Source organism: Bacillus cereus group sp. MYBK14-1 (assembly GCF_051916885.1).
Lineage (GTDB): Bacteria > Bacillota > Bacilli > Bacillales > Bacillaceae_G > Bacillus_A > Bacillus_A cereus.
Window position 1 is genome coordinate 57672 of record NZ_JBQAHM010000006.1, and the last position, 115343, is coordinate 173014.

The window sequence follows — 115343 nt, forward strand, 5'->3', positions numbered from 1 at the left end:
CCACTGAATTAAAAATACAACTAGTAATACACAAATTGTCGCAACGATTGTTACATCGTTATTCCCTCTTTGGAATCCTTCTAAGTAAGCAAGTGTTCCAAGGCCACCAGCACCAACAACTCCTGCCATTGCTGTATAGCCTACTAAAGCAATTGTCGTAACCGTAATACCAGATACTAATGCTGGTAACGATTCTGGAATTAACACTTTCAAAATAATTGTGCTTGTTTTTGCTCCCATTGCTTTTGAAGCTTCAATTACACCTTTATCAATTTCGCGAAGTGCGATTTCAACCATTCTCGCGTAGAATGGTGCTGCTCCAATAATTAAAGCCGGCAAAGCTGCACTTGCTCCAAGAATTGTTCCAAGAAGAATCTTTGTGAATGGGATTAATAAAATAATTAAAATGATGAATGGTATAGAACGGAATATATTTACGAATGCTCCAATCACCGTATTAATTGATTTGTTTTCCCATAAATTATCTTTTGCTGTCATGAAGAGTAACAATCCTAAAATGAGTCCTAAAACAAATGTCGCAAGAGCTGCGATTGCCGTCATATATAACGTTTCACCAGTTGCTTCTAACATTTGATTCCAATCAACATTTGCAAGTAACTTATCCATGTGCAATCACCTCCAGCTCTACTTGATCTTGATGAATTCCTTCTATTGCTTGCTGGATCGCTGTTTCCTCACCATTTAAATGAACGACTAAACTACCGTAAGAACCGTTATTCGTTTGTGCGATATTTCCTTGCAAAATGCTAACTTCTATGTCACTGCGTTGCATCAATCGTTGAAGCACTGGTCTTTCTACAGCCTCACCGATAAACTGCAAACGAATTACTTTTCCATCTGGATATTTTTCAATTAAACTTTCAATCGTTTCATTTGTATCTTCAGAATCCGTTAACTGCTTTACAAATCGTTTCGTAATATCTTGCTTCGGATTACGGAATACATCAAGTACTGGACCTGTTTCTACAATCTTTCCTTTCTCCATTACCGCAACACGATTACAAATCTTTCGAATTACGTGCATCTCATGTGTAATGAGTACAATTGTTAAACCAAGGCGCTTATTAATGTCTAATAGTAAATCCAAAATTTGATCTGTCGTTTCCGGATCAAGAGCTGACGTTGCTTCGTCACATAAAAGCACTTGTGGATTATTAGCTAATGCTCTTGCAATCCCGACGCGTTGCTTTTGTCCCCCGCTCAGCTGAGATGGGTACGCGTCTCCTCTTCCTTCTAATCCAACAAGATGAATTAATTCATCAACACGTTTTCTTCTCTTCGCTTTATCAACACCTGCAATTTCAAGTGGAAACTCTATATTTTCACGTACTGTTCGTGACCAAAGTAAGTTGAAGTGCTGAAAAATCATTCCAATTTCTTGCCTTGCCTTACGAAGTTCGCTTCCTGTAATTGCTGAAATGACACGATTTGCAATTGTAATTTGGCCAGAAGTTGGTTTCTCCAACTGATTGAACAATCTAATTAAAGAACTTTTTCCAGCGCCACTATATCCGATAACACCAAATATTTCACCTTTATCTATTTTTAAATTGGCATTATCTACAGCAGTGACATCACCGCTTTTTGCTTTATATATTTTCTTTACATTCTCTAATAGAATCATGGTGTATCACCCCTTTTTTAAATAAAAAGCGCAAGCGGCTCGTTTAGAACAAGAGGGCGTTTGAATCCCTGACGTAGAGGCGCTTTTTGCCTCATAGGAAGGGATGAAACGACCGACTGTTCTAGCCGCTGGAGCTAGATTTCATAAAGATTTTAGGTCGACTCCGCAATTTTTTATTTTTAATGCGTGTAGTCCACTGTTATCATTACTTTTATTATTTGAATGTCCTCCACATTCAAACAATAAAAAAACCTTTCTGCTTTAGAGAAGCAGAAAGGTTTTTATGCGTATATAACAACATTATCCCTCTCTCTCATCTCTCAAAGCATTTGCTTTGCAGGAATTGGCACCATTTCAACATAAGTTGACGGTTGCCGGGCTTCACAGGGCACAGTCCCTCCACCTCTCTTGATAAGAGAAATCAGATTCAATTTTCGTCTGATTTGAAATTTATGAAATTGTCTATATTTTATGACTTGAATTGTATCAATATACACTCACCATGTCAACAGAAATTTTCGCAAAAAATGAAACTTCAGAATTTTAAGCACCTACTGACATCGGTTTACATATATGAAACATCGATTCCACTAATAACATCGTTCGGTACGTTCCCGAATATTGTACACGTCCATCATTCATTAGCATTTGCAATCGTACATTTCCATTCACCAATTGTTCTATATCCTTTTCATCTAAGCAAATGATTTGTTCCGTTCCTCTTTCCTCATGTAGTAGCTCTATATAATCTCTTGAAATTTGTAACGAACAACTTTCATCTCCAAAGCGAAAATTAACAGTTTTTTCTTCTTGTCTTAAAAGCGGTTCTAAATGATATTGACCATTAGCGTAATTTACAAATGATTGAAGCAAAGAATATAATCTCACCCTAAATCACATCCTTCATATCACTTTCTATTACATACCATTCCCTCTCACTAAAGAGCAATCCTGTTATTTTCGCTCGACAAATACTGTATCCATCCTGCATCTCGACATATTTCCCAAGAAATATGTCGAGGCGGCAAAAATTTTGCCGCCTACTTTAATTCCGTATATAAATATTCAACCGAATGAAATGCGTATATCTTCTTCATCAGTGTCCCATTTTCAAAAACAAGTAAACAAGGTACACTTTCAATCCCATACTCTTTCGCTAAATGCGGAGCATAATTTAAATCTAACATCCCAATTTTCAAATCTTCAATTGTCATCTCAACCACTGTTAACATCTTTTTTGCTAATTGGCATGTTCCACACATTGGAGTATATACATATAATACTGTTTTTTCTTCGTTCTCTATTAGGGCTGTAGCTTCGGCTCCTGTCCAATCAATCACTTCTATCATTCCTTACCGTAAATATTCTGTATAAACGTCAATGTCGGCTCCCCATAATACATTTGCTAAGTGTGTAGATGGCGCAGTTGCCACTTCTCGGTACGAGCGATCAATATAGATATGCTCGGCTTGCGGGAATTCTTTTCGAAATTGTTTCCTTAACTTTTCTCCAGCATCATCAGCATCCACTAGCACATACACTTCCTTATCAAAAAACTGATCAACGAGCTCATCCATTTTCGACAAACCAATTGTACCATTTGTACAAACAATTTCCACCGGTTCACGAATAATAGATTCAATCTTTCTTCTATCTGATGTACCTTCTACAATAATGACTTTTTCTACATAAATCATATGTCATCACCCGATCACCATATACTATACAACCTTGAACTTAGTATATAGTATATTCGTTATTTTCATGTTGTTTCCTGTTTATTTTTGCAAAAGAAAAGCGCAAGCGGCTCGTTTAGATTGTGAGGGGGGATGGAGCTTCTGACGTAAAGGCGCTTTTGGCCTTGTAGGAAGAAGCGAAGCCACCGAACAATCTAGCCGCTGGAGCTGGATCATAAAGAAAAGCGGAACCGACTGTTTAGCCCTGTTGGCTAAGGTTCTTTCGCACAGAAGACGCTTTTTGTCTTCTCGTGCGGAAGGTTCTTAGACATGAAGGGCTAGGAGGTGGAGCTGGACAATGAAAAGCGCAAGCGGCTCGTTTAGATTGTGAAGACTTATGAAACCTTACCAAAAAACAGTTTTTCTCATAATAGCTTATTTATTTACATATAACTTGAATTTCATTATTTCACAAAAAATAAAAAAGGACAGCACAAAGGCTGTCCTTTAGTCGACTATAATTAGTCTTGGTTTGTCATTTCTGCATATTTTTCTGCAGTTAATAACTTCTCAACTTGGCTTGCATCAGAAAGTTCAACTTTAACCATCCATGCACCCTCGTATGGAGATTCGTTAACAAGTTCTGGTTGGTCACTTAATTCTTCGTTTACTGCTACAACTTTACCGCTTACAGGTGCGTATAACTCAGAAACTGTTTTAACAGATTCTACGCTTCCGAATGGCTCGTTAGCTTCGATTGTTGCACCTACTTCAGGAAGTTCAACGAATACGATATCGCCTAGCTCACCTTGTGCAAAGTGAGTGATACCGATAACAACTTCATTACCTTCAGTTTTTACCCATTCGTGTTCTTCAGAGTAACGTAAATTATTTGGAATGCTCATGACTGTACCTCCAGTGAATGTATTAATTATGTAAAAATACCTTATTGGTACTTTTTCCACACACTTTCAAACTGCTCTTCGTTAAAACCAAGTGTTACATTCGTTCCATCTGTTACAATTGGACGTTTAATCAACATGCCATCAGATGCTAAAAGCTCATACATTTCGTCTTCGCTTGCATCTTTCAACTTATCTTTTAGACCAAGTTCACGGTAACGCATTCCACTTGTATTAAAGAATTTTTTTAATGGTAATTCACTTTTTTCATGTAAATTACGTAAATCTTCTTTTGATGGTGGATTTTCAACAATATGAATCATCTCATATGCTACATCGTTTGCCTCAAACCATTTCTTTGCCTTTTGACATGTGCCACACTTTGGATATGAATAAAATGTTACTGTCATAAATTCACCTACTTTTTTACTAACCTTTACCTTTATCATATAGAAAACGTTTTATTATTTCAAACCATTATTCGCTAAACTTTTACTTATTTCGTGATAATTTTTAATAATCCTGCGAATTTTTCTTATTTTTCCGCCATTTGTTAAGAAAAAAATAAATATATAAATTTTTTAGATTCTGCACCAAACATATATCTTAAACAAGCGTTTGATTAATTCTCCATTCTCTTCCTTAACCTTTGAACTACAGAAGTTTCTTTCTACCGAACATACAGCTTAAACAAACGTTTGATTAATTCTCTATTTTTCTTTGTTAACCCTTGAGTTACATCGGTTTCTTCCTACCGAACATACAGCTTAAACAAACGTTTGATTAAAAAAATAAGAAGCCTCTTTTGCAGGCTCCTTCATTATCTATTTAAATAATCTGCAATTGTTTGAAATACGACGATATACATATTATGAATACTTTCTTCTGTATTTCCACCATTCGATAAACCAACTGCCCATTGTTGTCCTTCACCACTTCCGATATTCGCAAACCCTTGCGTATACATAGCATTTACATCTTTTCGGGCACTGTTATACTCTATCCCTTTTGTAATAAAAATCGAATATGATTTATCTTGTAAACCGATAAAAAACACTGGTTTCTTTAGTGATGAAAATACATTTTTATATTGCTCTGTTGAGGCTTCTTGAAAGTGATCTTTCATTATTAGAAAACCATCTACTTCCTTAGATTTCTTTTCCAGTTCCTCTAACTTCATTTCCTCAAACTTTATATTCCTAAACGTATCTTTCGGTTTTTCTCCAACAACTCCAATTACGAGTGCTCTTCCGTTATATTCTAATTTCTCTCCTTCTTTATCCTTTGCACACCCAGCACCGACTAGGCATATCAATATAAAAAATAAGAAATACGATAAACGCTTCATTTAGCACCCTCCCCTTCTTTTTAGTCAAGTGACAAAAACGTAAGGTTAATTCAAGAAAATGTAAGTAAAATCGATAGCCCAATTCACGTTTCTATATTATAATCAATTGAATTTACTTACATTACTAAACATAGGAGATCAACATGAAGAAATTTAAACTTTCATCTTTTCTTCCGTTAAGTTATATACTTCTACTCGTGCTCGTAAGTCCCCTTTACGACGTATTAAATAAATCGACTGTTCACGCAGTAGACGTTACAACTGTAGTAGATGATTGGATTCCATTTGTAAAAGCATTTATTATTCCTTATTTACTTTGGTTTCCATACTTATACGGCGCACTTATTTATTACTGTTTTGCTGACCGAAAGCAATATTATGTTACTTTAAGTAGTGTTATTTTTGGAAAGCTTGCTTGTTTTTCTATTTATTATTTTTGGCAAACAACTGTACCACGTCCGACTGTCGTTGGAACAGATGTATTTTCTGAACTAGTTCGCTATATTTATAGTATCGACCAGCCAGTAAACTGTTTCCCTAGCATTCACGTTCTTACTACATTTGTAATTATGTTAGCTGCCTTTAAGCGTAGAGAACAACATGCTTTTGAATATTACATCCTTACTTTCTTCGGTACACTTATTATTTTATCAACGCTATTTACGAAGCAGCATGCCTTTTTAGATGCCGTTTCTGGAATGACACTTGCAAGCATACTATACTTCGGAGTTCAGCTCTTATTAGCAAAAGAACCAATAAAAGTTCCAGTAAAACAAAATCATAAAATGTAACATAAAAAAGCAGACTGTGGCTTCAGTCTGCTTTTATCTATTATTAAGGAGATTTTCAATTTAAGATTGCGGTACAGTCATATCACCAGAATGAATACGACCTGCTTTTTTAAGAGCAATGTAAAGTATATAAGAAACAGCTACTGGAATGACGATATAAGTAATTACCATCGCCGGGAGAACTTCCCATCCTTGGCTGGAAATTAAATTAATTGGTGCTATAAGAGAACTTAATCCAAGACCTGCAATTTCCTTTCCTGCTTCCAGTTGGAAAATTAATGCTGATACTGGACCGACTATAGCACTGGCGACGACAGTTGGGACGAGAATCATTGGATTTTTAGTGATATTTGGTAACTGTACTTTCGGAGTACAAAGTGCTTGAGCTAATATGCCACCTAAATTGTTTTCTTTTGCTGAGATGACAGAGAATCCGATAAACTGAGCAACGCATCCAGCAAGAGCAGCACCACCTGCAACACCGTCTAAGCTAAGTGCAATTGCTAACGCAGCTGATGAAGCTGGAGAGATAAGTAATAGTCCCCAAACTACTGCAATGACGATAGAAGCGATGAATGGGCTACCAGCTGAGCTATCTTTAATAAACGCTCCAACTGCATTTAAAACAGGAGTAATATTATGAGATAACCAAATGCCTACTAAACCAGAACCTAATATGGCCGCAAATGGAACGAGCATCATATCTAACGCAGTTTTTCCGCTTAAACGTTTACCAATATATACAGCTAAAGTTGCTGTTAATAATGCACCGATTGGCTCACCTGTTTTAATAATTAGACCAGCTTCAGTAATCGAAATGGATCCGGCACCAATCGCTCCGGCTACCATCGCCGAGAAGATTACAAGACCGTTTGCACCGAGCATAAAAGCAATTCCAGCACCAATTGCCGGTGCCATTAGTGATTTTGCAACAACTCCGATTGTAATAAGTAATGGTATATCAACAATTCTTCCTATATTTTCGATCAGTAAACCAATTCCGAGGGATACGAAAATACCTTGTGCGATTCCAGCAGATGCTTTAAATACACGAGACATTATATATTCCTTCATTTGTTTCACCTTCTCCTATAAGTTAGTAACCAATTGTTTTCATATAATCACGTAAAATATCGTTTGATTTTGCGAATCGAGATTCTTCATCCTCTGTTAAATTGAGTTCTACAACTTCTCTTATACCGTCTCTAGTAATAATAGCTGGTACTCCTGTACAAATATCATATTCACCGTACTCACCATCTAAAATGGCTGATACAGCAATGACACGGTGATCATCATTAAAGATTGAACTCGCAATATATGCTAGAGAATTTCCAATCCCGTAATAAGTAGTTCCTTTACGTTTATAAATTTCCCAGCCAGCTTTTGCAGTCTTCTCAACAATTTCATCTAAATCTATTTCACCAAATCGTTCTTTTTGTTCTTCTAAAATTTGCAGAATTGGCTTTCCACCAACAGTTACATGAGACCAAGCAACCATTTGAGAATCACCATGTTCTCCTAATGAATACCCATGAATACTACGAGGATCTACATGTAGCATTTCAGATAAAATTGTTCTTAAGCGAGAAGAATCTAGTGATGTACCAGTACCGATTACGCGATTTCTAGGTAATCCAGATAATTTCCATACTTCATATGTAATAATATCAACTGGGTTCGATGCAAGTAAGAAAATACCATCAAATCCACTTGCCATTACACCACCAACAACACTTTCCATAATCTTCGCACTCGCTCCTAAAGTATCTAAGCGACTTTGTCCAGGTTTTGGTGCTGGCCCTGCTGTAATAATGACAATGTCCATATCTTTGCAGTCTTCATAGCTTCCTGCATATACTTTTGTTCTTGTATTTGTAAAGTTAATGCAATGTGATAAATCCATTGCTTCCCCAACTGCACGTTCATGATTTATATCAATTAATAATAGCTCTTCGCAAATCCCTTGATTTACAATGGAATACGCACAACTGGATCCAACTAATCCAGTACCGATAATTGCAATTTTTCTTGTATGTCTTTTCATAGCAATCTCTCCTAATTGATCATATAATCTATTTCTTTTGTTCTTTACATTCTTAATTATAGAGGTTCCCACGATAGAAACCATGGATACTTTGCGAAATGTTGAACAAAGTTTTTGTCCTTTTTGTGAATTGTCATATTCCATTTTCGTCATATTTGTTACAACTGGAAAAATATTTATTATGTATTTATTGATATATACAAAAAGAAAACGAGCGAATAAATTCGCTCGTTTTCTTTTTCCTGTTATTCCGCACTTAATTGGCTTTTTAATTGCTGTACAATCATCGGATTAGCAGGTGCTGCCGGTTTGTAATAGCTCTTTTGCTTTGCGTACTCATACATATTACGTTGGCGCGCCTCGTCTTGATTACGAATTTGAATTAACGTTTGATGTAACTGTTCATTATCAGACTGAGCAATATAATTTGCATAGCTTGTTAAACTTGCATTTAATCCTGCTAAATAATCATTTACCATATCTTTTTCATTCATCTTTTACTTCCTCCTATCCTAGGAAAGTCATTAATTGCTGTTTCGTATTTCGTGCATCTTGTGCATCCTTTTGTAGCATTTGTTTCAGTTGTGGATCTGTACACGTCTGTGCATACTGCTCCAACTTGTTAATAATTGTTGCGTGTCCACCAATTAAATGACGTAAGTTTTCTACTTCAAGCTCTGTTAAGTTTTGCATATAACATACCCGCCTTTCTTTGTTCATTCATCATTAGTATTTGGTTCTTTTTGGATTGTATTCATCAACTTTTCCCACATATAAAAAAAATAAAAGATGAATAGCTAAGCCATTCATCTTTTATACTGGTTATGTATTTATTTTTATAGAGATACAATCATACTTATACTCACAAGTAAGTTCCATATAATGTGTAAAATAATACTAGGTATAATAGATTGCGTCTTTTTGTATAACATAGCAAATACAATCCCCATAATCATTGCCGTAATCGGAAAACCACCATGAAGAATCCCAAAGATGAAGGAAGAAATAATGATACCAACTAGAAAACTATATTTCTTTTCAAAAAATCGATACAAAATACCTCTATATAAAATTTCTTCTTTAATTGGTGTAATTATAGCAACACTTAACACATATATAATACTTTGTAGACTATTTTGAAGTCCTAAGCTCCCTAATTGATCTCGCTGCTGCCCTGCACTTTCAAAGCTAAACAACTCTAACATTACATACTGAGTTAATGCAATGATGATAAAACCTATTAATAAATACAAGTATGTTTTCCCATTTTTTAAAACAGATACATCCCATATGTTCTTAATAAAATGAAGCACTGGTTTATAAGCAAATAAAACAATAGTAACAACAGCTGCATCAAATAGAAGTAAATAATATCCCTCTAAATTAGCACGTAATACCTCTTCTCCAAAAATTCCAAGGGCTAAAGCAAGGAATAATCCCCCTAAGAGTGAGAACCCTAGAATGCTTGCAATCGTTACAACTAGATTTTTATATGTTATGTTATCTACTTCTCTTTCTGCATTATACGCGTCTAATACTGTTTTTCTCATACTATTCCTCCATTTGTTTTCATTACCTTAACAAAAATCCTTTAATACAAATATATAGATAATATAACAATTTTTTCAAAAAGAATAATATGCAATTTTACATATTATGAAAACTTTATATTTTATAGTTTTAGGAATAGAATTGCTATGCAATAATTATTATATGAAATTTTAAAAAATACTTCCTATCCACTATAACCCTCGCATCATATAAAACTTATTAGTTAAAGGAGCAATGAACATGAAAACACATGACTTCCTTACAGAAATCCAGAAGGGCTCTGAGCCTAGTCCATATCAAGATCCTATTGCTTTTATTTTCGTTTGCCTTTCCGTAGTCATATACACATTTTTCAAACCTGTAAAATAATATCATGTAATGAGAAAAAGCCTACCGCTCTTTTCGAATTATATGCAAACAAAAACCTTAGAATCACTTCTAAGGTTTTTGTTTGCCTCGCTTCTTATTCACGTAACCCTTTAATAAACGTTTCCAACAATACATGTAAACTTATATCTAAATCTAACGGCAAACCAAATCCGCCCTGTTGTTCAATCGAAGCAAATCCATGACAAATACTTCTGAATCCGCGTGTCGCATGAAGTGCATTCTCTCCTTCTAAGCCATACTGTTGTAAAACCTGAAGACAAAGCTTTACAATTCCGTCACCTGCTTTTCTTACTTCTTCATCTCGTAAAAAAGTTGCTTCATATAGTCCAGGATGTTTTCGGACAAATGCTACATACGCTTCTCCTAAAGCATGAATTGCTTCATCCATCCGTTTATCCTCGGCAGCTTCTTCCAGTCTGTTATGCAGCTTTTTGATTCCGTAAATGCCAAGATTTTTCCGTACATCTTGTAACCCTTTTACATGATTATATAGTGAGGGCGAACGTACCCCTAACGTTTGCGCTAATGAAGCTAACGTTACTTCTTGTACTCCTTTTGCATCTGCAATTTCTGCTGCTGTTTCTACAATTTTTTGTAATGTAAGTCCGATTCTCGGTGACATCAATTAACCCTCTTTTCTACTTTCTATATTCCGCTTCGCTTCTTTAATAGCAAGCTCTATGAAAGCCACTGGATCGTTTATCATTTTTCCATGTCCTGCCGCAAGCAAGGAAGGCTCATATTCTCTTAACTTCTCTGCACTTTGTAATGATATTTCTTTGCTCCACGTTGCCATCGCCGGAAACGGAAACCAAAATTTCATTTGTCCTGAAACAGCCATACCTCCTCTTGTTTGGAATGCATCTCCGACAATCAGAGCTTTATTTCTTACATCAAGAAACGACATGGAGCCTGGCGTATGTCCCGGTGTCATAATCGCAAGAAGCGATCCAACTCGGTCGCCATCTTCTAATAAAATATCAGGTACCGTTTTTATCTTTTTAGGTACACCGCCTTTTATTGGCGTATTCGGTTCATCCTTTTGTAACGTCGTATCTCCTTCTAACAGCTTTCCGTCCCGCTTAGAAATATAGACTGGAACATGAGGAAGTACTTCTTTTAATGCGTCTAATGCACCGATGTGATCATCATGCGCATGTGTTAATACAATCTTAGTAATTGGTTTTCCTATTTTCTCAGCCGCCTGTAAAATACCTTTTGCGCTATATGGCAAAGCCGCATCAATTAAAGTTAAACCAGCTTCTTCCTCCACAAAGTAACAATTCACAGGAAACACTCTTGGCAAAAATGACAATTGATATACCGTTTTTTCATGTATCATCCTCATAGTCCCATCTCCCTTTTCACAAAAACTAATACCATTAGTTTTATTATACTAATGGTATTAGTTTTATGTCACTAAAAAAATTTTTTTCAAAAAAAGAACAGTAGCCGTATAAACGACTACTGTTCTTTAAAGATATTAAACTGTGTAACGCTCATCTTCTAAAATTTTCGCAGCGATTTCACGTTTCTTCGGAATTACGTTAAGTGGTGTGTGGCGAGTTAATTTACGTAATGATGATAACATCATGCGCAGCATGTCGCCGTTTTCAACTGCGATAAGTGTTTCTTTCGCATCTGCTTCGATTTCGTTAAATGCTTCTTGGCAGAATACTTCAGTGTATAACACTTTTTGTTTATTCTTTTCAAGACCAGTTGTTTTGATCGCTTTTTCTGTACGAAGAACAGCTGATTCCATTGCGTATAGATTGCTTACGATGTCAGCGATATTCACAAGAATTTCTTGCTCTTTATCTAATGCTTTACCGTATTTTTGAGCCGCTAATCCAGCTACCATTAAGCCGATTTTCTTCGCATTAGTTACTAAATACTTTTGAAGTGCTAATGGCTCATCGCCTACTTCTTCTGGCATCATCATCATTAACTCTTCTTGTAATTTTTGTGCTTTTTGAAGAAGTGGTAATTCACCTTTCATCGCTTTACGTAAGAACGTACCTGGTACGATTAGGCGGTTAATTTCGTTCGTTCCTTCGAAAATACGGTTAATACGAGAATCACGGTACATTCTTTCAATCTCGTACTCTGCCATAAATCCGTAACCACCGTGAATTTGAACACCTTCATCTACTGTATAGTCTAATACTTCAGAACCGAATACTTTGTTTAAAGAGCACTCGATTGCATATTCAGCGATAGAAGCTGCTACTGCTTTACCGTCTTTTACTTCTTCTTCAGATAATGTGCTCATGCGGCTTTCGAATAAACCTACTGTACGATATACAGAGCTTTCAGCTGCATATGTTTTTGCTGCCATATTCGCAAGTTTCTCTTGAATTAATGGGAAGCGAGCGATTGGTTGTTTGAACTGTTGACGTTGGTTTGCATATTGTGCTGAAATTTCTACTGCACGTTTCGCAGATCCAACTGTACCAACACCTAATTTATAACGACCGATATTTAAAATGTTGAATGCGATAATATGACCTTTACCGATTTCACCAAGTAAGTTTTCTTTCGGTACTAACGCATCTTCTAAAATTAACGTACGAGTTGAAGAACATTTAATACCCATTTTCTTTTCTTCTGGGCTTGTAGATACGCCAGCGTAGTCTTTCTCTACGATAAATGCTGAGAAGTGCTCTCCATCGATTTTTGCATATACAACGAATACGTCAGCGAATGCAGAGTTTGTAATCCACTGTTTTTCACCATTTAATACGTAATGTGTACCTTCTGCATTTAAACGTGCAGTTGTTTTTGCACCTAATGCGTCAGATCCTGAACCTGGCTCTGTTAATGCGTATGCAGCTAATTTTTCACCAGTTGCAAGTAATGGTAAATACTTTTTCTTTTGCTCTTCGTTACCGAATAATACGATTGGTAAAGATCCGATACCTACGTGAGCACCGTGAGTAATTGCAAAGCCACCAGCGCGAGAGAATTTCTCTGCGATTAACGCTGAGCTTACTTTATCAAGACCAATTCCGCCGTACTCTTCTGGTACGTCAGCGCCTAATAAACCAAGTTCCCCAGCTTCTTTTAAAAGACGAACTGAACGATCAAATTCATGTTGCTCTAAATATTCAAGCTCTGGAAGAACTTCATTTACGATAAAGTCCTCTGTCGTTTTTGCAATCATTTTATGCTCAGATGAAAAATCTTCTGGCGTAAACACTTGATCAATCGTAATCTCATCAACTAAAAAGCTACCGCCTTTAACCGCATTTCCTACTGTTTTTTCCATGAAAATTTCCTCCTTCATATTTTCATGAGCAGCTTCTCTCTTTTTGAAAGAAGCTGGCTCTCCCTTTTTTTATAAACCTTTGTTGCTTCCATTCTTTGCTTTAGCGTCGTCTCGTTCTGAGCGAACCGCTTCCACTTTTTTTATAATCCAGTTCCAGTGGCTAAAACAGTCGGTCGTTTCCCCCCTTCCTTTGAGGCAAAAAGCGCCTCTTCGTCAGGGCTTCCAACGCCCTCCTGTTCTAAACGAGCCACCTGCACTTTTTTATAATCCAGTTCCAGCGGCTAGAATGTTCGGTGGCTTCGCTTCTTCCTGCGAGGCAGAGAACGCCTCTACGTCTGAAGCTCCATCCCCCTCACATTCTGAACGAGCCGCTTCCACTTTTTATAGTAATTCAAATACTCCCGCTGCTCCCATTCCGCCGCCGATACACATTGTTACGATACCGAATTGTTCGTTGCGGCGTTTCATTTCGTGAATAAGAGATAGTGTTAGTTTTGCCCCTGTACAGCCAAGTGGATGTCCAAGTGCGATTGCACCACCGTTTACGTTTACTTTTTCTTCATCTAAACCAAGTTCACGAATAACTTGAATTGATTGAGAAGCGAATGCTTCATTTAGTTCAAATAAGCCAATATCAGATAGCTCTAAGCCAGCTAGTTTTAGCGCTTTTGGAATTGCAGCGATTGGGCCGATTCCCATTACTTCTGGTGGTACGCCAGCTACTGCAAATGAACGGAATTTCGCAAGTGGCTTCATGCCATCGCTCACTGCTTTTTCGCGATCCATTAATAGTACAGATGCTGCACCGTCACTCATTTGTGAAGAGTTACCAGCTGTTACAGAACCGCGAACGTTAAATGCTGGACGTAATTTCCCTAAAATGTCTAGCGTCGTCTCTGCTCTTACACCTTCGTCTTGTGCGAAAGTGATTGTTTCTTCTTGCAGTTTATTGTTTGATCCAACCGAGCGTAACGTCACATCTACAGGTACTGTTTCATCAGCAAAGTTTCCTGCAGCTAATGCTTTCGCAGCACGTTGATGACTTCTTACTGCAAATGCATCTTGCTCTTCACGAGAAATTCCATATTTCACAGCAACTTGCTCTGCTGTATGTCCCATACCCATATAATATTCCGGAGCCGCTTCTACAAGGCGACTATTCGGACGAACAACGTGTCCCATCATTGGAACTAAACTCATTGATTCCGCTCCGCCTGATAATACAGCTTCAGAGTGACCAAGCATAATGCGCTCTGCTCCGTAAGCGATACTTTGTAAACCAGAAGAACAGTAACGGTTAATTGTAATAGCTGGAACATCGTAAGAAAGTCCTGCTAGTCCGCCGATATTACGAGCCATATTTAAACCTTGTTCTGCTTCTGGCATCGCACAACCGAAAATTAAATCATCGATTGGTCCTTCATAATTTGCACGCTTTAACGTTTCCTTTACTACTAACGCCCCTAGATCGTCAGGACGAACTGTTTTTAATGACCCCCTCTTTGCTTTTCCAATTGGTGTTCTTGCTCCCGCAACAATGACAGCTTCTCTCATGAACGATATCTCCCCTCGTTATTAGTTACGTAATGGCTTTCCTTTTACAAGCATGTGCTGCATTCTTGCTTGTGATTTCATCTCACTTACTAAGCTAATAAATGCTTCACGTTCTACATCTAATAAATATTGCTCATCAACTTCTGTTCCGTACGGTACTTTTCCGCCCGCAATGACATATGCAAGTTTCTTCGCAATGTGAAGGTCATACTCTGAAATGTAACCAGATAAATGCATTGCTTCTGCACCAAGTGCAAGAGTTGCATATCCTGTTTCCCCAACAACTGGTATCTTTTTGCGGATTGGCGCTTTGTAACCAGCTTCATATAAAGCAAGTGCTTTCTGTTTCGCATCGTATAGTAAGTGATCACCATTCACACTAATACCATCTTTATCACCTAAGAAGTTATGAGAAACTGCTTCTTGTCCTGAAGTTGAAACTTTCGCCATTGCGACTGTTTCGAACACTTTATTTGCAACTTTTTGCAGATCAAACTCTACACCGTTTGCCATTTTGTTTAAGTGTTTAATGTATAGCTCTTTATTACCGCCTCCGCCAGGGATTAAGCCAACACCAACTTCTACTAAGCCCATATACGTTTCACTAGAAGCTTGAATGCTCGCTGCTGGTAAGCAAACTTCTGTACCTCCGCCAAGCGTCATACCATATGGTGCTGCTACAACTGGCTTAGAAGAGTACTTAATTTTCGTCATTGCATCTTGGAAGTTTTTCACAACTAACTCAATTTCAAAGTAGTTGTCGTCTTGTGCTTCCATTAAGATCATTGCTAGATTCGCACCAACGCAGAAGTTCTTCGATTGGTTACCGATAACAAGACCTTTATAATTCTTTTCTACTTCATCAACAGCGTAGTTAATCATTTGCGTAATATCCATACCGATTGCATTGCTCTTCGAATGGAACTCTAAGCAAAGGATGCCGTCGCCTAAATCAATTAAGCTCGCTCCGCTATTTTTCTTTAATACGCCATTTTTCGCTTTTAATTGCTTAAGAGAAATTGCTTTTTTATTACGCTCGATTAGCTTATATTCGCCATTATCGTAATAGTAGCTATCGCCGTTATCATGTTTATAGAAAGTGGTGAAACCTTTCTCTAACATTTCTTTCACCCAAGTAGGAACAACTACGCCGTTTTCTTCCATCTTTTGAACAGATTTTTCAACGCCAATTGCATCCCACACTTCAAATGGCCCTTGCTCCCATCCAAAGCCCCACTTCATCGCTTGGTCAATTGCAACGATATCGTCAGCAATTTCTTTATGAAGTTTTGCAGAGTATAAAAGAGTTGGTGTAATGATGTTCCATAATAACTCTCCTGCACGGTCTTTTGCGTATACAAGCGCTTTCAATTTATTCGCTAATCCTTTTTCTTGTTTACTTAACTCTACGGATGCAGCTTTTAATTTTTTACGCGCTTCGTATTCCATCGTTTCAGGATTTAATTCTAAAATTTCTTTTCCTTGTTTTAAGAAGAAGCCTTGACCCGTTTTACTTCCAAGCCATTTTTTCTCCAGCATGTCATGCATGAAAGCTGGTACTTTAAATACATCACGCTCTTCTTCTTGCACATTTTCATATACGTTATTTGCAACGTGTACGAATGTATCTAAACCGACAACATCTAATGTGCGGAACGTTGCGCTCTTCGGACGACCAATAAGTGGGCCTGTTACAGAATCAACTTCCCCAATGCTATAGCCGCGTTTTACCATCTCTTGAAGAGTAACAAGTAAACCGTACGTACCGATGCGGTTTCCAATAAAGTTTGGTGTATCTTTTGCGATAACAACGCCTTTTCCAAGAACGTCTTCGCCAAATAGTTTCATGAAGCTTAATACTTGTGGATCTGTTTCTTTCGTCGGTATTACCTCTAGAAGTTTTAAATATCGTGGTGGGTTAAAAAAGTGTGTGCCTAAGAAGTGTTTCTGGAAGTCGTCTGAACGACCTTCTGCCATTTTTTCAACTGAAATACCTGACGTATTCGAGCTTACGATAGAACCCGGTTTACGAACCGCATCTACTTTTTCAAATAGTTTCTTTTTAATATCTAAGTTTTCAACTACTACTTCAATAATCCAATCTACATCAGCTAGACGCTCAAGGTCATCTTCTAAGTTACCTGCTTCAATCAGTGCTAAATTCCCTTTCACTGTCAGAGGAGCTGGTTTTTGCTTTAATAGTTTTTGCACAGCCGTATTACTAAAACGATTTCTCACACTTTTATGTTCTAATGTAAGTCCCTTCGCTTCTTCTTCTTTCGTAAGCGCAGGTGGTACAATATCAAGCAATAATGTCGGAATACCAATATTAGCTAAGTGTGCCGCAATTCCCGAACCCATTACGCCTGAACCTAGAACAGCAGCCTTTTTAATTTGGAACATCCAATTCTCCCCCTATTCTTGAATGAATGCTCATTCAATTTTTCGACATAAGTCGCAATCAATGAGTGAGCCTCTACTAATAAATATATGATACTGTTTAAATTTTCGCAATATATTTATTGATAAAATTTTCTGAAATAAATATTTTTCTTTTATTTGCCCATGCTATATATGTATTTTCTTCACTAAAATACACTTTCCCTTTTTATAATCTGACGAAACTGGAGGAATATATATGGCAAAACTTAAGAAGAACCCTTCAAAGGCTGGAATTAGTGCCGCTAGTGTAACTGGAAACGCAGGTCCGCATAACCACGGTGTTGAAAAAGGACGCCAAGGTAATAACCAACAATATAAAAAGCATAATATGGGCGGAAAATAACGCTATATTTTTGGGCAGAGAACGTGGCATAATGATTAATGGCTGCTTTTTCTGCCCAATTTATTTGTAACAAATGAGGGAATTATAATGAAACGAACAATAGTTATGATTGTAATGATTGCCACACTATTTACAGGGATGATTTTCTTCTCTTATGCACAAAGGCAACAAGCTGTAAGAGCTGATCAACCTAATATTACTGGGCAATATGGAGTTACAATCGATGCAGACACAGGTGAAGTTTTGTATGGAAAACGCGAAGACGAACGCTCTTATCCGGCTAGTATAGCCAAAATGATGACAACCCTTCTTTTACTAGAGAATGTAAAAGAGGATGAAGAAATTACAGTTACAGAAAACGCAATTAAAACAGAAAGTCAAAGTAAGAAAATTAAACTTCGTGCTGGGGAAAGGTTAAAACGTGATGAGGCATTAAAACTGATGCTTATCATTAGTGCAGATCCAATAGCTGAATCCATCGCAGAACATATTGCAGGATCAAAAAATGAATTTGTGAAAATGATGAATACTAGAGCGAAGGAACTCGGTACAAAGCATGCGACTTTCAAGAACGCAAGTGGTGCTGATGCACTTGGAAATAAAGTATCGCCATATGACATTGCTATTATTACGAAAGAAGCATTAAAGTATCCAGTTGTTTTAGAATATATGAATTCAACACGTACAACTCTACATACTTCAGAACGCTCTCCAAACATCGCAAACTACGGACGAGAAGAACTATATGACGATCCATATGCGATTGGAAGTAAAAGCGGTCTATCAGCACTCGGAAAATATACAGTCGTAACAGTGGATGAAAAAGACGGTAAACGCGTCATTAACGTCGTATTATCTTCTACTCGCGCGCAACTATATCCTGATACGAAGAAAATGGCACATTATGCATTTCAGCAATTAAAATAACCAAGGAGTATTTTCTCCTTGGTTATTTTTTAACCATACCTTTTAATACGAACGCAACGTTTGCTGGACGCTCTGCTAGACGGCGCATGAAATATCCATACCAATCGTTTCCATAAGGTACGTAAACACGCATTTTGTAACCTTCTTTTACTAGCTCAAGTTGACGCTCATTACGAATACCATATAACATTTGGAATTCAAATTGATCCCTTGGAATATTATGTTCTTCAGCAAGTTTTTTTGTATATTCAATAATCGCTTCGTCATGTGAAGCAATTGCAGTATAATTTCCATTTAATAAGTGCATTTTAATAATCTTTTTATAATTGTCATCTACATCTTTCTTGTCCGGGAACGCCACTTCTTCAGGTTCTTTATAAGCTCCTTTTACAAGACGTAAATTAGGTTTATAAGCATTTAAATCCTCAATATCTTTTTCTGTACGATATAGGTAAGCTTGAATAACAGTACCAATATTATCGTACTCAGATTTTAATTGTTTAAAGATATCAATTGTTTTACCGCAGCGTGTATAATCTTCCATATCAATTGTAACGAACACACCATTTTCTTTTGCAGCTTCTAAAATACGGCGCATATTGTTCATTACGATTTCATCAGAGATATCTAATCCCATAGAAGTCATCTTTAAAGAAAGCTGCGAATCAAGACCTTCTCTTCCAATTGCACGGATCGCTTCAATCGATTGGTTAGCCATTTCATTTGCTTCCGCTTCATTATCAACGAATTCACCTAAATAATCGATTGTTACACAAAGACCTTGCTTATTTAATTGTTGAATGGCAGCTGTCGCTAATTCAATCGTCTCCCCTGCGACGAAGCGACCTGCACCAAAGCGTAAACCGTACTTTTTAGCCAGTTTTGTTAGCGCTTTATTTTTAGATAAGAAAAGAAACGAATTTCGCATTAATTGTTCCATGTAATTCACCCCTATGACTGTAATTTATCTGTTTTTTACCCCTCTTCAAAATTATATCATTGTTTAAAATTATTGGATACAAATAATTATTTAGATAATTTATAAAATACTATAAAAACATTTAAAAACCTATATTTCTGCTTATAAATATACCTGAAATATTTTTCGACATTTAGAAAAATGGAGTTTAATAGGTATAAAATAGGCATGTCGAAAATATTCGACATGCCTATAAAATCCTTTATATTCCATGTAAATTATATAAGGATATTAATACAGAAAACTTGCGATTATATTTACCTCAAGTTTTTTTATTGCTCATTTCGCTTCTCTTCATTCAGCCTTTTAATATCTGTAATTAACTGTACCATCTCTTCTTTCGCATCTGGATAAGTTTCATTCCAATGCTTTACTAAAGCTGGCATCGTCTTAGCTATGTAAGAATACAGTGCCCACTTCTGTACCTGTTCTTTTCTCTCTTCATTGCTCTCTCCAAGTAACAGCTCAGTATATTTCTCCAGTAAACCATCAAACTGCTCGTTAAACTTTTCACTCATTTTATTTACCTCCTATATGAAAAAAGCAGCGAAGATCGCTGCTTTTTCTTATAATTTTGATCGAACAGAGTTTAATTTTTTCTCCATTGTGCTTACTTTATCACGACGATCATCAATACGAATAGTTGTTGCAACACGCTGTGCACCTTTCGTATATGGAACTTCATGCATTTGTTGTATTACTTCTAGAATGACAGGAAGATCTCCTTCAATAATTGTATTCATCGGTGTTAATTGATACTTCACGCGATCCGCATTTTTCTCTAGCACCTTTTGTACTTCTGCTACATATTCACTAACACTTGGATTACCTGTTCCTACTGGAATAATCGATACATCAACAATTGCCATAGTAGTCTTCCTCCTATAATCGTTTCTTATATATCCATTGTCTATTTTACCGAAATCCTCATCATTTTACTAATATGTTACTCTTCCACTTTAAACTGCTCGACTAATCTTTCTAAATCTCTCATATGTTCTGTCAAACTTTCCATCGTGTGAGCTACCTTTTCTAAATGATTCACCTGTGATTCCGTTGCAGCATGTACCTCTTCAGAAACAGCTGCACTTTCTTGACTCGTACCAGCAATTGTATGCATTACCGCTGTAATTTCCCCTTGCTCATAACCTATGTTATGTACCTCTTCTACAATTTTTTCAACTGAAGTACTAATCGTATTTACAACTGACATAATTGTACGGAACTCCATTTCCGCCTCTGACGTCACTTTATTTTGCACATCTGCAATGTCTTTCAATTTACTTACAACTTCTACAACCCTTTTTACTTCTAATTGTACATCACCAATCATCATTGTGATTTCTCCGGTTGCCTCTTTTGATTGTTCCGCTAATTTCCGAACCTCTTCAGCAACAACCGCAAATCCCTTACCTTGCTCACCTGCACGGGCAGCTTCAATCGATGCATTTAAAGCAAGTAAATTTGTTTGATCCGAAATACCTTTTATAAGCTCAACAACATTTTGAATGGATCCAACTCTTTGTTCTAACTTATCCGATGCTTCTTCTGTATGAACAACAATCGAAGATGATTGTCCCCTCGTACGGATTAAATTCCTCATTGTATTTAATCCTTGCTTAGATGCCTCTTCCGCTTTGCCAGCCACTCCTTTTATTTCACCAACGGAGCTATTCATTTGTTCTACTGACTCCGCCATATTCTCGAGCTGAGCTGAAACTTCATCCACACTATTCGCAAGAGTAGAAGCTCCTCCGCTCACATCATCCATCGCTCCTGAAACTTCTCTACTAGCCGCTACTGTTTCGTTCGTTAAATAATGTAAACTATTCGTTGATTGTTGCACCGTTGATACGCTGTTTTTAATTTTACTTACCATTTCATTCATTTGTTCAACCATATCATTAAAGTGCTTCGTCAACTCTCCAACTTCATCTTTACTTGTCACTTTCATTCGCAGCGTTAAATCGCCTTCTGCTACTTTTTGCACGTGATTCTTTAATAGTTGCAGTGGTCTTGCTAATCTTCTTGAGAACAAGTAGGAAGCTACGATTCCAACTAATAAACTAATACATGCCATTATAATAACTGTATTTCTCGTACTATTTAATAGCCCATCGATCGTTTCTTTCGGATAAAAGATTCCTATCGTCCATTTCATCGTATCAAATGATTGACTGTAAACAACTACATCTTCACCTTTTATTGTAGTGACCGCATATTTTGTAACCTCTTTATTTAAGCTCTTTATAAGTGGTTCTTTAGAAACATCTTTTCCTATCTTTTCTGGATAAACAAGAGCCATATTTTTATCATTTATAATAAACATTTCTCCGTCATTATTGTATTGAATATTGTGAAGCAACTTCTGAATCGTCCCAAGCGATACATCCATCGCAACAACGCCTAATACAGACCCATCTTGAGCTGTAATTGCTTTAGAAACACCTACACTTAACTTTCCTGTTGCAATTTCATAAGAAGGTTGTCCCCAATGGACCTTTTTTACATCAGCCTCTGAATCTTTATACCATGGTCTTGTCGTTGGATCATATCCTTCTGGCACTTGCCCACCTTCAGCAAGATTGGCACTTAATGTTTTTTTATCTTTCGTACCAATATATAAATCTAAAATACCAGGATGATTCTTTTTATACTCCACAAACTCTTTCGTTAAAAACGCTTCCTCTTCTGGAGTAACCCCACCTTGAAGTATATTACGAATCATCTCACTGTTCGCGTAATACCCCATATCTTCATCCGTTCTTTGAACAAATGTCGTAAGTTGCTCTGTCACAAGATCCATCGCATTTTGAGAATACTCGTCTAAGGAACGCACTTCCTTTTCTTTCTGTAATTGATACACAGCTGTACCCAATATTACGAACATCATAGAAATAAGAACTGAAAACACTAACGCAATTTTTAAACGTAAACTTCTTAACATTTCCCCCAAAGCATCCCCTTCGCATTAAATTAAAATCTTATTAATCATTATATTAAGTATAATAGATAAAATTAAAAAATTGAAATTAATTCTCACCTTAATACAATTAGAAAAAGGACTACCACTTGTGCAAAAACAAATAGTTCATTATCCTTAAAATATAATCTCATTCGTTCGGAGGGAACTATGTTACAAAAATTCGGTTTCTCACAATATGAAAGCCAAGCTTATGAAGTTGTCGTATCAAGCAATGAACCATTAGATGCTACAACGATTGTGAAGCATTCAGGTGTTCCAAAAGCAAAAATATATGAAGTGCTAGCACGCCTAATCGATAAAGGAATGGTAATGGATTCTGTTTCAGAAAAGAAAAAATTGTATACAGCATTACCACTAAAGCTAGCAATTGAAAAATTAACGACAGAATTCCAATCAAATATTAAAGAACTGGAAACAAATATATCAAAAAAATCATTTACAGATGACCGTGTGTGGAGCTTAAAAATGCAATCTTCTATTCGAGTTCAAAGTAAAGAACTCATTGAAAGTGCACAAGAATCAATCCGTATTTCAGCTTGGAATGATACTCTTTTAGAATATCTCCCTTTACTAGAACAAAAAGCAAAACAAGGTGTTCAAATTGAATCCCTTATTGTTGGAGAAGTAGAAACAGACTTAGAAAACATGCATTTTCTAATCCCAGCTGAAGAACCTAATGCATTAGAGCGCTACTTGCTACTTATCGTTGACGATCGTGAAATTTTATTTGCTGGCGTAGAACAAGAGTCATGGCAAGCGATGAAAACAATGTCACAACCTTTCGTAAAGTTCTTTACAGAATTTTTCTATCACGACGTTGCACTTGCAAAGATCACCCAGAAGCACCACGATCTCTTTATGGAAGATGATGAAATTAAGAGTTTGTTGATGAAGTTGAGATACTAATTAAATAATAAAAAGGAGTCTAATTTTTCACTTAGACTCCTTTTCGTTTTGTTCCTTTATCTCCATCAACAGCTCAATGATTTTCTCATTTTGCTCTACCTGTTTCTCTGAATTTTGATAGATGAAACGAATCCATCTAAAAACAATGATAACTACAAATAATGGCAATACTATGAATATAAAACCAATAATTGAATAATCCATATACTATCACCTCGCTATATACCCTTTTCTCCATTTACCTACTAAAACATGCAATTTTTTACAAATAAAAAAGAACCTATCAAACGATAGATTCTTCTTTTACGAACTGAGTAGAGCGTCCTCTCGTAATCGAGAAAATCGCGCAAAGCAGTGCTAATATAATAAAGCCACCGCCTACCCAAGCATTATACATAACAGATGATTTTTCAATAACAACTCCGCCTACTGTTGAACCGAGTGCAATTCCTAAATGAAGCGCAGAGTTATTTAAACCTTGCTGAATACCAGCTGATTCCGGTGCAATTTCAATTAAATAATTTTGCTGTGCTGGTGAAATCGCCCAGCTCAGCATACTCCAAAGTCCCATCATAATGATGAAGAGCGGGAATGAGAATGTCATTAATGGCAGTATGAAGATTGCACATGCAAATACGATAATAATCGAGATAATACTTTTCTTCGATCCCCATTTATCAGCAAGCCATCCACCGAACCCGCCGCCAATTACTGCTGCGATTCCGAAAATAAAGTAAAACACACTTATCCAGTTTGCTTCAACATGCATGACATCTTTTAAAAACGGTGTTAAATATGCATACAATGTTAAATGCCCCGTTAAAAACAAAAATGATGTTAACTGTGCACTTACAATTTTTTTATCTTTTAAAGTAGCAAGTTGTTCTTTTATTGATAATACCGATGTCGGTGGTACTTTCGTTAAGAACAATGAAATACAAGCTATTGCCATAACTGTTAACACAGAAATTAATACAAATGGTGCACGCCATCCGTATGCATTTCCGAGTACAAGACCGAGCGGTACTCCAAGTACAAGTGATCCACTAATTCCCATAAAAATGATTCCAATTGCACGCGCACGAAAATGCGGTTCTACTACACTAGACGCAAGTGTTACCGATAGTGCAATAATTAATGAACCACTCGCCGCACAAATAACCCTTGAGAACATTAGCATTCCGTAATTCACACTAAATGCGGAAATAATATTTCCGATTAAGAAAATCGATAATGCTCCAACATACAATGTTTTTCTTTCAAACTTCCCTGTCACAGCTAATAAAACTGGACCTGACAAAGCAAATACTACCGAAAATATTGTTATAAGCTGACCAGCTGCGCTAATAGATACTCCTAAATCATTGGCAACTAAATCGAGCGTTCCTCCTATAATTAACTCAACCGTTCCGACTACGAAAGCCGCGATAGCTAAAATATAAACACGAAAATTCAAGTCTTTCCCCACGCTTTCTGTTTTGGTTACTACGATTATAGTAACCAAAATAGAAAATGGACGCAAGTATAATTTTTTTACAGTAAAAAAGGTAGGCGTATTATACGCCTACCCTTCCATCATTCTGTTTCTTTCTTCTTATTTAAATACCAATACACCGGAAGTCCCGTAAAGACAATTCCAATGGATAAGAAACAACTTACCGGATCATTGATAATTGCACTACCAATTACAAAGAGCGAACCTAAAATCGCTACGATTGGTACGATTGGGAATAACGGCACACTATATGCACGCTCTTTATTCTTATTACGTTTTCTTAAAATGAAGACACCAATAAACGTCATTACGTAGAAAATATAAATAATGAATACGGAAATCTCAGATAGCTTATTTGGATCACTAATAATCATTAAAATAATTCCTAAAATGATTTCAACAGTAATCGCATTTGCTGGTGTTTTAAATCTCGGACTTTCCTTTGCAATAAACTTAGAAAATGGAAGTTGTCCACGCTCTGCCATAGACATTGGGATACGTGGGAACGTTAAAATCTTTCCATTTAAACAGCCGAAAATGGAAACGATAATACCGATACTAATAATTTTTCCGCCATATTCTCCAAGTAACATACCCGCAGCTGTCGCTGTTGCATTTTCTCCAAGGTCTACAATTTTCGCTGCTGGTAATACATTTAATAACGCCAAGTTAATTAATACGTAAGCAGCCGTTACGATTAAAATCCCTACTGTCATTGCTTTCGGTAATAACTTTGTTGGATTCTTCATTTCTCCACCAATCGAAGCAAGTAAAATCCAGCCGTCATAAGCAAATAACGTTGCTAAAATTGCCATACCGATACTTTGATTTTCCGATATCGGCACAACTACGTTAAAGATATCGCTATTCCCTTTCCAGAAACCTAGCACAACAATTAACACAATCGGAATCATCTTCCCAATTGTCGTGATTGTTTGAACGATACCTCCGTATTTTGTTCCCATACTATTTACAACGCCAAGGAACACAACCGTTCCAATTGCGATTGGTAAATTCCACACTTTATCTAAATAGAAAAAATTAATCATTAAAGAACTAAAGTATAAACCTAATGTTCCGATAATAGCAGGTCCATAAACAATTGTTTGCATCCAACCTGATAAATATCCCCAAAAACTTCCGTAAATCTCCTCTAAATACGTATACAACCCACCATTTTTCGGGATTTGCGCTCCAATTTCAGCTACTGTTAAACCACTTGCTAGCGTCAACAGACCACCAATTACCCAAGCAAGAATGGCCATATTAGAACTCCCCGAGTAATCTAATACGCTCCCTGGTTTCATAAACACACCAGATCCAATAATCGTTCCTACTACGATAGAAAGTGCTACTGTTAAACCAATTTTGTTCTTCTCATCATGATGCATGCTGCGTATCCTCCTTCCAATCCTAGTGTGATGCAAAAATGAAATAAAAAAACACTCCTCCCTAAAAAAGGGACGAGTGTTGTATTCGTGGTTCCACCCTTGTTTCAATTCGTAAAGTAACACACTTCACCAATTTCTCAAGTCTAAATAACGGTTTTTGCCGGCAAGCAATTACTAGATGCTCGTTCACTGCTGCAGTTCAGAGGTGGTAATCCATTTTTCCGTATTAGGAAGCTCACAGCCAAAGGCTTCCCTCTCTGAAAATCGTAAAAAATTGATCATGTCCTCATCATCACTTCTTGATGTCGAATTTTGTAGTTATTGTTCATTATATTGAATTGTTAGAAAAAATCAATATATTTTTTTATATAACATAGGAAATATTTCTCTTCTTATATTATAACAGAACATACAAAACTTCTCTAATTCCCTAAAAATGGTATAATCCATTTAGGAGGTGTACTAATAATGATTGCTGTCTTTTGTATCATTGCTACGTTTCTCTCTATTCTATTCGCTATCATGCATCGGCACAAGTATCCTGGTTATAGCATTTTAGCGGTAGCTATTATACCAGCTGTTTCCTTCTACGTATTGGGTAAATATCAATATACGGAAGTGTTTATCGGTTTTGCAATCTTCTACTGCATCTTCGGATACATACTAACAATGAAAAGAATTTTATTGAATCATTAAAAGGGACCGATTTCTGCTGACAGAAATCGGTCCTCGCACGTACCTTCCGGTTGCCCACACGAAAGATACATAAATCAATTATTTATCTTCTTTTTTCATAAAAAACTTATGGTGCGGTAAATCAACATTCAATGCCTCTAATTGTTTCTTTTCGTTGTCTAAAATCGCTTTTGCTTTTGTTTTTGTTGCTTCATCTAATCCAGCAAAGATGTCTTCATGCTTCTCTTTCTCTGGAAGTTTCACACCTAATTTTGTTAATTCTTCTTTTGCTTGCTCATGCGTTAATTTTCCGGATTTCTTTTGCTCTAAAATTGACTTCGCTTTCTCTTTTGTCTGTTCATCTAAGTTAGCAAACATGTCTCCATGTTTGCCTTTCTCCGGCATTTTCACGCCTAGCTTTGTTAATTCCTCTTTTGCTTGCTCATGCGTTAATTTTCCAGATTTCTCTTGCTCTAAAATGGACTTCGCTTTTTCTTTCGCCTGTTCATCTAATCCCGCAAACATTTCTTTGTGCTTACCCTTTTCCGGGAACTTCACGCCTAATTTTGTTAATTCTTCTTTTGCTTGTTCTCGTGTTAATTTACCAGACTTCTCTTGCTCTAAAATGGACTTCGCTTTTTCTTTCGCCTGTTCATCTAATCCTGCAAACATGTCTTTACGCTTCTCTTTCTCTGGAAGCTTTACACCTAGTTCCTCTAACTGTTTCTTTGTATCGTCCATAATTGTTTTTACTTTTTGTTTTGTAGCGTCATCCAAATCCTTTTTCGCCGTTTTTGCAGGCTGATCCACTGCTGGAGTATTCGTTGCCGCGAATGCCGGAATGCCGACTCCTCCAATGATTCCGAATGATAAAGCACCTGCAATCGCTAAATAACCAACTGTTTTCTTCTTCATAGGAAATTTCCTCCTTCATATTTCTAATGCATGTACACTTTCGTATACAATGCCTATAGTAATGTCGGTTTCTTAACATTTCCTTAACGATTTAACAAAAAAACACCGCTCGTAATGAGCGGTGTTTCTCTATGCTTTTTGTAATTGTAACTCTTCACGTTCCATTATTTTTCTTAATACAATTGTTTGTGTCATTGTAAATAAGTTACCTGTTATCCAGTACAACACAAGTCCTGATGGCGCCGCAAACCCCATAAATAGAATCATTGCCGGCATCATAATTTGCTGCATCTTTAGCATCTGTACTTGTTCTCCAGGTGTAATATTCGATTGGAAAACTTTCATCTGAATAAATGTCGTTAACGCTGCAATAATCGGTAATATATGATATGGATCTGCATGTCCTAGGTTCACCCATAAAAACGAAGATGTGCGAATCTCTTCAGTTCTGCTGATCGCATAATACAAAGCAGAGAAAATCGGCATTTGTATAAAAATTGGCCAGCAACCAGCAAGTGGATTCCAACCGCCTGATTTCATTAGTTCTGACATTTCTTTTTGATACTGCTTTTGTTTTTCAAGGTCTTTGCTTACATCACCGTACTTTTTCTTTAGCTTCTGCAATTCAGGTTGCATTTTCTTCATTTTCGCTTGGCTGCGATATTGCGAAACAGCTAATGGAATCATTGCTGAACGAATAACGAGCGTCATAATAATGATAGCAATCCCAAAGCTAGCTCCAGGTATATGATGAGCAACAAATTGAATCATAAACGAGATTGGATATACAAAATAATGATCCCAAATTCCCGTACTATGTGCATCAATTGGGGCTGCATTACTGCAACCAGATAAAACAAAAACAAATAATAATGATAAACTAACGAGCACAGCTCGGTATGATTTTAACATGTTCATTCCTCCAATGTTTCGTAATTATTTAGCGAAACATTGGCGTATACGGACCGACCTCGTCATTCTCTTCACTTGATTCTTGTCTGCGTACAGAACGAATCATTCCATATTTATAAAAAATAGAAAATAGCGGTACATTTCCCGCACTATCTTCACATGTATCAACTAACGCAAAAGCTCTTTGTCTACCGCTTGATGCTTGTTGACGCACAAAGCGAGAAACATTAGCAAGGAAGAAAACTTCTAATAAACAAAGTGCCGTCGTTACAAACGATATATATAGAATTGCATCCTGCAATAAAAATTCCATCGCTTCACATCCTTAATAAGGTCATTTTAGCACATCGGGCAAATATTCTCTATTTCCTTTTATTTTCAAAAAAAGTATTTTGCATATTTTCTCAAGAAAACAATAATTAAGAAACGTTGTATTCGCTTTCTTTAGCATATTCACACACATCAATGAATAGGCTTGATTTATTAGAAATTTATAAAATTTTTGCATTATAATAAAACTATTGCCAGTTTTTGAAAAAACCTTTATTCTCTTCTTGTAATCAAAAATGAATATGGAGATGAAACATACTATGGGTCAACTAGGAGACGCCGATTACGTTCCCGACACCGCCTTTTTATCCTTCCCAGCAGCTAAAACATTTCACTTAGAATTTATGATACAGTTGGTTGTTATTTTTATAGCTTCTATTTTGTATGCAATTTCTATGAATATGTTTTTTATCCCGCATAATATGATTAGCGGTGGATTCGCTGGTGTAGGGATGATTATCGGTTATTTAATGCACTACAATATCGGTGCACTTATCTTTTTACTAAACATTCCTCTTCTTATTTTAAGTCACTTTTACTTAGGCAAGAAGACAACCTTTTTAACAGCTTACTTTGTAGCTGTGTCATCGTTAGCGATGAACATTATCCCGGTACACCAAGTTTCAGACGATATTTTACTTTCTTCTGTATTCGGTGGTGTTATCTGCGGAGCAGCTTCAGGAATTATATTCCGATTTGCTTCTTCAACAGGTGGTTTTGATGTTGTTGGATTGATTGTAGCGAAATATCGAGATGTTTCAATTGGAGCAATCATATTTGTATTCAACTTAATCTTACTTGTAGCAGCAGGTTTTATTTTCGGATGGGATATTACACTTTATACGTTAATTAGTCGATTTGTAGTCAGCAAAGTTATCGACGCTGTGCATACGAAACATATTAAATTAACGATAATGACTATTACAGAAAAAGGCGAGGAAATAAAAAGCGCACTACTACATCACGGCATACGCGGGGTGACAATGGTAGACGCTGTCGGCGGCTATACAAACCATAAGAAAAAAATGATTTACACTGTCGTGACTCGCTATGAGTTAGGCGAAATGAAACGTATTATCCGTCAAGTGGATAACAAAGCATTTATGAACATTACTGAAACAGTTGAAATTGTCGGCCGTTTCAAACGCATATAAAAAGGTTAATAAATTAAAGGGCATAACATATTAGTCATATATAATATGTTATGCCCTTTGTTATTCAACTAACGTACCTTTTAGCATAATAAAATCACTAAGTTTATTACTACAAATCGGAGGATAGCATTCCATATACAATACTATCTGTCCATTCATCTTTATTCCAAAAATCTTGTATGAAATGGGCTTCCTTTCTCATACCTATTCGTTCACACAATTTTTGTGAAGCTGTATTACGTGCATCAAGATTAGCCTGTATACGATGTACATTACATTCATTAAATAATTTCAATACCAAACTACTTACTGCTTCTGTCGCCAAACCTCTCCTAGCTACTTCATTTGAAAAACTATAACCAATCTCAACAGTGTCTTTCATATTTGTGTACCATACGGATAAATCACCAACTACTTTAGTTTTGTATATAACTGCCAAACTTAATATTGTTTCTTTAGTAAGTACATTATTTGCTAACTTCTTATTAAATCTTTTCTGCATGTCTTCATGAGTCCACTTATTATGTAATAGGAACTTACATGTATCATCACTATTATAAATAGCAAATACATCCTGTAAATCAGTACTCTTAAAAGGTCTAATTATTAATCTTTCTGTTGTGAACTCCAAGTTAGCTCTCCTCCCTTACATTCATGCTATAAAACATTTTTTATAGTATTTAAGCCTCATTCTTAGATCTCACCTTGATTACATATTTCATCATAATAAATTAAAATCCTTCTTCCACTAAACTGCACCGTTAATGGTATTTCCTTGCGCTTTTTATTTTTTACACTTATTACAAAATCAGATAATTCTATTATTATTATGTCTATAAATGTGTTATAATGAAAGCAGACTCACAAAAAAAGAGTATATAGACTTGGAAGTTTCTCTTATTTTACAAGCAAAAAGAAACGAGCAGTCGGGTATATTTCAGACACCATACACGTAACGGTTTAAACAACCGATCATCTTAGTTACTCTTCAATGATCTTTTTATAAAAAGATACGTACAATTAAAACTCACTTCAATATACTATACCTACCTTTTTGACTTCCAAATCATCTTATTACATAAGGAGATGAACATATGAATCAATATATACGATATACAATAGCTGTCCTGTTTGCTATTATCGGCGGAACAATCTGCTTCTGGACAAACACTCAGCTTGGAGAGAATATCATCTTTAATGGAATCGAAACACTTGTAAGCGCTTCAATTTTAGGCGGATACATTTACTTCCTCTTTAATCCAGAAGAAAATGCTCAAAAAACAATGTTATTAACAATGATCGGAATCGTTGGTGGATGTATTTCCTACTCAATGACAAACTATACATTACCACTTCAATTAAGCTCAGCTTTCTTCCACGGTCTATGGACTTGGTTCATTGCATTCTGCCTAGCAGACGTATTCAACCTATTACAAGACAATGAAGAAGATAGCGGTCGCCAAATTGAAAGTAACTCTTAAGCTGGAAGATACTCTTCCAGCTTTTTCATGTTGGTTTGCATACCCCGCATCACGATAAAAAGAAGTTGCCCTCACAGCAACTTCTTTTCCATATACCCCACTTCGTATTCACTAAAATATATCAACGATTTTTCAAATATATCGATCGTTTCTCCACTTATATCAACGATTTTTTCATTATATCGACGCTTCGACACAAGATATCGATTTACCGACAAATTTCGACACTCAAAACGCACAACATACCCTATCCACCAAGCAATTTACTGCCGAACTCTACAATTAAAAAGATAATTAATAAGATCGCGAGTATCTTTAATGCTACATATGCCACTTTAAAAACAGCATAAATGAGCAAGACGATTAAAATAATCGTTAAAATTTCCATCTAGAATTCCTCCAACCTTTGCTCTTCTTATCTCATTTTACTCGTCCTAGGCTGTTTATGGAACGGCATAAGATGACATAGAAAAAAGAGGATACCTCACCCATCGTAAGATACCCTCTCTTTCAGCTGCTCAAACCATTCTCTTTCTAATTGTAAATATCCCATCTCACTCTTCTCGGCGCTCTTTAATTCTTGATTGGCTTTCTTCATATAAGTACGGGACGCTTCCATATTACCCTCTACATATCTAATAATTCCTTGTGTACGGTAATATCCACTTAGGTCCATTTTTGTAATAGCCTTTGCATGTTCCTTTGCTTCTTGCAAAGACAGACTATCCATCTGATAAAGGGCTTTATATAAAAGGTACCAACTATGAAAACTACTAACGAAAAACTTATTTTCTTTCGTTACAGGTAGTTGAACAATTCGTTCTATATACGGTATCGCTCTTTCCATTCCCTCTTGATCTGCACGAGCAAAAAAGACGAGCATAAGTCTACTCATTATCTCTCTTATCCCTTTATTCTCTTTTATTTTCTCCTCACTCAATTCTACTAACCTTTCATCCCAATCTTTCGGTCTTTTATAACTAAATAACTCACTCGATATTTGAATCTCATATAAGTGATTTCTAGCTCTTTCATCATCTTTAATTAAAATAAGAAATTGCATCCCATCACTCATAAGCATTCCTTTTATCGGCACAATTGTAACCGCAAAGATTGCAAAATGGAAAAAGGAAAAATATAAAAGATATTGATAATAACTCACCATATATATGTAACCGGAAGTAATACCAAATAGTAAACTCGTAATCGGTCCACCTAAAGTGAGCCACGCCCACTTTTTCGAAAGATTCGGTGTCTCTATAGAAGGTGGTACTAGTGTTGCAACACCTCCAAAGTACGCCCACAATTTATTTTCTCGAATGCGTAATTTTCCCTTTTCTTTTTGAATAGTAATGGGTCCTACTGTCATAAATTTAAATGTCAAACCACCTATTACACCAAATACTACATGTCCTAGCTCATGAATGGCTAACACTAACAATGAAATTCCAACTATTGCCCATAAGTTCAAAATTACTTCTAATTTCCCAGTTCGGATTACTCCGTATAAAATGGACAGAATTAGCGCCACTGTCATTGAGTCAGCTGGCCTTCTTAAAATATCCACCTTTTTCTCCCCTTAATAAATCATTTTTCTTTGCATTTCGTACATGAACTTCCCGAGATGCAATATCCAAATAAATGAGATTAAGCCAATTAATACAAAATCGATATCACTAGCAGCTGTATATATAACGGCAGCCCACCATACATATGCCAATATTGTATTCGTAAATTCATACGCTTTATATCCAGCCTCATGCACAATGTGCTTTAATCCTTCATCTGCGTTTTTCGTCCACATTTTCATAGATTCCATATACGTTACACCTTGTTCAGGATATAGCTTATTATAACGATTTTTTGTTATAAGTCCGATAATTACTACAGTAGTTAAACAAACAATAGAAGCTACTAAATTCCACACCGCAAATGAAACATTTGTATCCTGCAACAGTGCACGTCTACATGTAATAACTGCATATACAAACCATGCCTGCGTAACTATATCGCCTACACGTAAATATATACTTATAATGCCTAATTTTCTGCCTTGTACGCTCTCTTCTTCATCGCGTGCCTCTGCTAACATACGTGTATTCTTCCAAGTATAGTACATCATTAAGATTCCAAAAATAGTACATATACCTATAAATGTATTGGATGATAATTTTCTCGGTTCATCCGAGAGTAAATTTAAAGCTATATAAGACGTTAAAAAGCCACCCATCATACTTAATGCTATTTTCCCCACAGAATCAAATTGTTTTTTTCGTTTACTCTTCATCGTCCTCTTCCCCCTCTACTAACGTAAATATTTCCTCCACCGGTACATTGAAAATTTGTGCGATTTTTAACGACAATACGATAGATGGTGCATAATCCCCGCGCTCAATTAAACTAATCGTTTGCCGTGATGATCCAATCGCTTTCCCTAAATCCCCTTGTGATAAACGATGCTTTGCTCGCAATTCCCTCACTCGATTTTGAAGCTTCATGTCTTCCCTCTTTTTCATTTATTTAATTAAAATTGTAAATAATATCCTTATCTTTGTCAATTATAATTGTCATTACGACTATAATAATTGACAAGATACTTATTTCTTATCCTGTATCAAATTCCTATAAAGAATGTAAAATGTGCATTAAACATAGTCTTAAAAATAAAAAAGTCAGTGCTTTTGCACTGACTTCCTAAATTCTGACATAGAATGGATTTCATATTAACTTGCGTTTTGTAGTAATACTCGTTTTAACTGCTTACGGAAACGAATACCTAACGTAACCGCTACAATCACAATAACTCCAAAAATGATTTTACCGATATGACCTTCTAGCACTCCAAAGATATCATGTAAGTTTCCACCTAACCAGTAACCACCGATTAAGAAGAATGATACCCAAAATAGAGCACCTGAATAAATTGTAATGGCAAAACGACGGAATGGTAAATTAATAATTCCTGCAAAGTATCCTGTGAAATGACGTACACCAGGAATAAAGAAACCAATAAAAATTAAGAAGTACCCATACTTATCAAACCACATTCTCGTTAAGTCAATTTTTCTTTGCGTTAAAAATACGTATTTCCCATACTTTTGAATGAAAGGCATACCTAATTTATTTCCTAAAAAGTATTGAATCGTCATTCCTACACTTGTCCCAATAAAGGATAGAATAATTAAAATCGGTAAACTTAAATCACCCTTATGTGCTAAAAATCCCGCATATGCTAACGTTGGCTCTCCCGGAAACGGAAGTGCAATATATTCTAACAGCAAGCCGACAAGTACAACATAGTACCCGTATTGCTGAAATAATTCATGAATCCATTCCATGTCATCTCTCCTTTCAATCACGTACAACTTCTTACTATTATTGTATAAAAAAATTGTCGAAATAACTATCACAATAGCTTACATTTTTATTACATTTTTGTAAGGGTCACACTAGTAATTTTCGTTCTTTATTAAATAGTAAAAATCATTTTTCAAGTCGAAATAGCGAAAAGGCGCATTAATAACATGCAGATTTTATCCATTTTTTAGCACTAAAAACCTCTCTTATTTTGTTCTCAATAAAAAACCATCACAAACTCATACTAACTTCATATTAGCTTCATATATGTATTGTAAGATTATATCGGAATTTGTTGAAAAATTTAACCAATATATGACTAAGCATTAATTTGAATAAATATAAGTCGTTTTTCGAAATTGAAAAAAGGGTGAATACGAAATGGAAGCATATAAAATGCACGATTTTATTAATACAAATGTTGAATCTCATCAAAATGAAACCGTTTTTAATTTACAAATATGTGAAACAAGTGAATTTGACGTAAGTTTAACAAAATCTACAACACTATCTTTTATCGTTTCAAAAAAGAATATTAAAATTGTCACGAAAAAATGGATTAATTCAAATCAAGAAAGCATGATTGGCAAAAGCTACATCATTCCAACAAAAGCTTTTCATTATTTCTTACCAATCATCTCTGAAAATGAAGATGAGCTAAATATTCAAGTTCAAAGTTTTGGACTACGTGGTGAGCTTTTATTAAATGAAAGATTACTTATTGATAACAACAACAAACACAACAGCAAAATCACTACATTCTTTGAAACATTAGATGAAAATGTAAATAAAGCATTACGAGGATTACAACTTCATTGTATGTAAGACTCTTACGATAGTAAAAGGAGAATAACAATGAAAAAATTATTATTAAGCGCACTATTATCATTAGGATTTTTAACTCTTCCATTCTCTAGCGCAGAGGCAGCTACAACGAAAGATCAATTAATCGTAGACACTCAGTTAAATAAAATGGATTATTATCAGGATGGAAAATTTATAAAAAGTTTTACTGTCGCTACTGGAAAAGCTGCAACACCTACACCTAAAGGCACTTTTCAAATCGTAAATAAAATTAAAAATCGCCCTTATTATACAGGCAAAATTAAAGGCGGCGATCCACGTAATCCACTTGGTGACCGTTGGCTCGGATTAAATATGGCAGGAACTTACGGAACAACTTATGCGATTCACGGAACTAACAATAATCAAGCAATCGGCAAATGGACAACACTTGGTTGTATTCGTATGTATAACAATGATATACACTGGTTATTTGAGCGCGTTCAGCAACAAGCTACTGTCACTGTAAAATAGCCTAAAAACAAGATTTATGTGTAGCCAAGAATTTTATGTCTTGGCTTATTTTATTTATTCATTTACAGTAGCAAAACAACTGTATTTACATATATAATAGGAATAGATTTGATTAGCTAATATTTAAACATTGATAAACGTAGATATTAAAATTATACAGTTATAATGTTTTATAAATTTTATAATACATACTATAATAGAACTACTGTAATTCTGAACTATTCAGTAACACTAAACTATTCCCCTTGCTACCTTCATGATTATTTTATAGCGGGGGCTTATTATATGTATAAACAATCTGAGTCACTCGAAAAATGATGAATTCGAATATTGCAGTAAAAAGCGTTATTTAGGAGGTGTTACTATGACGCATATACTGGTGATTGAAGACAACCCAGATATACAAGAACTTATTCGTGAATTTCTAATGGCACAAAACTTTACAGTTGATGTAGTTGGTGCTGGAACAGAAGGTATTCTTCTTTTCCAAAAAAATTCATACGATCTTGTCCTCCTCGATGTAATGTTACCAGATATAGATGGCTATAGTATTTGTAAAATTATGCGAGGACAATCTGATGTACCAATCATTATGTTAACAGGCTTACATAATGAAGAAAGTGAAATTAAAGGATTTGAGTTAGGTATTGATGACTATATTACGAAACCGTTCCATTATACTGTATTTATTAAGCGTGTAGAGGCTGTATTAAGAAGGGCAGCAACGAAGGAAGCAGAAGCTGCAACTATACTACAATTCCATGAATTGATGTTAAACTCTACAGCATATGCAGCTTATGTTCATGGTAATCAAATTGAATTGACAACAAAAGAATTTGAAATTATTTATACTTTACTGCAAAATCGAGGAAAAGTATTATCAAGAAGTGATTTGTTGAATAAGGTATGGGGCTATGAACATTATGGTGATGTAAGAGTTATAGATACACATATTAAAAACTTAAGAAAAAAATTAGGAATTCCTTATATTAAAACGGTGAAAGGCATTGGCTACAAAATCGAATCGTAGCAAAGACAACATCACCAAAAATATTTTCATCAAAACCTTATTATTTTGTATTCTTTTATCACTTTGTCTTTATCAAATTATTTACTTTCTAGCTTCAAACTACGATAAAGAACGTTTTGCGAAAGAAAATGGAACGCCGACTACAGAACAGGCCGATTCAGATAAGCAAAACGACGGAAGTAAAACGAAGCAAAATAAAGCTGTGTCAGAGGGGAGCATTTCTAATTTCCAATCTTCTATTATAGATTATAAATCTCTTTCTACAGCTATCAATCACCTTTTGCAGCCTAGCCAAACTGTAAAGGCAAAAGAACATACACAAAATCTTTCGGGGAAAAATAGCACTTCTAATCCGCCTACAGAAGCAGAAAAGAAAGCCGCTAATAATGATGCCTTACATACACAAAATGCAGCAAGTAAAACAAATGATACAAATGATAATCCAAAGTTAGCAGATGCGTTGCAGCAATTAGCTCCACATATTGGCGCGACAATGCTTGCATTATCACTACTCGGATCTTTAATTTATACAAAACTAATTGCCAAACCTTTTCAATATATGAGCGATGCTTTAAAAGATATTATGAATCTTGATTTCTCAGATAAAAAGCTACTTAACAAAAATACAGATCAAACAGATTTTAATTTGCAAGTAGCTGCTTCACAAGTACCAAATATTGTGAAGAATTTACATGCAAGCAATCAAGATTTAAGAAATGAGCTCAAGAAGGAACAACAATTAGAACAATCTCGTAAAGAATTTATGTCTATGGTATCCCATGAATTAAAAACACCAATCGCAGCCGTTATGGGACAACTAGATGGCATGATTCACGGAATTGGAGCTTATAAAGATAGAGATAAGTATTTGAAACGTTCCTACGAGATGATGCAAGACATTAACATATTAACGGAAAAAATGTCGGAATTATCCAAAATACAAAACCCTCAATTTAAACCTAATTTAGAAGTCATTTCTTTATCTAATATTATTGAGGATGTTATGAAGAAAGTAGATTACTTTGTATCTGTAAAACAATTAAATGTACAATCTAATATTAAACACGACGTACAAATTTTAGCTGATCCTAAATTTATTCAAACTGCTATTTTTAACATTATTTCAAATGCAATTCATTATACAATTGACCATCAGCACGTATATATAAAGCTTTATGAAAAACCAAATGGTTACGCATTAGAAGTATTAAATACAGGTTCACAAATTGATGAAGATAAACTTGCTCATTTATTTGAGCCTTTCTATCGCGCAAACCCTGATAAACACGGTTTAGTACAAGGTAGTGGTCTTGGATTATATATCGTGAAACAAATATTAGATAAACATCAGTTTCCTTATGGGATACAAAACACGCCTCAAGGTGTAAAATGTTCTATTGTATTCCCAAAAGCAATGTAAAAACCTACTACAATTTCATACCCCAAATTCATACTTCGTATGAGTGGCGGAATTTTGTAGAGTATATGACTCTGTTTCGTTCGCCCGTTATCCTTATTTGGATAGCGGGCGTTTTTTATTACTTAAAAGGAGGATTTTTTATGGAAAAGTTTAAATATTCATTGCTCGTTTTATTCGGTGCTTGCAGCTATGGCATACTTTCAACTATTTTCAAACTCGGATTCATAAATGGATTTTCAGCACATCAACTATTAGGGGGACAATATGTCTTCGGATGGATTGGACTATTTCTACTCGTTCTTTTCTTTTCACGTCATAAAGTAACAAAAAAACAATTCTTTTCCTTACTAACCGTCGGAACAACAATGAGTATGACCGGGATTTTCTACGCTATTTCTGTAGAAGAACTACCCGCATCTATCGCTGTCGTCCTACTCTTTCAGTTCACTTGGATTGGTGTCATTATCGAAGCAATTGCAAATCGAACATTTCCAAGCCGCGATAAGATTATATCTATCCTTATTTTATTTGCTGGTACATTGTTTGCAGGTGGTGTATTTGAAGGCCTCGGACAAAGTTTTTCTACGAAAGGGATTATCTTTGGGCTATTAGCTGCTGTCTCTTTTTCATTCTATGTTTTTGCAAGCGGGCGCGTCGCTACGGATGTTCCGCCTTATACGAAAAGCTTCCTTATGACAACAAGCGCTACTCTTATCGTATGCCTATTCTTTCCGCCAACCTTTTTAACAGACGGTGCTTTGCAAGCCGGTCTATGGAAATATGCTTTCTTCCTCGGATTATTCGGCGTTGTTGTACCTGTCATTTGTTTTTCAATCGGTGTACCAAAGGTTGGAACAGGGCTTGGTACAATATTAGGTGCAGCTGAATTACCAACTGCTATTATTGCTTCTATTACACTTGTACATGAAGTCGTAACGTTCATGCAGTGGATTGGAATTATTTTCATATTAGTTGGGATCTTCACTCCTCAGCTGCTTACGGCTAGGAAAGAAAGGAAACAAAATCGCGTGCATAGCGCTTGAAAAAATACAGAATTTATATAAAAGATATAACTGCAATTAAAATAAGTAAATTTATCTGGAGGTATAAATGACTATTTTAAGCATCGTATTTTTTGCTATTATGTGTATCTTCTTCCTAATAAGATATATGAAAGAAAAGAAATTTTACGATTTACTTCTCATTCCCGTTTGTATATATGCAGAAGCAGTGAAAACTCCTTTCGTAGAGTACTTAAACTTTAATACTACATTTAAAATAACGTATGATATTGCAGCTATTATTCTTGTAATCCTTGCTGTACTTTTCTTTTTGAAAGATAAGAAAGAGAATCATACTGCATAACAAAAGACCTTTCATTTACTTGAAAGGTCTTTTTCTCTATCTCATTTTACCGCTCCATACAGCTTCTCTATCTCATGCTCAATTTGTTTTACATCGATTCGCTCAAATAATGGCTGTACGCTATCAATTCTACTTGGCAACGTATTTTGCGGTTCCCAATTTCGTTTCACAATCGACAATGTGTTTCGAACTCTTTCACTTGAAAATGGTAAAAACGGTTCAAGGAGATTTGCAAAATTAGCGATAAGATACACACAGTTATAAATCGTTTCTTCACATGAAACTGGATCACCTTCTCTTTGTTTCCAAGGCTGCTTTTCATCAAAGTATTTATTTGTAAAACGTACTGCATCAAATATTGTTTCTAGCGCCACCTTAAATTTAGTTTGCTCAATCGCCTCTCCTACACGCTTATATAATCCTTCTACTTTATCTTTCAGCTCTACCTCAATACTTCCCTTCGGCACGATACCACCATAATATTTTTCGATAAACTTTAATGTCCGGTTCACAAAGTTCCCGTATGCACCTAATAATTCACTATTATGACTGTAAATAAATTCCCGCCATGAAAAATCAGTATCGCGATTTTCTGGTGCGTTGACGGTTAAAAAGTAACGAATAGAATCTGGATCATAGCGTTCTAATATGTCAGGCACCCATACTGCCCAGTTTTTACTTGTAGATAATTTTCTTTTTTCAACTGTTAAATATTCATTCGAAACGATATGACGCGGGATTGCTTCCTCCCCTATTCCAAGTAATACCGCTGGCCAAATGACGGAATGAAACGGAATATTATCCTTTCCGTGCACATAATATGTTTTCGCTTCGCTATCCCAAAACTCTTGATCATCTTTCCCTGTTTCTTCAGCCCAATGTTTACTCGCTGAATAATAGCCTGTCACTGCTTCAATCCATACGTAAATTTTCTTATCTTCATACCCTTCTACTGGAATTGGTACCCCAATTGGTAAATCACGTGATACGGCCCTATCTAGTAATCCTTCCTTTACATATCTCTCTGTTAGTTGAATCGCATTGTCGCGCCATGTCCCTGTTTGCTTGGCAATTTCTACAGCCCTTTTAATTTGCTCCTGAAATGTATGCAATGCGAAATAGAAATGCTCTGTTTCCTGTACAGATGGTGTACTACCACATAACTTACATTTCTTTTCTAACAAATCGAGAGGATCTAAAATAGCAGAACACGCATCGCATTGATCACCTCTTGCTGCTTCATGGCAATGTGGACATATTCCTTCTACATAACGATCCGGTAAAAACTGCGTACACGTTTCACAATACGCTTGTTCCACTATTTTTTTATAAATATGTCCTTCTTCTAATAAACGTAAAAAAACATTTTGAACCGTTTCATGATGGTGCTCACTATCTGTACGTGTATAGCAATCATAAGTAAAACCAAGGCTACGAAAACATCGCTGGAACTCTTCATGATACTGATCAGCAATTTCCTTCGCTGTCACACCTTCTTGTTTTGCTCTAATTGCAATCGGTGTTCCATTACAATCACTTCCCGAAACATACAACACATTCTCACCTTTTGACCGGTAATAACGTGCTAAAATATCTCCAGGTAATAAACTCGCAATATGGCCAAGATGTAATGAACCATTCGCATATGGCCAAGCGCCCCCAATAAAAATACTCATCTTACATTCCTCCTTTAAAATATAAAAAGCCCCACCCCTATCTTAAAAAAGATAAGGGCGGGGCTGTATAAACAGTCGCGGTACCACCTTATTTCGCCAATTACTCACATAATTAGCCTTAACAAGTACGGAGCTATATGCTCTTATACTGTGGGTTTGATAACGAGTACCAACTCTCGTCGCCGCCTACTATTATCATTTGATAAGTTCAGGACGAAGCTCAAAGGCCATTGTTCAAATGAATATTCTTGCTTCTTCTCAGCTACCGAAGCTCTCTGGAAAGAATGTGTTCATCCTACTTTTCCTTTTCAACGCTTTTACGTATAACAAGTATTGTACGACTTAATCACAGAAAAATCAAACTTTTATCCAGAACGAAAAGGAAATCCCATCCTCCCGCCGAATACCTATACGTTCACAAAAGGAGTGATAACATTGAACCAAAAACAACTAAGCACTATAAATGAAAAAAGCTGGAATACAGCTGCTTATGAAGCTTGGACGAATCGCCATGGGGCGCCAGAGGATTATGCAAAAAAAATTATGGAAGATCCCACACGCGAAGTAGCACATTATTTACCTTACATACAATCTCCAAAAGGAAAACGTATTATTAACTTACTCGGCTCAAAAGGAAATAAAGCTGTCGCACTTGCCCTTTTAGGCTCTGACGTAACAGTTGTTGATATTTCAGCAAGTAATGCAAAATATGCAAATGAACTTGCGGACGCAGCAGGTGTCTCTATCCAGTATGTCGTTTCTGATGTATTAAATGTGCAGCTCTCCGAATCATTTGATATCGTATTGCTGGAACTTGGTGTACTCCATTACTTTCTAGATTTAAAACCACTCTTTCAAAAAATTGCTACTTTACTTAAGCGAGATGGAATGCTTATACTTCGTGACTATCATCCTGTTTACACAAAATTATTAGGAGTCGACCACCCATCATTTCAGGCCAATGGAAATTATTTCGATGAAGAATTAATTGAAGATGATGTTGCTTATAGCATCCTTCTTACAGAAGCACAGAAAGAATCGCTACCTAAAACAACCATCCGTCGCTGGACGCTAGGAGAAATCATTACAACACTTGCGGAAGAACGTTTTAAAATCGAAAAACTAGTTGAAGAACATGGATCTCATCAAAGATGGGTCTTTCCTTCTACTGCACCAGAAGGAATCGAAGAACGTATCCCTGGTCTATATACAATAATTGCGACAGCATGCAAAAAAGGATCCCTTCACGGATAGGATCCTTTTTGCATGCTCACGCATATAAGTTGAGGTTGGAGATTACCATAATTCTGTAGAATAGGACACAAGATATTTCAACATTTCGTCTCTGACTTACGTCGTCAAAAAGGGGTATGACCAACATAACGAAGAGTAATGTTTTTAGTTGATACTGATAATCGTTATCAACTAATTAGAAGTATACATGATGTCATTTCAAATTTCAATAGCATTTCTAATATTTATTTATGAATTTTATGATATACAAATGTATACATTTTAAGAACTTTTTCTAATACTAATCTGACTCCTTCCATTATCTGCTATAATTTTCATTGAACAGATTAATAACTTCATAATAATGTTTTTATTAATTTTGTTTTAAATATCTATAAATCATAATAAACAGTTTAAATGAGGGTAGGGGTAACGATGAAATATGTTAGTATTCGAAAAAAACTACTGTTCACACTCTTAAGCATTTCTTCTTTATTTAGTATTGCTCTTATTGTTATTCTTTCATTCGCCATGAATCAAGCAAGTGAAATCGAAACGTTAAAAAATGATGTATCAAAAAGAGCGACGATTTTAAAAGAACGTGGCGATTGGTTCCAAGCACAAGTTGCTGGTTTACAAGAATATTTGCTATCACATGATCAAAAAGGATTAGATAAGTTCAATCGAGAAGGGAAAAAATTAGCTGATACTAGAGAGAAAGTAACAAGTGACAAGAAGCTCCCAGAAGGAATGAAAGAAGCTATTTTAATGGGTGGAAAATGGCGTAGCGTCATAGATAATGAGGTACTACCTCTTGCGCGTGAAGGAAAATGGGACGAAGCATCCAAAATTGCTTTATCACAAACAGATTATGTAAATGATCTTTTAGGTCGTTTTAATAAATATACAAATGAAGAGAATGAGAAACGTGACGCATTAATTGCTGATGTCGAGTCTTCTTCATCACTTATTCAATATATTATTTTCTTCTCACTTATTACATGTACATTAACGTCTATCTTATTAGCATGGTGGTTCTCTGGTAAACTCGTTAAACCAATTCGACAAATTGATGAGAAGTTAAAAGAATTAGCTTCTCAAGACGGAGATTTAACGGCTAGATTACACGTAACAAGTAAAGATGAAATTGGTGACATTGCAAATTCCTTTAATCAAATGCTCACTAACTTACAGCATATAATAAAACAAGTTCAACAAACATCAACAAGTGTAAAAGAAGCTTCCGAAAATGTATTTATCGAAACAACCGCTTCTATGGAAAATACCGCAAGAACCCAAGAAACTATGAATGCTCTTGAACACAATATTCGTTCACAAGTTTCTAGCATTGAAGAAAGTTCAACCGCAATGGATGACATGGCAACGAGTGTTCAGCGTATCGCTGAGTCCGCCTCTTCTGTTACTAGTTTAGCTGTCACAACTTCAGAAAAAGCAGATGATGGGAATAAAGTCATTGAGAAATCTATTACACAAATGCATACAATTAACGAAGCTGTTAACGCTACATCACAAGTAGTTGAGCGACTCATTACACATACAAACCATATTGATACTGCACTTCAATCTATTTCGAATATCGCTGAGCAAACAAATTTGCTCGCTTTAAATGCTTCTATTGAAGCAGCTCGTGCTGGTGAACACGGCAAAGGATTCGCTGTTGTTGCCGATGAAGTTCGAAAACTTGCTGAACAATCTCAACTAGCCGCAACTGACATTAACCATTTACTTCATCAAATTCAAGCTGATACAAAAATAGCAAATGATATGATGACACAAGGTCAAGCAGAAGCTTCTGAAGGAATTACGGTTATTCGTACCGCCGGATCTTCATTCTCAGAAATTGTTAACCACATTAACAAAGTCTCTACACAAATGCAAGAAATGTCTGCAACTGCTGAAGAGATGGCTGCAAGCTCTGAAGAAATGAACGCAGCTTTAAATAATATCGCTTCTATTTCAAACGAAGTTGCTGCAGAAACATCACAAACAGCGCATTCGGCTGGTGATCAAGTAAACAAAATGAGTATCGTGGCTAACAAATCATCTGAAATGAAAACAATCGTACAAGAACTTGAAGTTCTCGTCTCTCATTTCAAAACAAACGCTTAAAGTGAAAATGACACGAGCTCAAAGGTATAGGAATGAAAGTTTTACAGTCTCTCTTTTTTCACTTTAAAATATCTCTTTCTATCTCTCATTCCGTCTGCTATAATTCCTAAAGGAAATAAGAAAGCTTTATTCCAACTGGAGTAAAGCTTTCTTTCAATTTTTTACATTTATTAATTCTAATACTAAGATTTCACAAAGGAGGCTTTTAATTATATGAATTTTGTAAGTATCAGAAAAAAACTTATGTTCATGATGGGAACGATTTGCGCTTTATTTGGTGTCGCCTTAGCATTTATTTTATTTTTTGCTATCGACCAATCTCGTAAAGCTGAAACATTACAAAAAGAAATTTCTCCACTGGCAACAGAATTGAAAGAGCGTGGAGACGCTTATCAAGTACAGCTCTCTGCTTTAAGAGGTTATTTACTACAACATGATCAAGTCGAATTAGACAAGTTTAATGAGATGAGTAAACGTCTTGAGGATTCAAAAGATAAACTTCTTTCTAATCCAAATCTTTCTTCGTCCGTAAAAAGCACAATGGAATTAGGGTCTACTTGGAGAAAGTTCATTGAAGAAAAAGTATTCACTCTTGCAAAAGAACAAAAATGGGAAGAAGCTTTACAAGTAGCTTCTTCAGAAAACGGAACGGTCTATAAAGTAATTGGTGACTTCACAAATTACAGTAATGAACAAGCTAAATTACGTGAACAATCTATTGAAAAAATTGATCAATCTGCACTCTTAATCGAATATGTTATTTTCTTATCACTTGTTGTATGTATTATCGTTGCAATTATTCTTGCATGGTGGTTCTCTGGTAAACTGGTGAAACCAATTCAACAAATTGACACGAAACTAAAAGAATTGGCCTCTCAAGAAGGTGACTTAACGGCACGTCTACAAGTAAATAGCAACGATGAAATAGGTGCTATCGCAACATCATTTAATAAAATGTTAGAAAACCTACAACATATTATTAATCGTGTTCAAAAAACATCAGTGGAAGTACAAACCGCTTCTGAAAATATGCTAGAAAAAACGAATACATCACGTGAGGCGACATTAAGAGTCCAAAGCTCGATGTCCAACTTAAATGCAAGTATTCAATCACAAACTTCTAGTATGGAAGAAAGTTCAACTGCAATGGATGATATGGCAGTAAGTGTTCAGCGCATTGCTGAATCTGCTTCATCTGTAGCGGAACTTGCTGTTGCCACATCTGAACATGCTAGCGATGGAAGTACCGTTATCCAAAAATCTGTTTCACAAATGACAACAATACACGAAGCTGTAAATGCTACGTCAGAAGTGGTTGAACGTCTAATCACTCATACGAAATATATTGATACTGCTGTACAATCTATTTCTAATATTGCTGAGCAAACAAACTTACTTGCTTTAAATGCTTCTATTGAGGCAGCTCGTGCTGGTGAGCAAGGAAAAGGATTTGCTGTCGTAGCTGACGAAGTTCGAAAGCTTGCTGAACAATCTAAAACAGCTGCAACAGACATTAATCAATTACTACATCAAATTCAAAATGATACAGAAACTGCTAGCTCTATGATGTCTCAAGGCCGTTCTGAAGCATTTGAAGGTATCAATGTTATTCGTGAAGCTGGTACTTCTTTCACAACAATTGTAGAACAAGTAAATAAAGTATCTACTCAAATGCAAGATATATCAGCAACTGCTGAAGAAATGGCTGCAAGTGCTGAAGAAATGAACGCTTCACTTAATAACATCGCTTCTATCTCTACTGAAGTATCGAGCGAAACTGCCGCAACGGCACAATCTGCTGAAAAAAAAGTTATCGTTATGAATGAAATGGCAGTAACTGCTGGAAAAATGAAACAAACAGTTGAAGAGTTAGATCAACTCGTATCTCATTTTAAAACAGAATAGATGTTCAAAAAATATCCCTTCTTTGAAAGAGGGATATTTTTTTGAGCTCATTTCCTGCACATTATGCTCATTTCCGTTATAATGAGAATCGATATCATTAAAGTGTAGGAGGGGCTGCTTATGTCACAAGAAGCATTTGAAAATAAATTACTTGCCAATTTAGAGGCTGTTATTGACCCTGAACTAGGTGTTGATATCGTTAATCTTGGATTAGTTTATGATGTTACAGCAGATGAAAATAATAATGCTGTCATTACGATGACTATGACTTCTATCGGTTGTCCAATGGCTGGGCAAATCGTATCAGACGTTAAAAAAGTATTATCAACAAACGTACCTGAAGTTAATGAAATAGAAGTAAATGTCGTTTGGAATCCACCGTGGTCGAAAGAACGTATGTCACGTATAGCGAAAATCGCATTAGGTATTCGCGACTAAATAAAGTGGAAATTTCATCATTTGCGGATAGCGGGATAAAGAAAAGACCTGACTAGGATGTCAGGTCTTTTCTCTTATTATTTTACACCTACTGCATCATAAGCTTTCGTTACAGCTTGTACAGCTTTAGAGTTTTTACCATATAAATCTTCAGCTGACTGAAGAGCAGCTTGACGCATCATTTTGAAGTCAGAGTTTGCAGTTAAATATTTCGTAAGAGCACGGTAGTAAATTTTTTCTGTCGCTTCACGGCCCACACCAGTTACTTTCACGCCGTAATGATCTCCGCCTTCAGATACTAAATATGCAGCTTTATTGTTAATACTGCTGTTAATATGAACACCGCCATTATCAGCTGTTCCAGTATAACGTTTACTATAGTGATCTGGGTAACCCTCACTTGGTTTTAATGGATTTGGAATAGACGCTGGGTCTTTAAGAGAGCGAAGTGCATCACCAGGTTTATCAGGTGTATAAATATCAGCACCTAAATCCCAGCTCTTCTTCTCAACCATAACACCCATAATATCAGATAACGATTCATTTAACGCCCCTGACTCATTTTTGTAAACAAGGTTTGCTGTATGTTCAGTTACAGCATGCGTTAATTCGTGACCGATAACATCAAGTCCAGCAGATAATGGAATGAACGTTTTTCCATCGCCATCACCGTACATCATTTGCACACCATTCCAAGCTGCGTTATTCCAGCTCTCCCCTACGTGAACAGTTGAAATAAGCTTCGCACCTTTATCATCGAAAGAGTTACGATTAAATGTCTTTTTGTAGTAATCATATACTTTTCCTGCATTTACATGCGCATCAACTGCAGCTTTATCTTCGAAGAACTTAGATTTACTTTCAACTTCTTCTCCTGTATATCCAAGCCATTGTGAGAATAAATTAAACCAGTTCTCGTCCATATTTTCTGCATCAAATGTATGAACACCTTGTCCTCGTTTACCATCAAACAAGTTGAATTGTCCTGTTTTCGTATCTTGAGCAATTTCAAATGATTGTCTAGCACCTAATACTCCGTAACCAAATCCAGTAATGTTATCTACAGCGTTATATTTCTCAATAACATTTCCATTCGTTGCATCAACAAAATAATGCCAATACCCTGGAGCTGGTTTTGAAATCGATGCCTTAACTAAGTATGCAAGATAGTAATTACCGTCTTTTTCATATACAAATAAATCTTTTTTCACACCATCATAACTCTTTACTTTACCAATTTCTTTCTCAATATCTGCCTTTGCAATTGTTTCTGCTTGTTCCGCAGTAATGCTTGCAGCTGCAGGAATATTTTTATCATCTAAATTCGGAATAACTTGTCCGAAGAATGCTTTTACATTATTCTCTTTATCAAGTGTAACAGTTTGATCAGAACCGTATACAGGAATGTTATTATGTTTCTCAACTAGCTTCACATGTGTCGTATCAGATTCAGCGTCTTTTTCTTCCCCAACGATATTAAAATGCTTTTCAATATTTCCTGCTAATTTAAACATATCTTTCTTACTCTCTAAGTATTGAAAGACTGTCTCTTTTTTATCTAGTCCTTCCGGTGCTTTCCATTCTTCACCTATGTATGCAGGTGTTTTAAATTCTTGATGATATTGAATTTTTTGTTCTTCCGCTTTCGTTGTCGTTGCCCCAAACGCTCCAAATCCCCCGGCGATAACAGTTAACGCTAATGCTGATGAAATGACTTGCTTTTTCACTATAACATTCCCCATTCCCATAAAGATTTTTGACACTTTTATACAATTCTTATTTTCCCAGCTGATACCTCTACCTAAAATTTGAGAAACATTTTTCAGACAATTCCAATCAAAAAAAGAGGACATCTATCGGATGTCCTCTTTTCTATAAACCTTTTATTGTTTTTTCAATTCAATTGCTAAATAGTGTGATTGCTCTTTCGCTTGAATGTGAATATCTTCTTCTACAGATTCTGCTGCATCCCGCATAACAAACGTTTCACCATTTATTACACTGCTTCCTTCAATTTGTACAAGGTATAATTGACGGCCTTCTTTCACTGGAAAATGAATTTCTTTTCCAGCCTCTAATGATAAAGAATATAAATTCGCATCTTGGTGAATTTGAATTGGTGCATTTCCTTCTACTGAAGATACCATATGGAACCATTCATTTTCACGCTTGCTCCAATCAAATTTAAACTCACCATAGTTTGGTTTATGATCTGCGCGGTCTGGTAAAATCCAAATTTGTAATAAACGCAGCGTTTCATCGCCTAAATTATGCTCGCTATGAAATACACCCGTGCCAGCACTCATATATTGAACATGTCCACGCTCAATTGTTCCGCGATTTCCCATGCTGTCTTCATGTGTTAAAGCACCATCTACAACGTAAGAAATAATCTCCATATCACGGTGCGGATGCATATCAAAACCAGTTTGCGCCGCTACTAGATCATCATTAATAACACGTAACGCTCCGAAGTTCATGTTATTTGGATTATAGTAATTGGCAAAAGAAAAATGAAAATGTGTATTTAACCAACCATGATTTGCTCTGCCCATATTTTTATGATCAACTTTTCTAAACATATCCTTCACCTCATACTATCTCGAATTCGAGATTTATTTTTAAATTTTTTCTTACTGTAACTTTTTTAATAGTGTTAATAACTGCTTTTGTTCCTCTATATTTAAATTATGAAACTTCTCTGCTTGGAACGTTTCTTGAGGTGGGACGATTTCCTCATATAAAGCTCTTCCCTTTTCTGTTAAAGAAATATATTTCGTAGTACCCTCTTGTTCACGCAAAATCCACTCAAGCTGCTCCATTTTATTTAAAAGCTGCGTTACATTTCCTTTCGTAACAAATAGCTTATTTCCAAGTTCTTGCTGCGTTAAACGATTATGTCCTCCAACTTGAGCTAACACATCAAACTGGGCGGCAGATATATTCCATTTTTTCAAATGCTGATTCGTCTCACGAATACTCTTATTATAAAAGCGTGACAAACGAAACCATAATAGTAGCCCTAGTCTATCTTCTGTTTTCATTTCATCACCTCGCTTGTTTCATATCATTAGTTTAGAACTAAACTTAATAAAAGTCAAATACTTATTTTTAATAAGTAAAAAAAGCACAGCGCTATTTCTCCACTATGCTTTACATTAACTTTCTACTCTTATATTCATCTAATTTCCTCTCCGCGAACTTCCTCGCATCTTTTTCAATCCACCGCTCTTCGTACCGTTCACTTCCCACATACAATATATCTCTCTTATGCTGCATCGCATGGCGGAATTCATGCAGTAGCGTTTTGAGAACTTGATCATACTCTTCCCACATACAAACGAAAATTAACTGCTTTTCTTTATGATAAAAACCACCTACTGGGAATAGGAACTCTTCTTCCTCTTCCCCTAATGATAGAAGCACATCATTTGCATCACACGTATCACAAAAAATAACGGGCGTTTTACATACTCCAATAAGAGAAAACAAATCCTCTCTCAACTTTTTGACATCCCAAGGAAGCTCCGAATCCAACACATACCAATTCTCTACCTGTTGATATACATTTTGAAACTGGAGTTCCATTTCTCTTTATTCCCCTTTCCAAGCACCCTTTTTCTATATGTATGCCACAATATGGTAAATATTAAACGTATTCTTTCATCCTTGAAAAAATGCCAATAAAAAAGGAATCTACGTCGACATAGATTCCTTTTCTGTAATCACTTTTTTTTCATCATTTTTTTTAATACAAAATAACCAATTGCACAAACAATAGCAGCAAGTGCAAAGTATTTCACATATGGCCCCGCAACTTTATTAATACTTTCCCACTCTGTTCCTAATTTAAAACCTAAATATACAAACACAATTGACCACGGAATAACAGCTAATGTAGTTAGCGTAATAAACTTAGCATGTGACATTTTCGCAATACCCGCTGGTATCGAAATAGCATGACGCACAACCGGAATAAAACGTGCGGTAAAGATAACGCCAGTTCCATAACGATTAAACCAATCTTCAGCATAATCAATATGTTTCTTCTGAATTAAAATATATTTTCCATATCGCTCAAGAACAGGTCTTCCTCCATATCGACCAATCCAATAAATGAATAGTTGTGCAATTACACCACCAATTGTACCGAACGCGACAGCGCCCCAAAATGTAATGCTTCCTGTTGATACTAAATAACCTGCATAAGACAATACGATTTCACTTGGAATAACCTCTAGCATTAATCCAAGCATAATTCCCCAATAACCAAGTCCTTCTAAAAAAACTAAAACCGAATGGATCAACTCTCCTAACATCATGTACCTCTCTTTACTGTTTTCATTACAAAAATGAAAGTACAAGCAGGAAATATCTTGTACTTTTATTTTTTAAAATTTAGTTTAGTTAGTCTTCGTATCCCACTTAAAGATTTTATTTAAGAATTTATATACATTCTTCGACTCTTTTGTCAAAAGTGGGCCTAAAATGGATAGTATAAGCACGTATAGTGCTGAGAATGGTTTCAGTACTGACATTAAACCACCGGCGATACCGATATTAGCCATAATGATGGAGAACTCTCCTCTTGAAACGATTGTTAATCCGATATTTGTTGATGCTTTATGAGATAATCCAGCTTGTCTTCCTGCAATCATTCCTGCTACAAAGTTACCGATTATCGTAAGAAGGACAGCACCTAACGTTAACCATATCGCTCCGCCTAATGAGAACGGATCAATACTTAACCCGAAGCTGAAGAAGAAAATAGCTCCGAAAAAGTCTCTAAATGGAACAACAAGATGTTCAATTCGGTCACTATGCTCTGTCTCAGAGAAAACTAATCCTAGAAGAAGTGCTCCAATTGCTTCTGCAACGTGAATTGTTTCTGAAAAACCAGCAATGAAGAATAATGAAGCAAATACTACAATAATAAAGATTTCATCTGAGCTAATATTGAGCAATTTATTTAATAACGGCGTAGCCTTTCTAGCTACTATAAAGAATAGAAGCATATATCCTAAAGCAATTCCAATTGAAGTAAGGGCACCTAAGAAGGAAGCGTGATCTCCAAGTACTAAACCAGAAACAACTGATAAATATACAGCAAGGAATATATCTTCAAACATAATAATTCCTAAAATTAATTCGGTTTCATTATTACCAGTTCTTCTTAAGTCCACTAACACTTTAGCAACGATAGCGCTAGAAGAAATCGTAATAATACCCGCAATAATTAAGATTTCTAGTAATGGGAATCCCATTATAAATCCGTATAACAAACCAAGTGAAAAGTTAATTAAAATATAAATCGTTCCGCCAATCGCAATAGAGCGTCCAGATTTAATTAGTTTTTTCATTGAAAATTCTAATCCTAGATAGAATAGAAGGAATAGAACCCCAATCCGTCCAAGGAAGGAAATTACACTTGCACTTTCAATAAATTTGAGATCGATAACACCTATTGTCGGTGCATGCGGTCCTACTAACATTCCAAGAACGATTAGAAAAGGAATTACTGAGAATTTAAATTTTCCAGCAATTACTGCTGCAATTGCCACTAAAACTAAAGCTGTACCAACTTCAAAAATTAACGTATCCATCTAATCAGTCCCCCCTATTTGAAAGTAATTCATTAATGATTTTTTTAATTTCTTCTCTCTCACCTGAAACTACAAGCATATCTCCTTCTTCAATTACTGTTTCTGGTCCTGGATTAAATAACTTCTTCATGTTCTTCTTCATAACCGCGATTATTGTTACGCTATATGTTTTTCTTATTTCAAGATCGCCAATTGTTTTTCCGATTGCTGGAGCTGTATTCTCCACTTTGAACCACTCAATCGCTAAACCTTCAAAAACCATCTCAACATTTTCTAACGCCCTAGGCTTATATACCATTCCACCTAATATTGCAGCGATTTGTCTCGCCTCTGAGTCACGTAGCGAAATACTTGAGATGCTTTCTTCATGATCTGAATCAAAATGATACATTTCTCTACGACCATCATCATGAATGACAATTACCATCTTTTCGTTACCTTTCGTAACGATTTGAAACTTATAACCAATACCTGGAAGTTCACTTTCTCTAATATTCATTTTTAGCTCCTCCATAACTTATTTATTTTAATTTTCTGTTTTTCTGTCTTTTATTCATCCAATCAACTTTAGAAATTCTAACCACTCAGGATATTTGTGATTTGGAAATCTTTTATTGTAATAATAAGTGGACCCTAAAAAGATACTTAAAGATGTAATGATAAAAAATATATTACTTCTCATTTTCAAACTCTCAAGGCTTACTTTCCATAAAGAATTTTCTTTCAAATTATCCCCACCTTCTCGCTTTAAATTTAGTTTTTTAAAATGTAAATAATTCTAAAAATATTACGATGTAACATAATCATAACACAAAAATGATTTAAGTAACATAATTTTTTAGAAAAATTGATTCTCGTATATTTTTTGCATATAATTTTCTTATTACGAAAAAAAGGAAGTGTATTATATGGTTGATATCTTTAGCAGATTCCTTGAGGTAACGAATAATATTTTATGGTCATATATTCTTATTGCAATGCTAATCGGCTTCGGTCTTTACTTCTCTTTTAAATTAAAATTTGTCCAAATTACTCATTTCAGTGAGATGGTCAGCTTAATTAGTAAAGGGTTTAATCGAAAAGAAAAAAAGAAAGATAGCATCTCACCATTCCAAGCATTTTGCTTAAGTGCAGCAGCACGTATCGGTATCGGAAACTTAGCTGGTGTAGCATTAGCAATTTCAATGGGTGGACCTGGCGCAATATTTTGGATGTGGTTTATCGCAATTATCGGAGCAGCTACTAGTTTTGTAGAATGTACACTTGCGCAAATTTATAAAGTAAAAGATGGAAGTAGGTTCCGTGGTGGACCAGCATATTACATGGAAAAAGGGTTAAACAAACGCTGGATGGGCGTCTGGTTTTCACTTCTTATTACAGTTGCGTACGGATTAATTTTCAATTCAGTGCAAGCAAATACAGTAACAATAGCGTTTGAAAATGCTTTTGGACTAGAGCGAACAATCGTAGGAGCTCTATTAGCCTTATTAGTTGCAGTTATTATTTTTGGTGGCATTAAGAGCATTTCACGTATTACAGAAATGATTGTTCCGCCAATGGCAATCGTTTATATCGGCGTGGCTATTTTTGTCGTTATTAACAACTTCAGTATGTTACCAAGCATTTTCATGGAAATCTTTAACGGTGCATTCGGTTTAGACCAAGCCATCGCTGGTGGTATTGGAGCAGCAATCAAGTTCGGAATTCAGCGCGGTTTATTCGCTACGGAAGCAGGAATGGGTAGCTCTCCTAATGCAGCCGCAACATCTGATGTATCTCACCCTGTAAAACAAGGGCTTGTTCAAGCATTAGGCGTTTTCGTAGATACATTCTTAGTATGTACATCAACAGCATTTATCGTATTATGTTCTGGACTTTACAAAGGATCAAATTTAGAAGGTATCGAATTAACACAAAACGCATTAAGTTCACAAATTGGACCGTGGGCAAGCACTTTCTTAGCGATTATTATTTTCCTATTCGCTTTCAGTTCACTTCTAGGAAACTACTATTATGGTGAAACAAATATCGCATTCATTAAAGAAAGTAAAACATGGTTAATGATTTATCGTGTTGCAGTTGTCGGAATGGTATTCTTCGGATCAATCGCTGCTCTTAAAACAGTTTGGAGTTTAGCTGATTTATTCATGGGACTAATGGTATTCACAAACTTAATTGCCATCTCATTCCTTAGCAAATTTGCTTACGCTGCATTAGTAGACTATTTGAAGCAAAAGAAACAAGGAAAAGATCCTGTCTTCGTTGCAAACTCTATCCCTGGCTTAAAAAATACAGAGTGCTGGGATGGGCAGGATGTAGAAGAAAAACAAAAGGCCGTTTAACAAATAAAAGCGGAAGTGGCTCGTTCAGAACAGGAGGGTGTTGGAACTCCTGATTACGAGGCGCTTTTTGCCTCGAATGAAGGATTGAAACAACCGACTGTTCTAGCCGCTGGAGCTGGATATCATTTAAAGCGGAAGCGGCTCGTTCAGAATCGCAGGACACTTCAAGCTCTCGACCTTGAAGCGCTTTTTGCTTCGAGCGAGAGAGCGAAATGACCGACTGGTCTAGTCACCGGAGCTGGATATCACTAAAAGCACAAGCGGCTCGTTTAGAACAAGAGCCATATCTCAAACAAAGGCCCTATTACTTCACCGTAATAGGGCCTTTTATTTACAACAGTTCATAATTTGTTCAAATTAATTCCAGCAAAAGGGTTGATTTATAGAGATTACTAGATTATAATGATTATAAATTAGTAATTGATATCACATAACAACTCAAAAGGAGATTGATCATAATGAACAAACAAGTAATCGAAGTATTAAACAAACAAGTAGCAGACTGGAGCGTTTTATTCACAAAACTTCACAACTTCCATTGGTACGTAAAAGGACCTCAATTCTTCACATTACACGAGAAATTCGAAGAACTTTACACAGAATCAGCTACTCACATCGATGAAATTGCAGAACGTATTTTAGCAATTGGCGGCAAACCAGTAGCAACAATGAAAGAATACTTAGAACTATCTTCTATTCAAGAAGCAGCATACGGAGAAACTGCAGAAGGGATGGTCGAAGCAATCATGAAAGACTACGAAATGATGCTAGTCGAACTGAAAAAAGGCATGGAAATCGCTCAAGACTCTGACGATGAAATGACATCTGACCTACTACTAGGCATCTACACAGAACTAGAAAAACACGCTTGGATGCTACGTGCGTTCTTGAATCAATAATAGACTTTAAAGCGGAAGCGGCTCGTTCAGAACAGGAGGGTGTTGGAACTCCTGATTACGAGGCGCTTTTTGCCTCGAATGAAGGAGTGAAACAACCGACTGTTCTAGCCGCTGGAGCTGGATATCATTTAAAAGCGGAAGCGGCTCGTTTAGAGTCGCTTTTTTATGTAATGGTCGCACTTAACGGTACACGAAATTATATCAACGATTTTTCAAATATATCGATCATAACTCGCAATATATCAACGATTTTTTCATTATATCGATCATTACCCGCAATATATCAACGATTTGACAAAGTATATCAATTTGCCGACAAATCACGACAATATCAGCGCCCCTCTCCCCTACTTTTATCAATATATTACAATCTCATCTATGTTAAAATATAGGAAACACCCTTTAGCTTTTCCAAATTCATCATTTACTACTTAAATGACGGGAGTGGTTCAGTTGAAAGACTACTTAATTAGAGCATTTTTTGCGTTAATAACAGTTGGGATTCTCTTACTTATAGCTAATATTTTCAATATACGTATCGAGGTTAAGGACTATGCTTTCCTCGTTGTCGTAGCAATTGGTGGCGGCTGGGGTGGCTGGTACCTGTATAAAAAACAAAGCAATCAAAATGATAAAGGCATTCCAAAGTAATATGGAATGCCTCTTTTATTGCCTTCTGTAATAAATAATGAAATTCAGACCACTAATACAACCAATCGCAATAAACATACAAAACGATTGTGGATCTCCACCTAGATTATACTCATCAACGATAAATCCGGACATAAACAACGTTATCGCTGAAACACCGATACACAATACCGAGATAAACCAAAGCGAAAATTCATTAATCAACTCTTTCTTCTGTCTCAAAACAATTAGCATAACAAGAATAGACGCTGCTAAAATACTTTTAAAAACCGGACGTAAATATACGAACTCCTCCATCTATCTCTCCTTTCCCCAAAACATTACATCTAAACATTAACATATTTAACCAAATTAAAAACACATGCCATCTTAAATTAAAACGACATGTGTTTCCGTATTTGCTATGATAGTTGCTTCCACTTCGTTCCCAAAACAGGACGCTCATAATTTTGGATTGCATGAATTAGTTTATCTGCTGTCTCAGCTGAAACGATCAATTCTTTATTTGATGGATTCATAAATCCTTCTTCTGCTGCACGTTCAACCATTTGCAAAATTGGTCCGTAAAAATCTTTTATGTTTAATAAACCAACTGGCTTATTATGTATACCAATTTGCGACCAACATACAACTTCAAATAGTTCTTCAAACGTTCCGTATCCGCCTGGAAGCGCAATAAAAGCATCTGCAAGCTCTGCCATTTTCGCTTTACGTTCATGCATCGTCTCTACTTCAATTAATTCTGTTAATCCTGTATGCACAATTTCTCCTCGGAATAGACCGCGCGGCATAACACCTGTTACACGTCCACCTAAACGAAGAACTTCGTTTGCTACTTCTCCCATTAATCCAACGCATGAACCACCGTATACAAGCTCATACTCGTTCTCAACAAACATTTTACCTAACTGAATTGCCTGCTCTTTGAATTCTGGTCTCTCCCCTAAATTAGAACCTGCAAACACACAAATCTTTCTCATTCCTACACCCCGAAACTATATATTGTTATGATACAATTGACATTGTACAACATATTGAGGAGATGAGGAAGAAATGGATATCGTTGCATTTCAAAGATGGGTTGAGGAATTTTACGAAAAACGAAGCTGGTCACAGTATAATGCCTTTATTCGCTTAAATTTCTTAACCGAGGAAGTTGGGGAAGTTTCACGAGTCGTTCGTGCTATTGAAATTGGCCGCGATCGCCCTGATGAAGATGCGAAAACAGAAGAAGAGCTAAAACAAGAACTAAAAGAAGAACTTGGCGATGTACTATCTAACCTTATTATTCTTTCGCAAAAATATGATTTAGACTTACAAGACATTATGGACGCACACGTCGCAAAGCTTTCAAAAAGGTTCGAAGTATCTAAATGAGAATATTATCAATTATGGTATAATATTCTTGTCACAATACTAAGGGGGATTTTATGTTATCAAAAAAATTGCACGACGCATTAAATGAACAAATGAACTTTGAATTTTACTCTGCCCATGCTTATATGGCAATGGCTGCTTACTGTACAGCTGAGAGCTATGATGGATTTGCTAACTTTTTCCTTGTACAAGCTGAAGAAGAACGTTTCCACGCAATGAAGCTTTACAACTATATTAATGACCGCGGAGAGCGCGCTATTATTACTGGATTTGATAATCCGAATAACGAATACGAATCTGTATTAAACGCTTTTGAAGTCGCACTTGAGCACGAGCGTGAAGTAACGAAACGTATTTACAACTTATCTGATATCGCTTGGGACGAGCGTGAACATGCAACAATTACATTCTTAAAATGGTTCGTTGACGAACAAGTTGAAGAAGAAGCTTCATTCGATAGCATCATTCAAAAATTAAAACGTATTACAAGCGATTCAAACGCACTGTTTATGCTAGATGCTGAATTAGAGAAACGTACATTTACGCCTCCAGCTGAGTAATATTTCAATCACCTTAATACATGTATTAAGGTGATTTTTTTGTTTGCTCTCTATCTTAAAATCACCTTAAATTTCCTCATATTTGACATAGTGCCAGATATAAAATGGTATTATTTTCAATATAAAAACGAATATACGAGGAGAGGAAAAATGAATCAACGTGTAGAAGCTGTTGATGCAATTCGTGGTTTTGCTTTGTTTGGCATTTTACTAGTCAATATGACATTAATTCAATTTGGGTTCTTCACCAGTGAAAAACCAACTTATCTATTTGGCGATCTTGATAAAGGTGCTAATTGGTTTATTCAATTTTTCGGCACACATAACTTTATATCCCTATTTTCTTTTCTATTTGGGCTTAGCATTATTTTGTTACAAAAAAGTATTATCACAAAAGGAAAAAAATTCTTCCCCACATACATAAGACGTATTATCATTCTTTTACTACTCGGCTACATTCACGGCACTTTTGTTTGGGAGGGAGATATTTTATTTGCATACGGAATAATAGGGATTTTTTTAATGATATTCATCAATCGAAAACCGAAAACTTTGCTTATTTGGGCGATTATTCTACTCGCACTTATTACACTTATGTCTTATCAAACTGATCCATCTACAAATATAAATGATTTCGCACCTTATACTGAAAAAGAACATAAAGTCCATCAAACTGGAAGCTATATGGATCACGTCAACTTTAGATTGACTGAAAATCCTTTTGATTACATGGGAATTGACGGTGCATTCGGATTATTTTTCATATCAGTTTTCGCAATAATTTTTATGTCTCCACTGTTCCTACTCGGAATGTATGTAGGGAAAAAAGGCTGGCTATTTGAGGTCAGTAAACATATACCTGCTGTCAAAAAAATATGGTTTGCCACCGGTCTCTTCTCTTTTACAATTAAAATCTTAGCTATGTTCATAAAACACCCGGTTTTAATTATGTTACAAGATGGCCTTACACCAGTAACTATGACCTTCTTTTACGGAAGCACAATCATTTTATTATTCCATTACAAAAAAGCAACCCGTCTACTAACATACATGGCGAACATGGGGAAAATGTCCGTTAGTAATTACTTAGCGCAATCTATTATCGCAACAACCATTTTTTACGCATATGGATTTGGCTTATACGGGAAAATCGGCTATTTCTTCGGTATTCTTTTAACCATCGGAATTTATACGATTCAATTATTCGTTAGCACCTATTGGCTCCAGAAATACCGAATGGGGCCAGTGGAATTTGTGTGGAGACTGGGAACTTATTTAGAGAAACCACGTTTTAAAAGAGACTTGGATAAAGCAAGTTAAACAAAAAAAGCAATGAGCCTACGCTCATTGCTTTTCTTAATTTATTAAAGCATAACCCCAACGATAATCGCTGATAATATACTTACTAACGTTGCACCGTATACAAGTTTTAAACCGAATGATGATACAACGTTTGCTTGTTTGCCATCGATACTCTTCGTTGCACCTGCGATAATTCCGATAGATGAGAAGTTCGCAAATGATACAAGGAAGATAGATAAAATACCTACTGTACGAGCTGATAAATCACCAGCTACTTTACCAAGATCAAGCATTGCAACGAATTCGTTCGTTACTAATTTTGTTGCCATAATTTGTCCTGCTTGTAACATCTCTGATGTTGGAATACCCATTACGAATGCTAATGGTGAGAAGATATATCCTAAAATGCTTTGGAATGTGATTCCGAAAATTGAATCGAATACACCATTAATTGCTGTAATTAATGCCACGAAACCGATTAACATCGCCGCTACTGTTACAGCGATTGAGAAACCAAGCATAATATATTCGCCTAACATTTCAAAGAATGTTTGTTTCTTGTCTTCTTGTAATTCTAAAATATCGTCTTCTTCTTTTACTTCATATGGATTAATGATATGAACGATAATGAATCCACTGAATAAGTTTAATACAAGTGCTGTTACTACATATTTTGGATCAATCATTTTCATATAAGAACCGACGATTGACATCGATACTGTAGACATTGAAGATGCACAAAGTGTGTATAAGCGATTTTTCGGTAATTTGCTTAGTTGATCTTTTACTGTAATGAATACTTCCCCTTGACCAACGATTGCAGCTGCTACCGCATTATATGATTCTAGTTTTCCTAAACCGTTAACTTTACTTAATAGGAAACCGACTGCACGAATGATAATCGGTAAAACTTTAATATGTTGCAGGATCCCGATTAATACTGCTAAGAAAATAATCGGTAATAATACTGTTAAGAAGAATGGTGCTTGTCCATCGTTTGCTAGACCACCAAATACGAAATTAACCCCAGCTTCCGCAAATTTTAAAATAGCGCCAAATCCATCTGCGATCCCTTTTACTAATACAAATCCGACCTTTGTATTTAGTAAGAAATACGCAAGTACCAATTGAATGACAAGCATAAGTGCAATTGGTTTATATTTAATTTTCTTACGATCTGAACTAATAAGGAAACCTAGTACAAACACTACAAGTAAACCGACTAGAAACATTACGAACTTCATATGTGAATCCTCCACTTCTCCCACAAGTTATTGGTCGTATAACGTATAACGAATGACGTCTGACCATTGTTGTTAAAAAAATTTAAAACCCCTAAAACTATTCAACTGTCATCTAAAATCAGTAAGCGTTTACATAAATTGCAATTTATAAAAGGTAGCTTCTTCTCTCCTACCATACTTGAAAGTCTGAAATTGATACCACCTACAAATCAAATTGTAAGCGTTATCTAGACGAAATGCAATATAAATTTTAAAAGATTTTTATATGTTAATATATTCCTAATTAATTGGTTTTTTCATGTAAATTTACCATAAAAAAATAGCCCTAGCTATGAGCTAGAGCCATCCTTTTTTTATAACATAACACCAACGATAATCGCTGATAGAATACTTACTAATGTCGCACCGTACACAAGGCGTAGACCGAATGATGATACAACATTTGATTGATTTTCATCGATACCTTTTGTTGCACCTGCAATAATTCCGATAGATGAGAAGTTCGCAAATGATACAAGGAATACAGAAAGAATACCAACTGTACGAGCCGATAAATCACCAGCTACTTTTCCAAGATCAAGCATCGCAACAAACTCGTTTGATACTAATTTTGTTGCCATAATCTGTCCCGCTGTTACCATTTCTGCTTGCGGGATGCCCATTACGAATGCTAATGGTGAGAAAATATATCCTAAAATAGCTTGGAATGTAATACCGAACATTGTATCAAACAAGCTATTGATTGCTGTAATTAATGCTACGAAACCGAGTAACATAGCTGCTACTGTAATCGCAATCGTGAAACCAAGCATAATGTACTCGCTCAGCATTTCAAAGAATGATTGTTTTTTCTTATTTTCTAATTTCAGTGTATCTTCTTCTTCTGTAATATCGTACGGGTTAATAATATGAATGATAATGAAACCACTAAATAAATTTAATACAAGTGCTGTTACTACATATTTCGGTTCGATCATTTTCATATAAGAACCAACGATTGACATCGACACTGTCGACATAGAAGATGCACATAATGTATATAAACGATGTTTTGGGATTTTACTTAATTGATCTTTTACTGTAATAAATACTTCTGCTTGTCCAACAATGGCAGCTGCTACTGCGTTATATGATTCTAGTTTTCCTAGACCATTTACTTTACTTAACAACGTACCAATAGCACGAATAAATATCGGTAAAATTTTAAAGTGTTGCAGAATTCCGATTAAAACCGCAAAGAATACGATTGGTAATAACGCTGTTAAGAAGAATGAAACCTCTCCTTTATTAACAAGACCACCAAATACGAAAACGATTCCAGCTTCCGCATATCCAAGAAGTGCGCCAAATCCATCTGAAATTCCTTTTACTAAAATATAACCAACTTGCGTATTTAATAAGAAATAAGATAATGCTAGCTGAATAATAAGCATAATTGCGATTGGTTTATACTTAATCTTCTTTCGATCGGCACTTATAAGAAAACCGAGTACAAATACAACGAGTAATCCTACAAGGAACATAACAAACTTCATTAATAAAATCCTCCATTTAACTCTTCATTAACGTTGAACGTCTGACCATTCAAAACAAGAAATAATCCGAACTTTCCATTTTTCCTCCAAAATCTTCAATCGGATAGGAAAGATCATAAAACCTCTTATTTCAAAGGCATTTTCCATTCTAACACAAATCACAAATCATATCCGCACTTTTCTTTAAAAAATTACATTTTATTATAAAACGTCTATGAATGTTCGTCTTTTACTATCTGCAAATAGTTGAATAAAACAAAAAAAGAGCATCAAATTTCACTTGATGCCCTTTTCATTATACCGCTTTTTCTTTATCAGCTACCGCTGACTCATCCCAACACTCTGTATTGTTCAAACCTGGAATAGACTCCGCATAAAAGACTGGATCTTTCCCTTGTTTCTTTTGCTTAATATAATCTGATAACGCTGCGAAAGCGTACTTTGAAAGGAATACAATTGCTACTAAGTTAATAACAGCCATAATACCCATGAATAAATCTGCTAAATCCCAAACGATTTGAATTGTCGCTACAGATCCTAGCATAACCATACCAAGTACAGCAATACGGTATGCATTTAATAGCACTTTACTTCCATTTAAGAATTCAATATTTGTTTCACCATAGTAGTAGTTACCTACTAATGAACTGAATGCAAACAAGAAGATTGCAACTGCTACAAATATAGAAGCCCATGGACCGATATGTTGACTTAACGCCTGCTGCGTTAATTGAATTCCGTTTAAATCAGCTGCATTATGCACATCTGATAAAAGAATAATAAATGCTGTACAACTACAAATTAATAATGTATCAGTAAATACCCCTAAAGTTTGAATGAAACCTTGTTTAACTGGGTGCGTTACGTTTGCAGTCGCTGCTGCGTTCGGCGCACTACCCATACCTGCTTCATTTGAGAATAACCCACGTTTTACCCCTAATAAAATCGCAGCTCCTAATCCTCCGCCTACTACTTCTTTAATTCCGAAAGCATGTAAGAAAATTTCTTTAAATACATATGGAATTGCCGTAATGTTTGTTACAACAACGAATAATGCCACTGCTACATAAATAATTGCCATTACTGGAACAATCATTTCAACCGCGCGAGCAATTCGTTTTACTCCACCGAAAATAATAACTGCAAGTAAACCAGCCATAACAAGACCTACTAATCTACTATCTGTTTTGAACGCCCCATCAAAGGCAGCCGCTACAGTATTAGACTGTACAGCGTTAAAAATCAATCCGAAACTTACTGTTATTAGAACAGAGAACACAACACCTAACCAGCGTTTCTTTAAACCCTTTTCCATATAATACGCTGGGCCCCCACGGAATGCATTCCCATCTTTTACTTTATAAATTTGCGCTAATGTGCTCTCTACAAATGCAGAAGCACCCCCAATTACCGCGATTAACCACATCCAAAATACTGCTCCTGGACCACCTGCTGAGATCGCAATAGCTACACCAGCTAAGTTACCAGTACCTACACGAGAAGCTGTACTCATACAAAACGCTTGAAATGATGATACGCCGCTCTTCTCTTTTTGCGCTTTCCTCGTTTTCGAGCTTGCCCCATCCCCAAGCAAACGAATCATTTCACCGAAGTAACGAACTTGGACAAATTTCACACGAAATGAAAAATAGAGCCCTAACCCAATTAACATCGCAATAATGATATATGACCAAAGGATATTATTTATATCCCCAATTACCTTAGCTAAAAAATCCATAATTGCATTGCCCCCCTCTTCCTAACAATAAGAAAATTATATTCTAAAAACTTTTAGTAATCAAGAACTTTATGTTAGGTTTTATAACATGAGTGCGTTAACTCTTTTAACATATGAGTTTTTTTACATGAAAATATAGCCATTACATGCATTTATCCAATACTTAATAACTTATCCTATTCGACCAGCCATACTTTTAAAACAGTACGTTCCCCACAAATAACGAGAGAAACAAACAAAAAAGTTATATTAATAATTACCCCTCACCCTTTTCATCATTTACTACAACAAAAAAGGCGAGCATCGAATTTACCTCGATGCTCGCCTTTTCAATTACACTGCTTTTTCTTTATCTGTTACCACTGGCTTATCCCAGCACTCTGTATTCGTTAAACCAGGAATAGAATCTGCACTGAAGACTGGATCTTTCCCTTGTTTCTTTTGTCTTACATAGTCTGTTAATGCCGCGTACGCAAATCGGCCAAGAAGTGTAATCGCAATTAAGTTCGTGATTACCATTAGACCCATAAATAAGTCTGCCATATTCCATACAACTTGAAGCGTCGCAACAGAACCGAATAATACCATTCCAACTACCGCAATACGGTAAATTGTTAACCACGTTTTGCTTTGCTTAATAAATTCAATATTTGTTTCACCATAATAGTAGTTTCCTAAAAGAGAACTAAATGCAAATAAGAAAATAATAATCGCTAAGAAGCTACTTGCCCATGGGCCGATTTGTGAGCTTAATGCATTTTGCGTTAATTCAATACCTTCTAAATTTGTTACTTTATATGCACCAGAACATAGTACGATAAATGCTGTTGATGTACATACTAAGAATGTATCTACTAAAACGCCGATCGTTTGAATAAAACCTTGTTTTGCTGGATGCGTTACATCAGCTGTTGCTGCCGCGTTCGGCGCACTACCCATACCTGCTTCGTTCGCAAATAATCCGCGCTGAATACCATATTTCATCGCAGCACCGATACCGCCACCTACAGCTGAATCTAAACCGAATGCACCTTTAAAGATTTCCGTAAACACATCTGGTATTAAATAGAAGTTTTTAATGACAACAAAAATAGCTACCGCAATATAAACAAGCGCCATTGGCGGAACAATCATTTCCGACATACGTGCAATACTTTTTACACCACCAAAAATAATAACCGCAACTAATGCAGCTAATACAATACCAACAATATAACGTTCTAAACCAAATGCATTTTCAAACGCTAATGTTACTGTATTCGCTTGTACTGAGTTAAAAATTAAACCGTAACTAACTGTAATAAGGATAGAAAACCAAATTCCCATCCAACGTTTATTTAAACCTTTTTCCATATAATAAGCAGGACCACCACGGAAGCCACTGCCATCTTTTACTTTATAAATTTGGGCAAGCGTACTTTCTACGAAACTTGAAGAAGCCCCGATAATCGCAATAACCCACATCCAAAATACAGCTCCAGGTCCTCCCATAGATATAGCTAATGCTACACCAGCTAAGTTACCGATACCAATACGAGCTGCTGAACTCATACAAAACGCTTGGAAAGAAGATACACTACCTTTTTTACGCGTCTTTCCAGTTAATCCATCACTCATTAGTCGAACCATTTCCCCTAAATGAGTAATTTGTACGAATTTCAATTTAATAGAAAAATAAAGACCTAAACCAATTAACATTGCAATAAGAATATATGACCAAAGAATTGTATTTGTTGATGAAATAAATTGCTCTAAAATATTCATACAATTAACCCCTCCTTTTCTCCATAAAACGAATTATATTTAAAAAACATTCAAAAATCAACATTTTTCGACAATTTGCAATTTCCAAATATTAGCCAGGTTCACAGTAACAATGTCCTTATGACTGACTACCCTCCCTCTAACTGTGCATACTAAAACAAAAAATAAATTCACAAACAACCCTATTGACAAAAATACCAACCTGTAACTATAATGATTACAACAGGTTGTAACAAACCTGATTACAACAAATTCATTTACTTTCAGATATACACTTTAACAAAACACTTTGGAGGGATTTATTATGAAAATCGGAATTATCGGAGCAACTGGTAAAGCAGGAAGTCGTATTTTAAAAGAAGCATTGGATCGCGGACATGAAGTAACTGCAATCGTAAGAAACGCTGCAAAAATTACAGAAGAAAACGTAAAAGTTTTAGAAAAAGACGTATTTTCTCTTACATCTAACGACTTGCAAGCATTCGATGTAGTTGTAAATGCATTCGGTGCTCCAGCAGGACAAGAACACCTTCACGTAGATGCAGGAAACGTACTAATTGAAGCGATGAAAGGTGCACCTAACACAAAATTACTTGTAGTTGGTGGCGCTGGAAGCTTATTTGTAGACGAAGAGAAAACAACACGTGTATTTGAGACACCAGGTTTCCCGGAAGAATACCTTGCAACAGCTCAAAACCAAGGTAAAAACTTAGAAATCTTACAACAAACAAATGATATCACTTGGACATTCATCAGCCCTTCTGCACTATTCGCATTAGGAAAACGTACTGGTTCTTATAAATCTGGTAAAGACAACCTTCTTGTGAACGCAAAAGGTGATAGCTACGTAAGTTACGAAGACTTCGCAGTTGCAGCACTTGATGAAATCGAAAATCCAAAACATGTAAACGAACGCTTCACAGTAGTTTCTGAAGCTGAATAATAAAAAAATCTCGTAAAACATTATGTTTTACGAGATTTTTCTTATTATTGCACTTGCTCTAATCCATTTTGAGTAATCTTAAAGGATATTTCTTGCCCCTTCATCGCATCCTCTTTTTTAACTAACTCATTCTTTTTGTACCAATTCAAACGACTCGGTTCCGCATGGTATACTTTCAGCACATCTCCATACTCAAATGCCGTTCCATTTACTTGCCCAGCAAAATTCTTTGAAGTCTCTTGTCCTTCTGCCGTTACATGCTTTTTCTTATTTCCATTTTGATCATAAATCGTAAGGCCTATATACTGCTCATTTACAAAGCGATAATGAATCTCCTCATTTGTAAATGTTGCATGTAATTTCTTTTCAGCGTGGTTTAACGTAACAATTGAACGTGTAACATCGGACACACCTTGATAGACTAGACTATCCCCATATGTCACTTCTACAGGAACTTCCGTCACCTTCTTATTTCCAAATCGATCTTTCGTTTCTACTTTCACTTTTTGCTGACCAATTTTTGTCGTATCTATTTCCCCTACAAACCCTACTACTTCTCCACCCTGTACTTCAACAAAGTTCTTCGCGTCTAGCGTTTCGCTATTTGTTCCGATTACTACTTGCTGCGGATTTGCTTTTACTGTTTGCTCACCGTCTAATCTTTCAAATCCATTTTCAGTTATTTTGAAGACTAATTCCTTTATCTCTTTACTTTTTCCTTCGCCCACATATACATCTTTTTGATACCAATGTAAACGAGAAGATTCCGCATGATATACTTTCACTACATCTCCATACTCAAATGCAATTCCATTTACTTCCTTAGCAAATTCTTGCGTATTCTCTAAACCTTTTACTGCTATATTTTTCTTCACTCTTCCTTCTTTATCGTACAATGTGAATTCAAAATACTTTTCATCTTTAAAGTAATCATGAATTAGGTTCTTTGTATCTGTCGCACTCAGTTTTTTCGTATCATGATGCAAAGTTACAATTGATTTCAAGTCACCATCTCTATAGCTCAGCCCATATACAAGTAGGCTATCTCCATATGTTACTGTTAGAGGAACTTCTGTCACTTTCTTATTTCCAAATCGATCTTTCGTTTCTACTTTTACTTTTTGTTCACCGATTTTTGTTGTATTTGGTTTTTCTACAAATCCAACTACTTCTCCATCTTTTACTTCAACAAAGTTTTTTGCATTTATTTTCTCTACATCTGTTCCGATTACTACCTTCTGTGGTACTGCCTTTACCTCTTGTAAAGTTTCCATTCTTTCAAAGCCTTTTTCAGTTACCTTGAAGAATAATTCTTTTTCTACTTTCGCCTTACCTTGGCCAGCAAGGCTATTATTTTGATACCATTTCAAGCGGTCCGGTTCTGCATGGAATACTTTTACTACATCACCATATTCAAACTGCATTCCACTCACTTGCTCCGCAAATTTCTTTGAAGTTTCTTGTCCTTCCGCTGTTACACGCTTTTTTGTGTTCCCATTTTGATCATATAGCGTAATCCCCATATACTCTTCATTTACATAACGATAATGAACAGGATTACCTGTAAACGTTGCGTGCAGTTCCTTTTTATCATGTTGCAATGTTACAACCGAACGTATTGCATTATCATTAGCATGAAATACTAAACTATCTCCATAAATTACTTCAAGCGGCACTTCTGTTATCTTCTTATTTCCAAAAGCATCCTTCGTCTCTATTTTTACTTTTTGTTCTCCAATTTTTGATGTATTTGGTTTTTCTACAAAACCAACCACTTCTCCATCTTTTACTTGTACGAATTCTTTCGGATCTAGTTTGTCTACATCCATTCCGACTACTACTTTTTGCAGTTTCGCCGTCACTTCTTGTAAACTATCTTTTAATTCGAACCCTTGCTCAGTTATTTGGAATAATTTCTCTTTTTTATTTTTAACTTTTCCTTGATCTACAAGTTCGTTATTTTTAAACCACTTCAAACGGCTTGGTTCTGCGTGGAATACTTTTATTACATCACCATATTCAAAATCCAATTCATTTAGTTCCATCGCAAATCTTTTTCCCGTTTCTTGTCCTTCTGCTGATACACGTTTCTTTTCAATCCCATTTCGATCATATAGCGTTAAGCCCATATATTCTTCTTTTTCAAAACGGTAATGTATTTCATTATTAGTAAAGTTTACATTTAATTTCTTCTTATTGTGGTGAAGTGTCACTGTCGACATTACATCATCTGAAAGTCCTTGAAAAACTATACTGTCATCATAAAATCCGTTAACTTGGACAGGAATTGAATTTTTATTTCCTTTCTCATCCCCAATTTCTACTAACACTTCCTGTTTCCCATTCTCTAATTTAGGCCATACAATCTTTCCTGTTACTTTTACATTCTCACCTAAATTTCGAACAAGCTTACTTGCTTCATTCTCGTCAGAATCTGTACCAACTAAAAGATTTTGTACTTCATTAGCAGGTTCACCATACGGAACCTTATACAGTTCAACTTGCTTCTCACGAATATCATTACTATCTGTAGCTTTCCAGATTTCCTTTTCTAATTTAGGTAACTTTGATTTTTCTATTTTCTCTCTAATATCATCATTTGGTGTTAATCCCCACTCCTCAAAGAAAGGAATTAAATTTTGCCCTGCCACTTTTGATGTCATATAAATAAATAGCTGCTTTTTCTCTTCATCAGAATGAGGCATTTCACTCTGAGGTAACAAACGATAAGCTTGATGTAACCAAGGATAAAAATGTTCTCCATACACTACATTTAATTGCCAAAACATTGTAAGAGGATTAATGTCATCAATGAATCTTTCTGCTTTAGGCTTCTCTAAATACTCAAATGAGTTTTTATAGTGCTCATCCATTTCTAATTGATTCCCTAACGCCTTTTGAACAGCTAATGAGTAAATATTTACTGTTACTTCCCTTACTTTAGACCACTTCCACGGTTCTTGCTGATGTAAATGACCAACTTCATGCCACGGTCCCCATCCATCCTTCTCAAGTACCTCTATATCTAAAACTCTATTCATTGCAGTTGGAATATATCCTGTATGATAATGTTTCGCAAACATAAAGTCCCCTTTAGCAGGCTTCCGTTTTTCAACAAACTGAACATAATGAGTTGGAGATTTTGCAACCCCAACACTGTCCTCAGATAATCCTGCCACTGCGTTTTCTAAACGGATAATCTTATCATGCAATTTCATTAAATCTGTTGGATCCGTATTCTTCATATATTTCTGCACAGAATCGTAAGTAGTAGTAATTAAGCTTCTCTCACCTTTTAATTCAACTGCATAAGGATCCTTATATTTTTTTAACATTTCATCCCAATCTTTTTTCGTATGCTTACCTAAAATAAATAAAGGAAAGTGACTACCACCATTTGTAACGGAAGCTGTTACTTCTCCTTCGTTATTCATATTATAAAAATATAAAATACCGCCTCTTGAAGATGAAATAACATTTTTTCCTGGTTTTAAATCAAACTCCTCTGGGTCCTTTTCATCATAAGATCTCGTTCCAATAAAAGCTTGGATAGACTGCGTTCCTTTTATGTCAATTGTAATCTCTTCATTTGGCTCTGCATAAATTCCAGTCGGTTCATTAGCGGAAAGTTTCCAAGTAACTCTTAAACGATTATTTTCTTCTTCTACGCTACCTTTCCCCTGCAACTGAAATACTCTCTGCTCAAATTTATTCTCTTCTAATTTCCCACCTTTATTCTCTTCCAAAGGCGCCGCATATCCTTTTGATGCTTCGAAAGCTACTGGTGATAATAATGTAGATATACATATACCTGCTACTAATACCCTACTCTTTTTCTTCTTTGACATAATCTGTGTCCCCTGTCCTTTTTTTAGACAAACCATCCTATATATTCGTTTAATGAAAAATCCTATTATCTTTATAAAAACATTTAACGAATAGACTAACACCTCGCGCACCTGTATCTATTACTACCGCATTTCCCTCCATGTATTCGCTTTCTTACATTGTAAAATTTTTATGTAATATGCCCTCCTCACTTCTCTCTATTTGTGATGAGTTCTCTTGCTACATAAAAAAGAGAATAGTAAAAGATATTTTTCAGTATTGTCATCTATACATCTAAAAATGTGAACAACAATAGAGTTTTACATTTTCTTCATATATGACCATCTATAGGTAGTTTTTCCAACTGAATTGTACACGCTTTACACTTTGTTTGATAGCCTCTCTAATTAGAATAATGTTACAATTTCGTGAATAAAATCCATTTATTGTAACGTTTAGATTTCTCCATATTTTATTATTTTTAAATACTTCTTCAAACGTTAAAATAGTGTTTCACTCGATTGATTATTATCTTGATATATCTTTAAAGAATTCATATGAAAAAGCATTGGCATATACCAATGCTTTTTCATTATCTCTTTTGATTCGGTTTATGCGGTTCATTTGGAGTATATGGCTTATTTGGTTTATTTGGAGCCTCAGCCTTTTTCCAACTTACCGCTAACTCTGGACTTGTTTTTTCTTCACTACGCTCAAGTAATACTACTGCATTTTGAATAGTCGGTGTACCTTTATGCGCAATCCCTTGTAATTTCGTTAAATTTCCTGATACTTTAAAGCTAAATCCACCAGCTGGTGTTTGTTTCGGAATTAAAATGCGGAACTTTTCTCCTACATTAAATTCTGTTTTTGTTTCGCCTTTTTCATTTGCAAATTTCACGCCCGCTGGTGCACCTGTTGCTTGCACTTTATACGTTCCGCTTTTTGCATTTGTTTCTACTGTATATAAGCCTGTTTCAAAGAAATCATTTTTTAAGACTGCTTGTTGTTCTTCTGTAGGAGTTACACTCATCGTAATTTCTTGTAGTTCTTCACTAGCACTTGCTTTTGCAACGATATCTTTCGTTACCTTTTCTACATTTTTATTACGGAAGTCTAAATCATTAATATCGATTTGTTTTAACGCATTCCACACTGCAAGCTGCGTTGCGTAATGCGCCTCTCTCCAATCAGATACCCCTAATTCTTGTGGACTCTTTTGTGGATATCCATTCAATAGTACACGGTACACATTAATATCCACTTTCCCCATTTCCGGTAAATCTTGACCGCTTGGAGATTTCAAATCTACATTTAAGCAAAAAGCAATTTTACCATCTGCCGTTTTAATAAGCTCTGTTCGAATTGGCTTCTTCTTGGACTTACTATAACTCCAATCCATTTGATACTTTGTATGGTCCATCACTTCTGCGAATGCTTTTTGAAGTGGGAATAACACAAATAAAACACTTAAAAACATAGCTAAAAGTTTGAACGATTGCTTTATATTCATGTTTACAGCCCCTTAATAACAAACTTAATACTAAGTAGTATTTATTTAGAAACTATTTTTATGCACAAAAAAAGAGTACTTTTAAGCACTCTTTTTTCTTACCTTAATCTTAGAAATCGAAGTTATCAGGATCTGGACCAACGCGATGATTTTGATTTAACGCATCGATTTTTTCCATATCTTCTTTCGTTAATTCAAAGTTAAATACATCAGCGTTTGCAATAATACGGTGTTCTTTCGTTGATTTTGGAATTGTGATTACTCCATTTTGAAGATCCCAACGTAAAATAACTTGCGCTGTTGTTTTACCATGTTTCTCAGCAATCTCTTGTAATGTTTCGTTATCTAATAATTGACCTTGCATTAGTGGTGACCATGCTTCCATTTGAATACCTTGTTCTTTACAGAAAGCTTGTAGTTCTTTTTGTGTTAAACGAGGGTGGTATTCTACTTGGTTAATCATTGGTTTAATTTCTGCATCTTTCATTACATCTTGTAAGTGATGGATTTGGAAGTTACTTACACCAATTGCACGTACGCGCTTTTCTTTATAAAGTGTTTCTAGCGCTCTCCATGTATCTTTATATTTTCCTTCTGAAGGCCAGTGAACAAGATATAAATCTAAATAATCTAGTCCTAATTTTTTTAGACTCTCTTCGTATGCAGCGATTGTTGTTTCATACCCTTGATCTGCGTTCCATACTTTTGAAGTAATAAATAATTCTTCTCTTGCAATACCAGTCGCTTCAATACCTGCACGAATTCCTTCACCTACAGCTTTTTCATTTCCGTAAATTGCAGCTGTATCGATGCTGCGGTATCCTGCTTTAATTGCTGATTTAATTGCTTCTACAAGTTCTGGTCCTTCTTCTACTTTAAATACACCTAAACCGAACCAAGGCATTTCTACACCATTACTTAATACTGTTTTACTTTGTAAGTTTTTCATTTTATTTTCTCTCCTTTTATTTTACTTGATCTCTTTTTTCTAATGTCATGCTCCACGCTGTTAAAATAACAGCGGCTACTACCATAAGGCCACCTACCCAAGCAGTATGGATTAATCCTAATGAATTCGTTACAAGGCCACCTATATAAGAACCTAAAGCGATCCCTCCGTTAAATGCGGCAATATTAATTGCTGAAGCAACATCAACCGCACTAGGAACAAAGCGCTCTGCCAATATAACTACATATACTTGTAGCCCCGGAACATTCATAAATGCGAATAGTCCCATGAAAATAATTGTGATTAATCCAGCTACTTTAAATGGCGCTGTAAATGTTAAAACAAATAATATAATCGCTTGAATCAAGAACATGTAAAATAGCGCTCGAATCGGATTATGATTCGATAATTTTCCGCCGACCATATTCCCTATCGCAATTGCGATTCCATACACTAATAAAATGATAGTAACAGTACTTGCTTCAAATCCTGTTACTTCTTGTAATAACGGAGATAAATACGTAAATGTTACGAATGTACCGCCGTATCCAAGTGCAGTAATAATGAAAACAAGTAATAGTCTTCCATTTTTAATTAATTTAAATTGATCACGAAACGATACAGGTACACCATTTTTTAAATTAGATGGGACGAGTATACTATTTGCGATGAAAGCAATAATTCCAATTACAACAATCGCCATAAATGACGCTCTCCAGCCAAATTGTTGACCGATAAATGTTCCAATTGGCACACCAGTAATAGTCGCAACTGTTAATCCAGTAAACATAATCGCAATTGCGCTAGCACGTTTATTCTCTGGTACGATTGCAGCTGCAATTGTAGATCCAATTGACATAAACACACCATGTGCAAACGCAGATACAATTCTTGCGATAATTAATACAGTGAAGCTTGTTGCTACCGCCGCAATGCCATTACCAATAATGAAAATAACCATAATCCACATTAATAATGTCTTTCGCGACATACTAGCCGTTAACGCTGTTAAAACAGGAGCTCCTACTGCCGCTCCTAACGCATATAAGGAAACCGTTAAACCGGCTGTTGTAACCGAAACATTTAAATCTTTTGAAATAGATGGTAGTAAACCGACACTAATAAACTCGGTCGTACCAATCCCAAACGCACTAATTGCTAGCGCTAATAAAGCAAACATACTTCTTCGGCTCGTCTGAGCTTCCGAAGATGGTACTGTATATGAACTCAATTGAATTCCTCCTTATTACAAGAAATCCAATCATAATAGTATGATAAAAAGGCCCTTTTATCTTCTAAAAAATATATTTCATACTTACAAATGCTATTATGAATGGTTTCATTCCTTTTTTGAAGAACGCACTTTAAAGTACGATAGGCACTAAAAAGTAACATAGTCACTTTTTGGTACCGTACTACTCATTTGCCTCTTACATGTGCTATTATGAAACATATTTAACACAATAAAAAGTACGTACTTTAAAGTGCTATAGGTACTAAAAAGTAACATTTGTATGATTTAACTTATTTTACTTACAAAGGGAGGATTTCATATGAAGAAATACAATATTCCTGTAGAGGCGACTTTAGAAGTTATCGGCGGAAAATGGAAGGTTGTTATCCTTTGTCACTTAACGAAAGGTACAAAGAGAACGAGTGAACTAAAACGTTCCATGCCTGGTATTACACAAAAAATGTTAACACAGCAATTACGTGAATTAGAAGACGACGGGGTCATTCAAAGAAAAGTATACAACCAAGTCCCACCGAAAGTAGAATATTCTCTTACTGACTACGGTTGGTCTTTAGAATCCATTCTTGATTCTCTTTGTTCTTGGGGCGAATGCCATCTTGAAAAAGAAGGTAACACATCGATGCTAATTGCAGAAGGTGAATAATAGGAAAAAGGAAAAAACGAACATGAATTGGTTCATTTTTTCCTTTTTTTCTTTATATATATGTACATTTCTAACTGGAACAAAATATTTTATACGCTTTCATACCTTGTCAGCACTACGTTATACACTCAATATCAAATAATTAGGAATCATTTTTATGTTAACATAGGTGTATATAGTATATAATATAGGATATATATTATATACACTTTCCGGTAACGGAGCTTTTCCATTATGCGGACAAGCCATGTATCGGACAGTTCATAAATAATAAGTAAGACGTTATGGTTTTAGATTTATGTCAGCTTACTTGCTGTCATAAATTTAAAGGCATTTTATTGTGTTTTGTGAAACTTTGTATAAAGTTTCGTAACCGTTTACTATCTTACTTATAAAAAATAAGAGTATTGCTATCGTAAAGGAGAATTGGAGATGCCAGAAACTATGACTCAAACAAAGCCAGAACAAGAAACTGTACAAATTTCTGCTAGCCAAGGACAACTTGATGTACTTGATCAGTTGTTAAAACCTGAGGTACAAGAATCATTAACAACACTAGTAGAACAGCTTCCAAAATTAACTGAGCTTGTTAACATTTTAACTAAGTCTTATGACTTCGCTCAAACTGTTGCTACTGATGAAGTATTAAAAAGCGACACTGTTGGTGCAATCACAGAGCTTGTAGAACCTGTAAAAGATACAGTGAAAAGCATGGCTGCTACTGCAATCGAAGCGAAAGATCGTGCTGACGAAAGCAACGAAGTTATCGGCCTGTTCGGTCTATTAAAATTATTAAAAGATCCACAAGCACAAAAAATGTTCCGCTTTGTGAACGCATATCTTCAAATTAGTGCAGAACGTAACAATAAATAAGTTAACTTATAACAACAATTAGTAAAGACGGGGGATATCATACTATGTCAAAACAAATTGTCATCTTAGGCGCTGGTTATGGCGGTCTTCTTGCCGCTTTAAACGTACGTAAATATTACAGTAAATCAGAAGCACAAGTTACAGTGATTAACCAATACCCAACGCACCAAATCATCACTGAACTACACCGCCTTGCAGCTGGTAACGTGTCTGAGCAAGCAGTTGCAATGCCACTTACAAAGCTTTTCAAAGGTAAAGATATCGATCTTAAAATCGCAACAGTTGAGTCATTCTCAGTTGATAGCAAAGAAATCAAACTAGCTGGCGGCACTACTTTATCTTACGATGCACTTGTAGTTGCTTTAGGAAGTAAAACTGCTTACTTCGGTATTCCAGGACTAGAAGAAAACAGCATGGTATTAAAATCTGCTGCTGATGCAAATAAAATCTACAAACACGTTGAAGACCGTATTCGTGAATACGCGAAAACGAAAAACGAAGCTGATGCTACAATCGTAATCGGTGGTGGCGGATTAACTGGCGTTGAGCTAGTTGGTGAGCTTGCTGACATTATGCCTAAACTTGCAAAAAGCCACGGCGTAAATCCAAAAGAAGTGAAACTTCTTCTTGTTGAAGCAGGTCCAAAAATCCTTCCAGTATTACCAGACCACTTAATCGAACGTGCAACTACTAGCCTAGAAGCGCGCGGCGTTACATTCTTAACTGGTCTTCCTGTAACAAACGTTGCTGGCAACGAAATCGACTTAAAAGACGGTCAAAAACTTGTTGCTAACACATTCGTTTGGACGGGCGGCGTACAAGGTAACCCATTAATCGGTGAATCAGGTCTTGAAGTTAACCGTGGACGTGCAACAGTTGATGCATACCTACAATCTACTTCTCACAAAGACGTATTCGTTGCTGGAGACAGCGCTGTTGTCTTCGCTCCAGACGGACGTCCATACCCACCAACTGCACAAATCGCTTGGCAAATGGGTGAGTTAATTGGATACAACTTATACGCAGCACTAGAAGGCAAAGCATTCGAAGAGTTCGCACCTGTAAACTCTGGAACACTTGCTAGTCTAGGACGTAAAGATGCGGTTGCTACAATTGGAGCAAGCAATACTCCACTTAAAGGCTTACCAGCATCATTAATGAAAGAAGCAAGTAACGTTCGTTACTTATCACACATTAAAGGTCTATTCAGCTTAGCTTACTAATCTGAATATAAGCCCGAATCATGCCCTGCATGGTTCGGGCTATTTTTATCCGTAATTTTCTCTAACTTATTTATTCGGCAGAAGAATCGTATAACCCTTTTAATTATCTAAATTTACTGATTATTTTATGTCCAAATTGTGTATACGAAAAGATGGAAGTATTCTTCCTACTCCCATCCTTTCACACAAACTATTCGCCTAACTTCACAAGACTGTAATTCTTCTTCCCTTTACGGATAATAATAAATCGTCCATCAAATGAATTTTCTACAGTAACATCTGTACCCACATCTGTTACTTTCTCACCATTCATAGAAATCGCTCCGTTATTAATATCTTCACGCGCTTGTCGTCTAGATGGTTCAATTCCTAAATCAACTAGCCATTCTACGATGTTTTTCGTCTCTTTTGAAGACTGAAATGTTGGCATTTCTTTAAAGCCTTGTTCAATTTCATCAGCTGTTAACGATTTAATATCTCCGCTAAATAACGCTGCTGTAATTTTCTCAGCTTGCAGGAACGCCTCTTCTCCATGAACAAACTTCGTCATTTCTTCCGCTAATACTTTTTGCGCTTCACGTTTATGAGGTTCCGCTTCTACCTTCGTTGCTAATTCATCAATACGCTCTTTCGTTAAGAACGTAAAGTATTTCAAGTATTTAATTACGTCACGGTCATCTGTATTTACCCAGAACTGGTAAAATTCAAACGGTGTCGTTTTTTCAGGATCAAGCCAAACCGCACCACCCGCTGATTTACCAAACTTCGTACCGTCCGATTTTAATAATAACGGAATCGTTAATCCGAATACTTTCGCCTCATGACCCTCTAACTTACGAATTAAATCTAAACCACTCGTAATATTTCCCCATTGGTCACTACCACCAATTTGCAGTTGAACATCCTCTTTCGTGTATAAATGATGGAAGTCCATCGCTTGCAAAATTTGGTACGTGAATTCCGTGAAAGAAATACCTGTATCCAAACGGCTTGCTACAATATCCTTCGCTAACATGCTATTGATGCTAAAGTTTTTCCCGTAATCACGTAAAAACTCAATAATATTTATTTCATGTGTCCAATCATAGTTATTTACCATCTTCACTTCGCTATTTCCACCAAAATCAAATAGCTTTTTCATTTGTGCTGTTAACGCATCTACATTATGCTGAACCACTTCTAACGTTTGAAGTTGACGCTCTGATTGACGTCCACTCGGATCACCAATTGTTCCTGTTGCCCCGCCAATTAAAATAACAGGATGATGACCAGCTAATTGGAATCTCTTCATCATCATAAACGGAATCAAATGTCCGATATGCATACTATCACCAGTCGGATCAACTCCGCAGTATAGTGAAATCTTTTTCTCTTCTACTAGCTTACGTAAGCCTTCTTCGTCAGTCTGTTGATTAACGGCGCCGCGCCATTCTAACTCATCAATGATATTCATCTTTTGTCATCCCCTTTATTTTTTTAAAACAAAAAATCCCTATGTCTATGACATAGGGACGATTATTCACCGTGTTACCACCCAGTTTGTATAAATAGCATAGCTACTCATACCACTCTTAGCAATAATATCGATTGCCAGTCCGCTTAGCATTACCTAAGATACTCCAGAGTGTAATTCACAAGTTTGTTTGTGCTAGGTTCCAGCAACCCCTAGCTCTCTCGTTAACAGTGACAAACTGCTACTGGGCTCTTTCAACGTATGTTATTTGTTAAATTATTAGCCATTATATTGAATTGAAAACAAATTGTCAACAATACCCAAATATTATTTTAAAATAATTCATATCTTCATACGTATTTCTTTATTCCTTATCTTCTCCAATAATCCTTACTTCTCGCTCCAACTTCACGCCAAATTTCTCTTCAACTGTCTTTTGTACGAAGTGAATTAAATCGATGTAATCTTGTGCTGTTCCGTTATCAACATTCACCATAAACCCAGCGTGTTTTAAAGAAACTTCTACTCCACCAATTCGCTTACCTTGTAGTCCTGAGTCTTGAATTAACTTACCAGCAAAGTTATTTGGTGGGCGCTTAAATACGCTACCACATGAAGGATATTCTAGAGGCTGTTTTGACTCACGTTTAAACGTTAAATCATCCATTTTTGCTTTAATTTCTTCATGTACACCTTCTTCAAGTTCAAATCTCGCTTCAAGAATAATGTAATGGTTGTTCGCAAATACACTCTTACGATATCCAAATTCAAATGCTTCTTTCGTCAAAGTACGTAGCTCTCCATCACCTGTCATTACGACAGCTTCTGTTAATACAAACGAAATTTCACCGCCGTATGCACCAGCATTCATATATAATGCTCCGCCAACTGAACCTGGAATACCACAAGCAAACTCAAGACCCGTTAAGTTATGGTCTAAGGCAATACGTGATACGTCAATAATTGCTGCACCACACTGTGCTACAATCGTCGTTCCTGTTACAGTAACACCTGTAATATGAATTAAACTTACTGTAATCCCGCGAATTCCACCATCTTTAATAATGACATTCGATCCATTTCCTAAAAACGTAACTGGAATATTATATTCGTTCGCATATTTGATAACTTCTTGAATTTCATCATAATTTGTAGGCGCAACAAAAACATCTGCTTTTCCGCCAACTTTAATATGCGTATGATTCTTTAACATTTCATCTTGTTTAACATGTCCTTCAGGCAATACCGTACTTAAATATTTATAAACCTCTTGCATATTCATTTTACGATTCCTCTATTTCTATATTCATTTTATCCCGTTATACGGGCCCATAATATCCCCACGTACATGAAAGAACCTAAAGTGGTGGATACAGTGTACCCAAAATCAATTCGAGACACCTATAAACCTCTTAATTTATAAGAGGTGCCACTCATATTAAAATATATATTGCATAATAAAGCAACCCAAATGGACTACTAAACTTGACATGTCATCAGAAAGACAACAATTTGTAAAATATGTGACTTTTTCAAAACACTATCCCTCAGTATCTTACTATACCACACAAAAAGAAAGTGGTATTTTTTTGTACTTTTTACTTTATTTACATAAATAAAAAAAGAGCACATCCGACAGAATGTGCTCTTTCTATACTCTTTATATTACTTTTCGTTCTCTTCTTTTTCTTTATCAAACCATAACAGCTCATCGTTATCAACTTCACCATTATAATTGATTAAAATTTCTTCTCCTGCTTTTATATCCTTATAAGCATAGAAGTTAAACGTATGGTTCTCGAAGACAATATCATACGTTGCATTCGGTGTATATGAATGATTAAATAACATACCGTATCCTAAAAGGATTGCCGTATGATTGATTCCATACTCAAATGCGTAGTCAGCAAGTAATGTTTTCTCAATATGTTCATGCTGTTCATTCGGATAAGAGATAACTGGTGCTGCGTGTATCAACTCACCTTTTTTAATATCACGAGTTGCAAATACACCTCTATTAAATTCTCCATCACTAAGTTCAGAAGTCTTAACTTCGATCATATGCGTCACCTATTTAATTCTTTCTTTGAAGTATTTTAATTCCGCTATTAGCTGAATTTTATCTCCTTAAGCTTGGCAGAAAACGCGCAGAAAAGCAATTAAATTCCTATCAAGTATTCGTTTCAATGAAAAAAGAGCACATCATTCGTGCTCTTTCCAAGCAATATTACTTTTCTAAAATATCTTCTAACAACTTCACTTGCTCGTTAACAGTTTGTAACGTCTTCACTGACGTATCATTTCGATGTTTTTCTTCTTCCACACTCGCTAGCACTTCTTCTGTAGCTGTAGAAGTTTGCTGAATTACGTTAGAAGCATGCGTAACATCCTTTACGATATTCGTCGTTTTAACTTGGAAACTTTCTTGATGAACAACAACCTCTCGCATTACTTCATTAATCGCATCAATAAACTTCCCTAAATCAGTTACATTTGTTAAAACGCTTGCTAACATCTCGTTACATTCTTCTTGTACTCTTTCTGACTTTTCTACTTGTACTTCTACCTTACTTGCTTGATTACTAAACTCCTTCAAAATCCCTTGAATTCTTCCCGCAGAACGATTTGATTCTTCAGCAAGCTTTAACACTTCACTCGCTACAATAGCAAAACCTTTTCCATGCTCGCCTGCCCTCGCAGCTTCAATATTTGCATTTAAAGCTAGCAAACTCGTCTGACTTGAAATATTCGTTATTACATCTACAATTTCATTAATTTGTTTCGATTGCATCATTAAATCTCTAAATATAATTCCAGACTGTGAAACAACATCATTTAAACTTCTCATGTTAATTTCAAAATTTCTTAGAGTATGTACACTACCTTTTGAAATTTCTAAGCTTTCATCCACACGAGCCGATGCAGTTCTTACTTGAGAGATGATTTGTTCAATATTTCCCTCCATATCATTCAATACTTCTACCGAACGATACATCATCTCTGATTGTGATTGCGTACCAACTGCCACCTCTTCAAAGGCAAAATTAATTTCACTCATCGATTCCATCGACGTGTTCATATTTTGTCTTAAATGATTGAAATTACTATCTAGTTTCACAACTGTTTCTTCAATAAGTCTTTGCGTCTCTTCTAACTCCTGAGCTTTTCTCATTACTTCTTGCTTCTCATCACTTAAACGAAGGAGCAAATTAGAACCGATTTTCGTGACGCCCCACATAGCGATTGTTACAATCGCTAACAAACTTGCGAAATTAGCAGCTTCAGACGAGGCTGTATAAGCAAAAAATTGCTCCGGCCAATAGCTACAAAGGATAAATGTGATCACAACAGCTACCCCGCCAAGAATTAAAATGAGACGCTCACTTAAGTAAATAAGTGAAACAGCTAATGTAAAATAGACCATTTGAAATACAGCCGGGCTTTCATTAAAAGCTTGTACCATAATGTAAGACATTGTAAGCAACATAAATGTCATGATATATTTATACGCTGATTCCATACTTTTTATAAAAGTAAACAGCGTTCCAAATGCAACGACAGAAATACCACAAATCCAAAACGCTATTGCTCTCTCTGTAAAAATATATCCATAATACCCAATTGCGATTATCCCAAGAAAGAAACTACAAATCGTTATAAACAGTAATAAATGATTTTTCTGTGATTCTTTCTCAAGGTTAGAAAAACAAGTCCTCTTTAACCACTCCATATGAAGCCCCACCTTCTACTTATACATATCAATTACTTCAGTTTAAATACCGCACTTACTGGGTTATGATCGCTATTTTCAAACTTTAAATCTTTCCCTTGTACATTTACAATCTCTACATTCGGTGAAACGATAAAGCCATCAATAATAGTGACGAAATTTTCACCTTCTACATATTTCTTTACATCATCTCTCACAGTCATAACAGACGGATCTACAGCCCACTTAAAGCCACCGTCCGTAAAGTCCTTCGGTAACTCTACTAACCACTCAGGGCGCTCTTTCACGAACTTCGGATCACTTAATTGAGCGTTTGAAACTAATTGATTCCAATCTCCGCCCATTATTACGTAATCACCATTTTCATAATGCTTGTTCATATATTCTTTTAAGTACTCTACTTGCTGTTTTCTAATTTTCCCGCCTTCATCATAAGCAGACAAATGTAAATTTACGAGTCTAACATGTTTCCCATTATTAACAGGAATTTTATATTCCACAATTGCTCGATCTAAATCAAACAAACGCTTTGGCCAAGGCTCCATTCCAGGAAGCTGGAACCTCTTCGCTTCTTGAACAGTGTATTTAGAAAACGTACTTAATCCAGCCTCCGCATATCCCATTGGATTTATTATTGGCACTGGAACCCATTTCGTATCGTAGTTCTTGCCAAATGACGAAACATAATCAGGTAATCCTTTTTTCAAAAATTCATGTTCATTTACATCAAATGAACGAAGTGACTTTATATCAACTTCTTGTAATAGTGCAAAATCACTATTCTCATTTTGTAAAAACGAAAGCATATTCTTTAAATTAGTTTCCGTTTGCTCTTTACTACTTGAACCAGATCCCTTTCCACCATCCATAAAGAAATCTTGATCCTTATCTAACCCAGCATATCCAATATTAAATGTTGTAACTTTAAACTCATTTCCAGTCGCTAATACGCGCTCCTTATTATTCTCCACCTTCAAGCTTATAACATCAGCAGGCTGTTCTTTAGTAAGTGTCATATACGCTAGAAATCCTCCTACAATGCCCGCTACTACTAAAACACATGTAAATACGATTTTTAAAAATTTCTTCAAATAAATGACTCCTTTTCACGCGAATTTATTTTTCTTTATTTTCAGTCAAATAAAACAAAACGACACACATAAGAAACATTTTATCATAATTAAAACCGTATATCACTATATTTAGTTGATAAGTAATCGATCCCATTTTAATTACTTGAAAAACCTTCAGACATCAAAAAAAGAAACGTTACACCCACCTCCTCACTGGAATTTAAACGGTATATTTAGTACACTATATGTAATAATCCTAGGCGATGGAGTTCGCCATAAACGCTGCTTAGCTAATGACTCCTACCAGTATACATACTGGTAGGAGTCTATTTTTTTGAGCAATCTATTTAAAGAGGTGAGAAAATTGATTTATATTATCGTCGGCATTGCCGGTATATTAGGAGCTCTTTCTCGTTATTATTTAGGTCTTAATATCACCACATTTTGGCATCATTCATTTCCATTAGCAACATTACTCATTAACTTAATCGGTTGCTTCTTCTTAGCGTGGCTAACTACTTATATCGCCCGGCTAAACATCTTACCTTCAGAGGTCATCACAGGCATCGGAACTGGATTCATCGGTTCCTTTACGACTTTTTCAACATTTAGTGTAGAAACTGTGCAATTGATCAATCATTCTGAGTGGAGCATAGCCTTCTTATATGTATCATGTAGCATACTTGGTGGCCTCATTATGTCTGGCCTTGGCTATACACTTGGAGATTTCTTAATTAAGAAATCTCTTACGGAAGGTGATTACTCATGATAGAAGCCTTATTAGTCGCAACAGGAGGATTTTTCGGTGCGATTACACGATTTGCAATTAGCAATTGGTTTAAGAAAAGAAATAAAACACAATTTCCACTTGCTACATTCCTTATTAATATAACAGGGGCGTTTTTACTTGGATATATAATCGGCAACGGAGTTACTACAGGCTGGCAACTATTATTAGGTACTGGATTTATGGGTGCATTCACTACATTTTCTACGTTTAAACTAGAAGCTGTTCAACTTCTCAATCGAAAAAATATTAGCACTTTCCTTTTATACTTAAGCGCTACGTACATAATTGGTATCCTCTTCGCATTCCTTGGAATGAAGCTAGGCGGAATATGAAAAAAAGCGACTCTATTGAGTCGCTTTCTTTCATAAGAAATATGTCCCGCCATATGGAATAGAAAATAAACCAGCTGGATGTACATCGTAATGTACAATTTGCATCGGAAGCTGTGAATACGGCATATACTGACTTTGCATCATTTGTGCAAAATATGCTTGTTGTTGCATTTGAATAGCTTGATTCATAGCATGAATTGTTCCCTGTGCCCCAGCCAGCGTAATAGCTGCTCCTACTTGTCTTCCATTATAAAAATGATGGTTCATCATGATTCATCTCACTTATTCTTTTTCTTCCATATGGTATGTTTCTATTTCATAGTGAGTATTTTGTCCCTATTGGTAACCCCTATTTATTGCCCTTTTTCAGCTTTGAAGTAATAAATCCAAATAATAATACGCCAATACCACTAAGGAACAATACATAACTTATCGGTACTAGGAAAAAGAAAGGTTCTTCAAGGAATCCATCCGCTCCTACTTTACTGTTTGAAGCATGTATAGTTAAAGAAATAATCGCTAAAATCATGAAAGAAATAGCTACTACGTATTTATTTTTCATTTCACATTCTCCTCTACTTATGTAATTCTCCTTAAATCGTTAACATCATATTATCTAAAAAAACATTAACAGTCAATAATTACTTATTGTTTAACGATAAATAATTATTGACTAAACTAATAACAAAAAGGTTTACGAAGCATATTAAATCACTTCGCAAACCCTCTGTATTATAAATATTTACACTTCAAACCTCTTGCTTAATACTATATACATTGCGCAAAATAGCACGAATATCCCAGCATAAATTAACAAAATCTCTACACTAAACATATCCGACAATGGCCCAAATATTATCATTCCTAGAGGAAGCGCGCATGAATTCGCAATTTGTACAAGACTGAACATCCGTCCGTGCATTGATGGTTCTACTTTCTCCTGCAATAACACAGTAACTGGTGTATTGAAGCACGGCATCGTTATACCAATTAAAAAATTAAAGACTAAATATATAATAAATATTGGTGCTATTCCGAGTCCAATCATAAGCAGTCCATATAATGCACAAGCTAGCGCTGTTGTATACATACGATTACGAAAACCACCCCACGCCGCAATTAATACGCCACCAGCTGCCGCACCCGCACTAAAGGTCATCTCACTAGCAGTAAGTCTCCACATTTCGGCCCCGAAAGAACGAGTTACCATTAAAGGTGTTAAAAAAGCAGCTGGACTTATTAAAATCATGACGATAATTAATAAAACGATTAGCCTTTTAATAAATACATTTTCTTTTAAATAAGAGAATCCTTCTTTAATTCCTTGTAGATTAGATTTTTGCTTACTCTCTACATTCACATGTCCTTCCACCTGAATGATAAACATAATACTAATTCCAATCATAGCCGTAATAACATCAATAAAAAATGTTGTTTCAATGCTGGCAATAGAAAGAATCATCGCACTTGCTGCTGGAGAAAGAAACATAATTAAAGATGTAATACTGCTATTTATTCCATTTACTTTCATAAGATACTCTTTCGGAACGATTTGCGGAATTAATGCATTTACAGCTGGCGTTTGTACTCCTGTTCCAGCTGAACGAATGAGTAACACAATAAAAAGTAACCAAATACTTTTATATCCTGTTAAAAATAAAATTGCTAAAACTAACGTCGCAATCGCTATAATTCCATCAGATAACATAATCATCTTTTTACGGTCATAACGATCAATCCAAACACCTGCAAACAAAGATATCGCAATTTGTGGTAGAAAACCGCAAACAGTTGAAATAGTCAACATCACTCCTGATGATGTTGTAAGGGTGATATACCATATAATCGCGTATTGTACGAGAGAGGAACCGAACAACGAAATAGTTTGAGCGGTCAAAAATAATATAATTTTCGTTTTCCAATTGTTTTCACTCATATGTTTCACACCCCCTTAACTAATCCTGTCTCTATATGAAAGATGCTATCTGCCCAATCAAGATAAAAACTCGCTTCGTGAGATACGAGTATAATGCTGCCCTTAAACTTAATTAGCGCCTTTTGCAAAGCTTCCTTCGCTTCTGCATCTAAATGATTTGTCGGCTCATCTAAAATTAATAAGTTACAAGGTGATAATAATAATCCGCACAGTTTCACCTTCGATTGTTCACCACCACTTAACGTACGAATTTCTTGCGAAACGTGCGTATCCTTCACTCCACACGCAGCTAAATGATGGCGTATTTCCTTCATATTCAGTTTAGGAAACTGTTCTGAAATAATTTGAAGCGGCGTTAAAGAATCATTGCTCCAATTTAAATCTTGCTCATAATATCCAATCTTTATTTGCTCTGAAAAGTGAAACTCTCCAGAAATACTATCAATATTTCCAACGATTGTTTTTAATAAAGTAGATTTTCCTACTCCATTGAAACCTGTAATAACAAGTTTTTGCCTACCCATTACTGAAAAATTCAACTTTGGTAAGAGAGCGAAGTCGTAACCAACTTCAAGGTTATTTACTTCAAGAACTGTCTGAACTGAAATGGGAAGTTCCTGAAAATGAATAGACGGTTTATGAGTAAAACTTGGTGGCGCAATTCTTTCCATACGCTGTAATTGTTTTCTACGACCTTGCGCTATTTTTGAATTCACCCCAGCAATATTTCTACGAATATACTCTTCCGTTTTTTCAATTTTCTTTTGCTGTGCATAATATTGGCGAATATAATCTTTTCGCAAATGCTCCTTCTGCCTTACAAAATCTGAGTATTTGCCGTAATACTTCTTAACTGTCCCGAACTCTACATCACATATGCAAGAAGTTACCTTTTCCAGAAAATCAAAATCATGTGATATGACAATAAACGCTCCTTCAAAATTCATTAAATAATTAGCAAGCCACTCCACATGCTCCTTATCAAGAAAATTCGTCGGTTCATCTAGTAATAAAATATTAGGCTCTTCTAATAAGAGCTTCGCTAAAATTACCTTTGCACGCTGCCCTCCGCTTAATTCACCAATAACACGATCCATCCCAATCACATCAATACCTAAGCCGGATGCCACCTTATTCGTAATACTATCTACTGAATAAAAATCATGAGCCTCGAGCAGTCCTTGAATTTCTGCCGCTTTCAATAGTTGATTTTCATCTCCAGTCATCGCACTTTCTTCATATAACTTGTTCATTCTCTTTTCCATTTCATACAAATCATAAAAAGCTCTCTTTAAATATTGTGAAATGGTATAAACCTCATCAATTTCAGCGTATTGATCAAGATGCCCAATTTGAATATTAGGTTGCCACTTTATGTCTCCCTTATCAGAAATAATTTCCCCCACCAATATTTTCATTAATGTGCTTTTCCCTGCACCATTCTGTCCAACAATTCCCATATGCTCCCCTTTATGCAAATCAAAAGAAGCATTTTCGTATAATACTTTATCTATAAAACTATGTGATAAACTTTCAACTTTAAGTAAACTCATTTTTATTCCTCTTTTCCTGAAATTAAAAAAGCAGAGAGATAGCGTCATTCGACACTAGCCCTCTGCTTCGTGGTTTTTTCTATACTACTCCAATTTACAGTAAAGACTCATCGGAATAATATACACAAAGGGCCATAGACAAAGCATTGTCTATGGCCCCTTAATCTATTTTATACACCAGCTGAAAAACCATAACGAAATAAGCATAGATAAACTATACTTTTTTAGAAAAGTTATTCAGCCGATGAATATAGGGGATTTATACCCCTTGATTAAGCTCCGTACAACGCTTCACCGTATACATTTGTGCGGAGCAAAGTTTTCTAATGAGTTTTACAAATTTTATATAAAGCATATTCTGCACCTTCCTTAATACTTAAAAGGGATTTTAGCATACGGTTTTACGAAGCGTCAACATTACTTCCGAATCTTTCAACTACTTGTTTTCAAAATATTGCTTCTGAAACATACACATTCTTATCGCATTATGATAGTTACCATCAACGAAAAACTCATCGATAAGTTCGCCTTCTACCATAAATCCAACCTTTTTATAAACATGTACTGCTTTTTCATTTTCCTTATCCACAACTAAATATATCTTATGCATATTTAATACAGCGAAAGCATAATCCATTGCTAAACGCGTCGCCTCTACTGCATAACCATATCCTTGATAATTCGGATCAATAATAATTTGGAATTCTGTTCTACGGTGAATATAATCGATTTCTACTAACTCAACTAATCCAACCATTTCATTGTCTTTCTCAACGATAAATCGGCGTTCGCTTTGATCATGTATATGTTTATCGTATAAGTCTTGCAGCTCCACAAATGCCTCATACGGCTCTTCAAACCAATATGACATAATATGCGCATTATTATTCAGTTCGTGTACGAACTTTAAATCTTCTCGTTCCAATGGACGTAACTTCAATTCCTGATTCATTCCTATAACCTCCAAGTAAAAGAAACCTCTTCACTTAATTTCTCAATTTTTTTCGATTTCAAACGCCCTAATTTCATTGTAAACTTTCAAGCAACTTGAAGGTCAAGATGTAAAAAAGTAGTGCAAACTTACTACTACTCTTTTCTCAAATCTCTCATATTCGATATGTATAAAGCAATAACTAAAACAAGAATTGCTCCTGCGTATAATAACGTCTCCATCGGTTCCTCATGAGACACAATAATCAATCGAATTAAGGCCGTAATTCCGATATAAATAAAATAACGTAACGGGAAATGATAGTTCGATTTAAAATACTTAATAATTAATGCAATGAACTCGAAGTATAAGAAATAAACGATGATACTTTCAACCAATTTATAAGACGTATACTCTTTTGCCGAAAAAATATACTGCACAAACGTAATTGTCTCATTCACTAAGAAAATCGATAACACAATGGATAATATAATTAAAGCTATATTTAATATCCATTGCAAAACACTAGCTATAACATGATCGATATTAAATGACTTCATTTTCTCTTTAGACTCCCCTTCGTATAAGTACTTATTTATTATAGCAAAATTACGATTGGAAAGAAGTTAAATCATATATTCGTCCTTTGTTGTTGCCAGTGTAGGGGAGATTTAGTGTGTGGAGAATTCTGTTTACAACCATACCCGACGAAACATGGAGAAACTCTTTCAAATTACCGTTCGTACATGTCGTACTAATGAGCAATGCATAATCTCGTATAGCATCCTCATGTGCCACTTTTGAAAAATCTTTACAACTTGTACAACGCCAGCCCTTCTTCACTTTAACCATTGGAATAACTAAGCATTTCTCACATTGTACTCCATTTAACAACTCCTCTTTTTCTATTTTATATTGCTCAAGTATATTTTGTTGAAGTGGAGAATGCTCCGTTAGTATTTGATGAATGAGCCTATCTACATTATCTATAACTTTTCTCTTATATTTACTTTCAAACCACTTTATTTTATGAGGTAAATTTGCACTATGAATAATTGTATGAAGAAGATTGTCATCTGAAGATTTTATAATGGTACGAGGCGAGCTAATAACAACGAGGGACTCGATTGGAAGACTAGAGGAAAATCCATGTAAGCTTAACCATTTCTTTAATTGTATTTCTTGCCTTTTTATTTGTAAAACCGGATCTGGAAATCCCTCTGAATTTCCTTCTGTTATTCGGATAAGTTGATTAAACTTTGCATCAAACATTAATGTACCTGCTATATTTTTTATCTCAAGAAAAAGAAGAAACTTTGTGGAAATGATAATAGTATCAATTTGAAAGTATTGATCATGATTAGACAAGCGAACATCATGTAAAACACTATACTCTTTCTCAGAAATAAAACTAAGTGGATAATCAATTGCTTGCTCCCCTTTATACCCCGCCATGTGTTTTGCCAAGTTTTCTCCAATTAAATTTCGTTTTGGATGATGTACAGGTAACCTTCTAAGCAGTGCTTCTAACTGTCTTATATAAATCGGCATTTTTCTTTCTTTCACAATCACCTCAAACACCCCTTTACAAATATATCAACGATTTTTTCAATATATCTATCATAACTCACAATATATCAACGATTTTTCCAATATATCTATCACAACTCACAATATATCGATTGGTCGACAATATCTGACACTACCTCACTCCAATCACTCACAGCATATCCTAGAAAAACACCTTCAGCAAAAACTTAAAATCGTATTTCCTCATAAAAAAACCATAACCCGCTCCTCCAGCAAAGTTATGGTTTTTAACCCTGCAATGCCACTCTATCTATAACTTTGCCGTGAAGTCCACAAAATCCATTTGTACTTATAGCAACTTTCACTTTTTTCACACTGAAACTATATACCCCCAAATCGTTTCACAACGTTTTTACTTCCGCATAGCTACAATTATCAATTACATTATTATTAGCGGCTTTCCTTCTTCTTTACAATGTATTTTTTGGATTACTCGTAGGCACTACAGCAAGCTAGCGATTTTTTATAAATATGAACATTTTTTAGGAATTAGTTTATCTTTTTTTAATGTTTTATTTAGAGGCAGTTTATAGTCGGGGATTAACATAAGAAACGTAGCAACTAAGTTCATATATGACGCACTGCTACTATAATCGCTAACCGTACTACTTGAAATCATAAAATAAGGAGACGATAAAACATGAACAAAAAAGCAAAAGCACTATCATCCGTACTGCTCGGATTCACATTAGCATTAACAGGGTGTGCTGGTACTAAAGCTGAAGAAAATCATGGGAAACAAAAACAAGAACAAGTTGCTAAAGAAACAAAAAAGGAAAATAAATTAACTAAAGGGCAAAAAATGGCTAATATTCTTAGCGAGACAAATTGGCAAGGTACACGAGTGTATGACAAAGATAAGAATGACTTAACAAAAGAGAATGCAAACTTCATTGGTCTTGCAAAATATGATGCGAAATCCGGCAGATATGAATTTTTTGATGCTAAAACAGGTGCAAGTCGTGGCGATAAAGGCACTTTCTTTGTCACAAATGATGGGAAGAAGAGAATATTGATTTCAGAATCAATGAAGTATCAAGCTGTCGTTGACATGACAAAACTAAATAAAAATGTATTTACTTATAAACGAATGGGGAAAGACGCTAACGGTAAAGATGTAGAAGTTTTCGTTGAACATGTTCCATATAAAGAAAAAGAACTTTCTTTCACTGATCCGGACAAGCAGCTGAACACGACTACAGGAGATATTATTAAAAACGTTGATGGAGATAAAATTTTAGGCGGTACCCTTTGGCACGGAACAAAGGTATTAGACGAAGCTGGTAACGATGTAACACAGTTTAATTCGAATTTTATAAGTTTAGCAAAATTTGATGACAAATCTAATAAATATGAGTTTTTCAATAGCGAAACAGGTCAAAGCCGCGGTGATTATGGCTACTTCGATGTTGTACACGAAAATAAAATAAGAGCCCATGTTTCAATTGGAAATAACAAATACGGTGCTGCTCTTGAACTTACTGAACTAAATAAGAATAAATTTACGTATAAAAGAACTGGTAAAGACCAAGCTGGTAAGGATATAACTATATTCGTTGAACATGAACCTTATAAAGGTGATATGAAACCACAATTTAGTTTTTAAATACGTTTGATTAAAGATCCTGTACTGAGTTGCAGGATCTTTCTTATTAAGCAAGAGAACGAAAAGACGAAAAACATGTAGCTTTTCGTCTTCACAATATTCCCACCTTATAGTTGATGATTTACAAAACCTAAAAACATACCGATACAAAATAAAATAAATCCAATTAGAATTAAGGGAAGAGTGAAGCCACCCCAAGCTGGTTTATTAGCAAACGCCCTTATTTTAAAATTAATCCTCGCTAAAGACATGATAACGATACCCGCTATTGATAAAATTGTAGTTACATAAGTCATCTAGAATAATACTCCTCTTCTATATTGATTTTATATCTCTGCAAACCATCTACATAAGTGTTACAGTCCACTATTCATACATGTCATCCCAATTGTAGCAATCCAGCTTTGTGCCACATCATTTGTAAAATTCATTCTTCATTCCTAAAAAAAGACAGAACCAGACGGTTCGGTCTTTTTTGTTTTATAATAATCTCTTTTATTTTTGCTATAATACCTTTTTCTTATAAATCTTACGCTAACACAGCTTTTGATTAACTTATCCTGAAATATTATGAATTTGCGTTCAACTTATCTAAAATATCTTTATCTATTTTTGCTTGATTCACTTTAGCTATTTTAGAAACAATCCCACGGCGATCTTCCCAATCAATCAAATAATATTGATTTTTTTCCAATTCATTTTGCAAGGAAATTTTCAGTTCTCTTTCTTCCCCTTTTTTATCGTACACCTTCTCATCGTAAACATGATACGTAAGAACTTCTCCATTACTCAATTTTTCGTTTTCTACTTTAGAATCAGTCGTTACTTTTACATAATATTGTTTAGTCAAATAGTATCCATTCCCTGACTTCATATAGTAGAAAGCACCTCCTACTATAGCTAATAACACAAAAATTCTCATGATCCATTTCATATGATAATACCTAACCTTTCTATTCTACTTGTAAGATTTATACCCGTTAAAATATAAATCTTCCTTACCTTAAGTATGCTTTAACCATAAAGATGGTACAATCCAGTTTCCTTACACCCACATTACATTTTTGTAATCCTATCATTTTACAAAAGTTTCTTAAGTTGGCCCAAAACAAAGGAACATAAAGTTTTATTCCTCCAATTTCCACACTTTTAGCAACACTTGTCCAAGTAATAGGAATTTCATTTCAATCCATTTTACGTGAAGAAGTAAATCAACGCCGATTAACTATATTAGGAATTACATTATTAATCAGCCCTCATCAATCGGGCTGCCCGGCAAATAGAGGAATAAAATTTGTGACTAAGTAAAAAAGCGCCCTACTTATAGGGCGCTTTTTTTATACTTAATGACTAATACTAGCTGTTGGATATAATGTTGTTCCTCCAATTGAAACTTTTATTTCATTTGTTAATGGAACGTTTTGTTCATTAATAATTGTTCTCCACCATTCCCATGCAAGACCTGTACATTCTCTTGCTACAATTTTTATATTTTTTGAGTTCGGTGGAAGAGGGATAACTGTAGAGTAATGAGCCGTTTTGTCTTTTCCGCTACCATCCCATGTTTTATGTGTTAGTACTTCGTTACCCTTTTGGTCAAATGTGAATTCATCCCAAGATACATCAAATTGAGCAACGTAAGCACCGTAATGATCAAGTGTCATTTTAGCACTTGAATATTCTGTAGTTGTCGTCTCAATATAATCTGTATTGTTATGAACAGCAGCGGTTGCATTATCTTTTAAGAAAGTACTTGTATATGAAATTGGGTATGCTGGATTTTTAAGACTTAATTCAGCATTATCTTTAATAATATTTCGGATTTCATTGAAATCTTTAGTAACAACCTTGTTATGCTCTTTCGCATCTCCGCCTAATACTACAGCAGTAAAGGTACTTTCTTCAAAAATATCTTTATACTGTCCACTTGTTTCAACGCTGTTATCCTTAAGTAAGGCTTTAAAAGCAGCTTGTACATCTTTGCTCTTAGATGTTGTTTCTAATTTTACATAAATCGTTCTACCATAAGCTACATTTGAAACCATAACAGGTGGAGCCGAATTACTTACGCCTTTTCGAGTTAACTCATCAAAAGTAACGCTATTATCAAAAAGGTCGGATGGATTGTTAGGTAGTTCAGCACTTACCGTATAAAATATTTGCTTATACGCCGCTACCATCACTTTTTTCTCTCCATTTGCAACCGCATTAAAATCAATATTTAGACTGTTATCAAGATATTTAGCGTTAACATTAAGAGCACTTGCAATTTGTGATTTACTATAAACCATAGATTCCGTATACTGCATTCTTGCAGGTAACGTATGTGTTGTAGAATACTTTTCATTCCAAGTAGATACTAAATCGTCTACTGCTCCAGCTACATTACCATATGTCGGATTTTGGACAGTGATTGTATTTTCTTTTCTCATGCCCGGTAAGTCTATACTAATATTCAAAGGCTTTCTCTTAGCCACTAATAAACTTGGTTGATTGTCTGCAAAAGCTTTATTTGCAAGTTGTACAGCTCCTGGATACGTGCGATTCACTACAGAATCAATAATTGAAATATCGACTGGTGACGTTGTAAGTGATTTTTTTTCGCGTTCTACTACTACAAATTTACCATTTGAATTGATACTTTCTTTCGGAACAAAACTCTCTACTTTATCACCATTTACAGCTAAAACCTCTTGATTATTATATTTAAGATTTGCTATACCAGTATCAATGCCACTAGCATTTTTGGTTACATCAGTTGCATTACTTGCTTGTGTTTCTGCGAAGGAAATAGATGAATAATTAATAGTGCATAGACTAACTAATAAACATGCAAGGAACTTTCTTCTTTTAGTGTTTTTCTTAATATTCAGAAAAATCACCCCGTTCTTTTTTAGTAAAATATGATAATTATTGATAAATGATTGCTAACTAATAAATTTACATAAATGCTTTTAAAAGTTCTTGAATTAACGGGATTACGCCACCTACAAATTTTAAAACTGCCATTGCGATTTCCATATTATTTCCTCCTTTTTATTGCTACGAAAATATGATTTATCTTTATGCCCTCATTATAGTGACCCCTTACACTTTTATCAATACACTCTGATATGCAATATTACATATAAAAAAACAAGCTGAATTCTTTTGAAAAATTATACAGAGATATTTTTTTCGTTTGGTACATACTTGAAAAGGTGAAGCATTCTTTTGCATTTTATGAGTAATCACATAAAAAAAGCTGCTGCCTATAAAATACAGACAGCAACTTCAACTAGAGTGGCTTGCATAATCTACGCAAGCTACAGTATTTTTTCACATTTTATAACTAATAAACTGCGATTGGCCCATAAGGACCATTAATAATTTCTATTTTTGTTTCAAAAATATCTGTCAAAAGTGTTGGGTCCATAACCTCTTCTACTGTTCCGAAAGCAGCAATTTGTCCATCTTTCATAGCACAAATTTTATCCGAGTATTTAGCTGCAAAATTTATGTCATGCATAACCGTCAAAATTGTTCTTCCAAATTCATTAGCTGCACGTCTTAAATGCTCCATCATTTGAACAGAACGAGCAACATCAAGGTTGTTCAAAGGTTCGTCCAAAAGTACATATTCCGTCTCTTGGCACAATACCATCGCTACATATGCCCTTTGTCTTTGACCACCAGAAAGCTCATCTAAATATCTATTCTCTAAACTAGTTAAATCTAAGAAATCGATATATTTAGAGATGGTAGCCTCATCTTCTTTAGTCAATCTTCCCTTTGAATAAGGAAAGCGCCCAAATCCAACTAGTTGTCTCACAGTAAGCCTAGTTACAAAATGATTTTCTTGTCGCAATATAGTCAAAACTTTTGCTAAGTCTTTTGATTTGGATTCAGAAACATCCATATTTGCTACCTGAATTTGACCTTCATCCATATCTAAAAGTCTGCCAATCATCAAAAGTGTCGTTGACTTTCCAGCGCCATTTGGTCCAATTAAAGAAGTAAAGCCTGCTTTTGGTATTTCAATATCCAAAGGTCCTATTTTTACCTTATCAGTATAGAACTTTTTAACATTATCAATTTTTATCATAAAGCCCTCTTCCTTAAAACTATAGTTAAGAATATGATTCCACCGAATAATTCAATAATAACTGAAACTACACCTTGAGCATGGAATACGTGATACATTAAAAAGTATGCGCTCGTCATTATTAAAAATCCTATAGCAAAAGCCATCGGAAAAATATATCTATGATCATAAGTTGACGCTGCCTGATAACTCAAAGTTGCCACTAAAAAGCCGTAGAAAGTAAGTGGCCCAATTAGAGCTGTTGAAATGGACATTAAAATAGCTACTAATACAAGCGTATAAATTACACTAGGTTGGTATTTAACTCCAAAAGAAGTAGCAACATCTTTTCCTAGTGATAAAACATTCAAATTCTTAGAATGAGCAAAAATTAATACCGCTACAATTATGATCATAGGAATTACAATAGGAAAATATGCAGGATCTGCATGATTAACAGAACCAAATAATCTTGCTTGTAAAATATCAAATTCTGAAGGCGCAAGTAGTTTTCTCATGAAAGTTGACACTGAATTTAGCCCGGTACCAATAATAATTCCAACTAAAAGCATAAGTTGTAAATTCCCGTATTTACCGGAAAGTAACCATCCATAAAGTATCAAACTCATGAAGACCATAACAACAACTTGGAATAAAAATGATCCAATTCCATTAAAATTTATTAACGCACTAGCACCAAAGAAGAATACTGTACTCGTTTGAATTGCTGAATAAAGTGATTCGAAACCTAAAAGCGATGGAGTAATAATTTTATTATTCGTAATAGATTGGAAAGCAACTGTCGACAAGCTATGGCAAACCGCAGCAATAATCATTGCAACAATAGCTACTATCCTTCTCTTAACGACTGGGATAAAAGAAGGTGAATCTATCGGAACTGGATTGTTATAAACTAAAAGTCCATATGAAGAAAGAAGACCTAAAGCAATCAATGTTATCAGTAAAATCCAATAACGTCTTGCTTCCTTCTTAGACCGAAAAGCGCTAGCTGATCTACTTTCATTATGAAGGCTAGAATCGATTTCGACATTTTCTTTTTTTCTATATTCTAATGTGATCATCGTAGCCTCCTTGGTTTTCTTTGTCTCAATAAAATAGTAATAAACACGACTGCTCCCACTGTTGCAAGTATTAAAGAAACAGGTAATTCAAAAGGCTGTATAATTGTTCGAGAAATGATGTCACAGGCAGTTATTGATCCCATTCCGATCACACAAACCCAAGGTAAATTACTCCTAAGATCATCACCTCTAAACATTGAAACGATATTTGGCACAATTAATCCTAAGAAAGGTAAGTGTCCGATAACAGCTGCAACAATTCCAACTGCAACAGAGATAAGAGCAGTCCCAAAAAGAACAATTCTATTGTAATTAACTCCAAGACTTGTTGCGACATCTTCTCCTAGTCCAGCTAAAGTCAATCTATTAGCATACATAAAAATAAGAAAAGTAATGATAACAATCAGCCATAAATATTCATATCTTCCCACCTGAATGTTAGCAAATGAACCTACAAACCAAGTTTCAATACTTTGCGTCTTTTGAAAAAGGAGTCCTAAAAAAGTAGACACTGCAGAAATTACTGCTCCAAGCATCAATCCAATAATCGGAACAATTAAAGACGAACGAAGCTTAACTCTTCTTAAAAATAGAAAGAAAATCATAGTTCCTATAAAAGAAAAAATGATTGCACCAGTCATTCTTTGAACTAAAGTCGGGGCAGGAAATAATAAATACACAAAAAGCAGGCCTAAGCCTGACCATTCAATAGTCCCCGTTGTAGTAGGTTCAACAAAGCGATTCTGTGTAATGAGTTGCATTACGAGCCCTGCCATCGCCATCGCAGCTCCAGTAAGCATTAATGCAGCTGTTCTCGGAACACGAGTTATGAAAAACATCTCTGTCCCGTCCTCTTGTCCACGTATATCATAAACTCCAGTAAACAGTGATATAATCCCTAAAATTATAACAACTATAACTGCTATTATAAAAGGTTTTGTCCATATTTTATTTTGATTATAAAACTGGGGTTGAGAAATATTCTCAACCCTAGAAATCATATTTTTTGACACTGTTTCGTACCCCTTTACACTACTTAGCTAAAGTTTTTGCCATATTTCCAAATAACTCTATATAAGTTTGAATTGATTCATTTGTGTAAGTATCTTCTGGTGCATAAATAACTTGTTTTTTAGAAACAGCAGTTGTGTTTTGAAGAGCAGGTGATTTAGAAATAACATCCTTAGCAGGTGTTGACTTAGCTGCATCAGATGTTGCAGCATCACGATCTAATACGAAAATCCAATCAGGATTTGTTTGTGCAATAGCTTCAACAGAAACGTCATCACCTTTATGACCTGCAGTAGAATTTGAAACTTCTAACGCTGGAGTCCAACCGAAAATTTCATACATTGGTCCCCAAACACGACCAGAATGTGGAGCAGCAAAACCAATATTACCACCAGTAACGATAACACTCATAACTTTATCTTTTCCGTTATAAGCAGATTTTGCTTTTTCAATAGATTTATCAAAATCAGCTACTAATTGTTTAGCTTCTTTATCTTTATTAAAGATTTTTCCTAAAGTAATTGTAGAATCTTTAAGTCCTTTTACTAAGTTTTCGCCAGGCTTAGTAGCTTTCTCAGAAACATCAAAATTAAGATCAATAACTGCTGCATTTGGTACTAATTTTTTGATTTCTTCGTAATGGTCAGCAAATCTTTGACCAACGATTACAAGGTCAGGGTTTGCCGCTGCAATAATTTCAAGATTTGGTTCACGGTGATTCCCAATATTTTGAACTTTTTCATCCTTTTTATATGCTGAATCAGCAGGCATGATATCCTTTGGAGCAGCCGCTAATTTAATTCCCCAATCAGATAAAGTTTCAAACGTTCTGTTATCCAAAGCAACTACATTCTTTGGGTTTACAGGGACTTTAACAGTTCCATGAGCATCAGTGATTTCAACCGTTTTTGACTTATCACTACCATTATCTTTATTATTAGCCTTCGAAGTTTCTTTACTTGAATCTGAGCAAGCCACTAACATTAAAGTAAAAATTGCTAGAATACTCACTAATTTTAAAAGCATAGATTTTTTCATATGTATACTCCTTATAGTGTAATTTATTTCGAAAATGATGACATCCATAGATTGAATTAGAAGGTAACTTTTATTCAATTGAATCGCTATTGATAATCATTTTCATTTGAACATCCTGTTAATTAGTATAGTCATTAATCCTGTGAAAATCTTGTGAATGGTGCGAATTCATAAAATCAGGCATAGAAAGTAATATGTGCAGTCGGGCGTATTGATTAGCCATAATTTCCTCTACAAAACACGCCCATTAATAGCTAATATTTTTATAATCCATTTTTTTACGTCTTTTAATACTTCTAAGAAACTATTTGATTATTAGGTTTAATAGAAAAAAGAGTAAAACTGAATGAAACAGTTTTACTCTTTTTTCTATTACCTTATTTTATCATTCAATCATTGAATAGCCTCTACCATGTATCGTTTGAATATATCTGTCTTTCTTCTCGCACTTTAACTTTTTTCTTACATACCCAATATATAAGTCTACTACATTTGGATTTACTACTACATTATATCCCCATACTTGATTCAAAAGCATTTCACGGCTCAATATTGTGTTTTTATTCTTGATTAAAAATACAAGTAAATCGTACTCCCGCTTAGTAAGCGAGAGGTTTTCGCCACCTTTTTTCACAATATTGCTAGATGCATCAACAAAGAGATCTTTAAACTGAAAAAAGTTTATCTCCTTTTGCTGGTTACAATCACTTCTCCTTAAAATCGCTTGAACCCTTGCTACTAATTCTTCTTTCGCAAATGGTTTTCTTATATAATCATCTGCTCCTGCTTGTAACCCTGCTACGCAATCCTTACTAGAAATATTGTCGGTCACAATAATAATCGGTGTCGTTTTAACAAGTCGTATTTGTCTACAAATTTCTGGTCCCGGTATACTTAATGAATCCCAATCCAATATGATAATATCCCAATCTTGTTCATATATTATATTTAAACCTTCGTTTTCATTGTGAAGTTTTAAAATGAAATAGCCTTCTTGCGTTAGACCGCTTACGATTTTCTTTGCTGAAGACCGTTCATTTTTAATCACCAACACCTGCTTCACCGATGGTTCACCTCTACTTCAATATAACTTATTTAGATAAAAAATTATCCCGAAAAAACAATTTAAGATTTATAAATTTAAAACCCCTAAATAATCCATTAAAACAGCTTATTAGGAGAACTCTATATAATCTTACAATAGGTATGGATAAAAAGACAAAATATATAAACATTTGAATAAAGTGTAATAAAAATAAATAATCACCAATCGCTCGTTTACGAGTATCTATAGTATCTACTTGCTTATCATCAATACCCATTTCTTCATTTTCTATTTCAGGGGTAACGCTCCATCAACTTAAACATTTTATAAAATTACAAAACAAAAAGAACCATAACCTCACCAAACCGGAAAATTATGTTTCATATCATACAATGTCACTTTACCTATAAGTTGGCCAGAAAACACTTATTTTTGTAGATGGTTATCTAATTATTCAACAGAATTGGAAGCATAAATTGGCCGTAAATTAATTATTAACCCATAAGCTGACAGCAAAATTCACAAAACAGCAAATTAAAGTTTCAGCTTGATGGGCATGGAAGGACAACAAATCAAGCTTTAAAAATAAGTTTATAATACTAAAGCTGCTTTATGAAATTAAGCTCATACAAACTTATATTGATGGCTAGGTGTTATTGCCCCATATCTAATAAGTTGATAACTTCTGTGACGATATACGACCATTCTTCCACATTGGGATCGATCACTTTAGAGTGCTCTGCGGATGGTATTTCCACCATTTTCACTTGATCCCCAGAAGCATCTGCTACACGCTTGTAGTTATAACTAATTCCGATTGGCACATTAATATCGAGTGATCCGTGAATAAGAACTTGTGGAACCTGAAGGGGCAATAATTGAATTGGAGAAGCCTCCTCATAACGCTCTGGAACCTCTTTCGGTGTCCCGCCTAACAAATCAGTTACAGGATGGTTATTTTCTTTACCGAATTCTGATAGACGTAAATGATGGACATCATCCATTAGTGCAAGATCATTAACTCCTGCTAAGCTTATTGCTCCCTTAAGAGAAAGCGGTTGATCAGTAATTCTTAAAACACTATTTTCCGGTAGTTTCTTACGACCCGCTAACCATAAAGCCAAATGACCTCCTGCAGAATGCCCAATAGCAATAACCCGGCCTAAATCAAGATGATTTTCTTCCGCTATTTGTTGTAAATAGTCGGTCGCATTTGCAGCATCAATTAAAGTGCCTGGCCATCCTCCGCCTTCATCGCCAACACGACGAAATTCAATGTTCCAAGTCGCTATACCCCTTGACGCCAAATCTTTTGCTACAGGTTCCATCATATCTAAGCCCCAAATATTTTTCCAAAATCCACCGTGCAGAACAATTGCAACTGGATAAGGCCCCTTTCCTTCTGGGAGACGCAGATCCCCAAACTGCAACTGATTTTTTCCATAAGCGAATCGTTTATTTCGTATACTCATAAGAGCACCTCCGTGTTTTTCTTTATAATTTTTCATCTAGAACCTAAACGTAGTTAGGTTATTCTACAAAGTTAGCTTAATTTTCTGCTTCAACTTGTCTACTGTGCAAAAAAATGTTTTTCTTTTTTACCAGATAACATTCCTGTTGCAATGAGTAATGCAATAATAACAGGTTTTTTCTTTGTTTCATGATTTATTTTCATTCGCTCCAAAGTTATACAAATTAATAAACAGTAAAAGCCCAATTCAAACAGTGATGTTCAAATTGAGCTTTTTAAAATGCCTGCGACATTCGTCGGGGTGTCCATTCATTATGACTAGCGTTTATTTTTATCTGTACCTTTTGTCTTTATTTAAACCCGTATTTAAACCATTATTTAAAGCGTGGGAAGAGTTTAAGAGCATTATTTCTTGAAATGTCTTCGATAGTTTTATCATCGAAGTTTGGATAATTAGAAATTCTTTCAATCATTTCTTTTGTCCAGTCTTCAGGAGCATAGTGTGCATCACTACCAAATAAAATGTGTGATGAATCAGTTGTATCTTTTAAAGCTTCAAAAGTTGCTGGTTGAGTAGAAATTGCTGTTTCAAAATAGAAATTGCTGATATATTCTTCAGGGTCTTTTGTTAGTGTTGTCCATCTTTCAGATACTAATGGATCATTCATCCAAACTTTAGCTGAACGGTAAGATTGTCCGATTCTCCATTTTAAATATGGAAGTGTACCACCTGCATGAGCAAGGATAAATTTAATATTTGGACAACGTTCGATTGTACCACTTAACACAAGGTTAGCAGCCGCACGAGTTGTATTGAATGTAAACTCTGCCATGAAGTCCGCTGTTAAGAATCTTGCGCGTGGGCTTGCTTCAACTGGTGCACTAGGGTGAATAAATACTACTGCATTACGTTTGTTTAATTCATCCATTAATTCGTCAAAGATTGGGTCACCTAGAAAATGACCATTATAGTTAGATAATAAACCAACGCCGTCTAGTTTAAGTTCATCTAAGGCATATTTTAACTCTTCAATTGATTCTTCAACGTGTGGAAGTGGTAAAAATGCGAAGCCTCCAAAACGTTTTGGATATTTAGCAATCATTTCTGCTTGGAATTCATTAATACTGCGAGCAAGTTTTTTTGCTAAATCAGGATTTGCAACAGGAATTAGACCAGGTTCGGAAATAGAACCGATACCAACTTCAATTCCTAAACGGTCCATCATTGCAATGCTATCTTCAGGAGTCCATTTTTTGATAGGCATGCCTCCTGATTTTGCAACTCCAAAATATTCAAGAGTTGAACTGTATTCCTCTGGAATAATGTGATGGTGAACATCAATAAGACGTGATGCTTTCATAATAAATCGTTCCCTTCATGTTGTATTTTATACAATATGTTCATTAGTTTACTTATTGTCAATTAATGAACGCTTTGTATATAATAATTTTATCAAGTTATGGATTTTGGTCAATGTGCAAAAAACTCTATAATGTCTTATAAAAGACAATTCGATACATATCGTCCAAAAGATTTGAAATTATAGACAAGGAGAAGGAACTATGTCTAAAAATAAAAAAATTGATCCTCGTGTAAAGAGAACTACTAGGTATTTAAGGGATGCTCTTATTGAGCTTCTGGAAGAAAGAGATTTGAATACGATTTCTGTTCAAAATATTACAGATAAAGCGGAGCTTACTCGTGGCACGTTTTATTTACATTACCAAGATAAGCAGGATTTTCTTTTGAAAAGTATGGATGAGACGTTAGAAGAATTAATAGAACGAGTAAAACCTAAAGAAATAAATGGAACAATCCAAGAAGTTAATGAACATAATCCACCACTTTCTTTTTTAAGGCTTTTTGAATATATAGCCGAAAATCATGATTTTTTTAAAGTGATGTTAGGGGATAGAGGGTTACCAGAATTCCGACGTCGTATGTTACAAATTGTTCAAGAAAAAGTATATGGTGATTTATTATCTTCTATTGTAGAATCTGATGAAGAATTAGGTATTCCAAAGGAGATTTTTACTAGCTATATTACTTCAGCACATATAGGTGTCATTAGTACTTGGCTAGAAAATGGTATGAAATATAGTCCTGCTTTTATGGCCGCTTTGTTAACTAAACTAACCTTACAAGGACCAATGCGGGTTATAGGATTAGAGAATAAAATCAGGCTTCCAAAATAAATTTTTCATACTTAGGAGTAGCACCACATCGCTATCAAGTTAACAAAATAAAATACCCCAAAAAATGAAAAAATACGCTATTCTTTCTGTAGAATCACAGGAAAGGATGGCGTTTTTTGTATGTCATTTGGTTGGCGGGACCCTTATATGAACTAAAGAGCTGACTTATTAACCCATTTTTTTATATTGGAAGCATAAGTTGGCCGTAAACTAAAAGAAGCATAAGTTGGCCAAAACGGCCGCCTTATGCTTCTTGTTATATATAAAATAAAAAAACCACCAAATATGTATTGGTGGAGACGGTGGGAGTCGAACCCACGTCCAAAAATATCGGCACTTAAGCTTCTACGAGTGTAGTCGATATATTAGCATTTCGCGAACTCTTCGGCCTATCGACAGGCTTCCAAGTTGCTAGTCTGGTTGTTCTCTTCCTTTGTCCTCAGACGGCGAACTCCGGCGTAGTCCACTTAGTTTGAGTCCCTTACCCTACCACATGGACGATGGAGGGAGGAACCTTTAGTGCAATTAAGCAGCTAAAGAAAGATTGTTTTGTTTGCCAATTATAGGCTTTGACGTTTTAACGAGGCCGATCCCCTCGACTCGCAACCTAAGCTCGAACTATCCCTGTCGAATCCGTAACGTCCCCATGATAAAAATGGAGCATACGAAGAAAATATCGTGATAGCTACTAAGAGCTGTTTTTCAATGTGCAACAACCTTACATAAATTATTATAACATACGCGCTCCATTTTACAAATGTAAATATCTGTATTACATCTTTTGGCGATCACGGAACGCGCGTGCAATTTCACGTTTCGCTTCTTTCTCTTTTAAATCGTGACGTTTATCGTATTGCTTCTTACCTTTTGCTAAACCAAGTGCCATCTTTGCAAATCCATTTTTCAAATAAATTCTAAGTGGAACTAATGCGTAACCTGTTTCTTTCGCAGCGCCCGCTAGTTTATCAATTTCTTTTTTATGCAGAAGTAATTTTCTCGTACGAAGTGGATCATGGTTGAAACGATTCCCTTGTTCGTACGTATTAATGTGCATATTATGAACCCATACTTCACCATTATGTACACGTGCAAACGCATCTTTCAAGTTTACGCGTCCAGCGCGAATCGACTTAATTTCCGTTCCTTGAAGGACAAGCCCTGCTTCGTATGTTTCTTCGATGAAATAATCATGAAATGCTTTTTTGTTCTGTGCAATAACCTTACCTGTACCCTTTGGCATATAACGTCCCTCCTCTATTTTTACTATTGTAACAAATGTTAATAAAAAGCGAAAGTGGCTCGCTCAGAATGTGAGATGGATGGAGCTTCTGACCTTGAGGCGCTCTTTGCCTCTCGGGAAGAAGTGAAGCCGCCGAACATTCTAGCCACTGTAGCTGGATTCCGATAAAAAGCGAAAGTGGCTCGCTCTCAAGCCACGAAGAAAAAAGAAAACGGCCCCGCTTTTCATCAAAGCGAAGCCACTCTTTTCTTACTTACGCTTTTTCTTTTTCTTCTTGAATCCTGGTACGTTTTCGAAGAATGCTTTTTTCTTCTTACCGTTACCATCTTTTTTTCCCGGCTGGCTAGCAGAAGCGGATGCAGATGCAGATCCTCTTCCTTTTCCTTTACCACCACGGTCAAATTTTCTACCTGTGCCACGTTCACCGCCGCGCTCATTACTGCGCTCGCTACGTCCACCGCGTTTCTTTCTGCCTGTTCTTGGCTGCTCGATAACGACTGGACGATCTTTGAACTTACGGCGAGGTGTGCCTTTCATGCCAACGATTTCAAAGTCGATTGCACGCTCGTCTTTGTTTACGTTAATAACGCGAATTGTAATTTCGTCACCGATGCGGAATACGTTTCCTGTACGTTCTCCGATCATAGCGAAATGTTGCTCGTCATAACGGTAGTAATCATCCGTTAAATAACTAACGTGTACAAGACCTTCAATTGTATTTGGAAGCTCTACGAATAAACCGAAGTTTGTTACAGAGCTAATCATACCGTCATACTCTTCACCGATCTTATCAACCATATACTCTGCTTTTTTCATCTCATCTGTTTCACGCTCTGCTTCAACAGCACGACGTTCCATATTAGAAGAATGCTCTGCAATCTCAGGTAATTTTTCACGCCATTTTGCTTGCGTTTCGTTGTCGACTTTACCGTTAATAATGTATTCACGAATTAATCTATGAACGATTGTATCTGGGTAACGACGAATTGGTGATGTGAAGTGTGTGTAGAACTCAGTTGATAAACCGAAATGTCCTAAACTATCCGCATCGTAACGAGCTTGCTTCATAGAACGAAGCATAACTGTTGAAATAACTACTTCTTCTGGCTGTCCTTGAACCATTTCAAGAATTTGTTGTAGCGCGCGAGGATGCACTTCATTCGCACGTCCTTTTACTGCATATCCGAAGTTCGTTACAAACTCGAAGAAACGCTCAAGCTTATCTTCTTTCGGATCTTCATGGACACGGTACATGAATGGTACGTTCATCCAGTGGAAGTGCTCTGCTACTGTTTCATTCGCAACAAGCATAAATTCTTCAATTAACTTCTCTGATATAGAACGATCGCGCATGACAACGTCTGTCGGTTTTCCTTCTTCATCCACTAATACTTTCGCCTCTTTAAAGTCAAAGTCAATTGCACCACGGCGCATACGTTTTTCACGTAAAATTTGTGCCAATTGGCCCATCTCTTTAAACATCGGTACTAATGGCTCATAACGCTTAATTAACTCTTCGTCCTCATCTTCTAAAATGCTTCTTACGTCAGCATACGTCATACGCTCTGTCGTTTTAATTACACTTTGGAAAATCTCGTGTTTAACAACATCACCTAAGTTGTTGATTTCCATTTCACAAGATAATGTCAGACGGTCTACTTTCGGATTTAATGAACAAATACCGTTAGATAGACGATGTGGAATCATCGGAATTACACGGTCAACAAGATACACACTCGTCGCTCTTTCCGCTGCTTCAACATCAATTGGAGAACCTTCTTGAACGTAATGACTTACGTCCGCAATGTGAACGCCAAGCTTGTAGTTACCGTTCTCGAGCTTCGTTACTGTAACAGCATCATCTAAATCTTTTGCGTCTGCACCGTCAATCGTTACGATCATTTGGTCACGTAGATCACGGCGATCTTTTAAATCTTCTTCTGAAATCGTTTCTGGTACACTGTTTGCATGTTCCATCACTTCTTCAGGGAACGCTAAAGGCAAGTGATGTTTATGAATGACAGATAAAATATCTACTCCTGGATCATTTTTATGACCTAGAATTTGAATAACTTCACCTTCTGCACTTAAACGATTCTCTGGATAGCTCGTAATTTTCACAACTACTTTATGACCTTCTACAGCGCCCATAGATGCACTTTTCAATACGAAAATGTCACTTGTCCAGCGCTTATTGTCAGGTATAACGAACCCAAAGTTTTTCGATTCTGTATATGTACCAACTAACTCTTTCGTTCCGCGTTCTAAAATGCGTACAATTGAACCTTCTTGACGCGAACCACTCGATTGGGAACTAAGGCGTGCTAATACTGTATCGCCATGAAGCGCACCGTTTAATTCTGTAGGCGGTATGAAAAGGTCATCGTCTCCCGTTTTCTTCTCATCTGGTACAACGAATGCAAAACCACGTGCATGTCCAATTAACTTACCGCGTATTAAATTCATCTTTTCAGGAAGACCGTAACGGTTGCTACGAGTACGAATAACAAGTCCCTTTTCTTCCATCGTTACAAGTGCCTTTACGAAATCTTTAAAGCCCTCAGAACCTTCAATCCCAAATGCCTCTTCTAACTCTTGTATCGTTAGCGGTTTATACGCTTCTTCTCTCATAAATAATAACAACTTATCAATATGTTCTTGTATGATTTCTTCCAAGCAAAAATACCTCCTTTAAAACCTTATATTATTTAGTGTATCCGAAAGATAGGGGATGTATAAAGTGAAACTTCAATACTCCCCTTATGATTTTTACAGTTTTCACAAAAAATTCCTTATGAAAAAAAGAGGCAACTAGATCTTACCAATCTAGTTGCTCCAAGAAGTTATATACATCCTCATGTAGCTCGTCACGTTGTTTATCAAGTGTAATGACATGCGTAGAGTCTTCATACCATTTAATGTCTTTTAACGTAGATTCTACACCGTTATAAATAATGTTAGCACTATCTGTATTAATCATTTCGTCATGACGTGCTTGTACAACAAATGTTGGTGCATAAATCATATCCACATTGTTACGTACGTCAGCAATTAATTGTTGTAATGCTTTTAATGTATTCATCGGTGTCTTTTGGAATTCCAACATTTCTTGTTCAATTTGTTCAGGTGATTTTTGCTCACGTTTTTTATATTCGCGGGCATATGCCAATATACCTTGGTACATCGTTTCTTCGCTCTTAATATACATCGGTGCACACATTGGTACTACACCTAAAACCGGTACTGTATAACCTAATTTTAAAGAAAATACGCCGCCAAGTGACAATCCAACAACAGCAATTTTCTCAAAACCTTTATCTTTTAAAAGCTGATATGCCTCCGTTACATCTTGCCACCAATCTGTAGGCCCTGTATGAACAAGCTCTTCTGGTGGTACACCGTGCCCTTTATAAATTGGCGCATGACAAGTATAGCCCTTCTTTTCTAAGAAACGCCCTAACATACGTACATCAGCTGAGTTCCCTGTGAATCCATGTAGTAATAAAACAGCGCGGTCTCCACCCTCAAATGTAAATGGTTTCGGAGATGCTAATTTCATCATGTATTTCTCCTCTTTCTCTTCTGTAATCTAGTCGTATTCTTTCTATATCTAGTGTACCATATTTGTATTTCTATAATCTAATTAGAAACATCTTTCAAATAGCAAAACAAAAAAAGAAGAACCATTAGTACCATTCACTAACGCTTCTTCTTTCAATTCTATAAATTGAAGTACGTAACACCAATTGTTAATACAAAGAACAATACAGCTAAAACAATTGTAATACGGTTTAATACCGCTTCAATTCCACGTGCCTTTTGCTTACCAAATAATTGCTCCGCACCGCCTGAAATTGCACCTGAAAGGCCTGAGCTATTACTAGATTGCATAAGTACCATAACAATCATTAAAATCGATACAATAATAAGTAAAACTGATAATAACGTATGCACTTGGCGTACCTCCTACAAAGATTCAGTTATTGTAACTGTAGCATAAATTCTATAGAAAAGCGAGAGCTATAGAGGCGCTCTCGCTTTTCTTCTATTACATAAACATCATCGCAAATAACGGTCCAAGTAAACATGTCAAAATTGCTGTTAATGTCATTGTTACCGATCCAATAACACCTTCATGTTCGTTATTTTTCATCGCTCTCATCACGCCCATAATATGAGAAGCACATCCAAATCCGATACCTTTACCAACTGAGTTTGTAACACGGCTCCATTTTAATAAAAGGGGTCCTGTAATCGTTCCAGTAATACCTGCGATAACAACGAAAGCTGCTGTTAAGGAAGGTACACCACCGACTTGCTCTGAAACACTCATCGCAACTGGCATTGTCACCGATTTTGGTAATGACGATAAGATTAAGCTTTTATCCGTTCCCATAAGTGAAGCAATCGCAAAATCACTAGCGATTGCAACTGTTGTACCTACTAATACCCCGCCAGCAATCGGTACAACATATTTTTGCAGAACATGACGTTGTTTATAAAGAGGAATTGCAAATGCTACAACACCGGGTCCAAGTAGCTTTGCAATCCAGCCACCACCACTTTCCATATAATGTTGATATGGTATATCAAGCACGATAAATAGGAAAGCCATTAATCCAGTTGCTACAAGCATTGGAATGGTGAATGGTGTTGGAAATAATTTATAGATTTTTTTAGATAATTGATATAATAGCACCGTAAAAAGAACCCAACCGACTCCGATTAATATTTGGTTCATCGCGACTCTCTTTCCTTCCTATTCGCAAGATATTGTCCTGTATGTCCTGCGACAATAATAATTAAAAATGTACTCGCTACAACTGTAATGAAAAGAGAAATTCCTTTACTCATAAAAAAAGCACCGTAATTCATTAGGCCAAGCGTTGGCGGAATTAATAAAAACGGCATAATAGCAACGAGTGTTTCTGCTCCTAAATCGAACCATTTCACTGGAAGAACTTTTAGGCTAAGTAAAACAAGTAAGAGGAACATCCCAATCAAACTTCCTGGAATTGGAATATTTAACATTTCTTGCACCCAAGTTCCAACCATATAAAACACGTAAAGAGCAGCAATTTGGACAAGAATCTTTGTAAATTTCATGTTCATCATCCCTCATGTTTATACGATCTTCTGTTAATATCTTTATCATAGTATAAATTGTAAAAAGCTGCAATTTATCAACTTGACAGCAAAAACAGCCTATGTTATACGCTTACAACCTTGATACGACTGCATTTCTAAACGAAAATTACGTCAAAAACCTTGACCTAATATAAAAAGTTTTTATTTTCTGAATTTAAAAGACTATTATTTCAATAAAATAATCTTTTTATTCTTAAACTTACATATATATAAAGTGAAACTTTAATCCATGAGATTCCCCTCATCCTTATTGATTATTAGCCCTCACCAAGCTGGTTTGTACGGGATAAACAAGATAGGTGGTGAACATATGCCCAAAAAAGTTCTCATTTTTTGTGATCCTGGGATTGATGATACGATGGCTCTCCTCTTAGCATTCTTTATCGATGAAGTAGAAATCGTCGGTATCGTTGCTGATTACGGCAATGTTCCAAAAAAAATGGCCGTAGAAAATGCTCATTTTTTTAATAACGAAACAAAGAATAGAAATATCAAGATATTCGGTGGTTCAGAACGTCCCCTTACTGGTGCCCCACCTGCGTTTTTTACGGATGTACATGGAAAACAGGGGCTCGGTCCAATTATTCCAAAGGTGAATGTGACTAACGGAGAAATGGAGAATTTTTTTGAAGTTATTCCTCTTATTGAACAGTATAAAGATGAATTAATTATTGTGAGTTTAGGAAGACTTACCTCCCTAGCAATTTTGTTTATCATGTGCAAACAGTTGATGAAACAAATTAAATCTTACTACGTAATGGGCGGTGCCTTTTTACATCCTGGTAATGTTACCCCTATTTCCGAAGCAAACTTTTATGGCGATCCTACTGCCGCTAATATAGTCCTTCAATCCATAGCTAACATGTACATATACCCATTAAACGTCACTCAATACTCCATCATTACACCAGAAATGGCCGAATACATTGAGGCGAAAGGAAAAGCTCCACTTGTCAAACCGTTATTTGATCATTATTACTACGGATATTATAAAGACGCCCTACCACATTTAAAGGGGAGCCCCTTCCATGACACAATACCAATACTCGCTTTACTTGATAACTCTATGTTTACCTATCACAAATCACCTATCGTTGTCATGACAGAATCTTATGCACAGGGGGCAAGCATTGGAGAATTTCGCTCTTTAGGAGAATCTAAACCATTTATTGATTGGCCGAGTCATCAAATAGCAATTGATTTTGATTATAACCGCTTCTTCAAACATTTCATGTCACTTATGACGGGTGAACAATTTTAGCATAAAAAAACAGACCGTGATTTCTCACGGTCTGTCGTTTATTTTCTACAATTATCGTTTGATGTTATAGAAAGATTTTACACCATCGTAAACAGCTACTTCGCCTAGCTCGTCTTCGATACGTAATAATTGGTTGTACTTAGCAATACGGTCAGTACGGCTCATAGAACCAGTTTTGATTTGGCCAGCGTTAGTTGCAACTGCGATGTCAGCGATTGTAGCATCTTCAGTTTCACCAGAACGGTGAGATACAACTGCTGTGTAACCAGCACGTTTAGCCATTTCGATAGCTTCGAAAGTCTCAGTTAAAGTACCGATTTGGTTAACTTTAATTAAGATTGAGTTAGAGATACCTTTTTCGATACCTTCAGCAAGTTTTTGAGTGTTAGTTACGAATAAATCGTCACCAACTAATTGTACTTTATCACCGATACGCTCAGTTAATAATTTGTGACCATCCCAGTCGTTTTCGTCTAAACCATCTTCGATAGAGATGATTGGGAAGTCTTTGCAAAGCTCTTCATAGAAATCAACCATTTCTGCAGAAGTTAAGCCAGTACGGCCTTCGCCTGCAAGGTCATATTTACCAGTTTCTTTGTTGTAGAACTCAGAAGAAGCAACGTCCATTCCTAAGAATACGTTCTCGCCAGCTTTGTAACCAGCTTTTTCGATAGCTTCGATGATTACTTCTAGAGCTTCACGGTTAGAACCAAGGTTTGGAGCGAATCCACCTTCGTCACCTACTGCAGTGTTAAGACCTTTGTCATGTAATACAGCTTTAAGTGCATGGAATACTTCAGCACCCATACGGATTGATTCTTTGAATGTTGGAGCACCAACTGGTAAGATCATGAACTCTTGGAAGTCAACGTTGTTATCAGCGTGAGAACCACCGTTGATGATGTTCATCATTGGAGTTGGTAATTGTTTTGCATTGAATCCACCAAGGTAACGGTATAATGGAAGACCTACGAAGTCAGCTGCTGCGTGAGCTACTGCCATAGATACACCAAGGATAGCGTTAGCGCCTAGTTTACCTTTGTTTGGAGTGCCATCTAATTCGATCATAGCACGGTCAATACCAGCTTGGTCAGTTACATCGAAACCAGCGATTTCTGGAGCGATAATTTCGTTAACGTTGTTTACTGCGTTAACAACACCTTTACCAAGGTAACGAGATTTGTCACCGTCACGTAATTCTACTGCTTCGTGCTCACCAGTAGATGCACCACTTGGTACGATAGCGCGTCCGAAAGCGCCGCTTTCTGTGTAAACTTCTACTTCTACAGTTGGGTTACCACGAGAGTCAAGGACTTCGCGAGCATAAACATCAATAATTGTTGACATAATAAATTCTCTCCTTTTTATATAAGCAAATTATTTAATAATTGTTTTACCTGTCATTTCTTTCGGTTGCTCAACACCAAGAAGTGTAAGCATTGTTGGAGCGATATCACCTAAGATACCATCTTCACGTAATTCTACGTCGTTCTTAGTAACGATGAAAGGAACCGGGTTAGTTGTATGAGCTGTCATTGGCTCGCCTTCAGAAGTTAATTCTTCATCCGCATTACCATGGTCAGCAGTAATAAGTGCTACACCATCTTTTGCAAGAATCGCTTCTACAACTTTTCCTAAACATTCGTCAGTTGCTTCTACTGCTTTAATTGTTGGTTCCATCATCCCAGAATGGCCAACCATATCACAGTTCGCAAAGTTAAGAATGATAACATCATGTTTATCATTTTCGATTTCATTTACTAAAGCGTCCGTTACTTCGTAAATGCTCATTTCAGGTTTCAAGTCATACGTTGCAACCTTTGGTGAGTTAATTAAGATACGCTCTTCTCCTGGGAATTCAGCCTCACGACCACCGCTAAAGAAGAATGTAACGTGCGGATACTTTTCAGTTTCCGCGATGCGAAGTTGCTTTAATCCCGCTTGCGCAACAACTTCACCTAAAGTGTTATCAAGGTTCATTGGCTTGAATGCCACGTAACCATCTACAGTTTCACTGAAGTGTGTCATACATACGAATTCTGGAATGTGAGGTACTTTTTCACCACGATCGAACTCACGGAAGTCTTCGTTTGTAAATACACGAGCAATTTGAATTGCACGGTCTGGACGGAAGTTATAGAAGATAACTGCATCATCATCATTGATTGTTGCAACTGGCGTGTTATCTTCGTTAACAATTACAGACGGCAATACGAATTCATCATAGATACCGTTCGCATAAGAGTCTTCTACACACTCTTCTGCTGATTTATAAGTAGGGCCTTCACCATTCACCATAGCACGGTAACATTTTTCTACGCGATCCCAACGCTTGTCACGGTCCATGGAGTAATAACGACCAGAGATAGTCGCGAATTGTCCTACTCCTGTTTCTTTAATTACTTCATTTGTTGCATCGATATAGCTTTGTGCTGTTTTTGGTCCAACATCGCGGCCATCTAAGAATGCATGAATGTATACTTTCTCAACGCCTTCTTTAGCTGCTAAGCGAAGAAGAGCAAACATGTGATTCATGTGACTGTGCACACCACCGTCAGAAAGTAAACCGAATA

At 35.8% G+C, this 115343-nt stretch carries 114 protein-coding genes, 1 other RNA gene, 2 riboswitches and 3 other annotated features (2 of these 120 cut by a window edge); of the genes, 32 read left to right on the forward strand and 83 right to left on the reverse strand.

Annotation, left to right across the window (positions count from 1 at the left end; translation table 11 throughout):
* The 8 genes from ACTFR3_RS17055 to ACTFR3_RS17090 form a co-directional block, all read right to left on the reverse strand.
* Positions 1 to 627, reverse strand: the 5' portion of a protein-coding gene (locus ACTFR3_RS17055; protein WP_000359401.1) for a methionine ABC transporter permease. It extends 39 nt beyond the left edge of the window; only the first 627 of its 666 coding nucleotides appear in the window; the start codon lies at positions 625 to 627; the stop codon falls past the left edge of the window.
* Positions 620 to 1645: a methionine ABC transporter ATP-binding protein gene (locus ACTFR3_RS17060; protein WP_000601753.1), complete on the reverse strand. Its 1026-nt coding sequence runs from the start codon at positions 1643 to 1645 to the stop codon at positions 620 to 622. Before ACTFR3_RS17060 ends, ACTFR3_RS17055 begins: the two co-directional genes overlap by 8 nt.
* 310 nt (positions 1646 to 1955) lie before the next feature.
* Positions 1956 to 2063: riboswitch (SAM riboswitch) on the reverse strand.
* Between the two features lie 125 nt (positions 2064 to 2188).
* Positions 2189 to 2533: a hypothetical protein gene (locus ACTFR3_RS17065; RefSeq protein ID WP_001242138.1), complete on the reverse strand. Its 345-nt coding sequence runs from the start codon at positions 2531 to 2533 to the stop codon at positions 2189 to 2191.
* A 152-nt stretch (positions 2534 to 2685) separates the two neighbouring features.
* On the reverse strand, positions 2686 to 2994 hold the full coding sequence (locus ACTFR3_RS17070; protein ID WP_002008881.1) for a thioredoxin family protein: 309 nt from the start codon (positions 2992 to 2994) through the stop codon (positions 2686 to 2688).
* A gap of 3 nt (positions 2995 to 2997) precedes the next feature.
* Positions 2998 to 3342 carry a toprim domain-containing protein gene (locus ACTFR3_RS17075; RefSeq protein ID WP_000640870.1) on the reverse strand — a complete coding sequence of 115 codons (345 nt, stop codon included), beginning with the start codon at positions 3340 to 3342 and terminating at the stop codon, positions 2998 to 3000.
* A 500-nt stretch (positions 3343 to 3842) separates the two neighbouring features.
* Complete coding sequence (gene gcvH, locus ACTFR3_RS17080) at positions 3843 to 4226, reverse strand: glycine cleavage system protein GcvH (protein ID WP_000026897.1); 384 nt, start codon at positions 4224 to 4226, stop codon at positions 3843 to 3845.
* A 41-nt stretch (positions 4227 to 4267) separates the two neighbouring features.
* A complete protein-coding gene (locus ACTFR3_RS17085; RefSeq protein ID WP_000218968.1) occupies positions 4268 to 4633 on the reverse strand; it encodes an arsenate reductase family protein in 366 nt (121 codons plus the stop codon).
* 410 nt (positions 4634 to 5043) lie between these two features.
* Positions 5044 to 5571, reverse strand: coding sequence for a hypothetical protein (locus ACTFR3_RS17090; RefSeq protein WP_000826874.1), 528 nt, complete (start codon positions 5569 to 5571; stop codon positions 5044 to 5046).
* 143 nt (positions 5572 to 5714) lie between these two features.
* Between ACTFR3_RS17090 and ACTFR3_RS17095 the strand changes: the two genes are divergently transcribed.
* Positions 5715 to 6362, forward strand: a complete 648-nt coding sequence (locus ACTFR3_RS17095) for a phosphatase PAP2 family protein (protein WP_000713769.1) — start codon at positions 5715 to 5717, stop codon at positions 6360 to 6362.
* 60 nt (positions 6363 to 6422) lie between these two features.
* Here the strand turns inward: ACTFR3_RS17095 and ACTFR3_RS17100 are convergent, their stop codons facing one another.
* From ACTFR3_RS17100 to ACTFR3_RS17145, 10 genes are all read right to left on the reverse strand, one after another.
* Positions 6423 to 7436, reverse strand: coding sequence for a PTS transporter subunit IIC (locus ACTFR3_RS17100; RefSeq protein WP_000666172.1), 1014 nt, complete (start codon positions 7434 to 7436; stop codon positions 6423 to 6425).
* A gap of 22 nt (positions 7437 to 7458) precedes the next feature.
* Positions 7459 to 8409 carry an L-lactate dehydrogenase gene (locus tag ACTFR3_RS17105; RefSeq protein WP_000820648.1) on the reverse strand — a complete coding sequence of 317 codons (951 nt, stop codon included), beginning with the start codon at positions 8407 to 8409 and terminating at the stop codon, positions 7459 to 7461.
* 245 nt (positions 8410 to 8654) lie between these two features.
* Complete coding sequence (locus tag ACTFR3_RS17110) at positions 8655 to 8903, reverse strand: spore coat protein (RefSeq protein WP_001002981.1); 249 nt, start codon at positions 8901 to 8903, stop codon at positions 8655 to 8657.
* Between the two features lie 13 nt (positions 8904 to 8916).
* Positions 8917 to 9102: a hypothetical protein gene (locus ACTFR3_RS17115; RefSeq protein ID WP_001180555.1), complete on the reverse strand. Its 186-nt coding sequence runs from the start codon at positions 9100 to 9102 to the stop codon at positions 8917 to 8919.
* A gap of 143 nt (positions 9103 to 9245) precedes the next feature.
* Complete coding sequence (locus ACTFR3_RS17120) at positions 9246 to 9959, reverse strand: CPBP family intramembrane glutamic endopeptidase (protein WP_098771081.1); 714 nt, start codon at positions 9957 to 9959, stop codon at positions 9246 to 9248.
* Between the two features lie 464 nt (positions 9960 to 10423).
* The gene (locus ACTFR3_RS17125; protein ID WP_259592004.1) at positions 10424 to 10972 is read right to left on the reverse strand and encodes a TetR/AcrR family transcriptional regulator; all 549 of its coding nucleotides are present in this window, start codon (positions 10970 to 10972) and stop codon (positions 10424 to 10426) included.
* Between the two features lie 3 nt (positions 10973 to 10975).
* The gene (locus ACTFR3_RS17130; RefSeq protein WP_001242337.1) at positions 10976 to 11698 is read right to left on the reverse strand and encodes an MBL fold metallo-hydrolase; all 723 of its coding nucleotides are present in this window, start codon (positions 11696 to 11698) and stop codon (positions 10976 to 10978) included.
* Between the two features lie 135 nt (positions 11699 to 11833).
* Positions 11834 to 13618, reverse strand: coding sequence for an acyl-CoA dehydrogenase family protein (locus ACTFR3_RS17135; RefSeq protein WP_000416291.1), 1785 nt, complete (start codon positions 13616 to 13618; stop codon positions 11834 to 11836).
* 381 nt (positions 13619 to 13999) lie between these two features.
* Positions 14000 to 15172, reverse strand: a complete 1173-nt coding sequence (locus tag ACTFR3_RS17140) for an acetyl-CoA C-acetyltransferase (RefSeq protein WP_001206324.1) — start codon at positions 15170 to 15172, stop codon at positions 14000 to 14002.
* A 21-nt stretch (positions 15173 to 15193) separates the two neighbouring features.
* Entirely contained in the window at positions 15194 to 17575 is a 2382-nt protein-coding gene (locus ACTFR3_RS17145) for a 3-hydroxyacyl-CoA dehydrogenase/enoyl-CoA hydratase family protein (protein ID WP_000486377.1), read from the reverse strand.
* 235 nt (positions 17576 to 17810) lie between these two features.
* Between ACTFR3_RS17145 and ACTFR3_RS17150 the strand changes: the two genes are divergently transcribed.
* Together ACTFR3_RS17150 and ACTFR3_RS17155 are read left to right on the forward strand one after the other, a co-directional pair.
* Complete coding sequence (locus tag ACTFR3_RS17150; protein ID WP_440044616.1) at positions 17811 to 17957, forward strand: YuzL family protein; 147 nt, start codon at positions 17811 to 17813, stop codon at positions 17955 to 17957.
* 87 nt (positions 17958 to 18044) lie between these two features.
* The gene (locus ACTFR3_RS17155; protein WP_440044617.1) at positions 18045 to 18884 is read left to right on the forward strand and encodes a D-alanyl-D-alanine carboxypeptidase family protein; all 840 of its coding nucleotides are present in this window, start codon (positions 18045 to 18047) and stop codon (positions 18882 to 18884) included.
* Between the two features lie 22 nt (positions 18885 to 18906).
* Here ACTFR3_RS17155 and ACTFR3_RS17160 read toward each other — a convergent pair whose 3' ends face one another.
* From ACTFR3_RS17160 to ACTFR3_RS17175, 4 genes are all read right to left on the reverse strand, one after another.
* Positions 18907 to 19824, reverse strand: a complete 918-nt coding sequence (locus tag ACTFR3_RS17160) for a proline dehydrogenase family protein (protein ID WP_000436783.1) — start codon at positions 19822 to 19824, stop codon at positions 18907 to 18909.
* A 311-nt stretch (positions 19825 to 20135) separates the two neighbouring features.
* Positions 20136 to 20381: a YusU family protein gene (locus ACTFR3_RS17165; protein ID WP_001290594.1), complete on the reverse strand. Its 246-nt coding sequence runs from the start codon at positions 20379 to 20381 to the stop codon at positions 20136 to 20138.
* A 48-nt stretch (positions 20382 to 20429) separates the two neighbouring features.
* Positions 20430 to 20732 carry an MTH1187 family thiamine-binding protein gene (locus ACTFR3_RS17170; protein WP_001018860.1) on the reverse strand — a complete coding sequence of 101 codons (303 nt, stop codon included), beginning with the start codon at positions 20730 to 20732 and terminating at the stop codon, positions 20430 to 20432.
* A gap of 77 nt (positions 20733 to 20809) precedes the next feature.
* Entirely contained in the window at positions 20810 to 22810 is a 2001-nt protein-coding gene (locus tag ACTFR3_RS17175; RefSeq protein ID WP_440044618.1) for a methyl-accepting chemotaxis protein, read from the reverse strand.
* A 186-nt stretch (positions 22811 to 22996) separates the two neighbouring features.
* Between ACTFR3_RS17175 and ACTFR3_RS17180 the strand changes: the two genes are divergently transcribed.
* Complete coding sequence (locus ACTFR3_RS17180; protein WP_016125651.1) at positions 22997 to 23755, forward strand: TrmB family transcriptional regulator; 759 nt, start codon at positions 22997 to 22999, stop codon at positions 23753 to 23755.
* A 27-nt stretch (positions 23756 to 23782) separates the two neighbouring features.
* Here ACTFR3_RS17180 and ACTFR3_RS17185 read toward each other — a convergent pair whose 3' ends face one another.
* The 3 genes from ACTFR3_RS17185 to ACTFR3_RS17195 form a co-directional block, all read right to left on the reverse strand.
* Positions 23783 to 23959, reverse strand: a complete 177-nt coding sequence (locus ACTFR3_RS17185) for a hypothetical protein (RefSeq protein ID WP_440044619.1) — start codon at positions 23957 to 23959, stop codon at positions 23783 to 23785.
* A 79-nt stretch (positions 23960 to 24038) separates the two neighbouring features.
* On the reverse strand, positions 24039 to 25277 hold the full coding sequence (locus ACTFR3_RS17190; RefSeq protein ID WP_322372840.1) for an MFS transporter: 1239 nt from the start codon (positions 25275 to 25277) through the stop codon (positions 24039 to 24041).
* 53 nt (positions 25278 to 25330) lie between these two features.
* Positions 25331 to 26641, reverse strand: coding sequence for an APC family permease (locus tag ACTFR3_RS17195; protein WP_000546312.1), 1311 nt, complete (start codon positions 26639 to 26641; stop codon positions 25331 to 25333).
* Between the two features lie 65 nt (positions 26642 to 26706).
* Positions 26707 to 26943, reverse strand: a binding site (T-box leader).
* 166 nt (positions 26944 to 27109) lie between these two features.
* Here ACTFR3_RS17195 and ACTFR3_RS17200 point away from each other — a divergent pair.
* Positions 27110 to 27337: a hypothetical protein gene (locus ACTFR3_RS17200; RefSeq protein ID WP_000562231.1), complete on the forward strand. Its 228-nt coding sequence runs from the start codon at positions 27110 to 27112 to the stop codon at positions 27335 to 27337.
* A gap of 78 nt (positions 27338 to 27415) precedes the next feature.
* On the opposite strand, the gene ACTFR3_RS17205 is transcribed toward ACTFR3_RS17200, so the two are convergent.
* From ACTFR3_RS17205 to ACTFR3_RS17215, 3 genes are all read right to left on the reverse strand, one after another.
* Positions 27416 to 28231, reverse strand: a complete 816-nt coding sequence (locus ACTFR3_RS17205) for a hypothetical protein (RefSeq protein WP_000730850.1) — start codon at positions 28229 to 28231, stop codon at positions 27416 to 27418.
* 129 nt (positions 28232 to 28360) lie between these two features.
* A complete protein-coding gene (gene yidC, locus ACTFR3_RS17210; protein ID WP_000920522.1) occupies positions 28361 to 29143 on the reverse strand; it encodes a membrane protein insertase YidC in 783 nt (260 codons plus the stop codon).
* Positions 29144 to 29171: 28 nt separating this feature from the next.
* On the reverse strand, positions 29172 to 29456 hold the full coding sequence (locus ACTFR3_RS17215) for a hypothetical protein (protein WP_000394930.1): 285 nt from the start codon (positions 29454 to 29456) through the stop codon (positions 29172 to 29174).
* Between the two features lie 277 nt (positions 29457 to 29733).
* Between ACTFR3_RS17215 and ACTFR3_RS17220 the strand changes: the two genes are divergently transcribed.
* Entirely contained in the window at positions 29734 to 30627 is an 894-nt protein-coding gene (locus ACTFR3_RS17220; protein ID WP_000530044.1) for a YitT family protein, read from the forward strand.
* 109 nt (positions 30628 to 30736) lie between these two features.
* Here ACTFR3_RS17220 and ACTFR3_RS17225 read toward each other — a convergent pair whose 3' ends face one another.
* Positions 30737 to 31258, reverse strand: a complete 522-nt coding sequence (locus ACTFR3_RS17225) for a GNAT family N-acetyltransferase (RefSeq protein WP_000397308.1) — start codon at positions 31256 to 31258, stop codon at positions 30737 to 30739.
* Positions 31259 to 31721: 463 nt separating this feature from the next.
* On the opposite strand from ACTFR3_RS17225, the gene ACTFR3_RS17230 reads away from it, so the two are divergent.
* On the forward strand, positions 31722 to 32108 hold the full coding sequence (locus tag ACTFR3_RS17230) for a DUF3938 domain-containing protein (RefSeq protein ID WP_001077773.1): 387 nt from the start codon (positions 31722 to 31724) through the stop codon (positions 32106 to 32108).
* Positions 32109 to 32355: 247 nt separating this feature from the next.
* Here the strand turns inward: ACTFR3_RS17230 and ACTFR3_RS17235 are convergent, their stop codons facing one another.
* The 5 genes from ACTFR3_RS17235 to ACTFR3_RS17255 all read right to left on the reverse strand — a co-directional run bounded on the left by ACTFR3_RS17235 (position 32356) and on the right by ACTFR3_RS17255 (position 35446).
* Complete coding sequence (locus ACTFR3_RS17235; RefSeq protein WP_000404782.1) at positions 32356 to 32496, reverse strand: DUF3985 family protein; 141 nt, start codon at positions 32494 to 32496, stop codon at positions 32356 to 32358.
* A gap of 96 nt (positions 32497 to 32592) precedes the next feature.
* Positions 32593 to 33645 (reverse strand): hypothetical protein, encoded by a 1053-nt coding sequence (locus tag ACTFR3_RS17240; protein WP_440044646.1) that lies wholly within the window; start codon positions 33643 to 33645, stop codon positions 32593 to 32595.
* A 42-nt stretch (positions 33646 to 33687) separates the two neighbouring features.
* Positions 33688 to 34395, reverse strand: a complete 708-nt coding sequence (locus tag ACTFR3_RS17245; protein ID WP_000837717.1) for a DUF3169 family protein — start codon at positions 34393 to 34395, stop codon at positions 33688 to 33690.
* A complete protein-coding gene (locus tag ACTFR3_RS17250; RefSeq protein WP_000776168.1) occupies positions 34385 to 34606 on the reverse strand; it encodes a helix-turn-helix transcriptional regulator in 222 nt (73 codons plus the stop codon). Before ACTFR3_RS17250 ends, ACTFR3_RS17245 begins: the two co-directional genes overlap by 11 nt.
* 225 nt (positions 34607 to 34831) lie before the next feature.
* On the reverse strand, positions 34832 to 35446 hold the full coding sequence (locus ACTFR3_RS17255) for a DedA family protein (protein ID WP_000454754.1): 615 nt from the start codon (positions 35444 to 35446) through the stop codon (positions 34832 to 34834).
* 400 nt (positions 35447 to 35846) lie between these two features.
* On the opposite strand from ACTFR3_RS17255, the gene ACTFR3_RS17260 reads away from it, so the two are divergent.
* The 6 genes from ACTFR3_RS17260 (at position 35847) to ACTFR3_RS17285 (ending at position 40597) form a co-directional block, all read left to right on the forward strand.
* Positions 35847 to 36290, forward strand: coding sequence for a DUF3978 family protein (locus tag ACTFR3_RS17260; RefSeq protein WP_000388769.1), 444 nt, complete (start codon positions 35847 to 35849; stop codon positions 36288 to 36290).
* A gap of 30 nt (positions 36291 to 36320) precedes the next feature.
* A complete protein-coding gene (locus ACTFR3_RS17265; RefSeq protein WP_000735063.1) occupies positions 36321 to 36782 on the forward strand; it encodes a L,D-transpeptidase in 462 nt (153 codons plus the stop codon).
* A gap of 364 nt (positions 36783 to 37146) precedes the next feature.
* Complete coding sequence (locus ACTFR3_RS17270) at positions 37147 to 37812, forward strand: response regulator transcription factor (RefSeq protein WP_000148833.1); 666 nt, start codon at positions 37147 to 37149, stop codon at positions 37810 to 37812.
* Positions 37790 to 39232: a sensor histidine kinase gene (locus ACTFR3_RS17275; RefSeq protein WP_000201958.1), complete on the forward strand. Its 1443-nt coding sequence runs from the start codon at positions 37790 to 37792 to the stop codon at positions 39230 to 39232. The genes ACTFR3_RS17270 and ACTFR3_RS17275 overlap by 23 nt, the downstream gene beginning before the upstream one ends.
* Positions 39233 to 39372: 140 nt before the next feature.
* Entirely contained in the window at positions 39373 to 40275 is a 903-nt protein-coding gene (locus ACTFR3_RS17280; RefSeq protein WP_000410484.1) for an EamA family transporter, read from the forward strand.
* 67 nt (positions 40276 to 40342) lie between these two features.
* A complete protein-coding gene (locus ACTFR3_RS17285) occupies positions 40343 to 40597 on the forward strand; it encodes a hypothetical protein (protein WP_440044620.1) in 255 nt (84 codons plus the stop codon).
* Between the two features lie 41 nt (positions 40598 to 40638).
* Here ACTFR3_RS17285 and metG read toward each other — a convergent pair whose 3' ends face one another.
* Positions 40639 to 42273 carry a methionine--tRNA ligase gene (gene metG / locus ACTFR3_RS17290; protein WP_440044621.1) on the reverse strand — a complete coding sequence of 545 codons (1635 nt, stop codon included), beginning with the start codon at positions 42271 to 42273 and terminating at the stop codon, positions 40639 to 40641.
* A gap of 50 nt (positions 42274 to 42323) precedes the next feature.
* Positions 42324 to 42594, reverse strand: a binding site (T-box leader).
* A 114-nt stretch (positions 42595 to 42708) separates the two neighbouring features.
* Here metG and ACTFR3_RS17295 point away from each other — a divergent pair.
* The 4 genes from ACTFR3_RS17295 to ACTFR3_RS17310 all read left to right on the forward strand — a co-directional run bounded on the left by ACTFR3_RS17295 (position 42709) and on the right by ACTFR3_RS17310 (position 47979).
* Positions 42709 to 43527 carry a class I SAM-dependent methyltransferase gene (locus tag ACTFR3_RS17295; protein ID WP_001072260.1) on the forward strand — a complete coding sequence of 273 codons (819 nt, stop codon included), beginning with the start codon at positions 42709 to 42711 and terminating at the stop codon, positions 43525 to 43527.
* 414 nt (positions 43528 to 43941) lie between these two features.
* On the forward strand, positions 43942 to 45636 hold the full coding sequence (locus ACTFR3_RS17300) for a methyl-accepting chemotaxis protein (RefSeq protein WP_000878446.1): 1695 nt from the start codon (positions 43942 to 43944) through the stop codon (positions 45634 to 45636).
* Between the two features lie 213 nt (positions 45637 to 45849).
* The gene (locus tag ACTFR3_RS17305; protein ID WP_001012210.1) at positions 45850 to 47541 is read left to right on the forward strand and encodes a methyl-accepting chemotaxis protein; all 1692 of its coding nucleotides are present in this window, start codon (positions 45850 to 45852) and stop codon (positions 47539 to 47541) included.
* Positions 47542 to 47661: 120 nt separating this feature from the next.
* Entirely contained in the window at positions 47662 to 47979 is a 318-nt protein-coding gene (locus ACTFR3_RS17310) for a metal-sulfur cluster assembly factor (protein ID WP_000076421.1), read from the forward strand.
* A gap of 77 nt (positions 47980 to 48056) precedes the next feature.
* Here the strand turns inward: ACTFR3_RS17310 and nprB are convergent, their stop codons facing one another.
* The 7 genes from nprB to ACTFR3_RS17345 form a co-directional block, all read right to left on the reverse strand.
* Positions 48057 to 49706, reverse strand: a complete 1650-nt coding sequence (nprB, locus tag ACTFR3_RS17315) for a neutral protease NprB (RefSeq protein WP_000745123.1) — start codon at positions 49704 to 49706, stop codon at positions 48057 to 48059.
* A gap of 156 nt (positions 49707 to 49862) precedes the next feature.
* Positions 49863 to 50561 (reverse strand): pirin family protein, encoded by a 699-nt coding sequence (locus tag ACTFR3_RS17320; protein WP_000488929.1) that lies wholly within the window; start codon positions 50559 to 50561, stop codon positions 49863 to 49865.
* Between the two features lie 51 nt (positions 50562 to 50612).
* A complete protein-coding gene (locus ACTFR3_RS17325) occupies positions 50613 to 51023 on the reverse strand; it encodes a MarR family winged helix-turn-helix transcriptional regulator (RefSeq protein WP_000845467.1) in 411 nt (136 codons plus the stop codon).
* 109 nt (positions 51024 to 51132) lie between these two features.
* Entirely contained in the window at positions 51133 to 51567 is a 435-nt protein-coding gene (locus ACTFR3_RS17330) for a DUF3920 family protein (protein ID WP_000422806.1), read from the reverse strand.
* 137 nt (positions 51568 to 51704) lie between these two features.
* On the reverse strand, positions 51705 to 52298 hold the full coding sequence (locus ACTFR3_RS17335; RefSeq protein WP_000900214.1) for a DedA family protein: 594 nt from the start codon (positions 52296 to 52298) through the stop codon (positions 51705 to 51707).
* A gap of 84 nt (positions 52299 to 52382) precedes the next feature.
* Positions 52383 to 53582 carry a cation:proton antiporter gene (locus ACTFR3_RS17340; RefSeq protein ID WP_000380223.1) on the reverse strand — a complete coding sequence of 400 codons (1200 nt, stop codon included), beginning with the start codon at positions 53580 to 53582 and terminating at the stop codon, positions 52383 to 52385.
* Positions 53583 to 53586: 4 nt separating this feature from the next.
* A complete protein-coding gene (locus ACTFR3_RS17345) occupies positions 53587 to 54081 on the reverse strand; it encodes a cation:proton antiporter regulatory subunit (protein ID WP_001026075.1) in 495 nt (164 codons plus the stop codon).
* Between the two features lie 409 nt (positions 54082 to 54490).
* Here ACTFR3_RS17345 and ACTFR3_RS17350 point away from each other — a divergent pair, with 409 nt between their 5' ends.
* From ACTFR3_RS17350 to ACTFR3_RS17360, 3 genes are all read left to right on the forward strand, one after another.
* Positions 54491 to 55924 carry an alanine/glycine:cation symporter family protein gene (locus ACTFR3_RS17350; RefSeq protein WP_000227591.1) on the forward strand — a complete coding sequence of 478 codons (1434 nt, stop codon included), beginning with the start codon at positions 54491 to 54493 and terminating at the stop codon, positions 55922 to 55924.
* Positions 55925 to 56382: 458 nt separating this feature from the next.
* Positions 56383 to 56823, forward strand: a complete 441-nt coding sequence (locus ACTFR3_RS17355; RefSeq protein WP_001041895.1) for a Dps family protein — start codon at positions 56383 to 56385, stop codon at positions 56821 to 56823.
* Between the two features lie 453 nt (positions 56824 to 57276).
* The gene (locus tag ACTFR3_RS17360; protein WP_063225591.1) at positions 57277 to 57474 is read left to right on the forward strand and encodes a hypothetical protein; all 198 of its coding nucleotides are present in this window, start codon (positions 57277 to 57279) and stop codon (positions 57472 to 57474) included.
* A 15-nt stretch (positions 57475 to 57489) separates the two neighbouring features.
* Here ACTFR3_RS17360 and ACTFR3_RS17365 read toward each other — a convergent pair whose 3' ends face one another.
* On the reverse strand, positions 57490 to 57771 hold the full coding sequence (locus tag ACTFR3_RS17365) for a hypothetical protein (RefSeq protein WP_000390910.1): 282 nt from the start codon (positions 57769 to 57771) through the stop codon (positions 57490 to 57492).
* A gap of 104 nt (positions 57772 to 57875) precedes the next feature.
* The gene (locus tag ACTFR3_RS17370) at positions 57876 to 58439 is read right to left on the reverse strand and encodes a TIGR00730 family Rossman fold protein (protein WP_002180113.1); all 564 of its coding nucleotides are present in this window, start codon (positions 58437 to 58439) and stop codon (positions 57876 to 57878) included.
* 88 nt (positions 58440 to 58527) lie between these two features.
* On the opposite strand from ACTFR3_RS17370, the gene ACTFR3_RS17375 reads away from it, so the two are divergent.
* The 3 genes from ACTFR3_RS17375 to ACTFR3_RS17385 all read left to right on the forward strand — a co-directional run bounded on the left by ACTFR3_RS17375 (position 58528) and on the right by ACTFR3_RS17385 (position 60731).
* A complete protein-coding gene (locus ACTFR3_RS17375; RefSeq protein ID WP_000355744.1) occupies positions 58528 to 58851 on the forward strand; it encodes a MazG nucleotide pyrophosphohydrolase domain-containing protein in 324 nt (107 codons plus the stop codon).
* 53 nt (positions 58852 to 58904) lie between these two features.
* On the forward strand, positions 58905 to 59411 hold the full coding sequence (locus ACTFR3_RS17380) for a ferritin (protein WP_000949403.1): 507 nt from the start codon (positions 58905 to 58907) through the stop codon (positions 59409 to 59411).
* Positions 59412 to 59561: 150 nt separating this feature from the next.
* Positions 59562 to 60731: a DUF418 domain-containing protein gene (locus tag ACTFR3_RS17385; RefSeq protein ID WP_440044622.1), complete on the forward strand. Its 1170-nt coding sequence runs from the start codon at positions 59562 to 59564 to the stop codon at positions 60729 to 60731.
* A gap of 44 nt (positions 60732 to 60775) precedes the next feature.
* Here ACTFR3_RS17385 and ACTFR3_RS17390 read toward each other — a convergent pair whose 3' ends face one another.
* From ACTFR3_RS17390 to ACTFR3_RS17405, 4 genes are all read right to left on the reverse strand, one after another.
* Positions 60776 to 61957 carry a NupC/NupG family nucleoside CNT transporter gene (locus tag ACTFR3_RS17390; protein ID WP_000673874.1) on the reverse strand — a complete coding sequence of 394 codons (1182 nt, stop codon included), beginning with the start codon at positions 61955 to 61957 and terminating at the stop codon, positions 60776 to 60778.
* Between the two features lie 353 nt (positions 61958 to 62310).
* Complete coding sequence (locus ACTFR3_RS17395) at positions 62311 to 63492, reverse strand: NupC/NupG family nucleoside CNT transporter (protein WP_000673841.1); 1182 nt, start codon at positions 63490 to 63492, stop codon at positions 62311 to 62313.
* A 295-nt stretch (positions 63493 to 63787) separates the two neighbouring features.
* Positions 63788 to 65230, reverse strand: coding sequence for an alanine/glycine:cation symporter family protein (locus ACTFR3_RS17400; protein WP_000346371.1), 1443 nt, complete (start codon positions 65228 to 65230; stop codon positions 63788 to 63790).
* Positions 65231 to 65563: 333 nt separating this feature from the next.
* Positions 65564 to 66994: an alanine/glycine:cation symporter family protein gene (locus ACTFR3_RS17405; protein WP_440044623.1), complete on the reverse strand. Its 1431-nt coding sequence runs from the start codon at positions 66992 to 66994 to the stop codon at positions 65564 to 65566.
* 304 nt (positions 66995 to 67298) lie between these two features.
* Between ACTFR3_RS17405 and ACTFR3_RS17410 the strand changes: the two genes are divergently transcribed.
* Positions 67299 to 67937, forward strand: coding sequence for an NAD(P)-dependent oxidoreductase (locus ACTFR3_RS17410; protein WP_146718503.1), 639 nt, complete (start codon positions 67299 to 67301; stop codon positions 67935 to 67937).
* A 44-nt stretch (positions 67938 to 67981) separates the two neighbouring features.
* Here ACTFR3_RS17410 and ACTFR3_RS17415 read toward each other — a convergent pair whose 3' ends face one another.
* The 4 genes from ACTFR3_RS17415 to ACTFR3_RS17430 form a co-directional block, all read right to left on the reverse strand.
* Positions 67982 to 71785: a putative mucin/carbohydrate-binding domain-containing protein gene (locus ACTFR3_RS17415; RefSeq protein WP_440044624.1), complete on the reverse strand. Its 3804-nt coding sequence runs from the start codon at positions 71783 to 71785 to the stop codon at positions 67982 to 67984.
* 572 nt (positions 71786 to 72357) lie between these two features.
* Positions 72358 to 73278, reverse strand: coding sequence for a thioester domain-containing protein (locus ACTFR3_RS17420; RefSeq protein WP_224201259.1), 921 nt, complete (start codon positions 73276 to 73278; stop codon positions 72358 to 72360).
* Between the two features lie 109 nt (positions 73279 to 73387).
* Positions 73388 to 74227 (reverse strand): aldo/keto reductase, encoded by an 840-nt coding sequence (locus tag ACTFR3_RS17425; RefSeq protein WP_000793568.1) that lies wholly within the window; start codon positions 74225 to 74227, stop codon positions 73388 to 73390.
* 16 nt (positions 74228 to 74243) lie between these two features.
* Positions 74244 to 75407: an MFS transporter gene (locus tag ACTFR3_RS17430; protein WP_002026553.1), complete on the reverse strand. Its 1164-nt coding sequence runs from the start codon at positions 75405 to 75407 to the stop codon at positions 74244 to 74246.
* A gap of 373 nt (positions 75408 to 75780) precedes the next feature.
* Here ACTFR3_RS17430 and ACTFR3_RS17435 point away from each other — a divergent pair, with 373 nt between their 5' ends.
* The 3 genes from ACTFR3_RS17435 (at position 75781) to ACTFR3_RS17445 (ending at position 78221) form a co-directional block, all read left to right on the forward strand.
* The gene (locus ACTFR3_RS17435) at positions 75781 to 76125 is read left to right on the forward strand and encodes a winged helix-turn-helix transcriptional regulator (RefSeq protein ID WP_000760481.1); all 345 of its coding nucleotides are present in this window, start codon (positions 75781 to 75783) and stop codon (positions 76123 to 76125) included.
* Between the two features lie 432 nt (positions 76126 to 76557).
* On the forward strand, positions 76558 to 76998 hold the full coding sequence (locus ACTFR3_RS17440) for a DUF1641 domain-containing protein (RefSeq protein ID WP_001115309.1): 441 nt from the start codon (positions 76558 to 76560) through the stop codon (positions 76996 to 76998).
* Positions 76999 to 77042: 44 nt separating this feature from the next.
* Positions 77043 to 78221 carry an NAD(P)/FAD-dependent oxidoreductase gene (locus tag ACTFR3_RS17445; RefSeq protein ID WP_000043202.1) on the forward strand — a complete coding sequence of 393 codons (1179 nt, stop codon included), beginning with the start codon at positions 77043 to 77045 and terminating at the stop codon, positions 78219 to 78221.
* A 190-nt stretch (positions 78222 to 78411) separates the two neighbouring features.
* Here the strand turns inward: ACTFR3_RS17445 and tyrS are convergent, their stop codons facing one another.
* The 5 genes from tyrS to ACTFR3_RS17470 form a co-directional block, all read right to left on the reverse strand.
* A complete protein-coding gene (tyrS, locus tag ACTFR3_RS17450) occupies positions 78412 to 79674 on the reverse strand; it encodes a tyrosine--tRNA ligase (RefSeq protein ID WP_001021096.1) in 1263 nt (420 codons plus the stop codon).
* Between the two features lie 51 nt (positions 79675 to 79725).
* Positions 79726 to 79941 (reverse strand) — a binding site (T-box leader).
* A gap of 97 nt (positions 79942 to 80038) precedes the next feature.
* Entirely contained in the window at positions 80039 to 80956 is a 918-nt protein-coding gene (murB, locus tag ACTFR3_RS17455) for a UDP-N-acetylmuramate dehydrogenase (protein WP_001057102.1), read from the reverse strand.
* 383 nt (positions 80957 to 81339) lie between these two features.
* Entirely contained in the window at positions 81340 to 81735 is a 396-nt protein-coding gene (locus ACTFR3_RS17460; protein WP_000573649.1) for an SET domain-containing protein, read from the reverse strand.
* A 166-nt stretch (positions 81736 to 81901) separates the two neighbouring features.
* Positions 81902 to 83404: a DUF4077 domain-containing protein gene (locus tag ACTFR3_RS17465; protein WP_440044625.1), complete on the reverse strand. Its 1503-nt coding sequence runs from the start codon at positions 83402 to 83404 to the stop codon at positions 81902 to 81904.
* A 32-nt stretch (positions 83405 to 83436) separates the two neighbouring features.
* Complete coding sequence (locus ACTFR3_RS17470) at positions 83437 to 84495, reverse strand: endonuclease/exonuclease/phosphatase family protein (RefSeq protein ID WP_000714050.1); 1059 nt, start codon at positions 84493 to 84495, stop codon at positions 83437 to 83439.
* 232 nt (positions 84496 to 84727) lie between these two features.
* A riboswitch (Fluoride riboswitch) is annotated at positions 84728 to 84787 on the forward strand.
* A gap of 54 nt (positions 84788 to 84841) precedes the next feature.
* On the opposite strand from ACTFR3_RS17470, the gene crcB (ACTFR3_RS17475) reads away from it, so the two are divergent.
* Positions 84842 to 85246 carry a fluoride efflux transporter CrcB gene (gene crcB, locus ACTFR3_RS17475; protein WP_000639315.1) on the forward strand — a complete coding sequence of 135 codons (405 nt, stop codon included), beginning with the start codon at positions 84842 to 84844 and terminating at the stop codon, positions 85244 to 85246.
* A complete protein-coding gene (gene crcB, locus ACTFR3_RS17480; protein WP_000568587.1) occupies positions 85243 to 85599 on the forward strand; it encodes a fluoride efflux transporter CrcB in 357 nt (118 codons plus the stop codon). The genes crcB (ACTFR3_RS17475) and crcB (ACTFR3_RS17480) overlap by 4 nt, the downstream gene beginning before the upstream one ends.
* Positions 85600 to 85629: 30 nt before the next feature.
* Here the strand turns inward: crcB (ACTFR3_RS17480) and ACTFR3_RS17485 are convergent, their stop codons facing one another.
* The 7 genes from ACTFR3_RS17485 to ACTFR3_RS17515 form a co-directional block, all read right to left on the reverse strand.
* The gene (locus tag ACTFR3_RS17485; protein WP_000980930.1) at positions 85630 to 85869 is read right to left on the reverse strand and encodes a DUF3947 family protein; all 240 of its coding nucleotides are present in this window, start codon (positions 85867 to 85869) and stop codon (positions 85630 to 85632) included.
* Between the two features lie 79 nt (positions 85870 to 85948).
* Complete coding sequence (locus tag ACTFR3_RS17490; RefSeq protein WP_025118109.1) at positions 85949 to 86161, reverse strand: DUF3955 domain-containing protein; 213 nt, start codon at positions 86159 to 86161, stop codon at positions 85949 to 85951.
* A gap of 180 nt (positions 86162 to 86341) precedes the next feature.
* Positions 86342 to 87535 carry an MFS transporter gene (locus tag ACTFR3_RS17495; protein ID WP_001293755.1) on the reverse strand — a complete coding sequence of 398 codons (1194 nt, stop codon included), beginning with the start codon at positions 87533 to 87535 and terminating at the stop codon, positions 86342 to 86344.
* 5 nt (positions 87536 to 87540) lie between these two features.
* Positions 87541 to 89088, reverse strand: a complete 1548-nt coding sequence (locus ACTFR3_RS17500) for an ABC-F family ATP-binding cassette domain-containing protein (RefSeq protein ID WP_242244960.1) — start codon at positions 89086 to 89088, stop codon at positions 87541 to 87543.
* A gap of 436 nt (positions 89089 to 89524) precedes the next feature.
* The gene (speG, locus tag ACTFR3_RS17505) at positions 89525 to 90040 is read right to left on the reverse strand and encodes a spermidine N1-acetyltransferase (protein ID WP_001071095.1); all 516 of its coding nucleotides are present in this window, start codon (positions 90038 to 90040) and stop codon (positions 89525 to 89527) included.
* A gap of 134 nt (positions 90041 to 90174) precedes the next feature.
* The gene (gene psiE, locus ACTFR3_RS17510) at positions 90175 to 90579 is read right to left on the reverse strand and encodes a phosphate-starvation-inducible protein PsiE (RefSeq protein ID WP_000834708.1); all 405 of its coding nucleotides are present in this window, start codon (positions 90577 to 90579) and stop codon (positions 90175 to 90177) included.
* A gap of 49 nt (positions 90580 to 90628) precedes the next feature.
* A complete protein-coding gene (locus tag ACTFR3_RS17515) occupies positions 90629 to 91585 on the reverse strand; it encodes a nuclease-related domain-containing protein (protein WP_086388955.1) in 957 nt (318 codons plus the stop codon).
* 664 nt (positions 91586 to 92249) lie between these two features.
* On the opposite strand from ACTFR3_RS17515, the gene ACTFR3_RS17520 reads away from it, so the two are divergent.
* Positions 92250 to 93215: a DUF4822 domain-containing protein gene (locus ACTFR3_RS17520; protein ID WP_001034141.1), complete on the forward strand. Its 966-nt coding sequence runs from the start codon at positions 92250 to 92252 to the stop codon at positions 93213 to 93215.
* A gap of 107 nt (positions 93216 to 93322) precedes the next feature.
* On the opposite strand, the gene ACTFR3_RS17525 is transcribed toward ACTFR3_RS17520, so the two are convergent.
* From ACTFR3_RS17525 to ACTFR3_RS17570, 10 genes are all read right to left on the reverse strand, one after another.
* Positions 93323 to 93511, reverse strand: a complete 189-nt coding sequence (locus tag ACTFR3_RS17525) for a hypothetical protein (RefSeq protein WP_000222858.1) — start codon at positions 93509 to 93511, stop codon at positions 93323 to 93325.
* Between the two features lie 272 nt (positions 93512 to 93783).
* Positions 93784 to 94149 carry a YxeA family protein gene (locus tag ACTFR3_RS17530; RefSeq protein WP_002184038.1) on the reverse strand — a complete coding sequence of 122 codons (366 nt, stop codon included), beginning with the start codon at positions 94147 to 94149 and terminating at the stop codon, positions 93784 to 93786.
* A 409-nt stretch (positions 94150 to 94558) separates the two neighbouring features.
* Positions 94559 to 96097, reverse strand: coding sequence for an anthrolysin O/cereolysin O family cholesterol-dependent cytolysin Alo (gene alo / locus ACTFR3_RS17535; protein WP_000576727.1), 1539 nt, complete (start codon positions 96095 to 96097; stop codon positions 94559 to 94561).
* A gap of 449 nt (positions 96098 to 96546) precedes the next feature.
* A complete protein-coding gene (locus ACTFR3_RS17540) occupies positions 96547 to 97299 on the reverse strand; it encodes an iron ABC transporter ATP-binding protein (protein ID WP_322367496.1) in 753 nt (250 codons plus the stop codon).
* Positions 97296 to 98360: an iron chelate uptake ABC transporter family permease subunit gene (locus tag ACTFR3_RS17545; RefSeq protein ID WP_000631245.1), complete on the reverse strand. Its 1065-nt coding sequence runs from the start codon at positions 98358 to 98360 to the stop codon at positions 97296 to 97298. The genes ACTFR3_RS17540 and ACTFR3_RS17545 overlap by 4 nt, the downstream gene beginning before the upstream one ends.
* A complete protein-coding gene (locus ACTFR3_RS17550; RefSeq protein WP_000042077.1) occupies positions 98357 to 99373 on the reverse strand; it encodes an ABC transporter permease in 1017 nt (338 codons plus the stop codon). The genes ACTFR3_RS17545 and ACTFR3_RS17550 overlap by 4 nt, the downstream gene beginning before the upstream one ends.
* Positions 99374 to 99392: 19 nt before the next feature.
* The gene (locus ACTFR3_RS17555) at positions 99393 to 100409 is read right to left on the reverse strand and encodes a siderophore ABC transporter substrate-binding protein (RefSeq protein WP_074555606.1); all 1017 of its coding nucleotides are present in this window, start codon (positions 100407 to 100409) and stop codon (positions 99393 to 99395) included.
* Positions 100410 to 100794: 385 nt separating this feature from the next.
* The gene (locus tag ACTFR3_RS17560; protein WP_074553716.1) at positions 100795 to 101472 is read right to left on the reverse strand and encodes a response regulator transcription factor; all 678 of its coding nucleotides are present in this window, start codon (positions 101470 to 101472) and stop codon (positions 100795 to 100797) included.
* Between the two features lie 635 nt (positions 101473 to 102107).
* On the reverse strand, positions 102108 to 102926 hold the full coding sequence (locus ACTFR3_RS17565; RefSeq protein ID WP_000027824.1) for an alpha/beta hydrolase family protein: 819 nt from the start codon (positions 102924 to 102926) through the stop codon (positions 102108 to 102110).
* A gap of 373 nt (positions 102927 to 103299) precedes the next feature.
* Entirely contained in the window at positions 103300 to 104289 is a 990-nt protein-coding gene (locus ACTFR3_RS17570) for an amidohydrolase family protein (RefSeq protein ID WP_033689835.1), read from the reverse strand.
* Positions 104290 to 104488: 199 nt separating this feature from the next.
* Between ACTFR3_RS17570 and ACTFR3_RS17575 the strand changes: the two genes are divergently transcribed.
* Positions 104489 to 105121: a TetR/AcrR family transcriptional regulator gene (locus tag ACTFR3_RS17575; protein ID WP_000041936.1), complete on the forward strand. Its 633-nt coding sequence runs from the start codon at positions 104489 to 104491 to the stop codon at positions 105119 to 105121.
* A 291-nt stretch (positions 105122 to 105412) separates the two neighbouring features.
* Here ACTFR3_RS17575 and ssrA read toward each other — a convergent pair.
* From ssrA to ACTFR3_RS17610, 7 genes are all read right to left on the reverse strand, one after another.
* Positions 105413 to 105767, reverse strand: a transfer-messenger RNA (tmRNA) gene (gene ssrA / locus ACTFR3_RS17580).
* A gap of 126 nt (positions 105768 to 105893) precedes the next feature.
* On the reverse strand, positions 105894 to 106361 hold the full coding sequence (gene smpB / locus ACTFR3_RS17585; RefSeq protein ID WP_001123919.1) for an SsrA-binding protein: 468 nt from the start codon (positions 106359 to 106361) through the stop codon (positions 105894 to 105896).
* Positions 106362 to 106610: 249 nt separating this feature from the next.
* Positions 106611 to 109037: a ribonuclease R gene (rnr, locus tag ACTFR3_RS17590; protein ID WP_440044626.1), complete on the reverse strand. Its 2427-nt coding sequence runs from the start codon at positions 109035 to 109037 to the stop codon at positions 106611 to 106613.
* A 142-nt stretch (positions 109038 to 109179) separates the two neighbouring features.
* Positions 109180 to 109920, reverse strand: coding sequence for a carboxylesterase (gene estA / locus ACTFR3_RS17595; RefSeq protein WP_000761986.1), 741 nt, complete (start codon positions 109918 to 109920; stop codon positions 109180 to 109182).
* A gap of 161 nt (positions 109921 to 110081) precedes the next feature.
* A complete protein-coding gene (gene secG, locus ACTFR3_RS17600) occupies positions 110082 to 110315 on the reverse strand; it encodes a preprotein translocase subunit SecG (protein ID WP_000557264.1) in 234 nt (77 codons plus the stop codon).
* Positions 110316 to 110409: 94 nt separating this feature from the next.
* Positions 110410 to 111102 carry an LrgB family protein gene (locus ACTFR3_RS17605; protein WP_440044627.1) on the reverse strand — a complete coding sequence of 231 codons (693 nt, stop codon included), beginning with the start codon at positions 111100 to 111102 and terminating at the stop codon, positions 110410 to 110412.
* Positions 111099 to 111467, reverse strand: coding sequence for a CidA/LrgA family holin-like protein (locus ACTFR3_RS17610; protein ID WP_000673222.1), 369 nt, complete (start codon positions 111465 to 111467; stop codon positions 111099 to 111101). Before ACTFR3_RS17610 ends, ACTFR3_RS17605 begins: the two co-directional genes overlap by 4 nt.
* Before the next feature lie 352 nt (positions 111468 to 111819).
* On the opposite strand from ACTFR3_RS17610, the gene ACTFR3_RS17615 reads away from it, so the two are divergent.
* A complete protein-coding gene (locus ACTFR3_RS17615) occupies positions 111820 to 112770 on the forward strand; it encodes a nucleoside hydrolase (protein ID WP_001125066.1) in 951 nt (316 codons plus the stop codon).
* 51 nt (positions 112771 to 112821) lie between these two features.
* On the opposite strand, the gene eno is transcribed toward ACTFR3_RS17615, so the two are convergent.
* Together eno and gpmI are read right to left on the reverse strand one after the other, a co-directional pair.
* Positions 112822 to 114117, reverse strand: coding sequence for a phosphopyruvate hydratase (gene eno, locus ACTFR3_RS17620; protein WP_000103955.1), 1296 nt, complete (start codon positions 114115 to 114117; stop codon positions 112822 to 112824).
* Between the two features lie 30 nt (positions 114118 to 114147).
* A protein-coding gene (gene gpmI, locus ACTFR3_RS17625; protein ID WP_001231152.1) for a 2,3-bisphosphoglycerate-independent phosphoglycerate mutase crosses the window boundary here: on the reverse strand, positions 114148 to 115343 show its 3' portion. It continues 334 nt past the right edge of the window; only the last 1196 of its 1530 coding nucleotides appear in the window; its start codon lies beyond the right edge, outside the window; the stop codon is at positions 114148 to 114150.

Coding starts and splice junctions, on each gene's coding strand:
- ACTFR3_RS17060 (WP_000601753.1), bottom strand. CDS start 1,645: ATGATTCTATTAGAGAATGTAAAGAAAATATATAAAGCAAAAAGCGGT.
- ACTFR3_RS17070 (WP_002008881.1), bottom strand. CDS start 2,994: ATGATAGAAGTGATTGATTGGACAGGAGCCGAAGCTACAGCCCTAATA.
- ACTFR3_RS17075 (WP_000640870.1), bottom strand. CDS start 3,342: ATGATTTATGTAGAAAAAGTCATTATTGTAGAAGGTACATCAGATAGA.
- gcvH (WP_000026897.1), bottom strand. CDS start 4,226: ATGAGCATTCCAAATAATTTACGTTACTCTGAAGAACACGAATGGGTA.
- ACTFR3_RS17085 (WP_000218968.1), bottom strand. CDS start 4,633: ATGACAGTAACATTTTATTCATATCCAAAGTGTGGCACATGTCAAAAG.
- ACTFR3_RS17090 (WP_000826874.1), bottom strand. CDS start 5,571: ATGAAGCGTTTATCGTATTTCTTATTTTTTATATTGATATGCCTAGTC.
- ACTFR3_RS17095 (WP_000713769.1), top strand. CDS start 5,715: ATGAAGAAATTTAAACTTTCATCTTTTCTTCCGTTAAGTTATATACTT.
- ACTFR3_RS17100 (WP_000666172.1), bottom strand. CDS start 7,436: ATGAAGGAATATATAATGTCTCGTGTATTTAAAGCATCTGCTGGAATC.
- ACTFR3_RS17105 (WP_000820648.1), bottom strand. CDS start 8,409: ATGAAAAGACATACAAGAAAAATTGCAATTATCGGTACTGGATTAGTT.
- ACTFR3_RS17110 (WP_001002981.1), bottom strand. CDS start 8,903: ATGAATGAAAAAGATATGGTAAATGATTATTTAGCAGGATTAAATGCA.
- ACTFR3_RS17115 (WP_001180555.1), bottom strand. CDS start 9,102: ATGCAAAACTTAACAGAGCTTGAAGTAGAAAACTTACGTCATTTAATT.
- ACTFR3_RS17120 (WP_098771081.1), bottom strand. CDS start 9,959: ATGAGAAAAACAGTATTAGACGCGTATAATGCAGAAAGAGAAGTAGAT.
- ACTFR3_RS17125 (WP_259592004.1), bottom strand. CDS start 10,972: ATGTCACCGAGAATCGGACTTACATTACAAAAAATTGTAGAAACAGCA.
- ACTFR3_RS17130 (WP_001242337.1), bottom strand. CDS start 11,698: ATGAGGATGATACATGAAAAAACGGTATATCAATTGTCATTTTTGCCA.
- ACTFR3_RS17135 (WP_000416291.1), bottom strand. CDS start 13,618: ATGGAAAAAACAGTAGGAAATGCGGTTAAAGGCGGTAGCTTTTTAGTT.
- ACTFR3_RS17140 (WP_001206324.1), bottom strand. CDS start 15,172: ATGAGAGAAGCTGTCATTGTTGCGGGAGCAAGAACACCAATTGGAAAA.
- ACTFR3_RS17145 (WP_000486377.1), bottom strand. CDS start 17,575: ATGTTCCAAATTAAAAAGGCTGCTGTTCTAGGTTCAGGCGTAATGGGT.
- ACTFR3_RS17150 (WP_440044616.1), top strand. CDS start 17,811: ATGGCAAAACTTAAGAAGAACCCTTCAAAGGCTGGAATTAGTGCCGCT.
- ACTFR3_RS17155 (WP_440044617.1), top strand. CDS start 18,045: ATGAAACGAACAATAGTTATGATTGTAATGATTGCCACACTATTTACA.
- ACTFR3_RS17160 (WP_000436783.1), bottom strand. CDS start 19,824: ATGGAACAATTAATGCGAAATTCGTTTCTTTTCTTATCTAAAAATAAA.
- ACTFR3_RS17165 (WP_001290594.1), bottom strand. CDS start 20,381: ATGAGTGAAAAGTTTAACGAGCAGTTTGATGGTTTACTGGAGAAATAT.
- ACTFR3_RS17170 (WP_001018860.1), bottom strand. CDS start 20,732: ATGGCAATTGTTGATGTATCGATTATTCCAGTAGGAACAGGTAATCCA.
- ACTFR3_RS17175 (WP_440044618.1), bottom strand. CDS start 22,810: ATGTTAAGAAGTTTACGTTTAAAAATTGCGTTAGTGTTTTCAGTTCTT.
- ACTFR3_RS17180 (WP_016125651.1), top strand. CDS start 22,997: ATGTTACAAAAATTCGGTTTCTCACAATATGAAAGCCAAGCTTATGAA.
- ACTFR3_RS17185 (WP_440044619.1), bottom strand. CDS start 23,959: ATGGATTATTCAATTATTGGTTTTATATTCATAGTATTGCCATTATTT.
- ACTFR3_RS17195 (WP_000546312.1), bottom strand. CDS start 26,641: ATGCATCATGATGAGAAGAACAAAATTGGTTTAACAGTAGCACTTTCT.
- ACTFR3_RS17200 (WP_000562231.1), top strand. CDS start 27,110: ATGATTGCTGTCTTTTGTATCATTGCTACGTTTCTCTCTATTCTATTC.
- ACTFR3_RS17205 (WP_000730850.1), bottom strand. CDS start 28,231: ATGAAGAAGAAAACAGTTGGTTATTTAGCGATTGCAGGTGCTTTATCA.
- yidC (WP_000920522.1), bottom strand. CDS start 29,143: ATGTTAAAATCATACCGAGCTGTGCTCGTTAGTTTATCATTATTATTT.
- ACTFR3_RS17215 (WP_000394930.1), bottom strand. CDS start 29,456: ATGGAATTTTTATTGCAGGATGCAATTCTATATATATCGTTTGTAACG.
- ACTFR3_RS17220 (WP_000530044.1), top strand. CDS start 29,734: ATGGGTCAACTAGGAGACGCCGATTACGTTCCCGACACCGCCTTTTTA.
- ACTFR3_RS17230 (WP_001077773.1), top strand. CDS start 31,722: ATGAATCAATATATACGATATACAATAGCTGTCCTGTTTGCTATTATC.
- ACTFR3_RS17235 (WP_000404782.1), bottom strand. CDS start 32,496: ATGGAAATTTTAACGATTATTTTAATCGTCTTGCTCATTTATGCTGTT.
- ACTFR3_RS17240 (WP_440044646.1), bottom strand. CDS start 33,645: ATGACAGTGGCGCTAATTCTGTCCATTTTATACGGAGTAATCCGAACT.
- ACTFR3_RS17245 (WP_000837717.1), bottom strand. CDS start 34,395: ATGAAGAGTAAACGAAAAAAACAATTTGATTCTGTGGGGAAAATAGCA.
- ACTFR3_RS17250 (WP_000776168.1), bottom strand. CDS start 34,606: ATGAAGCTTCAAAATCGAGTGAGGGAATTGCGAGCAAAGCATCGTTTA.
- ACTFR3_RS17255 (WP_000454754.1), bottom strand. CDS start 35,446: ATGGAATGGATTCATGAATTATTTCAGCAATACGGGTACTATGTTGTA.
- ACTFR3_RS17260 (WP_000388769.1), top strand. CDS start 35,847: ATGGAAGCATATAAAATGCACGATTTTATTAATACAAATGTTGAATCT.
- ACTFR3_RS17265 (WP_000735063.1), top strand. CDS start 36,321: ATGAAAAAATTATTATTAAGCGCACTATTATCATTAGGATTTTTAACT.
- ACTFR3_RS17270 (WP_000148833.1), top strand. CDS start 37,147: ATGACGCATATACTGGTGATTGAAGACAACCCAGATATACAAGAACTT.
- ACTFR3_RS17280 (WP_000410484.1), top strand. CDS start 39,373: ATGGAAAAGTTTAAATATTCATTGCTCGTTTTATTCGGTGCTTGCAGC.
- ACTFR3_RS17285 (WP_440044620.1), top strand. CDS start 40,343: ATGACTATTTTAAGCATCGTATTTTTTGCTATTATGTGTATCTTCTTC.
- metG (WP_440044621.1), bottom strand. CDS start 42,273: ATGAGTATTTTTATTGGGGGCGCTTGGCCATATGCGAATGGTTCATTA.
- ACTFR3_RS17300 (WP_000878446.1), top strand. CDS start 43,942: ATGAAATATGTTAGTATTCGAAAAAAACTACTGTTCACACTCTTAAGC.
- ACTFR3_RS17305 (WP_001012210.1), top strand. CDS start 45,850: ATGAATTTTGTAAGTATCAGAAAAAAACTTATGTTCATGATGGGAACG.
- ACTFR3_RS17310 (WP_000076421.1), top strand. CDS start 47,662: ATGTCACAAGAAGCATTTGAAAATAAATTACTTGCCAATTTAGAGGCT.
- ACTFR3_RS17320 (WP_000488929.1), bottom strand. CDS start 50,561: ATGTTTAGAAAAGTTGATCATAAAAATATGGGCAGAGCAAATCATGGT.
- ACTFR3_RS17325 (WP_000845467.1), bottom strand. CDS start 51,023: ATGAAAACAGAAGATAGACTAGGGCTACTATTATGGTTTCGTTTGTCA.
- ACTFR3_RS17330 (WP_000422806.1), bottom strand. CDS start 51,567: ATGGAACTCCAGTTTCAAAATGTATATCAACAGGTAGAGAATTGGTAT.
- ACTFR3_RS17335 (WP_000900214.1), bottom strand. CDS start 52,298: ATGTTAGGAGAGTTGATCCATTCGGTTTTAGTTTTTTTAGAAGGACTT.
- ACTFR3_RS17340 (WP_000380223.1), bottom strand. CDS start 53,582: ATGGATACGTTAATTTTTGAAGTTGGTACAGCTTTAGTTTTAGTGGCA.
- ACTFR3_RS17345 (WP_001026075.1), bottom strand. CDS start 54,081: ATGAATATTAGAGAAAGTGAACTTCCAGGTATTGGTTATAAGTTTCAA.
- ACTFR3_RS17350 (WP_000227591.1), top strand. CDS start 54,491: ATGGTTGATATCTTTAGCAGATTCCTTGAGGTAACGAATAATATTTTA.
- ACTFR3_RS17355 (WP_001041895.1), top strand. CDS start 56,383: ATGAACAAACAAGTAATCGAAGTATTAAACAAACAAGTAGCAGACTGG.
- ACTFR3_RS17365 (WP_000390910.1), bottom strand. CDS start 57,771: ATGGAGGAGTTCGTATATTTACGTCCGGTTTTTAAAAGTATTTTAGCA.
- ACTFR3_RS17375 (WP_000355744.1), top strand. CDS start 58,528: ATGGATATCGTTGCATTTCAAAGATGGGTTGAGGAATTTTACGAAAAA.
- ACTFR3_RS17380 (WP_000949403.1), top strand. CDS start 58,905: ATGTTATCAAAAAAATTGCACGACGCATTAAATGAACAAATGAACTTT.
- ACTFR3_RS17385 (WP_440044622.1), top strand. CDS start 59,562: ATGAATCAACGTGTAGAAGCTGTTGATGCAATTCGTGGTTTTGCTTTG.
- ACTFR3_RS17390 (WP_000673874.1), bottom strand. CDS start 61,957: ATGAAGTTCGTAATGTTTCTAGTCGGTTTACTTGTAGTGTTTGTACTA.
- ACTFR3_RS17395 (WP_000673841.1), bottom strand. CDS start 63,492: ATGAAGTTTGTTATGTTCCTTGTAGGATTACTCGTTGTATTTGTACTC.
- ACTFR3_RS17400 (WP_000346371.1), bottom strand. CDS start 65,230: ATGGATTTTTTAGCTAAGGTAATTGGGGATATAAATAATATCCTTTGG.
- ACTFR3_RS17405 (WP_440044623.1), bottom strand. CDS start 66,994: ATGAATATTTTAGAGCAATTTATTTCATCAACAAATACAATTCTTTGG.
- ACTFR3_RS17410 (WP_146718503.1), top strand. CDS start 67,299: ATGAAAATCGGAATTATCGGAGCAACTGGTAAAGCAGGAAGTCGTATT.
- ACTFR3_RS17415 (WP_440044624.1), bottom strand. CDS start 71,785: ATGTCAAAGAAGAAAAAGAGTAGGGTATTAGTAGCAGGTATATGTATA.
- ACTFR3_RS17420 (WP_224201259.1), bottom strand. CDS start 73,278: ATGAATATAAAGCAATCGTTCAAACTTTTAGCTATGTTTTTAAGTGTT.
- ACTFR3_RS17425 (WP_000793568.1), bottom strand. CDS start 74,227: ATGAAAAACTTACAAAGTAAAACAGTATTAAGTAATGGTGTAGAAATG.
- ACTFR3_RS17430 (WP_002026553.1), bottom strand. CDS start 75,407: ATGTTTGCTTTATTAGCGCTAGCAATTAGTGCGTTTGGGATTGGTACG.
- ACTFR3_RS17435 (WP_000760481.1), top strand. CDS start 75,781: ATGAAGAAATACAATATTCCTGTAGAGGCGACTTTAGAAGTTATCGGC.
- ACTFR3_RS17440 (WP_001115309.1), top strand. CDS start 76,558: ATGCCAGAAACTATGACTCAAACAAAGCCAGAACAAGAAACTGTACAA.
- ACTFR3_RS17445 (WP_000043202.1), top strand. CDS start 77,043: ATGTCAAAACAAATTGTCATCTTAGGCGCTGGTTATGGCGGTCTTCTT.
- tyrS (WP_001021096.1), bottom strand. CDS start 79,674: ATGAATATCATTGATGAGTTAGAATGGCGCGGCGCCGTTAATCAACAG.
- murB (WP_001057102.1), bottom strand. CDS start 80,956: ATGAATATGCAAGAGGTTTATAAATATTTAAGTACGGTATTGCCTGAA.
- ACTFR3_RS17460 (WP_000573649.1), bottom strand. CDS start 81,735: ATGATCGAAGTTAAGACTTCTGAACTTAGTGATGGAGAATTTAATAGA.
- ACTFR3_RS17465 (WP_440044625.1), bottom strand. CDS start 83,404: ATGGAGTGGTTAAAGAGGACTTGTTTTTCTAACCTTGAGAAAGAATCA.
- crcB (WP_000568587.1), top strand. CDS start 85,243: ATGATAGAAGCCTTATTAGTCGCAACAGGAGGATTTTTCGGTGCGATT.
- ACTFR3_RS17485 (WP_000980930.1), bottom strand. CDS start 85,869: ATGATGAACCATCATTTTTATAATGGAAGACAAGTAGGAGCAGCTATT.
- ACTFR3_RS17490 (WP_025118109.1), bottom strand. CDS start 86,161: ATGAAAAATAAATACGTAGTAGCTATTTCTTTCATGATTTTAGCGATT.
- ACTFR3_RS17495 (WP_001293755.1), bottom strand. CDS start 87,535: ATGAGTGAAAACAATTGGAAAACGAAAATTATATTATTTTTGACCGCT.
- ACTFR3_RS17500 (WP_242244960.1), bottom strand. CDS start 89,088: ATGAGTTTACTTAAAGTTGAAAGTTTATCACATAGTTTTATAGATAAA.
- speG (WP_001071095.1), bottom strand. CDS start 90,040: ATGAATCAGGAATTGAAGTTACGTCCATTGGAACGAGAAGATTTAAAG.
- psiE (WP_000834708.1), bottom strand. CDS start 90,579: ATGAAGTCATTTAATATCGATCATGTTATAGCTAGTGTTTTGCAATGG.
- ACTFR3_RS17520 (WP_001034141.1), top strand. CDS start 92,250: ATGAACAAAAAAGCAAAAGCACTATCATCCGTACTGCTCGGATTCACA.
- ACTFR3_RS17525 (WP_000222858.1), bottom strand. CDS start 93,511: ATGACTTATGTAACTACAATTTTATCAATAGCGGGTATCGTTATCATG.
- ACTFR3_RS17530 (WP_002184038.1), bottom strand. CDS start 94,149: ATGAAATGGATCATGAGAATTTTTGTGTTATTAGCTATAGTAGGAGGT.
- ACTFR3_RS17540 (WP_322367496.1), bottom strand. CDS start 97,299: ATGATAAAAATTGATAATGTTAAAAAGTTCTATACTGATAAGGTAAAA.
- ACTFR3_RS17545 (WP_000631245.1), bottom strand. CDS start 98,360: ATGATCACATTAGAATATAGAAAAAAAGAAAATGTCGAAATCGATTCT.
- ACTFR3_RS17555 (WP_074555606.1), bottom strand. CDS start 100,409: ATGAAAAAATCTATGCTTTTAAAATTAGTGAGTATTCTAGCAATTTTT.
- ACTFR3_RS17565 (WP_000027824.1), bottom strand. CDS start 102,926: ATGAGTATACGAAATAAACGATTCGCTTATGGAAAAAATCAGTTGCAG.
- ACTFR3_RS17575 (WP_000041936.1), top strand. CDS start 104,489: ATGTCTAAAAATAAAAAAATTGATCCTCGTGTAAAGAGAACTACTAGG.
- smpB (WP_001123919.1), bottom strand. CDS start 106,361: ATGCCAAAGGGTACAGGTAAGGTTATTGCACAGAACAAAAAAGCATTT.
- estA (WP_000761986.1), bottom strand. CDS start 109,920: ATGAAATTAGCATCTCCGAAACCATTTACATTTGAGGGTGGAGACCGC.
- ACTFR3_RS17605 (WP_440044627.1), bottom strand. CDS start 111,102: ATGAACCAAATATTAATCGGAGTCGGTTGGGTTCTTTTTACGGTGCTA.
- ACTFR3_RS17610 (WP_000673222.1), bottom strand. CDS start 111,467: ATGAAATTTACAAAGATTCTTGTCCAAATTGCTGCTCTTTACGTGTTT.
- ACTFR3_RS17615 (WP_001125066.1), top strand. CDS start 111,820: ATGCCCAAAAAAGTTCTCATTTTTTGTGATCCTGGGATTGATGATACG.
- eno (WP_000103955.1), bottom strand. CDS start 114,117: ATGTCAACAATTATTGATGTTTATGCTCGCGAAGTCCTTGACTCTCGT.